Origin of the sequence: Microtetraspora fusca (assembly GCF_001570365.1) — a bacterium.
In the GTDB taxonomy this organism is placed as follows: domain Bacteria; phylum Actinomycetota; class Actinomycetes; order Streptosporangiales; family Streptosporangiaceae; genus Microtetraspora; species Microtetraspora fusca.
Genome location: NZ_BBYK01000041.1, coordinates 57,242 through 151,547 on the forward strand (window position 1 = coordinate 57,242; position 94,306 = coordinate 151,547).

90 protein-coding genes (1 of these 90 only partly in view) are annotated in these 94,306 nt (G+C 72.3%); 63 read left to right on the top strand and 27 right to left on the bottom strand.

Annotated features, from left to right (window positions below; genetic code table 11):
* A protein-coding gene (locus tag AWQ68_RS07615) for a sensor histidine kinase (protein ID WP_066936869.1) crosses the window boundary here: on the bottom strand, nt 1 shows a 1-nt sliver of it. Its footprint begins 1,202 nt before the window's first position; a 1-nt sliver of its 1,203-nt coding sequence is all that appears in the window; its start codon straddles the left edge of the window (only 1 of its three bases is visible, at nt 1); its stop codon lies beyond the left edge, outside the window.
* Between the two features lie 110 nt (nt 2-111).
* Between AWQ68_RS07615 and AWQ68_RS07620 the strand changes: the two genes are divergently transcribed.
* From AWQ68_RS07620 to AWQ68_RS07630, 3 genes are read left to right on the top strand one after another with little or no spacing between them, the layout of a single operon-like run.
* On the top strand, nt 112-336 hold the full coding sequence (locus tag AWQ68_RS07620; RefSeq protein WP_066936871.1) for a hypothetical protein: 225 nt from the start codon (nt 112-114) through the stop codon (nt 334-336).
* Entirely contained in the window at nt 333-827 is a 495-nt protein-coding gene (locus AWQ68_RS07625; RefSeq protein ID WP_066936874.1) for a PH domain-containing protein, read from the top strand. The genes AWQ68_RS07620 and AWQ68_RS07625 overlap by 4 nt, the downstream gene beginning before the upstream one ends.
* Nucleotides 824-2,341, top strand: coding sequence for a PH domain-containing protein (locus tag AWQ68_RS07630; RefSeq protein WP_084463754.1), 1,518 nt, complete (start codon nt 824-826; stop codon nt 2,339-2,341). Before AWQ68_RS07625 ends, AWQ68_RS07630 begins: the two co-directional genes overlap by 4 nt.
* A 4-nt stretch (nt 2,342-2,345) precedes the next feature.
* Here the strand turns inward: AWQ68_RS07630 and AWQ68_RS07635 are convergent, their stop codons facing one another.
* The gene (locus AWQ68_RS07635; RefSeq protein ID WP_245655796.1) at nt 2,346-3,386 is read right to left on the bottom strand and encodes a COX15/CtaA family protein; all 1,041 of its coding nucleotides are present in this window, start codon (nt 3,384-3,386) and stop codon (nt 2,346-2,348) included.
* 125 nt (nt 3,387-3,511) lie between these two features.
* Here AWQ68_RS07635 and AWQ68_RS07640 point away from each other — a divergent pair, with 125 nt between their 5' ends.
* From AWQ68_RS07640 to AWQ68_RS07660, 5 genes are all read left to right on the top strand, one after another.
* The gene (locus AWQ68_RS07640; protein WP_157545017.1) at nt 3,512-4,672 is read left to right on the top strand and encodes an NAD(P)/FAD-dependent oxidoreductase; all 1,161 of its coding nucleotides are present in this window, start codon (nt 3,512-3,514) and stop codon (nt 4,670-4,672) included.
* Nucleotides 4,673-4,733: 61 nt separating this feature from the next.
* Nucleotides 4,734-5,021: a (2Fe-2S)-binding protein gene (locus AWQ68_RS07645; protein WP_066936880.1), complete on the top strand. Its 288-nt coding sequence runs from the start codon at nt 4,734-4,736 to the stop codon at nt 5,019-5,021.
* A complete protein-coding gene (locus AWQ68_RS07650; protein ID WP_066936883.1) occupies nt 5,018-6,421 on the top strand; it encodes an NAD(P)/FAD-dependent oxidoreductase in 1,404 nt (467 codons plus the stop codon). The genes AWQ68_RS07645 and AWQ68_RS07650 overlap by 4 nt, the downstream gene beginning before the upstream one ends.
* Nucleotides 6,408-7,301, top strand: coding sequence for a dihydrodipicolinate synthase family protein (locus AWQ68_RS07655; RefSeq protein WP_066936886.1), 894 nt, complete (start codon nt 6,408-6,410; stop codon nt 7,299-7,301). The genes AWQ68_RS07650 and AWQ68_RS07655 overlap by 14 nt, the downstream gene beginning before the upstream one ends.
* Before the next feature lie 31 nt (nt 7,302-7,332).
* Nucleotides 7,333-8,334: a proline racemase family protein gene (locus tag AWQ68_RS07660; protein WP_066936889.1), complete on the top strand. Its 1,002-nt coding sequence runs from the start codon at nt 7,333-7,335 to the stop codon at nt 8,332-8,334.
* 119 nt (nt 8,335-8,453) lie between these two features.
* Here AWQ68_RS07660 and AWQ68_RS07665 read toward each other — a convergent pair whose 3' ends face one another.
* Both AWQ68_RS07665 and AWQ68_RS07670 read right to left on the bottom strand, forming a co-directional pair.
* Nucleotides 8,454-10,508, bottom strand: coding sequence for a GAF domain-containing sensor histidine kinase (locus AWQ68_RS07665; protein ID WP_084463756.1), 2,055 nt, complete (start codon nt 10,506-10,508; stop codon nt 8,454-8,456).
* Nucleotides 10,498-11,169, bottom strand: a complete 672-nt coding sequence (locus AWQ68_RS07670; RefSeq protein WP_066936892.1) for a response regulator transcription factor — start codon at nt 11,167-11,169, stop codon at nt 10,498-10,500. Before AWQ68_RS07670 ends, AWQ68_RS07665 begins: the two co-directional genes overlap by 11 nt.
* Nucleotides 11,170-11,342: 173 nt before the next feature.
* On the opposite strand from AWQ68_RS07670, the gene AWQ68_RS07675 reads away from it, so the two are divergent.
* The 10 genes from AWQ68_RS07675 (at nt 11,343) to AWQ68_RS07720 (ending at nt 20,097) form a co-directional block, all read left to right on the top strand.
* Entirely contained in the window at nt 11,343-11,717 is a 375-nt protein-coding gene (locus AWQ68_RS07675) for a hypothetical protein (protein ID WP_066936895.1), read from the top strand.
* Nucleotides 11,714-12,445, top strand: a complete 732-nt coding sequence (locus AWQ68_RS07680; RefSeq protein ID WP_066936898.1) for a hypothetical protein — start codon at nt 11,714-11,716, stop codon at nt 12,443-12,445. Before AWQ68_RS07675 ends, AWQ68_RS07680 begins: the two co-directional genes overlap by 4 nt.
* Nucleotides 12,446-12,643: 198 nt before the next feature.
* On the top strand, nt 12,644-13,813 hold the full coding sequence (locus AWQ68_RS07685) for a branched-chain amino acid ABC transporter substrate-binding protein (RefSeq protein ID WP_066936901.1): 1,170 nt from the start codon (nt 12,644-12,646) through the stop codon (nt 13,811-13,813).
* Nucleotides 13,814-13,831: 18 nt separating this feature from the next.
* A complete protein-coding gene (locus AWQ68_RS07690) occupies nt 13,832-14,725 on the top strand; it encodes a branched-chain amino acid ABC transporter permease (RefSeq protein WP_066936904.1) in 894 nt (297 codons plus the stop codon).
* Nucleotides 14,726-14,832: 107 nt separating this feature from the next.
* Nucleotides 14,833-15,735, top strand: coding sequence for a branched-chain amino acid ABC transporter permease (locus AWQ68_RS07695; RefSeq protein ID WP_066936907.1), 903 nt, complete (start codon nt 14,833-14,835; stop codon nt 15,733-15,735).
* A complete protein-coding gene (locus AWQ68_RS07700) occupies nt 15,732-16,559 on the top strand; it encodes an ABC transporter ATP-binding protein (RefSeq protein ID WP_066936909.1) in 828 nt (275 codons plus the stop codon). Before AWQ68_RS07695 ends, AWQ68_RS07700 begins: the two co-directional genes overlap by 4 nt.
* Nucleotides 16,546-17,265, top strand: a complete 720-nt coding sequence (locus tag AWQ68_RS07705; protein WP_066936912.1) for an ABC transporter ATP-binding protein — start codon at nt 16,546-16,548, stop codon at nt 17,263-17,265. The genes AWQ68_RS07700 and AWQ68_RS07705 overlap by 14 nt, the downstream gene beginning before the upstream one ends.
* A complete protein-coding gene (locus tag AWQ68_RS07710) occupies nt 17,262-18,329 on the top strand; it encodes a proline racemase family protein (protein WP_066936915.1) in 1,068 nt (355 codons plus the stop codon). Before AWQ68_RS07705 ends, AWQ68_RS07710 begins: the two co-directional genes overlap by 4 nt.
* Nucleotides 18,330-18,392: 63 nt before the next feature.
* Nucleotides 18,393-19,370, top strand: a complete 978-nt coding sequence (locus AWQ68_RS07715) for an ornithine cyclodeaminase family protein (protein ID WP_066936918.1) — start codon at nt 18,393-18,395, stop codon at nt 19,368-19,370.
* Entirely contained in the window at nt 19,351-20,097 is a 747-nt protein-coding gene (locus AWQ68_RS07720; RefSeq protein WP_245655797.1) for a GntR family transcriptional regulator, read from the top strand. Before AWQ68_RS07715 ends, AWQ68_RS07720 begins: the two co-directional genes overlap by 20 nt.
* Before the next feature lie 15 nt (nt 20,098-20,112).
* Here AWQ68_RS07720 and AWQ68_RS07725 read toward each other — a convergent pair whose 3' ends face one another.
* The 3 genes from AWQ68_RS07725 to AWQ68_RS07735 all read right to left on the bottom strand — a co-directional run bounded on the left by AWQ68_RS07725 (nt 20,113) and on the right by AWQ68_RS07735 (nt 22,940).
* Nucleotides 20,113-21,045, bottom strand: a complete 933-nt coding sequence (locus tag AWQ68_RS07725; RefSeq protein WP_066937684.1) for an EamA family transporter — start codon at nt 21,043-21,045, stop codon at nt 20,113-20,115.
* Nucleotides 21,046-21,169: 124 nt separating this feature from the next.
* The gene (locus tag AWQ68_RS07730) at nt 21,170-21,937 is read right to left on the bottom strand and encodes an ABC transporter permease (protein ID WP_066936923.1); all 768 of its coding nucleotides are present in this window, start codon (nt 21,935-21,937) and stop codon (nt 21,170-21,172) included.
* A 52-nt stretch (nt 21,938-21,989) separates the two neighbouring features.
* A complete protein-coding gene (locus AWQ68_RS07735; RefSeq protein WP_373281508.1) occupies nt 21,990-22,940 on the bottom strand; it encodes an ABC transporter ATP-binding protein in 951 nt (316 codons plus the stop codon).
* Nucleotides 22,941-23,290: 350 nt separating this feature from the next.
* Here AWQ68_RS07735 and AWQ68_RS07740 point away from each other — a divergent pair, with 350 nt between their 5' ends.
* From AWQ68_RS07740 to hisG, 12 genes are all read left to right on the top strand, one after another.
* Complete coding sequence (locus AWQ68_RS07740) at nt 23,291-24,034, top strand: helix-turn-helix transcriptional regulator (protein WP_066937689.1); 744 nt, start codon at nt 23,291-23,293, stop codon at nt 24,032-24,034.
* Complete coding sequence (sufB, locus tag AWQ68_RS07745; protein WP_066936926.1) at nt 24,031-25,443, top strand: Fe-S cluster assembly protein SufB; 1,413 nt, start codon at nt 24,031-24,033, stop codon at nt 25,441-25,443. Before AWQ68_RS07740 ends, sufB begins: the two co-directional genes overlap by 4 nt.
* On the top strand, nt 25,443-26,576 hold the full coding sequence (gene sufD, locus AWQ68_RS07750) for a Fe-S cluster assembly protein SufD (protein ID WP_066936929.1): 1,134 nt from the start codon (nt 25,443-25,445) through the stop codon (nt 26,574-26,576). Before sufB ends, sufD begins: the two co-directional genes overlap by 1 nt.
* Nucleotides 26,573-26,887 carry a Rieske (2Fe-2S) protein gene (locus AWQ68_RS07755; protein ID WP_066936932.1) on the top strand — a complete coding sequence of 105 codons (315 nt, stop codon included), beginning with the start codon at nt 26,573-26,575 and terminating at the stop codon, nt 26,885-26,887. The genes sufD and AWQ68_RS07755 overlap by 4 nt, the downstream gene beginning before the upstream one ends.
* A 3-nt stretch (nt 26,888-26,890) precedes the next feature.
* A complete protein-coding gene (gene sufC / locus AWQ68_RS07760; protein WP_066936935.1) occupies nt 26,891-27,637 on the top strand; it encodes a Fe-S cluster assembly ATPase SufC in 747 nt (248 codons plus the stop codon).
* The gene (locus tag AWQ68_RS07765; RefSeq protein WP_066936938.1) at nt 27,637-28,899 is read left to right on the top strand and encodes a cysteine desulfurase; all 1,263 of its coding nucleotides are present in this window, start codon (nt 27,637-27,639) and stop codon (nt 28,897-28,899) included. Before sufC ends, AWQ68_RS07765 begins: the two co-directional genes overlap by 1 nt.
* Before the next feature lie 3 nt (nt 28,900-28,902).
* Entirely contained in the window at nt 28,903-29,340 is a 438-nt protein-coding gene (sufU, locus tag AWQ68_RS07770; protein ID WP_066936940.1) for a Fe-S cluster assembly sulfur transfer protein SufU, read from the top strand.
* 28 nt (nt 29,341-29,368) lie between these two features.
* Entirely contained in the window at nt 29,369-29,734 is a 366-nt protein-coding gene (locus AWQ68_RS07775; protein WP_066936943.1) for a metal-sulfur cluster assembly factor, read from the top strand.
* 553 nt (nt 29,735-30,287) lie between these two features.
* Nucleotides 30,288-32,543 (top strand): DEAD/DEAH box helicase, encoded by a 2,256-nt coding sequence (locus AWQ68_RS07780; RefSeq protein WP_157545019.1) that lies wholly within the window; start codon nt 30,288-30,290, stop codon nt 32,541-32,543.
* Nucleotides 32,544-32,859: 316 nt separating this feature from the next.
* Nucleotides 32,860-33,825 carry an acetylxylan esterase gene (locus AWQ68_RS07785; protein WP_066936949.1) on the top strand — a complete coding sequence of 322 codons (966 nt, stop codon included), beginning with the start codon at nt 32,860-32,862 and terminating at the stop codon, nt 33,823-33,825.
* 145 nt (nt 33,826-33,970) lie between these two features.
* Nucleotides 33,971-34,234, top strand: a complete 264-nt coding sequence (locus AWQ68_RS07790; RefSeq protein ID WP_066936954.1) for a phosphoribosyl-ATP diphosphatase — start codon at nt 33,971-33,973, stop codon at nt 34,232-34,234.
* A gap of 69 nt (nt 34,235-34,303) precedes the next feature.
* On the top strand, nt 34,304-35,149 hold the full coding sequence (hisG, locus tag AWQ68_RS07795; RefSeq protein WP_066936957.1) for an ATP phosphoribosyltransferase: 846 nt from the start codon (nt 34,304-34,306) through the stop codon (nt 35,147-35,149).
* 52 nt (nt 35,150-35,201) lie between these two features.
* On the opposite strand, the gene AWQ68_RS07800 is transcribed toward hisG, so the two are convergent.
* Nucleotides 35,202-36,815 (bottom strand): serine/threonine-protein kinase, encoded by a 1,614-nt coding sequence (locus AWQ68_RS07800; RefSeq protein WP_066936959.1) that lies wholly within the window; start codon nt 36,813-36,815, stop codon nt 35,202-35,204.
* Nucleotides 36,816-37,025: 210 nt separating this feature from the next.
* On the opposite strand from AWQ68_RS07800, the gene AWQ68_RS07805 reads away from it, so the two are divergent.
* Genes AWQ68_RS07805 through AWQ68_RS07820 form a run of 4 tightly spaced genes read left to right on the top strand, consistent with a single transcriptional unit; the run spans nt 37,026 to nt 40,435 of the window.
* A complete protein-coding gene (locus AWQ68_RS07805) occupies nt 37,026-37,910 on the top strand; it encodes an ABC transporter ATP-binding protein (RefSeq protein WP_084463757.1) in 885 nt (294 codons plus the stop codon).
* Nucleotides 37,910-38,647: an ABC transporter permease gene (locus AWQ68_RS07810; RefSeq protein WP_066936961.1), complete on the top strand. Its 738-nt coding sequence runs from the start codon at nt 37,910-37,912 to the stop codon at nt 38,645-38,647. The genes AWQ68_RS07805 and AWQ68_RS07810 overlap by 1 nt, the downstream gene beginning before the upstream one ends.
* Nucleotides 38,644-39,819, top strand: a complete 1,176-nt coding sequence (locus AWQ68_RS07815) for a sensor histidine kinase (protein ID WP_084463758.1) — start codon at nt 38,644-38,646, stop codon at nt 39,817-39,819. The genes AWQ68_RS07810 and AWQ68_RS07815 overlap by 4 nt, the downstream gene beginning before the upstream one ends.
* A 10-nt stretch (nt 39,820-39,829) precedes the next feature.
* Nucleotides 39,830-40,435, top strand: a complete 606-nt coding sequence (locus tag AWQ68_RS07820; protein ID WP_066936968.1) for a response regulator transcription factor — start codon at nt 39,830-39,832, stop codon at nt 40,433-40,435.
* Nucleotides 40,436-40,456: 21 nt separating this feature from the next.
* Here AWQ68_RS07820 and AWQ68_RS07825 read toward each other — a convergent pair whose 3' ends face one another.
* Nucleotides 40,457-41,656 carry an EAL domain-containing protein gene (locus AWQ68_RS07825; RefSeq protein WP_245655798.1) on the bottom strand — a complete coding sequence of 400 codons (1,200 nt, stop codon included), beginning with the start codon at nt 41,654-41,656 and terminating at the stop codon, nt 40,457-40,459.
* 195 nt (nt 41,657-41,851) lie between these two features.
* On the opposite strand from AWQ68_RS07825, the gene AWQ68_RS07830 reads away from it, so the two are divergent.
* From AWQ68_RS07830 to AWQ68_RS07850, 5 genes are all read left to right on the top strand, one after another.
* Complete coding sequence (locus AWQ68_RS07830; protein ID WP_066936971.1) at nt 41,852-42,544, top strand: acVLRF1 family peptidyl-tRNA hydrolase; 693 nt, start codon at nt 41,852-41,854, stop codon at nt 42,542-42,544.
* 205 nt (nt 42,545-42,749) lie between these two features.
* Nucleotides 42,750-44,348: an ABC-F family ATP-binding cassette domain-containing protein gene (locus AWQ68_RS07835; protein WP_066936974.1), complete on the top strand. Its 1,599-nt coding sequence runs from the start codon at nt 42,750-42,752 to the stop codon at nt 44,346-44,348.
* Nucleotides 44,349-44,462: 114 nt separating this feature from the next.
* Nucleotides 44,463-44,678, top strand: coding sequence for a helix-turn-helix domain-containing protein (locus tag AWQ68_RS07840; RefSeq protein WP_061255603.1), 216 nt, complete (start codon nt 44,463-44,465; stop codon nt 44,676-44,678).
* A gap of 129 nt (nt 44,679-44,807) precedes the next feature.
* The gene (locus AWQ68_RS07845) at nt 44,808-45,626 is read left to right on the top strand and encodes an enoyl-CoA hydratase/isomerase family protein (RefSeq protein ID WP_066936977.1); all 819 of its coding nucleotides are present in this window, start codon (nt 44,808-44,810) and stop codon (nt 45,624-45,626) included.
* A 52-nt stretch (nt 45,627-45,678) separates the two neighbouring features.
* Nucleotides 45,679-47,559, top strand: a complete 1,881-nt coding sequence (locus tag AWQ68_RS07850) for an ABC transporter ATP-binding protein (protein ID WP_084463760.1) — start codon at nt 45,679-45,681, stop codon at nt 47,557-47,559.
* On the opposite strand, the gene AWQ68_RS07855 is transcribed toward AWQ68_RS07850, so the two are convergent.
* Nucleotides 47,537-48,415 (bottom strand): sulfotransferase, encoded by an 879-nt coding sequence (locus AWQ68_RS07855; protein ID WP_066936983.1) that lies wholly within the window; start codon nt 48,413-48,415, stop codon nt 47,537-47,539. The two genes, AWQ68_RS07850 and AWQ68_RS07855, sit on opposite strands and share 23 nt — an antisense overlap.
* Before the next feature lie 61 nt (nt 48,416-48,476).
* Here AWQ68_RS07855 and AWQ68_RS07860 point away from each other — a divergent pair, with 61 nt between their 5' ends.
* Nucleotides 48,477-49,400, top strand: a complete 924-nt coding sequence (locus AWQ68_RS07860) for a S66 peptidase family protein (RefSeq protein ID WP_066936986.1) — start codon at nt 48,477-48,479, stop codon at nt 49,398-49,400.
* Nucleotides 49,401-49,443: 43 nt separating this feature from the next.
* A complete protein-coding gene (locus AWQ68_RS07865; protein ID WP_245655799.1) occupies nt 49,444-50,400 on the top strand; it encodes a hypothetical protein in 957 nt (318 codons plus the stop codon).
* A 45-nt stretch (nt 50,401-50,445) separates the two neighbouring features.
* Here AWQ68_RS07865 and AWQ68_RS07870 read toward each other — a convergent pair whose 3' ends face one another.
* Nucleotides 50,446-52,251, bottom strand: coding sequence for a glycoside hydrolase family 15 protein (locus AWQ68_RS07870; protein WP_066937701.1), 1,806 nt, complete (start codon nt 52,249-52,251; stop codon nt 50,446-50,448).
* A gap of 10 nt (nt 52,252-52,261) precedes the next feature.
* Complete coding sequence (gene yczE / locus AWQ68_RS07875; protein WP_066936989.1) at nt 52,262-52,879, bottom strand: membrane protein YczE; 618 nt, start codon at nt 52,877-52,879, stop codon at nt 52,262-52,264.
* 62 nt (nt 52,880-52,941) lie between these two features.
* Between yczE and yczR the strand changes: the two genes are divergently transcribed.
* Entirely contained in the window at nt 52,942-54,369 is a 1,428-nt protein-coding gene (gene yczR / locus AWQ68_RS07880; RefSeq protein WP_066936992.1) for a MocR-like transcription factor YczR, read from the top strand.
* On the opposite strand, the gene AWQ68_RS07885 is transcribed toward yczR, so the two are convergent.
* Complete coding sequence (locus AWQ68_RS07885; RefSeq protein WP_066936995.1) at nt 54,353-54,967, bottom strand: trimeric intracellular cation channel family protein; 615 nt, start codon at nt 54,965-54,967, stop codon at nt 54,353-54,355. The genes yczR and AWQ68_RS07885 overlap by 17 nt on opposite strands.
* A 6-nt stretch (nt 54,968-54,973) precedes the next feature.
* Complete coding sequence (locus tag AWQ68_RS07890; RefSeq protein WP_245655800.1) at nt 54,974-56,458, bottom strand: peptide MFS transporter; 1,485 nt, start codon at nt 56,456-56,458, stop codon at nt 54,974-54,976.
* Nucleotides 56,459-56,622: 164 nt separating this feature from the next.
* On the opposite strand from AWQ68_RS07890, the gene AWQ68_RS07895 reads away from it, so the two are divergent.
* The 3 genes from AWQ68_RS07895 (at nt 56,623) to AWQ68_RS07905 (ending at nt 60,448) form a co-directional block, all read left to right on the top strand.
* Nucleotides 56,623-58,449 (top strand): AMP-dependent synthetase/ligase, encoded by a 1,827-nt coding sequence (locus AWQ68_RS07895; protein WP_066936997.1) that lies wholly within the window; start codon nt 56,623-56,625, stop codon nt 58,447-58,449.
* A gap of 81 nt (nt 58,450-58,530) precedes the next feature.
* Complete coding sequence (locus tag AWQ68_RS07900; protein WP_066936999.1) at nt 58,531-59,352, top strand: hypothetical protein; 822 nt, start codon at nt 58,531-58,533, stop codon at nt 59,350-59,352.
* Nucleotides 59,353-59,497: 145 nt separating this feature from the next.
* On the top strand, nt 59,498-60,448 hold the full coding sequence (locus AWQ68_RS07905; protein ID WP_066937002.1) for a hypothetical protein: 951 nt from the start codon (nt 59,498-59,500) through the stop codon (nt 60,446-60,448).
* Between the two features lie 140 nt (nt 60,449-60,588).
* Here the strand turns inward: AWQ68_RS07905 and AWQ68_RS07910 are convergent, their stop codons facing one another.
* Entirely contained in the window at nt 60,589-61,149 is a 561-nt protein-coding gene (locus AWQ68_RS07910; protein WP_066937003.1) for an isoprenylcysteine carboxyl methyltransferase family protein, read from the bottom strand.
* A 7-nt stretch (nt 61,150-61,156) separates the two neighbouring features.
* Nucleotides 61,157-62,212 (bottom strand): type III polyketide synthase, encoded by a 1,056-nt coding sequence (locus tag AWQ68_RS07915; protein ID WP_066937006.1) that lies wholly within the window; start codon nt 62,210-62,212, stop codon nt 61,157-61,159.
* 211 nt (nt 62,213-62,423) lie between these two features.
* On the opposite strand from AWQ68_RS07915, the gene AWQ68_RS07920 reads away from it, so the two are divergent.
* The 4 genes from AWQ68_RS07920 (at nt 62,424) to AWQ68_RS44745 (ending at nt 65,430) form a co-directional block, all read left to right on the top strand.
* On the top strand, nt 62,424-63,281 hold the full coding sequence (locus tag AWQ68_RS07920) for a GNAT family N-acetyltransferase (RefSeq protein ID WP_169808878.1): 858 nt from the start codon (nt 62,424-62,426) through the stop codon (nt 63,279-63,281).
* 213 nt (nt 63,282-63,494) lie between these two features.
* Nucleotides 63,495-64,484: a GTP 3',8-cyclase MoaA gene (gene moaA, locus AWQ68_RS07925; RefSeq protein WP_066937013.1), complete on the top strand. Its 990-nt coding sequence runs from the start codon at nt 63,495-63,497 to the stop codon at nt 64,482-64,484.
* A gap of 95 nt (nt 64,485-64,579) precedes the next feature.
* Nucleotides 64,580-65,176 (top strand): molybdenum cofactor guanylyltransferase, encoded by a 597-nt coding sequence (gene mobA / locus AWQ68_RS44740; protein WP_066937016.1) that lies wholly within the window; start codon nt 64,580-64,582, stop codon nt 65,174-65,176.
* A complete protein-coding gene (locus AWQ68_RS44745) occupies nt 65,173-65,430 on the top strand; it encodes a DUF6457 domain-containing protein (protein ID WP_066937018.1) in 258 nt (85 codons plus the stop codon). Before mobA ends, AWQ68_RS44745 begins: the two co-directional genes overlap by 4 nt.
* 528 nt (nt 65,431-65,958) lie before the next feature.
* Here the strand turns inward: AWQ68_RS44745 and AWQ68_RS40560 are convergent.
* The gene (locus AWQ68_RS40560; protein ID WP_084463763.1) at nt 65,959-66,270 is read right to left on the bottom strand and encodes a DUF3099 domain-containing protein; all 312 of its coding nucleotides are present in this window, start codon (nt 66,268-66,270) and stop codon (nt 65,959-65,961) included.
* 86 nt (nt 66,271-66,356) lie between these two features.
* Between AWQ68_RS40560 and AWQ68_RS07940 the strand changes: the two genes are divergently transcribed.
* Nucleotides 66,357-66,569, top strand: a complete 213-nt coding sequence (locus tag AWQ68_RS07940; protein ID WP_066937021.1) for a dodecin — start codon at nt 66,357-66,359, stop codon at nt 66,567-66,569.
* 65 nt (nt 66,570-66,634) lie between these two features.
* Here AWQ68_RS07940 and AWQ68_RS07945 read toward each other — a convergent pair whose 3' ends face one another.
* Together AWQ68_RS07945 and AWQ68_RS07950 are read right to left on the bottom strand one after the other, a co-directional pair.
* Entirely contained in the window at nt 66,635-68,005 is a 1,371-nt protein-coding gene (locus AWQ68_RS07945) for a metallopeptidase TldD-related protein (protein WP_157545055.1), read from the bottom strand.
* A gap of 8 nt (nt 68,006-68,013) precedes the next feature.
* Nucleotides 68,014-69,507 (bottom strand): TldD/PmbA family protein, encoded by a 1,494-nt coding sequence (locus tag AWQ68_RS07950; protein ID WP_066937027.1) that lies wholly within the window; start codon nt 69,505-69,507, stop codon nt 68,014-68,016.
* Nucleotides 69,508-69,584: 77 nt separating this feature from the next.
* Here AWQ68_RS07950 and AWQ68_RS07955 point away from each other — a divergent pair, with 77 nt between their 5' ends.
* Entirely contained in the window at nt 69,585-70,289 is a 705-nt protein-coding gene (locus AWQ68_RS07955) for a beta-ketoacyl-ACP reductase (protein ID WP_066937030.1), read from the top strand.
* 80 nt (nt 70,290-70,369) lie between these two features.
* Nucleotides 70,370-71,134, top strand: coding sequence for an enoyl-ACP reductase FabI (gene fabI, locus AWQ68_RS07960; protein WP_066937033.1), 765 nt, complete (start codon nt 70,370-70,372; stop codon nt 71,132-71,134).
* 281 nt (nt 71,135-71,415) lie between these two features.
* Here fabI and AWQ68_RS07965 read toward each other — a convergent pair whose 3' ends face one another.
* Both AWQ68_RS07965 and AWQ68_RS07970 read right to left on the bottom strand, forming a co-directional pair.
* Entirely contained in the window at nt 71,416-72,618 is a 1,203-nt protein-coding gene (locus tag AWQ68_RS07965) for a hypothetical protein (protein WP_066937036.1), read from the bottom strand.
* Between the two features lie 288 nt (nt 72,619-72,906).
* Nucleotides 72,907-73,845 carry an aldo/keto reductase gene (locus AWQ68_RS07970; RefSeq protein ID WP_066937039.1) on the bottom strand — a complete coding sequence of 313 codons (939 nt, stop codon included), beginning with the start codon at nt 73,843-73,845 and terminating at the stop codon, nt 72,907-72,909.
* A gap of 44 nt (nt 73,846-73,889) precedes the next feature.
* Here AWQ68_RS07970 and AWQ68_RS07975 point away from each other — a divergent pair, with 44 nt between their 5' ends.
* From AWQ68_RS07975 to AWQ68_RS08010, 8 genes are all read left to right on the top strand, one after another.
* Entirely contained in the window at nt 73,890-74,708 is an 819-nt protein-coding gene (locus AWQ68_RS07975) for an undecaprenyl-diphosphate phosphatase (protein WP_066937041.1), read from the top strand.
* Nucleotides 74,705-75,412 (top strand): histidine phosphatase family protein, encoded by a 708-nt coding sequence (locus AWQ68_RS07980; protein ID WP_066937043.1) that lies wholly within the window; start codon nt 74,705-74,707, stop codon nt 75,410-75,412. Before AWQ68_RS07975 ends, AWQ68_RS07980 begins: the two co-directional genes overlap by 4 nt.
* 9 nt (nt 75,413-75,421) lie before the next feature.
* Complete coding sequence (locus AWQ68_RS07985) at nt 75,422-75,991, top strand: DUF3090 family protein (RefSeq protein ID WP_066937047.1); 570 nt, start codon at nt 75,422-75,424, stop codon at nt 75,989-75,991.
* Nucleotides 75,992-76,058: 67 nt separating this feature from the next.
* Nucleotides 76,059-76,820, top strand: coding sequence for an SCO1664 family protein (locus tag AWQ68_RS07990; RefSeq protein ID WP_066937050.1), 762 nt, complete (start codon nt 76,059-76,061; stop codon nt 76,818-76,820).
* Between the two features lie 88 nt (nt 76,821-76,908).
* Nucleotides 76,909-77,640 (top strand): NRDE family protein, encoded by a 732-nt coding sequence (locus tag AWQ68_RS07995; RefSeq protein ID WP_306306795.1) that lies wholly within the window; start codon nt 76,909-76,911, stop codon nt 77,638-77,640.
* Nucleotides 77,641-77,751: 111 nt separating this feature from the next.
* Nucleotides 77,752-78,963, top strand: coding sequence for a cysteine--1-D-myo-inosityl 2-amino-2-deoxy-alpha-D-glucopyranoside ligase (gene mshC, locus AWQ68_RS08000; RefSeq protein ID WP_066937707.1), 1,212 nt, complete (start codon nt 77,752-77,754; stop codon nt 78,961-78,963).
* 146 nt (nt 78,964-79,109) lie between these two features.
* Nucleotides 79,110-80,435 carry a GH39 family glycosyl hydrolase gene (locus AWQ68_RS08005; protein ID WP_066937056.1) on the top strand — a complete coding sequence of 442 codons (1,326 nt, stop codon included), beginning with the start codon at nt 79,110-79,112 and terminating at the stop codon, nt 80,433-80,435.
* A gap of 24 nt (nt 80,436-80,459) precedes the next feature.
* A complete protein-coding gene (locus AWQ68_RS08010) occupies nt 80,460-81,395 on the top strand; it encodes a glycosyltransferase family 2 protein (protein WP_066937059.1) in 936 nt (311 codons plus the stop codon).
* Nucleotides 81,396-81,405: 10 nt separating this feature from the next.
* On the opposite strand, the gene AWQ68_RS08015 is transcribed toward AWQ68_RS08010, so the two are convergent.
* Nucleotides 81,406-82,182 (bottom strand): polysaccharide deacetylase family protein, encoded by a 777-nt coding sequence (locus tag AWQ68_RS08015; protein WP_218006804.1) that lies wholly within the window; start codon nt 82,180-82,182, stop codon nt 81,406-81,408.
* 131 nt (nt 82,183-82,313) lie between these two features.
* Between AWQ68_RS08015 and AWQ68_RS08020 the strand changes: the two genes are divergently transcribed.
* Complete coding sequence (locus AWQ68_RS08020; protein WP_066937063.1) at nt 82,314-83,249, top strand: glycosyltransferase family 2 protein; 936 nt, start codon at nt 82,314-82,316, stop codon at nt 83,247-83,249.
* A 46-nt stretch (nt 83,250-83,295) separates the two neighbouring features.
* On the opposite strand, the gene AWQ68_RS08025 is transcribed toward AWQ68_RS08020, so the two are convergent.
* Nucleotides 83,296-84,414 (bottom strand): GNAT family N-acetyltransferase, encoded by a 1,119-nt coding sequence (locus AWQ68_RS08025; RefSeq protein ID WP_066937066.1) that lies wholly within the window; start codon nt 84,412-84,414, stop codon nt 83,296-83,298.
* A 70-nt stretch (nt 84,415-84,484) separates the two neighbouring features.
* Here AWQ68_RS08025 and AWQ68_RS08030 point away from each other — a divergent pair, with 70 nt between their 5' ends.
* Entirely contained in the window at nt 84,485-85,729 is a 1,245-nt protein-coding gene (locus AWQ68_RS08030; protein ID WP_218006805.1) for a cytochrome P450, read from the top strand.
* Here AWQ68_RS08030 and AWQ68_RS08035 read toward each other — a convergent pair.
* Nucleotides 85,716-86,792 (bottom strand): GNAT family N-acetyltransferase, encoded by a 1,077-nt coding sequence (locus AWQ68_RS08035; RefSeq protein WP_066937710.1) that lies wholly within the window; start codon nt 86,790-86,792, stop codon nt 85,716-85,718. The genes AWQ68_RS08030 and AWQ68_RS08035 overlap by 14 nt on opposite strands.
* Before the next feature lie 80 nt (nt 86,793-86,872).
* Between AWQ68_RS08035 and AWQ68_RS08040 the strand changes: the two genes are divergently transcribed.
* Nucleotides 86,873-88,273: a GH39 family glycosyl hydrolase gene (locus AWQ68_RS08040; protein WP_066937072.1), complete on the top strand. Its 1,401-nt coding sequence runs from the start codon at nt 86,873-86,875 to the stop codon at nt 88,271-88,273.
* An 11-nt stretch (nt 88,274-88,284) separates the two neighbouring features.
* Here the strand turns inward: AWQ68_RS08040 and AWQ68_RS08045 are convergent, their stop codons facing one another.
* From AWQ68_RS08045 to AWQ68_RS08055, 3 genes are all read right to left on the bottom strand, one after another.
* The gene (locus AWQ68_RS08045; RefSeq protein WP_066937075.1) at nt 88,285-91,878 is read right to left on the bottom strand and encodes a lipopolysaccharide biosynthesis protein; all 3,594 of its coding nucleotides are present in this window, start codon (nt 91,876-91,878) and stop codon (nt 88,285-88,287) included.
* 154 nt (nt 91,879-92,032) lie between these two features.
* Nucleotides 92,033-92,776, bottom strand: coding sequence for a glycosyltransferase family 2 protein (locus AWQ68_RS08050; RefSeq protein WP_245655801.1), 744 nt, complete (start codon nt 92,774-92,776; stop codon nt 92,033-92,035).
* 665 nt (nt 92,777-93,441) lie between these two features.
* Nucleotides 93,442-94,306 (bottom strand): peptidoglycan recognition protein family protein (locus tag AWQ68_RS08055; protein WP_306306796.1); only part of this gene is annotated, 865 nt, incomplete at its 5' end.

A 94,306-nucleotide genomic window follows, 5' to 3' on the forward strand; every position in this document is an offset into this window, starting at 1 on the left:
TGTTCACCGAGGTTACGGCGTGATCGCGGGTTCGCGACACCGACCAAAGTAGCCGGTCTCGGCTACTTCGGGCAGAAGCGGCCGCCCGCGCCGCTCCCCGAGGCTTGCGCCATGAAGACGTTGCTGGAAATCGCGGGCTGGGTGGCGCTGGTGCAGGGGGTGGGCGGCGCCGCCAACACCCTGTTCGGCTGGTGGCGGTGGGCGCACGACCTGCTGATCGTCCACCGGCTCGACGCGCTGGCGGGATACGAGGTGTTCGCCTCGATCGCGCTGGCGGTGCTCGGCATCGCCCTGCTCGGGACGGCCGGCACCCTCAAGAAGGACCGGGCCTCGTGACGCCCTCCCTCCGCCTGCGCCCGCCGCGCCACCGGGCCGATCCGCGCGCGGTGGCGTGGTGGACGGTCCAGGCGCTGCTGGCCGCCGTCCCGGTGGCGGCCGCCGCGATCGCGGCGTACTGGCTGTTCACCGAGCGGCCCGCATGGCTGGGCGCGCTTCTGATCGTGTTCGTCCTGCTCTGTGCGGCTTCCGTGGTGGTGGTGCCCCGGGTGTACTACCGGACCGAACGGTGGGAGGTCACCGAGGACGCGGTCTACACCCGCACCGGCCTGCTGACCCGGACCTGGCGGATCGCGCCGATGTCGCGCGTCCAGACCGTGGACACCGTACGCGGGCCGGTGCAGCGCCTCTTCGGCCTCTCGGACGTGACGGTGACGACGGCCTCGGCCGCCGGGCCGCTCAAGATCGAGGGGCTCGACGAGGATCTCGCCGCCGAGCTGGCCGAACGCCTGACCGCGATCACACAGAACACCCCCGGAGACGCGACATGATGCCCGATGTCGAGGAGACCGCCACCGGGGAGGAGAGCGGCTGGCGGGCGCCGCACCCGCGCGTGGTGGTCGCCGCCGCCGTCTTCTCCCTCGCCGTCGCGGTCCCCGCCGCGATCGCCCTCGCGCGGTTCCTGGCCGGCAGGGGCGCCGCCCCGGACGTGATCGTCGCCGTCGCGGTGGCCGCGGCTCTCCTCGTCGTCGGCGCGGCCACGGTCTACGAGACCGCCCGTAGGCGCACCACCCGGTACCGCCTGACCGACCGGCGCCTGGAACTGCACAGCGGCATCTGGACCAAGGAGTACCGCGCCGTCCCGCGCGAGCGCGTGCGCAGCGTGGACGTCACCGCCGATCCCGTACGGCGGGCGCTCGGCCTGGCTGTGGTGAAGGTGGGCACGGGGGAGAAGCACGCCTCGGGCGGGCCGGCCGAGCTCACCCTCGACGCGCTCGCGGTCACCGAGGCGGAGGCGCTGCGCGGCGTCCTGCTGGGCGGGCGCGCGGAGCGGCCGGACGACGGGCCGCTCGCCGAGCTGCGCTGGTCGTGGATCAGGTACGCCCCGCTGACCGTGTGGACGTTTGTCGGCGGGGGACTGGCACTCGGCGGGCTGTACAAGCTGCTCGACACGCTGGGATTCGAGCCCGGGAAGTCGGAGACCGTGGCGCGGGCCTGGGAGTGGCTCACCGCCACCCCGTGGGTCACCGTGCCGCTCCTCCTGGCGGCCAACGCGCTCCTCGGGCTCGTGGGCGCGACCGCCCTGTACGCCGAGTCGTGGGGACGGTACCGCCTGGAGCGCCGGCCCGGCGTCCTGCGGCTCCGCCGCGGCCTGCTCACCACCCGCTCTCTCACGCTGGAGGAGCGGCGGCTGCGCGGGGTGGCGGTGACGGAGCCGCTGCTGCTGCGGCTCGGCGGCGGGGCCAGGGTCACGGCGGTCGCGACGGGGCTGCGGAAGGCCGAGGAGAACGAGACCGAGGAGGTCGCCGCGCTGACGCCGCCGCTGCCCGCGCGGGAGGCCCGCCGGATCGCCTCGGAGGTGCTGGGGGAGGAGCTCGACCCGGCCGGGCTGCGCGGCCATCCGCGCGCGGCCCGCGGCAGGCGGGTGCGCCGGGCGCTGGCCGGCGCGGCGGCGCTCGCGGCCGCGCTGGGCATGCTGGACGCGTGGACGGAGTGGGTGCCCGCCTGGGCCTGGGCGCTGCCGGTGCTCGCCGTACCGGCCGGGTGGGCGCTCGCGGCCGAGGGCTACCGGTCGCTGGGACACGGCCTGACCCGGCGGTATCTGGTCACCCGCTCGGGCGCGGTCCGGCGCAGGACGGTCGCCCTGGACCGCTCGGGGATCATCGGCCTGACGGTCAGCGAGTCGCTGTTCCAGCGGCGGGCCGGGCTGGTGACCGTGTCGGCCACGACCGCGGCGGGCGAGGGCCGCTACGACGTGCTCGACGTGGGGCGGGACGAGGGGCTCCGGCTGGCCCGCCACGCGGTGCCGGGCCTGCTGGAGCCGTTCGTCGAGGAGAGCGGCTGACCGCTCAGGCGGTGGCGTCGCCCGGCGTCGACGGCGCGAGGACGCGGGGATCGTCCGCGTCGCGCTCGCCCGCCGCGTCGGCGGCGTCGCCGCCGGGGAGCGGGTCGCGGGTGCGCATGAGGAAGACGACGCGCAGCGTGCCGATCCAGACCAGGGTCGAGCCGAGCACGTGCAGCAGCACGAGCAGGGCCGGGATGGCCAGGAAGTACTGCACGTAGCCGATCACGCCCTGCGCGAGCTCGATGCCGAACAGCGCGAGCGCGGCCCGGCGGACCCGGGCGGGGGAGTCGGTCAGGTGGAGCGCGAACAGCAGCGCGAAGGTGAGGCCGACGACGATCCACACGATGTCGGCGTGCAGCCGGGCCACCGTCTCGATGTCGAAGCCGAACCGCGACGCGGCGTCGTCGCCCGAGTGCGGCCCCGTCCCGGTGACGACGACGCCCGCGACGAGCAGCAGGGCGACCGCGCCGAGCAGCACGTAGCCGAGGGTGCGGATGTCGCGGTGGACGACCCGCCGCGGCGGCGCGTCGCCCTCCCCGGCCCGCGCGAACAGCGCGTACGCGGCGACGATCATGCCGATCGACAGCAGGAAGTGGACGCTCACCGTGACCGGGTTGAGCATCGTCCGGACGACCAGGCCGCCCCACAGGGCCTGGGCGAGCACGCCGACCGGCTGGAGCCAGGCGAGCCACACCAGGTCGCGGCGGCCCCTGCCCCCGGGCTCCTCGCGGACCAGCCGGACGGCGGCGAGGACGCAGGCGACGCCGACGGCGAGGACGAGGAAGGTCAGCAGCCGGTTGCCGAACTCGATCGCCATGTTGAACGCGGCGTGCGCGTCGTGCTGCGCGGGGACGAAGCTGTCCGGCGTGCATCTCGGCCAGGTCGGGCATCCGAGTCCCGACTTGGACACACGCACGCCGGCTCCGGTGACCGTGATGCCGGCGTTGACGACGATGCTCGCGAGCGCCCATCGTCGCATCGAGGCCGCCGTGGGCAGCCAGTACGACTGGTGGAAGCCGCGGATCTGGGCGGAGAGGCTGGTCACGCTCAAATGGTAGGCGGCTGTGGGGGTGGTCCCGCCTTCGCCCCATCTGGGTGGAGATCGAGGGGTATTGTCACGGGGCAATAAAATATGACACATTACATGCCACCGAGAGGGAGGTGGCGGGCGTGCCCGACGTCGTGGTGATCGGGGCGGGGATGGTGGGCGCGGCCTGCGCCTACTACGCCGCCCGCGAGGGCCTGAGCGTCACCGTGCTGGACCGGGCGTCGGTCGCCGGAGGCACCACGGGGTCGGGAGAGGGCAACGTCCTCGTCTCCGACAAGGAGCCGGGCCCCGAGCTGGACCTCGCGGTGCTGTCCTGCCGCCTCTGGGCCGAGCTGGCCGCCGAGGCCGGCGAGCCGGGCGGCTTCGAGCACGAGCCCAAGGGCGGGCTGGTGGTCGCCGAGAGCGACGAGGTGCTGCGCGCCCTCACCGAGCTGGCCGGACGGCAGGAGAAGAGCGGCGTGGCGACCCGCCCGGTGGCCGCGGACGAGCTGGCCCGCTACGAGCCGCATCTCGCCCCCGGGTTCGCGGGCGGCGTCTTCTACCCCCAGGACGCCCAGGTGCAGCCCATGCTCGCCGCGGCGCGCCTGCTGCGGCGGTGGCCGGGCGTCGCGCTCCGCACCGGGACCGAGGTCACCGGCCTGCTCATGGATCGCGGCCGGGTCACCGGTGTGCGCACCAGTGCGGGCGACATCCCGGCCGGGGCCGTGGTCAACGCCGCGGGCGTCTGGGGCGGGGAGGTCGCCGCGCTCGCGGGCGTCACGCTCCCGATCATGCCGCGCCGCGGGTTCATCCTGGTCACCGAGCCGCTGACCGCCCGGGCGGACGGGCGCCCGCTGGTCCGGCACAAGGTCTACACGGCCGCGTACGTCACGAACGTCGCCAGCGACTCCGAGGGGCTGGAGACCTCCGCCGTGGTGGAGGCGACCCAGGCCGGCACCGTGCTGATCGGGGCCAGCCGCGAGCGCGTCGGCTTCGACCGGACCGTGTCCCTGCCCGTGCTCGCGCGGCTGGCCCGGCAGGCGGTGGGCCTGTTCCCGGCGCTCGCCGATGTGCGGGCGATCCGGGCCTACTGCGGGTTCCGGCCCTACTGCCCCGACCACCTGCCGGTCATCGGGGCCGATCCGCGGGCGCCCGGGCTCTACCACGCCTGCGGCCACGAGGGCGCGGGCATCGGCCTCGCCCCGGTGACCGGCCTTCTCGTCGCGCGGCACCTCACGGGGGCGGTCCCGGAGCTCGACCTCGCTCCCTTCCGCCCCGACCGCTTCGCCGGGGCCGCGGCGTGAGCGCGTACGGCGGGCGGCGCGGCGGGCCGTGCCGGAGAACACGTGGACGAGGGAGGGCGGCATGACGGAAGCCTCGCCGTACCGGCTGGTGGGCGCGCGGCCGGAGCCGGAGTTCGAGATGCTGGTGGACGGGCGGCCGGTGCCGGTGGTGCCGGGCCAGACCGTGGGCGCGGCGCTGCACGCGGCCGGGATCCGGATCTGGCGCACGACCCGCTTCGGTGAGCGGCGGCGCGGCCTGTTCTGCGGGCTCGGCGTCTGCTTCGACTGCCTGGTCACCGTCAACGGCGAGGAGAACCTGCGGGCCTGCCTGACCGAGGCCCGCCCCGGTGACGAGGTGACCACGTCATGACCGGGCACGACGCGGCGTACGACCTGGCCGTCGTGGGAGCGGGGCCCGCGGGTCTGGCGGCGGCGGGCGTGGCGGCGCGGGCGGGCCTGCGCGTGGCGCTCCTGGACGCCGGGGCGCGGGTCGGCGGCCAGTACTTCCGCCAGCCGCCCGACGGGTTCCACGCCTCCCGGCCCGGTGCGCTCCATCACGGCTACTCCAGATTCGTACGGCTCCGCGACGGGCTCGGCGACGCCGACGTCCTGCTCGGCCACCGGGTGTGGGCGGTCGAACCGGCCGCGGGCGGCGGCTTCGCCGTCCACTGCCTGAAGGGCGGGCGGGAGCGGGCCACCACCGTCGCCGCGACGCGGCTGCTGGTCGCGACCGGCGCGCACGACCGCGTCCTGCCGTTCCCCGGCTGGGACCTGCCCGGGGTGATGACGGCGGGCGGCGCGCAGGCGCTGCTCAAGGGCAACCTCGTCGTCGCCGGACGCCGCGTCGTGGTCGCCGGGACCGGCCCGTTCCTGCTGCCCGTCGCGACCTCGCTGGCCGCGGCGGGGGCGCGCGTCGTCGGGGTCTTCGAGGCGGGCGGCCGGTTCGCGCTCGCGCCCCGGGCCCTCACCCGGCCGGGCAAGGCGGTCGAGGCCCTCGGGTACGGCGGGCGCCTGGCCCGGCACCGCGTGCCGTACAAGGGGGGCCGCGCGGTGGTGGCCGCGCACGGCGCCGGCGAGCTGACCCACGTGACGGTCGCCAGGGTGGACGCCGAGTGGCGGCCGTACCGGCGCGGTCACGAGACGGTCCGGTGCGACACCCTCGCGATCGGCTACGGCTTCACGCCCCAGCTCGACCTCGTCGCGCAGCTCGGCTGCGAGATCGGCGCGGACGCGGCGGGCGGCCCGGCGGTGCGGGTGGACCGGCACATGCGCACCAGCGTCCCCGGCGTGTACGCGGCGGGCGAGACCACCGGCGTGGGCGGCGCGGACCTGGCCGAATTGGAAGGGGCGATCGCGGGCCGGGCCGTCGTGGCCGACGCGCGCGGCGTCCCGGCGGCGGGAGACCCGGCGGCGGTCCGGGCCGAGGTGCGGAGGCGGCGGCTGGCCGCGTTCGCGGACGCGCTGCTGCGCGCCTACCCGGTGCGCGATGGCTGGACCTCCTGGCTGCGTGACGACACGCCGATCTGCCGCTGCGAGGAGGTGCCGTACCGCCGGGTCAGGGAGGCCCGCGATCTCGGCGCCGCCGACGCGCGCTCCATCAAGCTGCTGGCCCGGCCCGGGATGGGCTGGTGCCAGGGACGGATCTGCGGCGAGGCCGTGGCCCGCCTCGCCGGTGAGGATCCGGGGCCGCCCCGGCGGCCGATCGCCCAGCCCGTACGGCTCGGCGACCTCGCCGACATGGATGAGAGGACATCGGATGACGACGCGTGAGAAACCGTGGCACGGAGTCATGGTGGCCACCGCGCTGCCGCTGCGCGACGACCTGAGCGTCGACTACGACGCGTACGGCGAGCACTGCCGGTGGCTGGTGGACAACGGGTGCGACGGCGTGGTGCCCAACGGCTCACTCGGGGAGTACCAGACGCTGACCCCCGAGGAGCGGGCCAGGGTCGTGGAGACCGCGGTCGCGGCCGTGGGCGGCGACCGGGTCATGCCGGGCGTCGCCGCCTATGGGGCGCTGGAGGCGCGCCGGTGGACTGAGCAGGCCCACGAGGCGGGCTGTGCCGCGGTGATGCTGCTGCCGCCGAACGCCTACCGGGCCGACGAGCCGGCCGTGGTGGCGCACTATCGCGAGGTCGCGCGGGCCGGGCTGCCGATCGTGGGCTACAACAACCCGATCGACACCAAGGTGGACCTCACGCCCCGGCTGCTCGCCACGCTGCACGCCGAGGGGCTCGTCGTGGGCGTCAAGGAGTTCACCGGAGATGTCCGGCGGGCGTACGAGATCGCCGAGATGGCCCCCGGGCTGGACGTGCTGATCGGCTCCGACGACGTGCTGCTGGAGATGGCCCTCGCGGGAGCGGTCGGCTGGATCGCGGGCTACACCAACGCGCTGCCCGTCTCGACCGTCGCGCTCTACCGCGCGGCGATGGCCCGCGACCTGGACACCGCGCTCCCGCTCTACCGGTCCCTGCACGCGCTGCTGCGCCGGGACTCCAAGACCGAGTTCGTCCAGGCGATCAAGCTCTCCATGGACATCGCCGGTCGTCGCGGCGGCCCGTGCCGTCCGCCCCGCCAGCCGTTGACGACCGAGCAGGAGGCTGCCGTGCGCGCCGTGACCGAGAAGGCGCTCGCCGAGGGGCTCCGCTAGTGGAGCGTCGTACGGCGGGAGAGCGGGCGCGATGAGGACGAAGCGGGTCTTCCACGCGGTGGACTCCCACACCGAGGGGATGCCGACCCGGGTGATCACCGGGGGCGTCGGCGTGATCCCGGGTGCGACCATGGCCGAGCGCCGCGAGCACTTCGTGGCGCATCTCGACCACGTACGCACCCTGCTGATGTACGAGCCGCGCGGGCACTCGGCGATGAGCGGCGCGATCCTGCAGCCGCCCACCCGGGCCGACGCCGACTTCGGCGTGCTCTACATCGAGGTGTCCGGCTGCCTGCCGATGTGCGGCCACGGAACCATCGGCGTCGCCACGGTCCTCGTGGAGACGGGGATGGTCGAGGTGACCGAGCCGGTGACCGTGATCCGGCTCGACACCCCGGCCGGGCTTGTCGTCGCCGAGGTGCGGGTCGAGGACGGCGCGGCGGTGGCGGTGACCATCACCAACGTGCCGTCGTTCAGCGTCGCGCTCGACCGCGCGGTGCGGGTGCCCGGCCTCGGCGAGGTGCGCTACGACCTCGCCTACGGCGGCAACTTCTACGCCATCCTGCCCATCGAGTCGGTCGGGCTGCCGTTCGAGCGCTCGCGCAAGCAGGAGATCCTCGACGCGGGACTCGCCGTGATGGCCGCGATCAACGAGCGGGACGAGCCGGTCCATCCGGAGGATCCGGGGATCCGCGGCTGCCATCACGTCCAGTTCGTCGCGCCGGGGTCGGACGCCCGGCACTCCCGGCACGCGATGGCGATCCATCCCGGCTGGTTCGACCGCTCGCCGTGCGGCACCGGCACGAGCGCGCGGATGGCCCAGCTCCACGCCCGGAAGGAGCTGCCCCTGGACACCGACTTCGTCAACGAGTCGTTCATCGGCACCCGCTTCGTCGGCCGCCTGGTGGCCGAGACGTCCGCCGGGGGCCTGCCCGCGGTGGTCCCCACGATCACCGGCCGGGCCTGGGTGACCGGAACCGCCCAGTACTTCCTCGACCCCCGCGATCCCTTCCCCGAGGGCTTCCTGCTTTAGGTCGCGGCGCCGGCAGTATCGACCACGACATGGCCGCTTCCCCGGCGAACGCGAGGAGGTCTCAGAGGTGCCGCGCGACGCGGCACGAGCTGGATCTTCGGCTTACGCCGGGGAGCGCGTCAACTCCGATCGAGGGGGAGCGGGAGCCGGGCGCGGACCTCCCATCCTCCAGAGGACGGTCCCGCGGTGGCCGACCCCGCGAGTTCCTCGGCCCGCTCCGAGATCGAACGCAGGCCGACACCCGGACGCCAGGAAGCCGGCGGCGTGCCGTCGTCACGAACGGTGACTAAGAGGTCGCCGTCGACCGAGACAGTGATCACGCATCGCCGGGCGTCGGAGTGGCGCAGAACGTTCGTCAGCGCCTCGTTCACGATGCGGTAGGCGGCCAGCTCGACCGCGGGTGACAGCGTGGGAATCCGTACGGGCGCGTCCAGCTCCACGGCGATCCCGCGACGCGTCTCGCCGGAGAGGCCCGCCACCTTCTGGGACAGCGCGCCCACCAGCCCCAGATCGTCGAGTTCGATGGGGCGTAGCCCATAGACGACGCGGCGGACGGAGTCGAGCGCGGCGCGCAGATCGGCTCGTACCTCGCCCAGCAGGCGTTCGGCCTCACCACTGTCCGAGCCGATCAGGTTGGAGGCCGCGTCGGCGAGGAAGGTGATGCTGCTCAGCGTGGGTCCGAGACCGTCGTGAAGCTCGCGCTGCAACCGGACACGCTCCGCCGCGGCGGCTTCCACGGTCGCGGTGCGCGCCTGCTGGACCTGCTCGCTCAACCTGGTGGCGTGCAACGCGACCGCGAGCGGGGTCGCGATGAGCTCCAGTGTCCGCCGGTCGGCCTCGTGCAGGTGTGGTTCGCCGCGGCGCAGTCCTACGGCGAGGGTTCCCACCACGTCGCCGCGATAGCCGAGCGGCAACTCGACGGTCGCCGAGTCCTGTGGCGTGCCGGTCGTGGCGAGTTCGGCGCCGCCGGGCTCCCGGCGCAGGGCGACCCAGGGAAGACGCAGAGCGACGCGCGTCCGATCGAGCACACCGGCCAGGTCGTCGTCGTGGCGCAGCCCCTCGCCGACCCGCCACGCCGTCTGCGCCGGATCGGAACGGGTGCCGTAGAAGGCGCGGTCGATCAGCCGCCGCAGCAGCAGCCGCAGCGGCGTGAAGCAGATCGCCACGACAATCGCCGCGCCGATCGACACCCCGCGCTCGGCGTCTTTCGGAACGAGCAGTGAGAATCCGGCCACGAGTCCGGCGTACACCGCGATGATCATTGACAGGGTCAGGCCGTACAGCAACGCCCTGGACAGCACGAGCCGGATGTCGAACAACTCGTACCGCACGATCGCGATCCCGATCGCGATCGGGAAGAGCGCGAACGACAGCAGGAGCAGGATCGGCCCGTCACCGGTGATCCAGCGCTGCGAGTTGAGCGCGAGCGCCGCCACCAGGGCCAGGATCAGCCACAGCAGTTGCCGCCGGGTGCGTTCGTCGCCACGCCGATAGCGGAGCACGAGCGAGGCGACCACCAGAAGTTGGGCCACCGCGCCGGCGCCGCCCACCGCGGAACTGATCGACTCGGGTACGTCCAGCCCGACGGAGACGATCGACACGGTCCTCGCGGAGTCCCCGAGCACCGAGCCGTCCGAGAGCACACCGGTCACCAGTTGGTAGGCGCCGCAGACCATGACGAGCCAGGCCAACGGCAGCCAACGCCGGCTCAGCAGGCGCCCGTTGGGGAAGACCAGGAGGGCGACATTGAACAGCCAGCCGATGCCGAGCTGCCACGCCCCCGTCGACAGGGTCGACAGTGTCCGGAGGAGCGGGACCGGCCAGTCCATGCCGAGGCCGAACAGCATGGCCGTCGTCGCGGCCGCGGTCGTCAGATGTCCGATCCCGCACACCAGGAACAGAGGGCCGATCACGTTGCGCCGGCGGAACCACACGATGGGCGTGCCCGCGGCGAGAAAGCCGAGCCCGATGACGAGGTTGGTCAGGGTGTAGGAGTCGACGAAGATCCGCCATCGGGCTCCGGCGGCGGTGGCGAAGGCGACCGCCGCGATGGCGAGCGCGGACCCGGCCGCCGCGGTGGCTCCCACACGTAGCCGAGCGGGGCGAGCGGCGGCGGGCTCGCCCGCATCGGTCGCGGCGGTGCCGGAAGCGGCGGCGGCGGTGTCATCGCTCACGGCGGCCGAGCCCCGCGTCCCTGGCCATCACGATGGCCTCGGCCCGGCTGGTCACGCCCAGCTTGAGGAAGATCGCCGAGATGTGGTTGCGGACGGTTTTCTGCGCGACCCCCAGCCGATGGGCGATCGACTCGTTCGTCGCCCCTGCCGCGATCAGGTCGAGCACCTGGCGCTCGCGTGGGGACAGCTGGGGCAATGAGGGGACGTCCGGATCCACGGTGATCCGCCCGAGTACCCGCCTCGCGACGGCGCTGCTGAAGATCGCGTCTCCCGCGGCGACGGCACGGATCGCGCGCTCGATCTCGTCCTGCTCCGCCACCTTCAGCAGATATCCGTGGGCGCCGGCGCGCAGCGCCTCGGCGACGAGGGTGTCTTCCTGGAACATGGTGAGCACGAGGACAGCGGTGGCGGGGTAGTCCCGGACGATCCGGCGGGTCGCCTCCACACCGTCCATGGCCGGCATGCGCAGGTCCATGACGGCGACATCGGGCCGGTTCAGCGCGACCTCGCGCAGAGCCTCCTCACCGGTGCCCGCCTGCGCGACGACCTGGATCCCGGGGAGGGTCGCGAGCAGAGCGGCGAGTCCGCGCCGGACGACCGGATGATCATCGGCCAGGAGCACCCGGATGGGCGCGCGATCATCGGCCTGCTGGGGGGTCATGGCTCGATTATGGGCGCGGTACGGCGGCGCGGTTAGGGCCGTGGCCCTACTCCCGCCGGGAAATCTCCCGGCGAGAGCGCGCCGGGAAGGACAGTCGCCTCATGTGGCCCTGGCGCTGGACTCCGAAAGTGGCTGTAGCCCCACCGGGCATCCGCCAGAAGAGGAGAACCGACATGTCCACCGATCTTCCCGGCGTGACCACACGCCGGGCCTCCCTCCCCGCCCGCATCGGGCTCGTCCTCGCCGTCGTGCTCGCCGTCCTCAGCATCATCACGTGGGTGCCGCAGTTCTCCGACGGCCCCGTCCTCGCGGGCGTGGTCGTCGCGGTCGACCTGACCACGCTCGTGGCCCTCCCGTTCGCCTGGCGCGGCGCACTGGGGGCGCGGGTCGTCGTGATCGTGACGCGGGTGCTCTCCGCGCTGACCGGACTGCCGGCGTTCTTCATCCCCGACATCCCCGCCCAGGCGGTCATGGTGGTCTCGGCAGGGATCCTGCTCTCCCTCGTCGTCGCCGTGCTCCTGCTCATCGGGCCGAGGTCGGCTCGATGAGCGACCAGTCGCTTCCCGGCATGCCAGCCCGCGCCCGGCGTGACTCGCGCACGCTGGGCCGGGTGACGGCGGCGTTCCTCATGCCGATCGGCCCGGCCTGCGTGGCCGTGATCCGGTTCGTCATCCCGGGCTGGTCCGGCGACGTGGGAGCCGATGTCGCCGCCCACCCCGACGCACAGCGGTTGGCGCTGATCCTCGGTATCCCGGCGCTGTTCACCCTCCTGCCCGGGGCGTACGCGGCCCTGCGTCTGGGGCGCCGCCACCGGCCCATCCTGACCGCGTGGACCGCCGCGTTTCTCATCCCGGGCTATCTCGGTATGACCGTCCTTGGAGCGAACGACTACGGGGTGCTGGCGGCGACCGACATCGGCCTGGATCCGAAGACCGTGACCCGGCTGAGTGACGAGATCTTCGGCCTGAGCGCGATCCCCGGCCTCGTCTTCGTGGTGGGCCACATCGTGGGCACGCTGCTGCTCGGAGTCCTCGCCTACCGGGCCAGGCTCACCCCTCGGCCGGCGGCGATCGCGTTGACGTTCTCACAACCACTGCATCTGACGGCCGTCATCCTCAACATCTCCTGGATGGACCTCACCGCCTGGGGAGCCACGGCGGTGGGCATGGCGTTCCTCGGCGTTCGGATTCTGCGCACCCCCGATGAGGAGTGGGACCTGCCGGCGCTCCCGGTCTCCGCATCGCGGTCCAGAAGTGTGCCGACGTCCACGGGCTGAGACGTGATCAAGGGCCTCATGCCGCTCGCGCGGTGGCGGCATGAGGTTCGTCCATCGGGTGGCGACCCGATGGGGCGCCGACCGCGGTAGGCCGAGAAGATCCACGAGGGCGCTCCTAACGGTCTGGTATCAGGCCTTGACCCACCTTTAGGCGGGGTGCAATGTCACATCCCACAAATGTGACGAGAAGAGGCGCGAATGCACAAGGCCTACGGGACGACCCTCGCGGCTGTCATGGCGTCGGCGGCCCTGCTGACCGCGGGGTGCGGGCAGGGACTGCTCAGCGGCGACCCCGGTTCCGGCGAGAAGAAGAACGAGCCGATCGTGCTCGGCATGCTGATCCCGCAGTCGGGCAGCGAGGCGGCGATCGGCCCCTACATGAGCAACGCCGCCCAGCTCGCGGTGGACGAGATCAACGCCAAGGGTGGCGTCCTCGGCCGCACCCTGGAGCTGAAGACCGCCGACGACGCGTGCGACCCGCAGACCGCGGCAGCCGGGGCGAACAAGCTGGTCACCGAGGGCATCCGGGTCTCGATCGGCGGGTACTGCTCGGGCGCGACCCTCCCCACGCTGCCGATCTTCGCCAAGGCCGGCATCCCGATGATCATCCCGGCGGCGAACTCGCAGGAGCTCGTCGACCAGAAGCTCAAGAACGTCTTCCTGATCAATGGCACCGGCACGCAGCAGGCCGCGGCGGCCGCCTCGTGGATGGCCAAGGACGGCGCCACCAAGGTCGCGCTCATGCACGACAACACCAGCTACTCCAAGGACATCGCGGTGCGCACCCAGACCCTGCTCGACGAGCCGGGCGGCCCGGAGACCGCGATCCTGGAGGCGGTCACGCCCAAGGAGAGCGACTACAGCGCCAACATCACCAAGGTGCTAGCCAAGAAGCCCGACTACGTCTACTGGACCGGCTACTTCCAGGAGGGCGGCCTGATCGCCCGACAGCTCCGCCAGGCCGGGTACAAGGGCAAGATCATGGTCGGCGACGGCTCGGTCTCGCCGAAGCTGATCGAGATCGCCGGTCCCGAGGCCGCCACCGGCCTGTACGCGACCATGACCCAGACGCCGGACACGCTCAAGGGCGCCGAGAACTGGATCGCCGACTACAAGAAGAAGTTCGGCACGGACCCGGGCCCGTACTCCAACCAGGCCTACGACGCGGTGCGGCTCGCCGCCGAGGCGGTCACCAAGGCGGACGGCACCGACGGGCAGAAGGTCATCTCGGCGCTGGAGGCGATCGACGGCTTCTCGATGTTCTCCGGGCCGCTGAAGTTCACCCCCGAGCACACGCTGAGCACCGGTGGTTTCCAGATCCTCGTCGTCAAGGACGGCAAGTTCGCCCTCCAGGACGACCTCCAGTGACCTCCAGGGAATCGTGACATGTCACAACTGGTCTGGAACGGGCTGTTCGTCGGTTCGTTCTACGCGCTCGTGGCGCTGGGCTACAGCATGGTCTACGGGATCATCAAGCTGCTCAACTTCGCCCACGGCGACCTGTACATGCTCGGCGCGTTCGTCGGCTTCGCCGTCCTCGGCGCGGCCGGCGGCGTGTCGGCCGCGATGGCGCTGCCGCTGCTGCTGCTCGTCCTCATGCTCACCATGGGCGTCACCGGCCTGGCCGGGGTGGCGCTCGAACGGGTCGCCTACCGGCGGCTCCGCGGCGCGCCCCGGCTCTCGCTGCTGATCACCGCGGTCGGCGCGTCCTTCGCCCTGGAGTACGGCATGCGCGCCGCCGCGGGCGCCGACCCGCGCGTGTACCCGGTGCGGCTCGGCGGCACCACGCTGGAGGTCCTCGGCGCGCGGGTCACGCTCCAGCAGCTCACCCTGGTGGCCGTGGCCGTTCTCCTCATGATCGGCCTCAACCTGCTCGTCACCCGCTCCCGCGAGGGACGCGCCATGCGGGCCGTCGCGCTCGACCCCAAGGCCGCCGCGCTCATGGGCATCGACGTGGACGCCATCATCTCCCGGACCTTCTTCCTCGGCTCCGCCCTCGCCGGAGCCGCCGGGGTCATGGCCGGGGCGCACTACGGAAAGATCGACTTCATGATGGGCTTCCTGATCGGCCTCAAGGCGTTCACGGCGGCCGTCATCGGCGGCATCGGCAACATCCCCGGCACCATGCTCGGCGGGCTGCTCCTCGGCCTGCTCGAATCGTTCGGCACCTTCTGGCTCGGCGGCGAGTGGCGGGACGTCTTCGCCTTCGGCGTGCTCATCCTGTTCCTGACCGTGCGGCCGACCGGCCTGCTCGGCGAACGCGTCACGGAGCGGGTGTGACCGGGCCGGGCGAGGGCGCGCCCCTCGCTGAGGCCGCCCCGGAAGCGGCGCCGGCGCCTCGTGCGGGTCGCCGCGGGGCGGGCCCCCGCTCGATCGCGTCCCGGCTGATGGAGAACCGGTGGGCCGGGCTGGCCGGGCTCGCGGTCGCCCTGCTCGCGCCGTTCGTCAACGCCACGCCGTACGCGCTGTCGGTGATGACCAGCGCCGCGATCTTCGTGATGCTGGCGGCCGGGCTCAACATCGTCGTCGGTTACTGCGGCCTGCTCGACCTCGGGTACATCGCGTTCTTCGCGGTCGGCGCGTACACCAGCGGCGTGCTGTCCACCCGCCTCGGCCTGCCGCTGATCGCCACCCTGCCCGCCGTCCTGGTCGTCACGGTGATCGCCGGCCTGGTGATCGGCGCCCCGACCCTGCGGCTGCGCAGCGACTATCTCGCGATCGTGACGCTCGGCTTCGGTGAGATCATCCGCGTCACCGCGACCAACCTCGACGTCACGGGAGGGCCCTCGGGGATCTACGGCATCCCCGGGCTTACCGGGGGCCCGGTGTCCTTCTACTACCTGACCGTGCTGGTCGTCGCGGTCGCCGTGGTCGGCGCCGCCCGGCTGGGCCGCTCCCGCCTGGGCCGGGCGTGGCGGTTCGTCCGCGAGGACGAGGACGCCGCCGAGGCCATGGGCGTCCACACCTACAAGGTCAAGATGGCCGCCTACGTGGCCGGCGCGATCTGGGGCGGCCTGGCCGGGGTCCTGTTCGGCGCGCACCTGTCGGCGGTCTCCCCGGGCAGCTTCACGTTCCTGCAGTCCGCGCTGGTGCTGATGGCGGTCGTGCTCGGCGGCATGGGATCCATCAGGGGCGTCGTCGTCGGGGCGGTGGTCGTCAGCCTCCTGCCCGAACTGCTGCGCGACCTCGCCGACTACCGGTACGTGGCCTTCGGCGTCCTGTTGATCATCGTGATGCTGGTGCGGCCGCAGGGCCTGTGGCCGGCCAGGCCCGGGGAGGTCCCCAAGTGAACGCCCCGCTGCTCTCCGTCGAGGGCCTGCGGCTCGCCTTCGGCGGCGTGCTCGCCATCGACGGGCTCACCTTCGCCGTCGGCGAGGCCGAGATCGTCTCGGTGATCGGCCCCAACGGCGCGGGCAAGACGTCCGCGTTCAACTGCGTGACCGGCTTCTACCGGCCCACCGCGGGATCGGTGCGGCTGCGTGGGCGCGACATCACCGGCCTGCGCCCCTCGGCGGTGGCCGCGCTCGGCGTCGCCCGCACGTTCCAGAACCTGCGGCTGTTCGGCGAGATGTCCGTCCTCGACAACGTCCGCGCCGGGACCCACCTGCGGATCAGGCAGAACGTCCTCGACGCGCTGCTGCACACCCCGCGCTACCGCAGGAGCGAGCAGGAGAGCACAGAGCAGGCCCACCACTGGCTCGACTTCGCCGGCTTGCGCGGCGACCGGTACGGCCCGGCCCGGGCCCTGCCCTACGGCGAGCAGCGCCGGGTGGAGATCGCCAGAGCGCTCGCCCGCCGTCCCGACCTGCTGCTGCTCGACGAGCCCGCCGCCGGGCTCAACCACACGGAGAAGGCCGAGATGCTCGACCTCATCCGCCGCATCCGCGAGCAGGGCGTCGCGATCGTCCTGATCGAGCACGACATGGGGCTGGTGATGGACGTCTCGCAGCGCGTGGTCGTGCTCAACTTCGGGCGGGAGATCGCCGACGGGCCCCCGGACGAGGTGCGGCGCGACCCCGAGGTCGTCGAGGCGTACCTCGGCCGGGACGCCGACGAGGCCGAGATCGAGCAGGCCAGGGCGAGCGTGGCGGGAGGACGCGATGGCGGCGCTTGAGATCGACGGGCTGGACGTCCACTACGGCGGTGTTCACGCGCTGCGCGGGCTGTCGCTGACGGTCGGGGAGGGCGAGGTCGTCGCCCTGCTCGGCAACAACGGGGCGGGCAAGACGACCACCCTGTCGGCGGTGTCGGGGCTGGTGCGGCCCAGCGCGGGCCGCATCGCGTACGAGGGCCGCGACATCACCGGCGCCAAGCCGAGCGCGATCGTCCGGCTCGGGCTGGTCCACGTCCCCGAGGGACGGCGCGTTTTCAGCACCCTCAGCGTCCACGACAACCTCCTGCTCGGCGGGTACGCGGTGCACGACCAGGCCGAGGTCAGGCGGCGGATCGACCGCGTGTACGGCCTGCTGCCCCGCCTGGCCGAGCGCGCCGGCCAGCAGGGCGGCACCCTCTCCGGCGGCGAGCAGCAGATGCTCGCCATCGGCCGCGCGCTGGTCACCGGCCCCCGCCTGCTGCTGCTCGACGAGCCGTCCATGGGCCTCGCCCCGCTCGTGGTCGCCGCGGTCATGGACGTGATCAGGGAGATCAACGCGGAGGGGACGGCGGTGCTGCTGGTCGAGCAGAACGCCAGGGCCGCCCTGAAGATCGCGCACCGCGGGTACGTGATCGAGAACGGGGCGTGCGTCGTGACGGGAACCGCCGCCGAACTGCGCGACGACGCGCGGGTCGCCGAGGCGTATCTGGGAGGAAGCGTGCGATGAGAGCCGTATACGACGTTCGCACGATCGACTACCACACCGCGGGCGAGCCGTTCCGGATCGTCGTCTCGGGCGCGCCGCCGATCCCCGGCGCGACGGTGCTCGACCGCAGGACGGCCGCGTCCGCGCCCGAGGTGGACGCCGTACGGCGGCTGCTCTGCCACGAGCCGCGCGGCCACGCCGACATGTACGGCTGCTTCCTCGTCCCGCCCGATGTTCCGCCCGATGTTCCGTCCGATGTTCCGTCCGATGTCCCGTCCGACGGTTCACCCGGCGGTTCCGCGCCGGCCGACCTCGGCGTGCTCTTCTGGCACAAGGACGGCTACTCCACGGCGTGTGGCCACGGCACCATCGCGCTCGGCGCGTACGCCGTGGAGTACGGCCTGGTCCCGGCCGCCGAGGACGGCGAGACGACCGTCGAGATCGACGTGCCGTCGGGCCGCGTGCAGGCCCGGGTGCGCCGCGCGGGCGGCGTGGTCGAGGCGGTGACGTTCCGGAACGTGCCGTCCTACGTCGTCGCCAGGGACGTGCCCGCCTGCGGCGTCACGGTGGACATCGCGTACGGCGGCGCGATCTACGCCTCCGTGCCGGCCGCCGCGTTCGGCCTCGCGGTGACCCCTGAGGACCTGCCCGCCCTGATCGCCGCCGGCCGGTCGGTCAAGGCCGGGCTGGAGGGGCACCCGGCGGCGCGGCACCCCGCCGACGACCGGCTCTCCGGGATCTACGGGGTGATCTTCTACGACGATCTCGGGTCCGCCGGCGACCGGCACCACCAGCGCAACGTCACCGTCTTCGCGGACGGCGAGGTCGACCGGTCGCCCTGCGGGTCGGGCACCGCCGCGCGGCTGGCGTCGCTCGCCGAGGGACGTCCCGATCCCCGGGCGGTCACTCTCCGGCACGAGGGCGTCGCGGGCGGCGTGTTCCTGGCGAGCGTGGCCGCGGTGACGGAGGAGGCCGGACGCCCGGCGATCGTCCCGGAGATCGAGGGCACCGCGTTCCGCACCGGAGAGCACCGGTTCGTCCTCGACCCCCGTGACCCCCTCGGCCCCGGGTTCACCCTCCGATGAGACGCCGGCACGGCCGTGGGCAGCGGGAGAGCGAGACGGCGACGAGATGAGGAGGACGCCCGGATGAACGGCCTGCCCCACCTGGACGGCGACACGATCGACCGGCTCGTGCCTCCCGAGCGGGCCGTGGAAGCCCTGGAGGAGGCGCTGCGCGGCGGGCTCGACCCCGAGCAGGCCCCGCCGCGCCCGGTTGTCGACGTCCCGGCCGGGCAGTTCCTCCTCATGCCGGCGTCGTCCGGGGCGTACGCGGGCGTGAAGGTCGCCACGGTGGCCCCGGGCAACCCGGCGCGCGGGCTGCCCCGGATCCAGGCCCTCTACCTGCTGCTCGACGCCGCCACGCTCACCCCGCTCGCCACGATGGACGGCACCGCGCTGACCACGCTGCGCACCCCCGCCGTCTCGGCGCTCGCCGTACGGCGTCTCGCGCCGCCGGACGCCCGCTCGCTCGTCGTGTTCGGCTCCGGACCGCAGGCGTGGGGGCACGTGACGGCCCTGCGCGGGGTGCGCCCGGTCGAGGAGGTCACCGTGGTTGCCCGGGACCCGGACCGCGCGGCCGGGCTGGCGCGGCGGTGCGCCGCCGCCGGTCTGACCGCCCGCTCCCATCCGGCGTCAGACCCCTCCTGGCGGCGTGCGGTCGAGGAGGCCGACCTGGTCGCCTGCTGCACCACCGCGCGGACGCCGCTGTTCCCCGGCGGCCTGGTGCGCGACCGCGCGGTCGTGGTCGCCGTCGGATCGCACGAGCCGGACGCGCGCGAACTGGACGACGACCTCATCGCCCGCTCCGTCGTCGTCGTGGAGGCCCGTACGGCGGCCCTGGCGGAGGCGGGCGACCTGGTCGTCCCGTTGCGGGCCGGTAGGATCACGGCTGGCCACCTCGCCGGAAACCTCGCCGACCTCGTCGCCGGCCGGGTGGCGCCCGGACCGGGCCCCGCCGTCTTCAAGAGCGTGGGCATGGCCTGGCAGGACCTGGTGGTCGCCTCCGCGGCGTACGACGCGTGGACCGCCCGCGGGGAGATCTCCGGTGAGCACGAAAGAGGGTAGTGACATGGCGCCTTCGGCCGCGGACGGGCTCGGCCTGCCGCTGGTGGGCGAGCGGCAGAGCCTGCGCGAGCAGGTGGCGCAGGCGCTGCGGGACGCACTTGTCGCGGGCGAGATGCGGCCGGGAGTGGTCTACTCCGCGCCGGTGCTCGCCGCCCAGTTCGGCGTCTCCGCCACCCCCGTGCGGGAGGCGATGCTCGACCTGGCCAAGGAGGGCCTGGTCGAGGCGGTGCGCAACAAGGGCTTCCGGGTGACCGAGATGACCGACCGCGACCTCGACGAGATCACCGAGATCCGCCAGCTCATCGAGGTCCCGACGGTGGCCCGGCTGGCCGGCAGCCGCCCGGCCGCCGACTTCGAGGAGCTGCGGCCGGTCGCAGAGGAGATCGTCGCGGCGGCCCGGCGCGGCGACCTGATCGCCTACGTCAACGCCGACCTGCGCTTCCACCTGGGGCTGCTGAGCCTGGCCGGCAACGCCCACCTCGTCGAGGTGATCCGCGACCTGCGCGGCCGGGCCCGCCTGTACGGCCTGCGCGGCCTGGCCGAGCGCGGCATCCTGATCGACTCGGCCGGCGAGCACGTCGCCATCGTGGACGCCCTGGTCCGCGGCGACGCCGCGGCGGCCGAGCGTGTCATGAGCCACCACATCCAGCACGTACGCGGCATCTGGGCGGACAAGCCGGAAAGCAGGCCCGGGACCCGGCCGGCCCCGGAAGAGCCGGAGGCGTAGCGGCCCCGGGGCGGCTCAGCCGGAGCGGGTCGCGCCGATCGAGGCGATGACCACACAGCCGATCGCCGCCCACTCGCGTACCTGCAGGAACTCCCCGAGCACGAAGAGGCCGACCAGCGCGGCGACGGCGGGTTCGAGACTCATGAGAATGCCGAAGACCCGCTTCGGCATCCTCCGCAGCGCCTCCAGCTCGATCGAGTACGGGATGACCGAGGAGAGCAGCCCGACCCCGGCCCCCACGAGCAGGATCTCCGGGCGCAGCAGGTCGGCGCCGCCGGAGGCCACCCCGACGGGGGCGACGGCGATCGTGGCGACGACCATGGCGAGCGCCAGCCCGCTCGACCCCGGGAACCGGGCGCCGGTGGCGGCCGACAGCAGGATGTAGGCGGCCCACATGGCGCCCGCGAGCGCGGCGAACCCGATGCCCACCCAGTCGGCGCCGTCCGCCTGGCCCCACGGGGCGAGCAGGACCACCCCGGCGGCGGCCAGCGCGACCCACAGCAGGTCGACCCGCCGCCGCGACGCCACGACGGCCACGGTGAGCGGCCCGATGAACTCGATCGCGACCGCGATGCCCATGGGCAGCCGGGCCAGCGCCTCGTAGAAGGACAGGTTCATGAAGCCGAGGCTGAGCCCGAAGGCCACGCCGACGGCGAGGTCGCGCCGGGTGAGCCCCCTCAGCCGGGGCCGGGCGACGGGCACGAGGATGACCGCGCCGATCGCGATCCGCAGGAACACCACGGCGGACGGCGGCAGCTCGGCGAAGAGGTTCTTGGCCAGCCCGGCCCCGACCTGCACCGACAGGATCGCGAGCAGCACCAGTCCCGGCGGCGGGATCGAGTCCGACGCCGCCCGCAGCAGCGCCCCTGGGCGCATCCCGCCGCGCCCCATACGGAACGGTCCGGCCCGGTACGGCTCCGCCGCCCCCCACACGGGTTCAGCCGTCATCCGGCCGCCACCTCCCAAACGTCCGCCGTACGCCTCGAAGACGGCGCCGGCCACTCGACCCGAGCGTCAGGAACCTATCGCCCCGGCCCGCGCCGCGCCGCACCGAGGTGGGCCCCGGCGGGCGTCACTCCCAGCGGAAGGTGCGGGAGGCCACCGCGAGCGTGACCACGGCCCATGCCACCAGCACGAGCACCGGACCGGCCGGGAAGCCGCCGCCGGAGGCGAGCACCGACCGCATCCCGTTCGTCAGCGCGGTGATCGGCAGCAGCTCCAGGATCGGGCGTACGCCTTCGGGGAACCTGGCGACGGGGAAGACGACGCCACCCAGTCCCAGCAGGACGAGGTAGACGAGGTTGGCCGCCGCGAGCGTGGCCTCGGCCCGGAGCGTGCCCGCGATCAGCAGGCCCAGGCCGCTGAAGGCGGCGGTGCCGAGCACGATCAGCAGCGCGATCCAGAGCGGGTCTCCGTGCGGGGACCAGCCCATGGCCAGCGCGACGACGCAGATCACCGCGACCTGGATGACCTCCACGCCCAGGACGGCCACGGTCTTGGCGAGCAGCAGGCCGGGCCGGGAAAGCGGGGTGGCCCCGAGCCGCTTGAGCACGCCGTACCGCCGTTCGAACCCGGTGGCGATGGCCTGGCCGGTGAACGCGGTGGACATGACGGCGAGCGCGAGGACGCCGGGCGTGACGAAGTCGACCCGGGACCCGGACACGTTGATCAGCGGCGCCCGCGAGAACCCGACGAGCAGCAGCACGGGGATGATCAGGGTGAGCAGCAGCTGCTCGCCGTTGCGGAGCATGGCGCGCATCTCCGCCCCCGCCTGCGCCAGCACCATCCGCGACAGCGGGGCCGCGCCGGGCCGGGGGGTGAAGTCGAGCGTCGTGGTCATCGCGTGGTCCGATCGGAGTGGGCCGGGCGGGCCGCGCCCCAGGTGGGGCGGGTCATCGCAGCTCCCGGCCGGTGAGTTCGAGGAAGACGTCTTCGAGGGTGCGCCGCTCGATGCTGAGGTCCTCGGCCGTGACGCCCTCGCTGGCGCACCAGGCGGTGACCGTGGCGAGCAGACCGGGGGCGACCTGCCCCTCGATGATGTAGTGCCCGGCGGGCGACTCCTTGGCGGCGCTCCCCTCGGGGAGGGCGCCGAGCAGCTCGTCGAGGTTCAGCCCCGGGCGGGCCCGGAACCGGAGCTGGCGCTCGGCGCCGGTCAGCGTGGCGGGAGTCCCGGCGGCGACGACCCGACCGTGGTCGATGATGATCACCTGGTCGGCGAGCTTCTCCGCCTCGTCCATGTAGTGCGTGGTGAGGACGACCGAGACCCCGGCCTCGCGCAGGCCGGTGACCACGTCCCAGCAGGCGTACCTGGCCTGGGGGTCGAGGCCCGCCGTGGGCTCGTCGAGGAAGACCAGCTCGGGCCGCCCCACGATCGCCCCGGCCAGCGACAGCCGCTGCTGCTGCCCGCCGGACAGCCGCCGGTACGGCGTGCGCGCGTGCTCGGAGAGGCCGAGCCGGTCCAGGAGCGCGGCGGGGTCGAGCGGGTGGGCGTGGAACCGGGCCATGAGGCGCAGCCACTCGCCGGCGCGCATCGCGGGGGGCACGCCGCCGGACTGGAGCATCACGCCGACCCGGGCCTTGAGCGACCGGTCGGACGGGTGGAGGCCCAGCACGCGCACCTCGCCGCCGTCGGCGTGGCGGAAACCCTCGCAGATCTCGATGGTGGACGTCTTCCCCGCCCCGTTGGGGCCGAGGATCGCGGTCACCCGGCCGCGCGCGCAGGACAGCGTCAGGCCGTCGATCGCGGTGGTGCGGCCGTAGCGCTTGACGAGGTCGCGCACCTCGACCGCGGGCGTGCCGTCGGCGCCCGGCGCGGGTCGCGTGTTCGCGGCGTCCGGCATCATGGTTCTCCTGCCTGCCGTCCGCACCATGGCAGACGCGGGGGATCGCAGTGGCCGGCAGTCCCCACGCTCCCGGCCTCCCCCCAGCCAGATGGGACACACTTCTTGACGAGACGAGTCTAGGGAGGCGGCGGGGTGCCCGGGCCGCCGGAGCCCTGTTCGCGCGCGCCGTCGGCCGTCCCCGGGCGCCGGGCGGGCAGTGTTAGGTAAGCCTACCCTGCGTGACTAATTGCATTCCGGACGGTTCCGGCCTTCGTTTGTGGCGAGGGAAGCAATTACGGCACACTGATGTTGTGAAATACGTGCCCGGGAAGACGAACGTCGAGGAGGCCGCGGTGACGCGGCTTTCCGGCGTGCCCGGCAGCACAGCCGAGAGCAGGGCCGAGATCGCGGTGGGAAGCGCGCTGTCCGCCGAGCGTGGCACGCGGGCGCGGGTCGCGCGTCTCATCCTCGAACACGGTCCGGTGACCGCCGCCGACCTGGGCGAACGGCTGGGGCTCACCCCCGCGGCCGTCCGCCGCCACCTGGACGCGTTGCTCGCCGACGGGATGATCGCACCCCGTACGGCGAGGCCGCGCGGCCAGCGGGGCAGGGGGCGGCCGGCCAAGCTGTTCGCGATCACCGACGCGGGCCGCAGCGCCTTCGTCCACGCGTACGACGACCTGGCGGGCAGCGCGTTGCGCTTCCTGGCCGAGCGGCTCGGAGACGAGGCCGTGTCCGAGTTCGCGCGGGCACAGGTCGCCGGCTTGGTCGACAGGCTGGAGTCGGTCATGCGCGAGGTCCCCGCCGACCAGCGGATCCGCGTGCTGGCCGAGGCGTTGTCCGCCGAGGGCTACGCCGCCTCCGCGACGGAGACGGCCATAGGAGGCGAGCAGCTCTGCCAGCACCACTGCCCGGTCGCGCACGTCGCCGCGAAGTTCCCGCAGCTGTGCGAGGCCGAGACGGAGGCGTTCGGGCAACTGCTCGGCACACCGGTGCAACGACTGGCCACGATCGCCAACGGTGACGGGGTCTGCACCACACACGTGAGTTCTCACGCGCTGGCCGTACGGCACGCGCGCAGTCATGAAACGACGAGCAAGGAGACCGGAAGGTGACTCTCACCGACCGCCCGGAGCTGGAAGGCCTCGGGAATTACAAGTTCGGCTGGGCCGACTCGGATGTGGCCGGTGCCGCGGCCCGCCGTGGCCTGTCCGAGGAGGTCGTCCGCAACATCTCCCAGCTCAAGAACGAGCCGGAGTGGATGCTCGACCTGCGCCTCAAGGGCCTGCGGCTGTTCGGGAAGAAGCCGATGCCGACGTGGGGCTCGGACCTGTCCGGCATCGATTTCGACAACATCAAGTACTTCGTCCGGTCCACGGAGAAGCAGGCCGCCTCCTGGGACGAACTGCCCGCCGACATCAAGAACACCTACGACAAGCTCGGCATCCCCGACGCGGAGAAGCAGCGCCTGATCGCGGGCGTGGCCGCCCAGTACGAGTCGGAGGTCGTCTACCACAAGATCCGTGAGGACCTTGAGGAGAAGGGCGTCATCTTCGTCGACACCGACACCGGCCTGCGCGAGCACGAGGACATCTTCAAGGAGTACTTCGGCTCGGTGATCCCGGTCGGCGACAACAAGTTCGCCTCGCTGAACACCGCGGTCTGGTCGGGCGGCTCCTTCATCTACGTGCCGCCGAACGTGAACGTGGAGATCCCGCTCCAGGCCTACTTCCGGATCAACACCGAGAACATGGGCCAGTTCGAGCGGACCCTGATCATCGTGGACGAGAACTCCTACGTCCACTACGTCGAGGGCTGCACCGCGCCGATCTACTCGTCCGACTCGCTGCACTCGGCGGTCGTCGAGATCATCGTGAAGAAGAACGCCCGCTGCCGGTACACGACCATCCAGAACTGGTCGAACAACGTCTACAACCTGGTCACCAAGCGCGCCGTGGCGTACGAGGGCGCGACCATGGAGTGGATCGACGGCAACATCGGCTCCAAGGTCACGATGAAGTACCCGGCGGTCTACCTGATGGGCGAGCACGCCAAGGGCGAGACCCTGTCGGTGGCCTTCGCGGGTGAGGGCCAGCACCAGGACGCCGGCGCCAAGATGGTGCACCTCGCGCCCAAGACGTCGAGCACGATCGTGTCCAAGTCCGTCGCCCGCGGCGGCGGCCGCACGTCCTACCGCGGCCTCGTCCAGATCGAGGAGGGTGCGGCCGGGTCGGCGTCCACGGTGAAGTGTGACGCGCTGCTGGTGGACCAGATCAGCCGCTCCGACACCTACCCCTACGTGGACGTCCGCGAGGACGACGTGTCGATGGGGCACGAGGCGACGGTCTCCAAGGTGTCCGAGGACCAGCTCTTCTACCTGATGAGCCGCGGCCTGAACGAGGACGAGGCGATGGCGATGATCGTGCGCGGCTTCGTCGAGCCGATCGCCAGGGAGCTCCCGATGGAGTACGCCCTGGAGCTGAACCGCCTGATCGAGCTGCAGATGGAAGGGGCCGTCGGCTGATGGGTCTGGAAACGATGCCGGTGTCCAAGCTCCACGCGGAGTCGTCGTACGACCCGGCCGACTTCCCGGTGCCGACCGGCCGCGAGGAGGAGTGGCGGTTCACGCCGCTGTCCCGCCTCAAGGGGCTCCACAACGGCACGGCCGCGCCCACGGGCAACGTCGTGGTCGAGGTGGACGCCGCGCCCGAGGTGACCGTGGAGACGGTCGGCCGCGACGACTCCAGGATCGGCGCCGCCTACGTGCCGTCCGACCGGGTCAGCGCTCAGGCGTACGCCTCGTTCGAGAAGGCGACCGTCATCACGGTGCCCCGGGAGGTCGTGGCCTCCCGGCCGACCGTGATCAACGTGCGCGGCCTCGGCGAGGGCGCGGGCCACGGGGCCACCTACGGCCACATCGTGGTCCGGGTCGAGCCGATGGCGCAGGCGGTGCTGGTCCTCGACCACACCGGCGGCGCGGTCTACGCCGACAACGTCGAGTTCGCGGTCGGCGAGGGCGCGACCCTCAAGGTCGTCAGCCTGCAGGACTGGGCCGACGGCGCCGTCCACGTCTCCCACCACCACGCGCAGCTCGGCAAGGACGCGACGTTCCGGTCCTTCGTGGTGACCCTCGGCGGCGACCTCGTACGGCTCTCGCCGTCCGTGTCGTACACCGCTCCGGGCGGCGACGCCGACCTGACCGGGCTCTACTTCGTGGACGCCGGGCAGCACCTGGAGCACCGCCTCTGGGTGGACCACGGGGTGCCCAACTGCCGCAGCAACGTGACCTACAAGGGCGCGCTGCAGGGCGACGGGGCGCACGCCGTGTGGATCGGCGATGTGATCATCCGGGCCGAGGCCGAGGGCACCGACACCTACGAGCTCAACCGGAACCTCCTGCTCACCGACGGCGCCCGCGCCGACTCGGTGCCGAACCTGGAGATCCTCACCGGCGAGGTCGCCGGGGCGGGCCACGCCTCCGCCTCCGGCCGTCTCGACGACGAGCACATCTTCTACCTGCAGGCTCGCGGCATCCCGTACGACGAGGCCCGCCGTCTCGTGGTGCACGGCTTCTTCGCCCAGCTCCTGGAGAAGATCGAAGTCGAGGAGATCCGCGAGCGGGTGCTGTCCGCAGTGGAGGCTGAGCTCGCGCGATGAGTTTCGAGAAGGTCTGCAAGGTCAGCGACATCCCCGACGACGGCGCCCTGGGCGTCGAGGTGGGGGACATCCCGGTCGCGCTCGTCCGCACCGGCGGTGAGGTCTTCGCGCTGCACGACGTGTGCTCGCACGCGGAGGTGAAGCTGAGCGAGGGCGAGGTCTACGACCACACCCTGGAGTGCTGGCTGCACGGCTCGTGCTTCGACCTGCGCTCCGGCAAGCCCACCGGCCCGCCCGCCACCAAGCCCGTGAACGTCTACCGAGTCAAGATCGACGGCGATGACGTGTACGTCTCGCTCTCGAAGGAGTAATACGTGTCAACCCTTGAGATTCGTGACCTGCACGTCGCCGTGGGCGACAAGGAGATCCTGCGCGGCGTCAACCTGACCGTCAGCGCGGGCGAGACGCACGCGATCATGGGGCCGAACGGCTCCGGCAAGTCCACCCTCGCGTACGCGATCGCCGGTCACCCGAAGTACACCATCACCTCGGGCGCCGTGCTGCTCGACGGCGAGGACATGCTCGCCATGTCGGTGGACGAGCGGGCCCGGGCCGGCCTCTTCCTCGCGATGCAGTACCCGGTCGAGGTGCCCGGTGTGAGCGTCTCCAACTTCCTGCGCTCCGCGGTCACCGCCGTGCGCGGCGAGGCCCCCAAGCTGCGCGAGTTCGCCAAGGACCTGAAGAACGGCATGGACGCCCTGTCCATCGACCCGGCGTTCGCGCAGCGCAACACCAACGAGGGCTTCTCCGGCGGCGAGAAGAAGCGGCACGAGATCCTCCAGCTCGAGCTCCTCAAGCCGAAGATCGCCGTCCTGGACGAGACCGACTCCGGCCTCGACGTCGACGCCCTCCGCGTCGTCTCCGAGGGCATCAACCGGTTCCGCGACACCGGCGACACCGGCGTGCTGCTGATCACCCACTACACCCGCATCCTCCGCTATGTGAAGCCCGACTTCGTGCACGTCTTCGCCGGCGGCCGCATCGTCGAGGAGGGCGGCCCCGAGCTGGCCGACAAGCTGGAGGACGAGGGTTACGAGTCCTACGTGAAGGCGTCCGCGTAATGAGCGTTCCGAGCTTCGACGTGGAGAGGGTCAGGAAGGACTTCCCGATCCTCTCCCGCGAGCTGCCCGGCGGCCGGCCGCTGGTCTACCTCGACTCGGGCAACTCCTCCCAGAAGCCCGCCCAGGTGATCGACACCATGCGCGAGCACCTGGCCCAGCACTACGGCAACGTCGGCCGGGCGCTGCACGCGCTCGGCAGCGAGTCGACCGAGGCGTACGAGGCGGCCCGCGACAAGATCGCCGCGTTCGTGGGCGCGTCGTCGCGAGACGAGATCGTCTTCACCAAGAACGCCTCCGAGGCGATCAACCTGGTCGCGTACGCCTTCGGCAACCCGATCAACACCGACGAGCGGTTCCGGGTCGGCCCCGGCGACGAGATCGTCATCACGGAGATGGAGCACCACTCCAACATCGTGCCGTGGCAGCTCCTCGCCCAGCGCACGGGCGCGACGCTGCGCTGGTTCTCCGTCACCGACGAGGGCCGTCTCTCCCTGGACAACCTCGACGAGCTGGTCAACGAGCGCACCAAGATCGTCTCGATCGTCCACCAGTCGAACGTGCTCGGCACGGTCAACTCGATCTCGCCGATCCTGGCCCGGGTCCGCGAGGTCGGCGCGCTGATGATGATCGACGCCTCGCAGTCGGTGCCCCACCAGCGGGTGGACGTGGCCGACCTCGACGTCGACTTCGTCGCCTTCACCGGGCACAAGATGCTCGGCCCGTCCGGCATCGGCGTGCTGTGGGGCCGCCGCGAGCTGCTCGAGGCCATGCCGCCGTTCCTCGGCGGCGGCGAGATGATCGAGGCGGTCTGGATGGACCACTCGACCTACGCCCCCGTGCCGCACAAGTTCGAGGCCGGGACGCCGCCGATCGTCGAGGCCGTCGGCCTCGGCGCCGCGGTCGACTACCTGACGTCGATCGGCATGGACGCGATCAAGCAGCACGAGCGGGAGCTCACCGGTTACACCCTCGACGCGCTGGGGGAGATCCCCGGCCTGCGGATCGTCGGCCCGCGCACCGTCATCGCGCGCGGCGGCACGGTCTCGTTCACCCTTGAGGGTATCCACCCGCACGACGTCGGCCAGATCCTGGACGACGTGTTCGGCATCGCCGTACGGGTAGGACACCACTGCGCCCGGCCGCTTCACCTGCGGTTCGGAATTCCCGCGACCACTCGGGCGTCGTTCTACCTGTACAACACGACGGCCGAGGTCGACGCTCTGGTCCGCGGCCTCCACCATGTCCAGAAGGTGTTCGGCTGAGCCATGATCGCTGAATCCATGTACCAGGAGCTCATCCTGGAGCACTACAAGCACCCGCAGGGCCGCGGGCTGCGTGAGCCGTTCGACGCAGAGGTGCACCATGTGAACCCGACCTGCGGCGACGAGGTCACGCTGCGGGTGAAGCTGGGTGACGGCGGCAAGGTGCTGGACGTCTCCTACGACGGACAGGGCTGCTCGATCAGCCAGGCGGCGGCCTCCGTGCTGCACGAGCTCGCCACCGGCTCCACGATCGAGGAGTCCCTCTCGGTGGTCGACGAGTTCACCCGGCTCATGCAGGGGCGGGGCCAGGTCGAGGCCGACGAGGACGTGCTCGGCGACGCGGTCGCCTTCGCCGGAGTGGCGAAGTTCCCCGCCCGGGTCAAGTGCGCGCTGCTGTCCTGGATGGCCTACAAGGACGCCGTGCTGCGGAGCCAGGCGTGACCCCTCGAACGAACGTAAGGAGGATGGCGTGAGCAAGCCGACCGAGACCCCCACGGCGACGTTCGACGGAGATACCTCCCTCGACGACGTCCTGGAGGCACTGAAGGACGTCGTGGACCCCGAGCTGGGGATCAACGTGGTCGACCTCGGCCTGATCTACGGGGTCAACCTCGACCCCGCCGGCGAGGGCGAGCGGCCCATCGCCACGGTGGACATGACGCTGACCAGCGCGGCCTGCCCGCTGACCGACGTCATCGAGGACCAGGCCAACTCGGCCCTCGCCGACCTCGTGTCCAACGTCGTGATCAACTGGGTGTGGCTCCCGCCGTGGGGCCCGGACAAGATCACCGACGAGGGTCGCGAGCAGCTCCGGATGCTGGGCTTCAACGTCTGACCGGACTTTCCACGGGCCGACCCCGGGCTTCCCGGCCGGGGGTCGGCCCGTTCCCGTGCCGCCGGGCGCGAGCCACCGTCGCGGTGTCCCGCACGCGGGTGGAGCCTCCTCGGGAGAACGCGCGTGACCGTGCCGGGCGGGGTCGTCACCGTGATGTTGGTGGCTGAGGGAATGGTGTAGGGTTGCATCTCGTTATGCCCGAAGCGACTTGAATGACGGTGTCCGTGACAAGGCCGCTCGTATCCATGCGGGTGACCTGCACGACTGCGGGAACACCGAGGTCGCCGGATTGACCGTGGTGCCGCACCACGCGAGGCGCGCATCACGCGACGCCACCGCCTGACGCAGGGGCCTGCCCGCCGCATCGCTTGGCGGCGCCGGACTTTGTGTCCGTCCAGGAAACGATCCTGGCAGCCCCGACCATGAACACCCCTGCGTACGAATGAATGAAGTACGGCGCCGCCGTACCTGTCCTGGCTCGTCCTTTCGCAGAAGTGACGCGCCCCCGTGTTTCGACACGTCGACTTCGATGAAAGGCACGAACCTCGTGACCATGCTTGACGCTGGCCATGTTTCCCCCGCGTCCTCGCCCGAGGATGACACCGCCGCCTCGTCCGAGGCCGCCACCTCCTCCCAGATCTCCTCCGCGCCGTCCGGCGCCGCCGACTTCACGTCGCTCGGCCTGCCGCGGCCGCTCGTCTCCGGGCTGGCCAGGGAGGGCATCACCGAGCCGTTCCCCATCCAGAGCGCGGCGATCCCCGACGTTCTCGCCGGCCGCGACGTCCTCGGCCGGGGACAGACCGGCTCGGGCAAGACGCTCGCCTTCGGCCTGCCCACCATGGCCCGCGTCGCCGGGGAGCGCGCGCTGCCCAAGCGCCCGCGCGCCGTCATCCTCGTCCCCACCCGCGAGCTGGCCCTCCAGGTCGCCGACACTCTTGAGCCGCTGGGCCGGGGGCTGTCGCTGCGCACCAGGACCGTCGTCGGCGGCATGTCGATGGGACGGCAGATCGAGTCCCTGCGCCGCGGCGTCGAGATCGTCGTGGCCACGCCCGGACGCCTCACCGACCTCATGGAGCAGGGTGAGTGCTCGCTCGAGGACGTCCAGGTCACCGTGCTCGACGAGGCCGACCACATGTGCGACCTCGGCTTCTTCCCCGTGGTGAGCGCGATCCTGGACGCCACCCCCTCCGACGGGCAGCGGCTGCTCTTCTCCGCCACGCTCGACGGCGACGTGGACAAGCTCGTCCAGAAGTTCCTCACCGACCCGGTGACCCACTCGCTCGCTCCGGCGGCCTCGTCGGTGGCGACCATGGAGCACCACCTCTTCCAGGTCCACCGGGACGACAAGGTCGACGTGACCGCCGAGATCGCCAACCGCGAGGGCCGTACGATCCTGTTCGTGCGCACCCAGCACGGGGTGGACCGCGTCGTCAAGCAGCTCGCCCGCGTCGGCGTCCGGGCCGGCGGCCTGCACGGCGGCAAGCGGCAGAACCAGCGCACCCGCATCCTCGGGGAGTTCCGCGAGGGCAACGTGAGCGTGCTGGTCTGCACCGACGTGGCGGCCCGGGGCATCCACGTCGACGACGTCAGCCTGGTGCTCCACGTCGACCCTCCGATGGACCACAAGAGCTACCTGCACCGCGGCGGCCGTACGGCCCGCGCGGGTGAGAGCGGCAGCGTCGTGACGCTCGTCATGCCGAACGAGCGCCGCTCCACCGACGCGATGACCCGGCGCGCGGGCATCACGCCGTCGCGGCACCGGGTGCGCCCCGGCGACGAGGTGCTCGCCGAGGTCGCCGGCGCGCGGCAGCCCAGCGGCGAGGCGATCCCCGTGTGGGAGCCCGACGTGCGCAAGCCGCTGCGGCAGCGCCGCGAGGGCCCGGCCGGCGAAGGCCGTCCGCGCCGCTTCGGCGACCGCAGGGAGCGCCGGTTCGACCGCGACGACCGCCCCGCCCGCGACGGCGAGTACGGCGGCGGGTACAGGGGTCGGCGCGACGAGGACGGGAACTCGTTCCGCGAGGACCGCGAGCGCCGTCCGTTCCAGAACGACCGTGACGGCCGTGCCTTCCGTGGCGGCCAGGAGGACCGGCCTTTCGGCGCGGACCGCGAGGTCGGTGAAGGCCACGAGCGCCGTGAGGGCCGTCCGTTCCGCGGTCACCGCGACGGCGGCGACCGCCCGTTCCGCGACGACCGCGAGCGCCGTCCGTTCCGTGACGAGCGTCAGGGCCGGGAAGGCCGCCCGTTCAGGGGCGACCGGGACGGTGGCGACCGCCCCTCCCGCGACGACCGTGACCGCTCCTCCCGGAACGATCGCGACGCTCGCCCGTTCCGCCGGGACCGCGACGGCGGCTCCTACCGAGGCGGCCGTGAGAGCGGCTCCTCCTACCAGGGCGACCGCCGCGGCCAGGGAGACCGTCCCTTCCGCGGGGACCGGGACGGCGGCTCCTACCGGGGCGAGCGTGACGGGCGCCGCGACGACCGCGGCTACCAGGGGGACCGCTCGCGTGGCTCCTTCGGCGAGGGCCGGGGCTCGTACGGCGGGTTCCGCGACCGGTCGCGCGGCCAGAGCGGGGAGGGCCGCTCCGAGCAGCGTGGCGGCTACCGGGACGGCGAGCGCGGCGGCCACCGCGACGGTCATGGCAACGGCGAGCGCGGCGGCCACCGCGAAGGCCACCGTGACGGCCACCGGGGCGAGCGCCGCCCGGACGGCCGCGGTGACTTCCGCTCCCCGCGCGGCGGTGGTTTCCGCCAGGGCGGTCGCCCCGGTGGGCGCCCCGGAGGCCACTCCGGCAACCGCTCCGGCCGCTGAGGCCCGATCCTCACGGCCGCGCGACGGTGCCGAGCCGGCGTGATCAGGGCAGTCTGGTCCGCCGGTGTCGAGATCGGTTCGGCGGCGATGCGGCACCTCCCAGGGCCGTCGAGTGACATGTGATCCGGCGAGCGCCGGTGTCCCACACGGGCACCGGCGCTCGCCGTTTTCCGGCCGACGGTTCCACGAGCCCGCGGACATCCGGGCCTGAGTCCATCAGGTAGGTTCCACGTCACCGGGATCGCCTCCCGCGGCTCCCGGCACGATCCCCGCCAGCGGCGTCCCCACCCGCGCGCCTGTCGTAAGGAGTCCCCCTGTGTTCGTCGACCTGCCGCTCGACCAGCTTCGCGCCTACCTCCCGGAACGGGACGACCCCGCCGACTTCGACGACTTCTGGGAGCGGACCCTGCGCGAGGCCCGTACGTTCGACCTCGCGGCCACCTTCACGCCCCACGACGCCCACCTCGCGCGCGTGGACGTGTACGACGTGACCTTCGCCGGGTTCGGCGGGCACCCGATCAAGGGGTGGCTGCTCACCCCCGCCTCGCCGGACGGGCCGCTGCCCTGCGTCGTCGAGTACATCGGCTACAACGGCGGGCGGGGCCTGCCGCACGACTGGCTGCTGTGGCCGTCCGCCGGATACGCGGTGTTCGTGATGGACACCCGGGGCCAGGGCGGCGGCTGGCGGCAGGGGGACACGCCCGACCCGGCCCCCGGGACCGGCCCCGAGACCGCCGGGAAGCTGACCCGCGGCGTGCTCGACCGCGACGGGTACTACTACCGGCGCCTCTACACCGACGTGGTGCGCGCAGTCGAGGCGGCCCGGGCGCACCCCGCCGTGGACGCGGAGCGCATCGCGGTCTCGGGCGCCAGCCAGGGCGGCGGCATGGCCCTGGCCGCGGCCGCGCTCGCACCCGAGATCTCCTACGCCTTCGTCGACGTGCCGTTCATGTGCCACATCCGGCGCGCCGTCGAGGTCACCGACGCCCTGCCGTACGGGGAGTTGAGCCGGTTCTGCGCGGTCAACCGGGAGCGGGTCGAGGACGTCTTCGCCACCCTGGCCTACTTCGACGGGACGAACTTCGCGGCCAGGGCGACGGTGCCCGCCCGGTTTTCCGTGGGGCTGCGCGACGAGGTCACCCCGGCCTCGACCGTCTTCGCCGCCTACAACCACTACGCCGGTCCCAAGGACATCTCGGTCTGGCCGTTCAACGGGCACGAGGGCGGCCAGTCGGTGCAGGACCTGGAGCACCTGAAGATCGCCAGGAAGATCTTCGGCTGACCTCGCATCGGCCCGACGACGGCGCGCGGAGGCCCGCGGCGGGCCTCCGCCACCGGACACGTACGGCGGGGGAGTGCCGGGACGCGCCCGGTCGCGCGGACCGACTACGCTGGTTCCGCATCGCCCGACAACCCTGAAAGAGATCATGAAGACCTTCGAAGAGCTGTACGCCGAGCTGTCGGAGAAGGCGCGCACCCGGCCCTCGGGCTCGGGCACCGTGGCCGCGCTGGACGCCGGGGTCCATGCCATCGGGAAGAAGGTCGTCGAGGAGGCCGCCGAGAGCTGGATGGCCGCCGAGCACGAGTCCACGGAGCGAGCCGCGGAGGAGATCTCCCAGCTCCTCTACCACGTGCAGGTCCTCATGCTGGCGCGCGGCATCGGACTCGACGAGGTCTACAAGCATCTCTAGGCCGCCGCAGGCGGCCGAAACGCGTCCAATGACCTCGTCATCCGCGTCCCGAAGGGGTTCCGTCACACCATGCTGCGTCTTGCCGTACCGAACAAGGGCGCGCTCGCCGAAGCCGCCCAGATCATCCTGAAAGAGGCGGGGTACCGCCCGCGCACCGACAGCAAGGAGCTCGTGGTCGTCGACCCCGAGAACTCCTGCGAGCTGTTCTTCCTGCGTCCCCGCGACATCGCCGTCTACGTCGGCGAGGGCACGCTCGACGCCGGCATCACCGGCCGCGACATGCTCTTCGACTCCGGCGCGCCGGCCGAGGAGGTCGTGCCGCTGGGCTTCGGCCGGTCCACGTTCCGCTTCGCCGCGCCCCCCGGACGGTACGGCAGCGTCACCGACCTGGCCGGCCTGCGGATCGCCACCTCCTACGCCGGTCTGCTCGGCAAGTACCTCGCCGAGGAGGGCGTCGACGCGCGGGTCATCAAGCTCGACGGCGCGGTCGAGACGGCGATACGGCTCGGCGTCGCCGACGCGGTCGCCGACGTGGTCGAGACCGGCACGACGCTCCGCAACGTCGGCCTGGAGGTCTTCGGGGAGCCCATCGCCCACTCCGAGGCCGTGCTCATCAAGCGGACCGGCGCCACCGAGACGAACGGTTTCCAGCAGCTCATCCGGCGGCTCCAGGGCGTTCTGGTCGCCCGCGACTACGTGATGATGGACTACGACATCCGCGTCGAGCGGATCGACGACGCCATCGCGATCACGCCCGGCGTCGAGGGCCCGACGGTGTCGCCGCTGCACCGCGAGGGCTGGGTCGCCGTACGCGCCATGGTGCCGCGCAAGGGCCACCAGCAGATCATGGACCAGCTCTGGGAGATCGGCGCCAAGGCCATCCTGGTCACGGCCATCTACGCCTGCCGCCTCTGACGCCCGCCGCCGGTCTCGGCGAGCCTCCCGGAGCCGCTGGACGGCTCCGGGATCAGCGCCGGTGGTCGTACAGGAGGCCGGACCGGTTCAGGTAGTCGACCAGCGGTCCGGTTGAGGCCAGCCGGCCCTTTCGCCGCGCCTCGCTCACCGTCCGGCCGAGCTCGCGCAGCTTCTTGCGCACCTTCTCGGGCTTGCCGTCCGCGAGCTTCTCCCGCATCTCCTCGATCTTGTGGCGTACCTTCTCGGCCGTGTCGGAGTCGATGCCGCCCTGCTGCTCCTGGGCGGCCAGCGCGCTCGCGAGCCCGGCCAGCCACGCCTGGGGGCCGTTCACGGTCCTGGTGGGCGACGGAGACGGAGCCGGCGGCGTCGGGGTGACCGACCGGGTCGGTTTCGGGGTGGCGGACGGGCTCCGCCGTACGGGCGCGGGCGCCGTCGCGGCACTGGTGGGAGCCGCCGCGGCGGCGTCGGGCGTGGACGTCGAGGACGGCCAGACCAGCCACGCCACGGCCAGGACGGGGACGGCCGCGCCGGCCGCGATCATCGCCCCCTTGCGCCGGGACGTCCCGCCGCGCTTCGGGCGTCCGGAGCCTCCGGACGACCACGGCCCCGGCGTGACGGACGTCTGCGCCGTCGGGCCGCCGTGCGGGTAGGCGACATGTTCGCCGTATCCGGACGTGGGCGGCCAGGCGGCCGTGTGCCCGGTGTGCCCATGCGCGGGCGCCCCGCCGCCCTGATAGGCCTGTGGAGGCCGGCCGGACGCCGCGCCGCCGCCCTCGAAGAGCCCGGCGCCGGTCATGTCGAGCATCGCCGTGTCGCCGGCCCGCGCCGGGCCGGGAGGCGGGGGCGGGGCGTTCCGGGTCCGGGCGATCACCTCTCCGGCCGTCGGCCGGGCGCTCGGCTCCTTCTCCAGCAGCGCCAGCACCAGCGCCTCCAGGTCCGCCGGGAGCTCCGGACGGAAGCGGCGCGGCGGCGGGGGCGGCTGCTGGATGTGCTGGAAGACCAGCTCGGCCGACGACCCGGCGAACGGCGGGTGGCCGCACAGCAGCTCGTACCACACACAGCCGAGGGCGTACATGTCGCTGGCCGCGTCACCGGGGCGTCCCATGATCTGCTCGGGCGACAGGTACGCGGCGGTGCCGACGATCATGCCGACGGCGGTGAGCCGCCCCGCCGCCTCGTCCGCCAGCCGGGCGATGCCGAAGTCGACCACCTTGACCTGGCCGCTGTCGGTCAGGTGCAGGTTGGCGGGCTTGATGTCGCGGTGCACGACCCCGGCCCGATGCGCGGCGTCCAAAGCGACGGCCACCTGCCCGACCAGGTGGCGGACCTCGTCCACCCCCAGCGGCCCCCGCGCGGCCAGCTCCTCGGCCAGGCTCCGGCCCGAGAGCAGCTCCATCACGAGGAACGGCCGCCCCCCGTGCTCGCCCACGTCGTACACGCTGACGACGTTGGGGTGGACCACCCGCGCGGCGGTGCGCGCTTCCTGGGCGAACCGGGCCCGCATGGACGGATCGGACCCCTCGGCCGCGAAGACCTTGACCGCCACCGGCAGGTCGCGGACCAGGTCGTGCCCGCGCCACACCTCGGCCATCCCGCCCCGGCCGATCGGCGCGTCCAGGCGGTAGCGGTCGCCGAGCACGGAGGAGACTCCCACCCAGCCGTTCACCGCAACCCCCTACACATCAGCGTCAAAGGATGACGAACACCCTAACGGAGGGATCAAGTGGACCGGGCCCGCTCGGCCCCGCCCCCGGTCGCCGCCTGTCCGGTCCCCGGACAGGGCAGGTGCACAAGCGCGCTTCTCTGACAAATGTCATAGAGAAAGCCGGAGGTATGGAACTGCGGCGCGCCGCGGCACGCCGCCTAGCATCGGTGCGTGAACGCCATCTCCTTCTCCCAGGTCACACGGGCCTACGGGGACGTACTCGCGGTGGACGGGCTCGATCTCGACATCCCCGCGGGCCGTACGGTCGCCCTGCTGGGGCCGAACGGCGCCGGCAAGTCCACCTCGATCAACATGCTGCTCGGCCTGCTCCGCCCCACCAGCGGCCAGATCAGGATCTTCGGGGAGACCCCCGAACGGGCCATCGCCCGCGGGGATGTCGGCGCCATGCTCCAGGAGGGGACGCTGATCCCCGAACTGACCGTCGCCGAGACCGTCGGCTTCGTCCGGAGCCTCTACCCCGACCCCCTTCCCCTCGACGAGATCCTGCGCATGGCCGATCTCACCGACCTGGCCGGACGCAGGGCCGGACGGCTGTCCGGCGGACAGACCCAGCGGGTACGGTTCGCGCTGGCCATCGCGGGCGCTCCCCGGCTCCTCATCCTCGACGAGCCCACCGCCGCCATGGACGTCGAGTCCCGCCGCGCCTTCTGGGACAACATCCGGGCGTACGCGGCGCAGGGGCGCACGGTCCTGTTCGCCACCCACTACCTGGAGGAGGCCGACGAGAACTCCGACAGGGTCGTCGTCATCGCACGCGGCCGGATCGTCGCCGACGGGACGGCCGCCGAGATCAAGTCCGGGGTCGGAGGCCAGGCGGTGAGCTTCACGATGGGCACGCAGTCCGTCGCCGGCCTCGACACGCTGCCCGGCGTCATCGGGGTCGAGATCACATCGGGCCGTGCCGTACTCAGGACGAGCGACCCCGACGCCACCGTCGACGCGCTCTACCGCAAGACCACCCTCGACGTGCGCGGCCTCGAGATCGCCGGGGCCGATCTCGAGGACGCCTTCCTCGCACTGACCCAGGAGTCCTGATGGTGAAGCACATCAAGATCGAAGCGCTGCGGATGCTGCGCAACAAGCGCTACGCCGTCTTCGTCGTGGCGTTCCCCCTCGGCTTCTACCTGCTCTACTCCAACCTGTGGGGTGACCAGGTGGACGAGACCACCGGGGTGAAGGCCAGCGTGATCCTGATGGTCTCCATGGGCGCGTACGGCGCGCTGGCCTCGTCCATCATGTCCACGGCGGTCCCCTGGGCGCAGGAGCGGGAGAGCGGCTGGCTGCGCCAGCTCCAGATCACGCCGCTGCCCAGCTGGTCGTTCATCGTGACCAAGCTGATCGTGTCCATGCTGCTCACCCTGCCCGCGCTCCTGCTCGTCGGCTTGGCGGCCGTCCTCACGCAGGGCGTCTCGCTTCCGCCGGGGGAGTGGGCCGGGCTCGTCGTCGCGATGTGGCTCGGCGTGATCCCGTTCGCCGCGCTCGGCCTGACCATCGGCTCGCTGACGCGTCCCGACACGGCCCAGCCGCTCGCCATGATCGGCATGTTCGGGCTCGCGCTGCTCGGAGGTCTCTGGATCCCCCTCGACATCATGCCGGAGACCATGCGGACGATCGCCAAGGTGCTTCCCTCGAACGACTACGCCACGATCGGCTGGCGGATCGTCGCGGGAGAGGCGCCGCCCGCCTCGGCGGTCCTCGGCATCCTCGGGTGGGGCGTCGCTCTGGTCGCGTTCGCCATCTTCGCCTTCCGGCGGGCTACAGTCCGGGCATGACCGGCAGGCTGGAGCGCGTCTTCACGTTCGGCAGGACGAGGGGGCGGGGGTCGCGGCTGCGGCGCCTGATGGGCATCTCGTTCGGCTTCATGTACCTCGCCTACCCGGTGTCCGACATCGTGACCGGTCAGGTCTCCGGCGCGGAGGCGGTCTGGCAGAGCGTCGCCCTCGGGGTGTTCGTGGTGACCTACGTCGCCGCCGTCCTCAGCCCGGGGGAGCACGGCGAGCGCGGCAGGCGGACGGTCGCGCTGATGGCCCTGGCGACGCTGATGGCGGTGGTGTTCCCGCTCGTCTTCCGGGGCGGGTGGACCGCGTTGCCGATCTACGTCACCGTGATGCTCTCCATGGCGCTGCCCCCGCGGCCCGCACTGGGGGCGATGGCGGCGATGGCCCTGGTCGTCCTCGTCGACTGCCTGGTCGCGGGAGCCGAGATCGGCACCGTGCTGCTGCTCGTGATGCAGGTGTGGACCCTCGGCATCCTGTTCGCCAGCGTCCGCAACACGCGCATGCTCATCGTCCAGCTCGAGGACGCGCAGCGGGAGGTCGCCCGGCTGGCGGCGAGCGACGAGCGGCTCCGAATCGCGCGAGACCTGCACGACCTGCTCGGACACAGCCTGTCGCTGATCGTGCTGAAAAGCGAGCTGGCCGGTCGGCTGGCCGAGCAGGGGTCCGGCCGCGTCGCAGGGGAGGTCGCCGACATCGAGTCCGTGGCGCGGCAGGCGCTCGTCGAGGTGCGCGAGGCCGTCACCGGGTACCGGCAGCGCGGATTCTCCGAGGAACTCGACGGCGCGCGCTCCGCGCTCGGCGCCGCGGGCCTGACCGTGACCGTCCGCGTCTCCGGCACGCCGCTGCCCGGCGGCCTCGACGGCCTCTTCGGCTGGGCCGTGCGCGAGGCCGCCACCAACGTCGTACGGCACGCCCGCGCCACCCGCTGCAAGATCACCGTCGCCAACGACGGGACCCGTGCCACGCTCGATGTCACCGATGACGGCGTCGCCGGGCCGTACGAGCCGGGGAGCGGCCTGCGCGGCCTCGCGGAACGGGTCCGCGCGGAGGGAGGCGCGATGGAGGCCGGGCCGTCGCCGGGCGGATTCCGGCTGCGGATCGCCGTGCCCGCTCCGCACGCGGCGGACGAGGACAGCGCTTGCGACACCGGCGTCCCCGCCGTTTAGGCTCGGGCACATGATCCGCGTCATCCTCGCCGAGGACCAGGCGATGGTCAGGGGAGCGCTGGCGTCGCTGCTGGACCTGGAGCCCGACATCGAGGTCGTGGGGGAGGCGGCCACCGGAGAGGAGGCGGTCGCCGTCGTGGAGCGCCTCGAGCCCGACGTCGCCCTCCTGGACATCGAGATGCCCGTGCTGGACGGCATCGCCGCCGCCGCGCGGATCCGCGCGCGGACGCCCGGGTGCCGGGTGGTGATCCTGACGACCTTCGGACGGCCGGGATACCTGCGCCAGGCCATGGAGGCGGGCGCCTACGGGTTCCTCGTCAAGGACAGCCCGGCGCGTGAGCTGGCGGTCGCGATCCGGCGGGTGCTCGGCGGCGAGCGGGTGATCGATCCCGGCCTGGCCGCCGCCGCTCTCAGCGCGGGACCGAACCCCCTCTCGCGCCGGGAACGCGACGTCCTTGTCGCGGCCGCGGACGGCTCCACGATCGTGGACATCGCCCGCGCGCTGCATCTTTCCGAGGGCACGGTACGCAACTACCTCTCCTCGGCGATCCAGAAGACCGGCGCGCGCAACCGCATCGAGGCCGTACAGCGGTCGCGGCTTCAGGGCTGGCTCTGACCTCCGGCCGCGCGGCCCGGGTCAGCGGGCGGACCGCAGGCCGGCCACGTTGCGGATGAGGTCGCCGACGCGGACGATGCCCATACAGCGGCCGACCTCGTCGACCACCACCAGATCGTCGTAGACCCGGGACGCGTCACGGCCGGCGAGCTGCATCGCCGCGATCGCGGGCGTCGTCCTGGGCACCGTCCTCGGGGCGTCCGCGATGCGCCTGGCCGGCTTCTTGGCGTGCAGTGCGTGGCCGTACGCGCCGGCCATGAAGAGCAGGAAGCGGCTCCGGTCGGCGCTCCCCACCGGCCGCTGGTACTCGTCCACCAGGATGACGCTGCTGATCGACGGCTCGGAGCCGAACGCTCCGACCACCTCCTCCGCGGTCGCCTCGGCGGACAGCGTCACGCCGGGGAGCAGCAGCTCCTGGACCCGCGGTCCGAGCAGCGCCCCCGGGTGCACGGTGTCCGGCACGGGAAGCGGGACGCGCACCCGGACCCGCCCCGCCGACGGCTTCCAGTCGATCGGTGCGAGCAGCGGGCCCTGCGCCAGCCGGATGCCCCACCCGCGCGTCGCGGAGAGTTGCGCCTCGTCCCGCAGGCCGGGGGCGAGCACGTGCACGCCGAGGGAGCGTGCCACCCCGACGAGCGACTCGGCGAGCGCGCTGCGGCGCGGGTCGCGCGGCACGCGGTCCACCAGGTCGCGCGCCAGCACCACCACGTACGGCGAGGCGTCGGCGAGCAGGTCGAGGGGCAGCGGCGCGCTGCCGAGCCCGCCGAAGGCGATGAGGTATCCGGCCGCCCGCAGGCCGTCGATGCCGGCGAGCAGGGCGCGCCGGTCGGCCTCCGGGACCTCTCCCTCGATCACCAGGATCAGCTCGCGCGACCTGCGGCCCGACACGCGCACCGCCTCGTGCAGCGGGGCCAGGCCGGCGGAGCCGCCGATCACCGCGCGGGCCGGGATCGGCAGCACGAGCGGGAGCAGGGCCGCCGCCCGTGACGCGGCGAGCAGGCCCCGCACCGTGCCGGAGACGTCGGACGGCGGGAGCCCCGGCACGTCGCCCGCGTTCACCTCCACCGCGACGACGCCGCCGGTGTCGAGGTCCACGATCGGCACGAAGACCGGGGTGGGCGGATGGCCGGGAGCCCGCGGGTGGGCGCCGGAGGAGCCGGGCGCGGGTGCGTCCGGGGCGGCCTGGGCGGGTGGCGCCGCGAAGGGGAGGGGGACCGACACGGGTTGAATTGTGCTGCCCCGATACCTGTGATCGGCAGGACGGGAAGCGAAGTTCATCCACTTTTCCCCTGCTGTTCTGTGGGGATATATCGCCGCAGGTCCGGCACGTCATCGGGCGACCCGACCCGCCCTTCGGAGCCGCCGGAACGCTCCCCGCCGCGCCCCCTGAACGCCCGCCAGCTAACCTCTGGTCTCATGACGGCACGACCGGCCGCGGGCGGGGGCAGATGGGTGACCGTGGCCCCCGAGCGCGTCGAGCGCTGGGCGGGCGGTTTCGCGGCCCGGCACGGCGGCGCCGAGGCGACCGCGACCCCCGGTCTCGTACGGCTGACCGCCGCCGACGGCGCGGTGGCCGAACTGCACGTCCCGTTCCCGCCCCTGACGCTGGGAGAGGCCCCCGGACACCCGCTTCCGGGAGAAGGCCCGGAGCGGGCCGCCGGACAGGTGGCGGCGCTCGCCGCGCACGCGCGCCGCGACCGCCTGGTCGGCGTCCTGCTCGTACGGCTCGGCGGCTATGCGGCGGGCGTGTTCGACGGGGAGCGGCTGGTGACCTCCAAGGTCGGCTCCCGGCAGGTTCACGGCCGCAGCGCGGCGGGAGGGTGGTCGCAGCAGCGGTTCGCCCGGCGCAGGGAGAAGCAGTCGGCCGAGGCGCTGGAGGCGGCGGCCGACGTCGCCGCGCGCGTGCTGCTGCCGTACGCCGACGAGCTGGAGGCGGTCGTGCTCGGCGGGGACCGGCGGACGATCGACGGCGTGCGCCGCGACCGGCGGCTGGCCCCGTTGCTGGCCCTGGAGCGGCCGCCGTTCCTCACGGTGCCCGATCCCCGGCTGGCCGTCCTCAGGGAGGCGCCGGCGACGTTCCGCGCGGTCCGGGTCCGCGTCGTCGGCTGAACCGGTACAGCCCGGCGGCCGGTGGGAGCCGCCGCGGATCTCGCGGTCCCGGGAGGAGCGGTGCACAGGCCGTACACTGGGCGCTATGCGCGCTCCCGACTAGATCATCTCCCCGAGTTCGCACGGCCCCGCTCTCGCACCCTTCCGGGCGTCCGTGCGACCACGCGCCGGTCCTGACCCCACCACACGGGATGTTCCCCTGATCATGATCATTGCTACTGATATCGAGCTGCGCGCCGGGTCCCGGCTGCTCATCGAGGGCGCCTCGTTCCGGGTGAACCCGGGCGACAAGATCGGCCTGGTCGGCCGCAACGGCGCCGGCAAGACCACCCTGACCAAGGTGCTCGCGGGCGAGGGCATCCCCGCCGTCGGCTCCGTCACGGCCACCGGCAGCGTCGGCTACCTCCCGCAGGACCCCCGCTCGGGCGACCTGACCACCCTCGCCCGCGACCGCATCCTGTCCGCCCGCGGGCTGGACGAGGTGCTGCGCGATCTGCGCGCCGCCGAGCAGGGCATGGCCGCCGACGACTCGCGCGTCCGCGACCGGGCCGTCCGCGCGTACGGCCGGCTGGAGGACCGGCTGCACGTCCTCGGCGGGTACGCGGCCGAGTCGGAGGCCGCCTCCATCGCCTCCAGCCTCGGCCTGCCCGACCGGGTGCTCGCGCAGCCCCTGGAGACCCTCTCAGGAGGGCAGCGCCGCCGGGTCGAGCTGGCCCGGATTCTCTTCAGCGGAGCGGAGACTCTCCTGCTTGACGAGCCGACAAACCACCTCGATGCCGACTCGATCGGGTGGCTTCGTGATTTTTTGCGATCCCACCAGGGCGGCTTGGTGATCATCAGCCACGATGTCAACCTACTTGAAGCGACGGTAAACCGGGTTCTGCACCTGGACGCCAACCGCTGCGTGATCGACACCTACAACGTCGGCTGGAAGGCCTACCTCGCCCAGCGCGAGACCGACGAGAAGCGTCGCAAGCGCGAGCGGGCCAACGCGGAGAAGCAGGCGTCGGTACTGCTGGCCCAGGCCGACCGGATGCGGGCCAAGGCCACCAAGGCCAAGGCCGCGCAGGACATGGAGCGCCGCGCCCGCCGGATGCTGGCGGGGGTGGAGGGCGAGCGGCGCAGCGACCGGGTCGCCAAGCTGCGCTTCCCCGAGCCCGCCCCCTGCGGCAAGACCCCGCTCACCGCCACCGGGCTGTCGAAGTCGTACGGCTCGCTGGAGGTCTTCACCGATGTGGACGCCGCCGTGGACCGCGGCTCCCGGGTGGTCATCCTGGGCCTCAACGGCGCGGGCAAGACCACGCTGCTGCGCCTGCTCGGGGGCCTGGAGCAGCCCGACACCGGCGAGGTGCGGCCCGGCCACGGCCTCAAGCTGGGCTACTACGCCCAGGAGCACGAGACGCTCGACCCCGACCGCACGGTCCTGGAGAACATGCGTTCGGCCGGCCCCGACCTGGCCGACGTGGACCTGCGCAAGGTGCTCGGCTCGTTCCTGTTCACCGGCGACGACGTGGACAAGCCCGCGGGCGTCCTGTCCGGCGGGGAGAAGACGCGGCTCGCCCTGGCGACGCTGGTGCTGTCGAGCGCCAACGTGCTGCTGCTCGACGAGCCCACGAACAACCTCGATCCGGCCTCGCGGGAGCAGGTCCTGTCGGCGTTGCGTTCGTACGCGGGCGCGATCGTGCTCGTCACGCACGACGAGGGGGCCGTCGACGCACTTCAGCCCGACCGGGTGATCCTCTTGCCCGACGGGGTAGAGGACGCGTGGAGTGACGAATTTTCCGATCTTGTGGCCCTCGCCTGATCTTAATTTGAGCGGGTAGGGATCTTTTCCGGCTGAGTAGGTAGCCGATCCCGCGGAAATGACTGATCATGGCCTGAGTAACGCTGCGGAAGTCTGGCACTACAGGAGGTACTCGTGGCCGAGACTCTGAAGAAGGGCACCCGGGTGACCGGGGCCGACCGTGAAAAGCTGGCCAGCGATCTCAAGAAGCGGTACGCCGCGGGTGAGAGCATCCGTGCGCTGGCCGCTTCCACCGGCCGGTCCTACGGGTTCATCCACCGCATCCTGAGCGAGTCCGGAGTGGCTCTGCGCGGGCGCGGCGGGGCGACCCGAGGGAAGTCCAAGCGCTAGAGATCCGCCTCGCGGGCGCGCGACCGCAGCCGCACGTTCCAGACGTCGTACGGTCCCGCCAAGAGCCATCAGAACGATATTCGGTAGGCTCGGGCGGGACCGCGGAGAAGACGGACGCAGGAGCTGTGGATGGCGGACGCGACACTTGGGGGGAGCACGGAGGCGATCTCGGCGACTGAGCTCGCGGAGATCGGTCTGCGCTGTGAGGTGGACGGCGAGATCGCGACCATCACCCTTGACCGGCCGGAACGGCGTAACGCCCAGACGTTCGCCACCTGGTCGGCACTGGCCCGGATCGGGGAGAGTCTCCCCGGCCAGGTACGGGTGGTCGTGATCCGTGGTGAGGGGCCGTCCTTCTCAGCGGGCATCGACCTGCGGATGTTCACGCCCGAGGGGGTGCCCGGGCAGGGATCCTTCGGCACGGTCGCCAGGCTCGACGACGCGGCCTTCGAGCAGGCGGTCGCCGAGGCCCAGCGCGGTTTCCTGTGGCTTCGCCGGCCTGACATCGTCTCCATCGCCGCCGTCCAGGGCCACGCGATCGGGGCCGGGTTCCAGCTCGCGCTCTCCTGCGACCTGCGGGTCGTCGCGGAGGACGTGAAGTTCTGCATGAAGGAGCCGGCGCTCGGGCTGGTCCCCGATCTCACCGGCACCAAGCCGCTCGTCGACATCGTGGGCGTCTCCCGGGCGATCGAGATCTGCCTGACCGCGCGCACCGTCGGCGCCGAGGAGGCGTACCGGCTCGGCCTGGCCGAGCTGGTGGTCCCCGGCGAGGAGCTGCCGGCGGCCGTACGGGACCTCGCGGCGGCGCTGCTCGCCACGAACCGGGACGCCGCGACCGCGACCAAGCGGCTGCTTCGGGCCGCTCCGGGGCGAACCCTGGAGGAGCAGGCCGCCGCCGAGCGCGCCGAGCAGGCGCTCCGCATCCGAGCCCTGTTCGCCTCCAGCTGACGCCGGGAATCGGCGGTATCCTCCCCGGTGCTTCACAAGCGGGAGGATGAGCGTGGCGATGATGGGTGGGGGCTACGGCCCCCAGGTGATGCGGTCTCTCCGGCGTGACAGCTCGGTGACCAAGGAACGGCTCGCGCCCGGCACCGTCCGGCGCATCGCGGGGTACGCCCGGCCGTTCAAGCGGCAGATCGGCGGCTTCCTCGCGCTGGTGGTGGTCGGCGCGTTGATCGTGGTCGCCAACCCGCTGCTGATGAAGTCGGTCATCGACGACGGCATCGTGCCGCGCCGGGTCGACGTCGTGGTCTGGCTGGCCGTCGGCATCGCGGCGCTCGCCGTGGTCGACGCGCTGATCGGCCTGGGCCAGCGGTGGTTCTCGGCCCGCATCGGCGAGGGCCTGATCTACAACCTCCGCACCGAGGTCTTCGACCACGTCCAGCGCATGCCGGTGGCGTTCTTCATGCGGGCGCAGACGGGTGCGCTGGTGTCCCGGCTCAACACCGACGTCATCGGCGCGCAGCGGGCGCTCACCAGCACCCTGTCGTCCGTGGTCTCCAACGTCGTCAGCCTGGTCGTGGTGCTCGGCGCCATGCTGGCGTTGTCCTGGCAGATCACCCTGGTCGCCCTCGTCCTGCTGCCGATCTTCATCTTCCCGGCGAAATGGGTCGGGCGCCGCATGTCGGCCCTCACCCGCGAGCAGATGCAGCTCGACGCCGAGATGAGCTCGATGATGACCGAGCGGTTCAACGTCGCCGGCGCCATGGTGGCCAAGCTGTACGGCAGGCCCGATGACGAGGCGGTCCACTTCGCCGGGCGGGCCGGACGGGTGCGCGACGTCGGCGTGGTCGTCGCGATGTACGGCGCGGTCTTCCGGATCGCGCTCGGCCTGGTCGCCGCGCTCGCCACCGCGCTCGTCTACGGGCTCGGCGGCACCCTCGCCGTGAACGGCGCCTTCGAGCTGGGCACGCTGGTCGCCCTCGCCGCCCTGCTGATGCGGCTGTACGGCCCGCTCACCAGCCTGTCGAACGTCCACGTCGACGTGATGACCGCGCTGGTCAGCTTCGACCGCGTCTTCGAGGTGCTCGACCTGAAGCCCATGGTCGCGCAGGCGCCCGACGCCCGCCCCGTCCCGGCCGGGCCGGTGACGATCGAGTTCGACGACGTCCACTTCCGCTACCCGGCGGCGTCCGAGGTGTCGCTGGCCTCGCTCGAATCCGTCGCCCGGCCGGACACCGGCCCGTCGCAGCCGGTGCTGAACGGGGTGTCGTTCACCGCGCGGCCCGGGGAGCTGGTCGCCCTGGTCGGCCACTCCGGCGCGGGCAAGACCACGATCACGTCGCTGGTCTCCCGCCTCTACGACGTGAACGAGGGCGCCGTCCGGCTCAACGGACGCGACGTCAGGGACGCCACCATGGACAGCATCAGGGACACGGTCGGCGTCGTCATGCAGGACTCGCACCTGTTCCACGACACGATCGGCAACAACCTGCGCTACGCCCGGCCGGAGGCGACCGACGAGGAGATCTGGGAGGCGCTGCGGGCGGCGCAGATCGGCGACCTCGTGAGCGCGCTCCCCGAGGGGCTGGACACGGTCGTCGGCGACCGCGGGTACCGGCTCTCCGGCGGCGAGAAGCAACGGGTCGCGCTGGCCAGGCTGCTGCTCAAGGCCCCCAGCGTCGTCGTGCTGGACGAGGCCACCGCCCACCTCGACTCCGAGTCCGAGGCGGCGGTGCAGACGGCGCTGAAGATCGCGCTCGCCGGCCGTACCTCGCTCGTGATCGCGCACCGGCTTTCCACGATCAGGGAGGCCGACACGATCCTGGTGATTCAGGACGGCCAGGTCGTCGAGCGGGGCGGCCACGACGAGCTGCTCGCCCGCGACGGCGCCTACGCCGAGCTCTACCGGACCCAGTTCACAGGTAGCCCAGACGCGTGAGCTCCTCGCGCGCCACCTTCTCGGCCAGCGCGAGATCGGTGGCGGACAGCCGCGCCCGCCACGCCCCGGCAGGCGAGGGCGCCGTGCCGTACAGGGCGACCGAGGAGAGCGGGGCGGAGAGGAACTCCGACGTCGCCGCCACGGCCTCGCCCGGCTCGGCCAGCACGTCCTCGTAGCGGAGCGTCAGCAACTGCTCACGCGGCAGCTCCCTGCGCAGGGTCGCGTTGAGCCGTACGGCGGCCCGCCAGCGCAGGGCGCACTTGCCCGCGGCGGGCATCTTCAGCCAGCGCTCCCGATGCTCGGCCGACCGCACACCGAGGAAGGCGCTGGGGAACTCGGCGTCCTCGCTGAGCATGTGGGGGCGGAACCAGGCCATGCACGCGGGGTCGGCCAGCATGTCGGCGACCACGTCCCGGCCGTCCCTGATGACCTGGACGAACCTGGCGTCGGGGAACGCCTGGAGCAGCACCGGCGCGCTGTAGAGCAGGTCGGGCCCGGCGTCGCCGAACACCGCGGGCGCCGGGTCCCGCACGCACGGGCCGTCCCCGACGACGCCGCTCGCCTCCCGGCAGGCGGCGGGGCACCCGGCGCAGGCGTCCGGGCCGATCCGCCACGCCTCCGCCAGCGCGTCCCTGATCACGCTCGGCGCGCCGCCGCTGCGCGCGATCGACGGCCGGCGCGCGAACGCGTAGACGACGCGGGCGACGGCGGGGCGGCCCATCGTCACGTGGAAGCCGGCGGAACGTTTCAGCACGCGGGCCAGCAGGTCGGCCCCGGAATGCGGAGCGCCGAGCACGAACACCGGACGATGGACCTTGACGCCGTTGACAACCAGGATGTGTGTCGGAGGTCGCATAGGTACGGCTAGTCTGACACCCTTTGCGAGGTGAACGAACGCAGCGACACCAGGTCGCGTCGTGGCTGAACGTCCGCGCCGGCTGCGTCCCGGTGACACCGTCGCCGTAGTGGCCCCGTCCGGCCCGGTGGATCCCGAGCGGCTGGAACGCGGCACCGGCGTTCTCCGCGGGCTCGGCCTCGACGTGATCGTCGGTTCGCGGGCGCTCGGCAGTCAGGGGTTCCTCGCCGGGCCCGACTCCGCCCGGGTCGCCGACCTCCAGGCCGCCTGGTGCGATCCGCAGGTGTCCGCGGTGATCTGCGCCAGAGGCGGCTACGGCGCCACCCGGCTGCTCGGGGCGCTGGACTGGGACGCGATGCGCGCCGCCGGGCCGAAGATCCTGCTCGGGTCGAGCGACGTCACCGCGCTCCACCGGGCGTTCGCCGCGGAGCTCGGCGTCGCGACGCTCTTCGGCCCGATGCCCGCCTGCTCCCTCCTCGGCGTCCCGGAGGGCCCCGAGCCGGAGACGCTGGCCCGGCTGCGCGCGGCGCTGTTCGCGGGCGAGCGGCCCGAGCCCGTCCACGGGGACCGCGTCCTCCTCCAGGGCCGGGCCGAGGGCCCGCTGGGCGGCGGTAACCTCAGCCTGCTCGCCGCCCTCTGCGGCACGCCGTACGGCTTCCGCGCGGACGGCCACATCGTCGTCCTGGAGGACGTGGGGGAGGCGCCGTACCGGATCGACCGGATGCTGACGCAGCTCCTGCAGACGGGCGTCCTGGACGGCGCGGCGGGGTTCGCGCTCGGGTCGTGGACGCACTGCGGGGACCCGGACGAGGTGCTCGACGTCGTGGCCGAGCGGCTGGCCCCGCTCGGGGTCCCGATGGTCGCCGGCCTCCCCATCGGCCACGGCTCACCACAATTCAGTGTGTGGATGGAGGCGGATGGGGTTATTGATACGCAATCGTGTTCTCTGACCGGCCTTTTCCGCGATCCGGAGAGGGCACCCTGAAACGCGCCCGGAAAAATCCTGGCGCGGCTGGAGGGATGGTGCTTTGGGACTCTTGCGGCGACTGCGCGGCCGGAAGCGGCCTGACCTTCCCGCACCGAGATCCGTCGAGGACGTCGACCTCGACTCCCTGCTCGCCCTGGTCGCCGAGACCATGGGCTTCACCTGCTCGTTCGCCCCGGACGGGACGTCCCTGACGATGGGGTCCCCGCCGCCCGGAAACGGCCGTGACGACCGGCCGGGCGAGGTGCGGGTGGTCAACCTGGTCGGGCTGCGGCGCGAGGCCGCCCGCCGGTCCCGTGAGGACTGGCCGATGCTGGTCTCCGAGCACCTCGCCCACGCCGTGTCGGGCGAGCCGTTCGACGCGTGCAACCTGGCGCCGATCCGGCCGCTGCTGCGCACCCGGGTGCGCGCCGCCGACGACCCGGCGATCCCCGACCCGTCCCGCATCATCGGCCGCCACCTCAGCGCCGACCTGATCGAGGTGCTCACCGTCGGAGCCCGGCCGGTACGCCCGGAGGAGGCGTTCTGCTGGCCCATCCCCCCGGCCGAGGCGCTCGACGTCGCCGTGGCCAACGCCCTGGCCGACGAGCGGCCCGCGGTGTCGCGGATCGACCTCGGCGGGGTGCGGGCGGGGCTGCTCGCCGCGCCCAGCGCGGCGGCCCACCTGCGCAGCCTGGAGCGCTACGTGCCGGTCCCCGACGACGGCATGCTGGTCGCGCTGCCCCACCCCGGCGTGCTGGCCCTCCACCCCGTGGACGGCATCGGCGTGGTGCGCGCGATCGAGCGGCTGCGGATCTTCGCTCAGCGGGAGTACGACGAGCGGCGCGACGGGCTCAGCCCCCACGTCTACTGGTGGCACATCGACGCCGGGCACGGGTGGCGGCTCACCCGCATCCAGGCGGACGTGATCGCGCAGGACGGCCAGACCCGCCTCGTCATCGCGCCGCCGCCGGAGTTCGCCCGGCTGCTGGCCAGGATCGCCGGCCAGGCCCGGCCCTGAGACACCGGGCCCTGAGAGACCGGGCCCTGAGCCCGGGGCCGGGGGTCAGAGGCTGAGGGCCTGCGCGGTGTGGATCAGCGGCACGTGGCTGAACGCCTGCGGGAAGTTGCCCGCCAGCCGGCCCCGGCGCGGGTCGTACTCCTCGGCGAGCAGGCCGACGTCGTTGCGCAGGGACAGCAGCCGCTCGAACAGCTCGACCGCCTCCTTCCTGCGGCCCACCATCGCCCGCGCCTCGGCCAGCCAGAAGCTGCAGGCGAGGAACGCGCCCTCGCCGCCCGGCAGGCCGTCCACCGGGTTGTCCTCGGCGGTCGGATAGCGCAGCACGAAGCCGTCCGCCATCAGCTCGCGCTCGATCGCCTCGATCGTGGAGTGCACCCGGGGGTCCTGCGGCGGGAGGAATCCGACGATCGGGATCATCAGCAGCGCCGCGTCCAGCTCGCGTGAGCCGTACGACTGGGTGAAGGTGCCGCGCTCGGAGTCGTAGCCCTTGTGGCACACCTCGGCGTGGATGCGGTCGCGCAGCGCCGCCCAGCGCTCGATCGGGCCGGTGCGCTCCAGCTCGCGGACCAGGCGGACGGCGCGGTCGGCGGCCACCCACGCCATGACCTTGGAGTGGACGAAGTGCCGCCGGGGGCCGCGGACCTCCCACAGGCCCTCGTCCGGCCGCTCCCACCCGCTCTCCAGGAAGTCCATCAGCTTGCGCACCAGCGACCAGGCGTGGCTGTTGGGCGGCAGGCCCCCGCGGCGGGCGACGTACAGGGAGTTGACCACCTCGCCGTAGACGTCGAGCTGGAGCTGGCCCGCCGCGCCGTTCCCGATGCGGACCGGGCGGGACTCCTCGTAGCCCGAGAGCCAGTCGAGCGTCATCTCGGGCAGCCGCCGCTCGCCGGCCACGCCGTACATGATCTGCAGGTCCTCGGCGCGGCCGGCGATGGCGCGCAGCAGCCACTCGCGCCAGGCGCGGGCCTCGTCGAGATAGCCGGTGCCGACGAGGGCGTCGAGGGTCATCGTGGCGTCGCGCAGCCAGCAGTAGCGGTAGTCCCAGTTGCGCACGCCGCCGAAGTCCTCCGGCAGCGAGGTCGTGGGGGCGGCGACGATGCCGCCGGTCGGGGAGTAGGTCAGCGCCTTGAGGGTGATCAGCGAGCGGACCACCGCGTCACGCCATCGCCCCTGGTAGTCGCAGGTGGAGACCCACTCCTTCCAGAGTTGCTCGGTCTCCGTCAACTGCTCGAACGCGTCGATGCGCTCGGGGGCCTCCAGATGGGAGGGGTGCCAGGTGAACACGAACGGCACCCGGTCCCCGGCCGAGACGGTGAAGGTCCCGGTGTGGCGGTAGTCGCCGCCCTTCAGCGGGACGCCGGAGTGCAGCCACACCGAGTCGGGCCCGCCGACGGCCAGCAGGTGGCCGTCCACGCGGCGGACCCAGGGCACGATCCGGCCGTAGTCGAAGCGGATGCGGATCTCGGTGGCCATCTCGACGCTGCCCGACAGGCACTCGACGATCCGGACCAGGTCGGGGTTGGACTGCCGGGGCGGCATGAAGTCGATCACCTTGACCGCGCCGGTCGGCGTCTCCCACACGGTCTCCAGGATCAGTGTCTCGTCCCGGTAGGACCGCCGGGTGGCCATGGGCTCCGGTTCGCCCCCGTGGCCTCGGCCGCCCGGGCCGTTCCCGCCGAAGGCGCTCGCGGGGGCGAGCTTCCAGCGGCCGTTTGAGGCGTCGCCGAGGAGCGCGGCGAAGCAGGCGGGGGAGTCGAACCTGGGGAGGCAGAGCCAGTCGATCGAGCCGTTCCGCCCCACGAGGGCGGCGGACTGCATGTCTCCGATGAGCGCGTAGTCCTCGATCCGCATGCGGATCACGCTAATACGTACGGGCGGGAAGGGCGCGCAGAGTTTTCATGAAGAACTGGGTCGTCGGTCCGATCGTGAGGGCGAAGATGATCGTCCCGACGCCGACGGTGCCGCCCAGGAGCCAGCCCACGGCGAGCACGCTCAGCTCCACCAGGGTCCGGGCCACGCGGATGGACAGGCCGAGGCGGTGCAGGCCGGTCATCAGCCCGTCGCGCGGCCCCGGTCCGAAGCCGGCGCCGATGTAGAGGCCGGACGCGGCGGCGATGCAGACGATGCCGCCGAGCAGGAACGCCCACTTCACCACCCAGAAGGACGGCGCGGGAACCAGCGCCATGGTGGCGTCGGCGCAGGTCCCGACCACCAGGACGTTGCTGATCGTGCCGAGGCCGGGGCGCTGGCGCAGCGGGATCCACAGCAGCAGCACGAGGGCGCCGACGAGGTTGATGCACAGGCCCATCGACCAGCCGGTGCGGATGGACATCCCCTGGTGGAACACCTCCCAGGGGTCGAGGCCGAGCCCGGAGTGGACCAGCAGGCCGATCCCGGCGCCGTAGCCGGCCAGCCCGACGTACAGCCGCAGGAGCCGGGCCGGCAGGGAACCCGCCCGGGGTAGTGAGAGTTCGCTCATAGTGGTTCCATGATCCGGGCCATTGACTTGCAAATAAAGGGCCAATCGGGACAATTGGCCTTATGGACCGATATCTTAGTGCGCGTCAACTGGCTCGCCTCGTCCAGATCCCGCCCGAGACGCGGCCCTACTACAAGGCACTCGCCGAGTCGGTGCGGTCGCTGATCCTCGACGGCCGCCTCGCCGTACGCGTGCGACTTCCCGCGGAGCGGCACCTCGCCGAGGAGCTGGGCGTCAGCCGCACCACCGTCACCACCGCCTACGACCGGCTGCGGGAGCAGGGCTATCTGGAGAGCCGCCAGGGGGCCGGAAGCTGGACCGTGCTGCCCGACCCCGCCGCGCTCGGCGTGGAGGGCCCCTGGGTCGCGCCCGACGACGAGGGACGGCTGCCGCTGCACTGCGCCGCGCCGCCCGCCACGCCGTACCTGGGGGACGCCATCGCGGCGGCGGCCGAGGCCCACCACCGGTACGCGCTGGGCATGGGCTACGACCCGATCGGCGTCGCGCCGCTGCGGGAGGCCGTCGCCCGCAGGTACAGCGAGCGCGGCGTCGCCACCCGCCCCGAGCAGATCATGATCACCGCGGGCGCCCAGCACGCCATCCACCTCGTCATGTCACTGCTCGTCGGCCCGCAGGACCCGGTGCTGGTGGAGTCGCCCACCTTCCCGCACGCCGTCGACGTCGCGCGGCTGCGCGGCGCCCGGCTCGTCCCGGTCGGCATCCAGGAGGACGGCTGGCACCTCGACCTGCTGGAGTGCGCGCTCCGGCAGTCGGCCGCCCGGCTCGCGTACGTCATCCCGGACTTCCACAATCCCACCGGCCACCTGATGGGGGACGAGGACCGGGCCGCGCTGGTGGCCGCCGCGCGCCGCCACGACACGATCCTGCTGGCCGACGAGACCTGGGCCGAGCTGGCGCTCGACGACGTCGGCCCCCGCAGGCCGATCGCCTCCTTCGACACCGACGGCCGGGTGATCAGCATCGGCTCGGCGTCCAAGCTCTGGTGGGGCGGCCTGCGTGTGGGCTGGATCCGCGCCACCGCCGCGCTGGTTCGCAGGCTCGCCCTCTTCCGGGCCTCCGTGGACATCTCCGGCGCGATCGTCGAGCAGCTCGCGGTGGCCCACCTGTTCGACCGGCTGGAGGAGACCCGCGCCGACCGGTGCCGCTCGCTGCGCGCCTCGCGGGCGGCGCTCGTCGCGGCGCTGCGCGCGGACCTGCCCTCGTGGACCTTCACGCCGCCGCCCGGAGGCGGCTCGCTGTGGATCAGGCTGGACGCGCCGGTCGCCACCCCGATCTCCGACGCGGCGGCGGCGCGGGGCGTGCGGATCGCGCCCGGTCCGTGGTTCGGCGTGGACGGGACGCTCGAACACTACGTCAGGATCCCGTTCACCCAGCCGCCCGACGTCCTCACCGACGCCGTCCGCCGCATCGCCGCCGGCACCGGCTCGTACGGCTACCGCCCGGCCGAGCCGCTCACACCGACCCTCTGATCCCCCTCGCCAGCGGCGCGCGCCAGCCGTACCGCATGGCGAGGATGCGGAACGTGAAGGCGAGCACGGCCGAGGACAGGGTGGCGACGAACCCGCGCACGCCCGCCGTGTACAGCACGGCCATCGCGGTCGCGCCGAGCAGCGCGGGCAGGGCGTAGAGCTGGCGGTCGTAGAGCAGGGTCGGCATCCCGCCGGACAGGACGTCGCGGATGACGCCGCCGCCGACCGCGGTGCAGACGCCGAGGAGCACGGCGTGCAAGGGGGCCAGGCCGAACTGCAGCGCCTTGGTCGTCCCCACCGCGCAGAACAGGCCGAGACCCGCCGCGTCGAACACCAGCACGCCCGGCATGGCCCGCTCGACCTGCGGATGCCAGAAGAACGCGATGACGGTGGCCGCGATCGGCACCAGGAGGTATCCCAGGTCGCGGAACGCGGCGGGCGGTACGCCGATGAACAGGTCGCGCATGACGCCGCCGCCGACCGCGGTGAAGAAGGCCAGGACCACCATGCCGACGACGTCGAGCCGTTTGCGGACGCCTTCAAGCGCTCCGGACAGGGCGAAGACGAAGATTCCGGCGAGGTCGAGCACGGGGGTCACGTCTGCTCAGTCTCCCATAAGCCGCGAGAGCCTCCGCGTGCAGGCCAGCATGACGAATCCCGCGACCACCGCGACGAGGGCGAGGATCAGGTAGTACCACGGCATCGGCACCACGCCGGTGAGCCGGTACGCCTGCCCGCCGACGGAGTCGCCCAGGGCGACCGCGAGGAACCAGACGCCCATCATCTGGTTGACGAACGCCTGCGGGGCGAGCTTGTTGGTGACCGACAGCCCGACCGGGCTGATGAAGAGCTCGCCGAGGGTCTGCACGAGGTACACCGAGATCAGCCACATGATCGACACCTTGGGCCCGGCGGACGCCGCGTCCGCCGCCATGGCCATCACCACGAAGCTGAGCCCGATCAGCACGAGCGCGACCGCGAACTTGAGCGGCGTGCCGAACCGGTCGCCCGCCTTGATCCAGATCTTCGCGAACAGCGGCGCCAGGATGATGATCGCGATCGAGTTGACGTTGGACACCCACCCGGGCGGGACGTCGAAGCCGAGGATGTTGAGGTCGGTCCGCTGCTGGGCGAAGAGCGTGAGCGCCCCGCCCGCCTGGTCGTAGATCATCCAGAAGATCGCGGCCGAGATGAACAGCCACAGGTACGCGACCAGCCGGGTCCGCTCCCGCGGCGTGATCTCGTGCGTCCCCATGAACAGGAAGGCGAAGTACGCCGCCGGCACCGCGGCGGACAGCACCGTCAGCACGATGGTGAACCGGTCAAGCGTGAGGGCGCCGGTGGCCGCCCACAGGACCATCGCCACGACCGCCGCGCCTCCCGAGGGCAGCGCGACCCGGACGAACCGGGCGCGCTCCTCCGGGGTCAGCCTGTGCTCGGGGTGCTCGCCCGCGCCCTTCAGGTGTCGCCGGCCCAGCACGTACTGCAGGAGCCCGAAGGCCATGCCGACCGCCGCCGCGCCGAACGCGAGGTGCCAGCGGTCGCCCCGCTGGAGCCACGGCACCACCTGGATCCCCGCGAACGCCCCGACGTTGACGCCCATGTAGAACACCGAGTAGCCCGAGTCGCGGCGGGCGTCGTCCTCGTGCCGGTAGAGGTCGCCGACCATCGCCGAGATGTTCGGCTTCATCATGCCGCTGCCGAGCGCGATCAGGGTGAGGCCGAGCCACACGAACCCACCGCCGACCGGGACGGCCATGCTCACGTGCCCGGCCATGATGACGCTGCCGCCGTACAGCACGGCCCGGCGCGGGCCGAGGACCCGGTCGGAGATCCACCCGCCGGCCAGGGCGAGCAGGTAGACCGAGGCGATGTAGACGCCGTAGACGCCGACCGCGGTCACCCCGGACAGCCCCATCCCGCCGCGGACCGGGGGAGCGGTGAGGAAGAGCACGAGGATCGCGCGCATCCCGTAATAGCTGAAGCGCTCCCACATCTCGGTGCCGAACAACGTCGCCAGGCCGCGCGGATGTCCGAAGAACGTCCGTTCGCGCGCCCGCGCCCACGACTCCATGCCCTGTTCTCGCACGCCCGGGACCACCCCCCGAACCGCCCCCGGCGGGTATTACCGATGTCTGCCCCGTCGCGCCGCGGGCAAGCGTGGAACGTCCAGAGAAGAGGGTCTTGTCGCTGCCGGTCCGATGTGGTGCGATGCATGCCACTCGTCCAAGACTCCACGCACTTGGAGGCGCGATGCCCGGGGTCCTTGAGGAGCGCGCCGCGATCGAAAACGAGATCGCGGGCCTGACGATCTGTGCGCAGCTCAGGCGGACGGCCGCCGAACATCCTGACGCCCCCGCCTACTCCGACCCCGTGGAAGGCGGCTGGCGCACGCTGAGCTACGCCGAGGCGCGGCGGCGGATCCTGGAGATCGCCGCCGCGTACGCCGCGCTGGGCGTCGGCCCCGGCGACGCGGTCGCCCTGATGATGGTCAACCGCAGCGAGCACGTCCTGGCCGACCTCGGGGCGGTCCACGCGGGCGCCTTCGCCTGCTCGGTCTACAGCACCTTCACCCCCGACCAGGTGGCGTACATCGCCCGGGACGTCGGGGCCAAGGTGGCCGTCGTCGGCTCCGCCGAGCTGGCCCGGTGGGAGCCGATCCTGGCCCGGCTGCCCCTGCTGGAGAAGGTCGTCGTGCTCGACGGGACGCCGCCCCGCGACGACCGCTTCCTGAGCTGGGACGACTTCCTCGCCCTCGGGGCGGAGCGGCTGGCGGCCGACCCGGAGGCGGTCGAGGCGCGCTGGCGGGCGGTCCGCCCCGGCGACGTGGCCACCGTCCTGTACACCTCCGGCACCACCGGCGACCCGAAGGGCGTCCCCCTCACCCACGCCAACCTGGCCTACGAGGCCGTCGCCACCGACAGGATGACGAACCTGCCGTCCATGGGCGCGCAGATCTCCTACCTGACCTACGCCCACATCGCCGAGCGCGTGCTCAGCCTCTACCTGCCGCTCTTCAAGGTCTCCCACGTCCACTTCTGCACCGACCTGGCGAACCTGGCCCCGACGCTCGCCCAGGTCAGGCCGGTGATGTTCTTCGGCGTGCCCCGCGTCTGGGAGAAGATGGCCGCCCGGCTCCAGGCGCTGCTCGCCACCCAGCCGGAGGAGCGGCAGGAGCAGGTCCGCGCGGCCATGGCCGCCGGATTCGCCTACATCGAGGCCGGCCAGTACGGCTCCTCCGTCACGCCCGAGATCCAGGCCGCCTACGACCGGGCGGACGCGGCGCTGCTGTCGTCCATCAGGTCGCTGATCGGCTTCGACCGGGCCCGGTGGCTCGCCACCGCCGCCGCGCCGCTGCCGGGCGAGGTGCAGCGCTTCTTCGCCGGCCTCGGCATGAAGGTCATCGACGTGTACGGCATGACCGAGACGACCGGCGCGTTCACCGCCAACACCCCCACGGCGTACAAGCTGGGCTCGGTCGGCCGGGCCGAGCCGGGCGTGGAGGTGCGGATCGCCGAGGACGGCGAGATCCTCACCCGCGGCCCCCTCAACACCAGTGGTTACCTCAACCGGCCGGACGAGGGGCTCTTCGACGCGGACGGCTGGCTGCGCACCGGCGACGTCGGCTCCATCGACGCGGACGGCTTCGTCCGGATCGTGGACCGCAAGAAGGAGCTGATCATCACCGCGGGCGGCGAGAACATCTCGCCGGCCAACATCGAGAACGTGCTCAAGGAACACCCCCTGATCGGGCAGGCCCTCGCGTACGGCGACCGCCGGCCGTACCCGGTGGCGATCCTGACCCTGGACGCCGAGGTGGCCCCGGGATGGGCGCGGGCGCGCGGCATCGACTTCGACGACCTCGCGGAGCTGGCCGGGCACCCCGACGTGCTGAAGGCGGTCGAGGCCGCCGTCGACGCGGCGAACGCCAAACTGGCTCGGGTGCAGCAGGTGAAGAGGTGGCGGCTGCTGCCCGTCGAGTGGACGCCGGAGACCGAGGAGCTCACGCCGAGCCTGAAGCTCAAGCGGCGGGTCATCCACGCGAAGTACGCCGACCTGATCACCACGCTGTACGAGTGAGCCGGATCGGGTGACGTTTTGCCATCCGGGGTGGTTTCCCACCCCGGGGGCATTACCCGGGCCTGCCTACGGTCTTCGGCCATGAGCAGACGTCTAATCGCCAGGGCGGCCGTCGCGGCCGCCGTTCCGCTGGCCGCCCTCGGGGCGGCGCAGACACCGGCGTTGGCCGACGACGAGCTGGCCATCCGATCCGTCACCGTGCAGCCGGGCGACCCGGTCGTCGGCCCGTCCGGATCAGTGAAGCTGGTGGTCGACGTGGTCGCGCGTGGTGCGCGCGGCGACCGCGGGGTCACCGTCAAGGTCGAGCCCGGCCCGCCGACGGCCGCCTCCACCGGACAGTCCACCGGCGCCGCCCCGGCCGGGCCTGGGGCCTCCCCGGTGCGCCCGCTCATCGACGGGAGCGCCGGCTCCGTCTCCGTCTCGGGCACGCGGTCCACGCAGAACGGCCAGGACATCGGACGGTCCAGCGGGTGGGAGAAGTGGCGGTTCCAGCCCGAGGTGGGGCTGTCCCGCTGGTACCCGAGCGGCCAGTGGACCGTGGTCGCCACCGCGAAGGACGCGAACGGCGCCACCGTCAACAGCTACACGACCTTCTACCTCCGCCGGGAGACGCGGTTCGAGGGCATCGATGTGAAACGCGACGGCGACGGCACGCGCGTCACCGGGACCCTCATGCGAGTCGATCCGAAGGGCCAGGTCGACTACCGGCCGTTCGCCGGGCGGGAGGTCGCGATCCGCTTCCGCGAGGAGGGCGCGGCCGACTGGAAGGACATGGGGACCGCCGTCACGAACAAGGACGGCTGGTTCGAGAGCCGGGCGCCGGTCAAGACCGCGGGGACCTGGCAGGTCGACTTCGGAGGAACCGGACACTACGCGTCGAACACCGGCGTCGCCTCGGGCTGATATCACTCCTCCCTGAAGGCTAGTTGCGAATTTGTGATGTTTTCACTGTGAATTGGGAGCAACTTTCCGTTGTCTTTGCGCGTCTTTGACGTAGGCGCGCCCCAATGGCGGGGCGCGTTCACAACGGGGAGAGGAAAGAACCCTCATGGTGAAACGCATCACCGCCGCTATGGCGGTGGCCGTCATGGGCGCCACGGCGCTCGCGACGGCCACGCCTGCCTTCGCTGACACACCGGACGCCTCCCGCAGCCCGAGCCCGGAGGTCTCCCAGACGCCCGAGGCCTCCTTCTACCGGACCGATTCCCAGATCGTGTCGGTCGACGTCAACCCCGGCACGGTGGTCGTCCGCCGGCACGGCTCGGTCAGCGTCACCGCGACCGTTCGGACCAAGGACGTCAGGGACGTCAAGATCGACGTAGTGGAGCCCCGGGGCGGCGGCCACGGTCACGGCGGCGGCCACGGCCACTGGGTGGCGCGCAAGGACGACAACCCGGAGCGGCTGCGCGGCCCCAAGTGGGACACGAAGTCGGAGTCCTGGGACTTCGACTGGAGCCACAAGACGGGCACCTGGACGGTTCACGTCGAGGCGTTCGGCTACGACGGCAAGGTCATCACCGCCGACCGGACCTTCTCCGTGAAGCACGACGACTGGCGGCGTCCGCCCGCGCCGACGGGGCCGAAGGCCACCCGCATCGGCGACTTCACCGCCTCCCCCAAGCCGGTTCGGAAGGGGAACCGGCTTGACCTGCGGGGCAGGCTCGAGGTCGCGCAGTGCTACAGCGACTGGTACTACGACTGGGACGACTACACCGGCCGCTGGGGCCGGGGCGACGACTGCCGCGAGAGCCGGGGCTACTGGCACGACTGGCACTGGCTCGGCGGCAAGGACGTCGACGTCTACTTCCTGCCCCGGGGCTCCCGGTCCTGGAAGTACGTCCAGACCGTCGAGACCGACGGCTCCGGCAGCTTCGCCACCAAGGTCCGGGCCTTCCAGTCCGGCACGTGGGGCGTGCGCTTCGACGGCGACCGCCGGCTGAAGGGCTCCGAGGCGTCCGAGTACGTCAAGGTCGTCGGTTACGGCTGGGGCCACCGCTAAGCGGAGGACGCGACGGCGGGGCGCGACCCGGGGGACCGGGCCGCCCCCTCCGCCGCGCCGGGACGTCGCGTATCGGCGCTGTCGTGAATCGGCCCGGCTCCCTCACGGGGGAGCCGGGCCTTCCGTCTTCTCCTGAACGGTCAGGCGGGGTCGGGCGGGGGAGCGGGGCACGAGGACGGCGCCGCCCGGGCCGCGGTGGCGAGGGCGGCGTCCTCGCACCTGATCCGGACCGCCATCAGGGCCGCGTTGAGCACGGTGAACCCGGCCGCCGTCAGCCACGCGGAATGCACCAGCGGCAGCGCCGCGCCCTCCACCGCCACCGCCACATAGTTGGGATGGCGCAGCCATCCCGGCCGGTACGGCCCGCGCCGCACCGGCGGCATGCCCGGCACCACGATCACGCGGGTGTTCCACCGGGGGCCGAGCGTGGCGACGCACCACCAGCGCAGCCCCTGCGCGGCGAGGACCAGGGCGAGCATGGGCAGGCCGAGCGCCGGGACGAACGGCCGCCCGGCCAGGTGCACCTCGACCAGGCAGGAGACGAGCAGCCCGGTGTGCAGCGCCACCAGCGGTGGGTAGTGGCCGCGTCCGCTGATCACGCCGCCCCGGGCCAGACTCCACCGTGTGTTGCGCCGGGCCACGACCAGCTCGGCGACGCGTTCCGCCCCGACCGCGAGGACGAGCAGGGCGTACCAGCTCACGGCGTCCCTACCAGCGGAGCAGGACGAGCTCGGAGCAGAAGCCGGGGCCCATCGCGAGCAGGACACCCGGCGTGCCCGGAGGCGGCGGCTGCGGCGACGCCATCGTGTCCCGCAGCACGAACAGCACCGAGGCGGAGGAGAGGTTCCCCGCCTGCGCGAGCGAGTGCCAGGTCACGTCAAGCGCGCCCTCGGGCAGATCGAGGGCGGCGGCGACCGCCTGGAGCACCTTCGGGCCGCCGGGGTGGCAGACCCACGCCGTCACGTCCTCCGTCGTCAGCCCCTGGTCGGCCAGGAAGCCGCGCATGTCGTCGGCCAGGTGCTCGCGCACCAGCTCGGGGATGCGCACGTCGAGCACCACCTGGAAGCCGCTGTCGCGCACGTCCCAGCCCATCACCCGCTCGGAGTCGGGATAGAGGCGACTGCGCGTGGCGACCACGGTGGGGCCGGATGCGGCCCGTTCGTCGCCGCATGCCACGACGGCGGCGGCGCCGTCCCCGAAGAGGCCGCTCGCGATCAGGTTCGCGATCGAGCAGTCCTCGCGTTGCAGGGTGAGGGAGCAGAGCTCCACCGTGAGCAGCACGGCGACCTCGCCGGGCGCGCCGCGCAGGTAGTCGTGCAGCCGCGAGATCCCGGCCGCTCCGGCGACGCAGCCGAGGCCGAAGAGCGGGAGCCGCTTGACGTCGGGGCGCAGTCCGAGCCGCCCGGCCATCCTGGCGTCCAGCGAGGGCGCGGCCACGCCGGTGGTGGAGGCGACGATGATCATGTCCACGTCGGAGCCCTCCAGGCCGGCCGCCTCGAGCGCGGCGGCGACCGCCTCCGCCCCCAGATCGGCCGCGGCGTCGACGTAGACCTCGTTCGCCGCCCCGAACCCGTCGAGCTTGGCGTACTCCTCGATCGGCAGCGCGAGGTGGCGCTCACGGACGCGGGTGCTCGCGTGCAGCCGGTCGAGGAGGGGACGGGCGTCCTCCGGGATCGGGCACAGCTCCGCCAGCCGGTCTCTGATCTCCTCCTGGGCGTACCGGTTCGGGGGGAGGACGCACTGAACGGCGGTGATTCGCGTCATCGAAACCCCCTGAGGCGGGAATGTGCCTTTTATCACTATTTGCCCAGTTTGATGGGGGTTATGCCTGGGTGTCCAGCTTCACCGGACAGAGTCCGAGGGCCACCGGGTACGGAAAGAGGGGGCGAAGGCTCTCTCGGGGAGGGATGGCGTCACCGTTTCGCGACCTTCCAGGGGAGAGCTTCCGGGGTGAGACCTGTGGCACAGTATGGCCGTGACAAACACGGACATAAGGGACGCAACCCTTGAGGATCTCGACGCCATCGCGGCGGTGGCCGTAGCCACCGGTCAGGGAGAGGAGTGGACCGGAGCCGATCCCGCGTACGTCGGCCACCTCCTGGTCCACGGCCGGGTGGTCGTCGCCGAGCAGAACGGCACGGTGACCGGCTTCGGCGCGACCCGCCGGATCGGCGACGGGCCGGACGCGGTGACGATGCTCTGCGACCTGTTCGTCGACCCCCGATCCCATGGCCGCGGAGCGGGCAACGCCATGCTCGCGGCCCTCTGGCAGGACACCCCCCGGCGAATGACGTTCAGCAGCCTGCACGCGCACGCGCTGCCGCTGTACACGAGGTCCGGCCTGGACGCCTGGTGGCCGCTCCTCTACCTGGGCGGCGACGTGCGCGCCCTTCGCCTCCCACGCGGCTGGACCGTCTCGGAGACCGGCCCCGGCGAGGTCGCCGCGCTGGAGCGTGAGTGGACCGGCGTGGACCGGGCCGCCGACCACGCCGCCTGGGTGGCCCGTCCCGGCGGACGGGCGCTCCTCGCCTCCCGTGACGGCGCGGTGGTCGCCGCGGCCGCCGTGGGCGGCGCCGGGCCCGAGTACGGCGTCACCCACCTGGCCACGGACCCCGCGGCGGGCGTCAACGCGGCCAGGGACGCGGTCGTCGCCGTGCTCGCGTCGCTGGAACCGCCCGGCGGCCGGGCCATGGTCTGCCTGCCCGGGCCCCACGTGGCGACCCGTCCCCTGCTCGCCGCGGGATGGCACAGCGACTCCATGGACGTCTTCATGGCCACCGATCCCGGCCTCCTCGACCCGCGCCGCAGCGTTCCCTCACCCGCCCTCGCCTGACGCGCCGCCCGCCGGTCCCGTCTCCGACGACGGCGTCGAGGTCGTCGCACGGGGCGGCGGACGGCGGCCAGGCCGCCCTTTCACCCCCGACGCGGGGCCGCCGCGCGTACACGCACGTCGCGGCGGGTCCGTGACGGACCGGTCAGCGGCCGGTGCCGGCGCAGAGACGACAGGTCATAGGCTTGAGGTCTCTGAACGTTCGGGAGGTCCCCCTTGCTGGTTGACTCATTCGGCCGGGTCGCGACCGACCTGCGCGTCTCGCTGACCGACCGGTGCAACCTGCGGTGCGCGTACTGCATGCCGCCCGAGGGGCTGGACTGGCTCCCCAAGCCCGACCTGCTCACCGCCGAAGAGATCGTCCGCCTGGTCACGATCGGCGTGGAGCGGCTCGGCATCACCGAGGTGCGCTACACCGGGGGCGAGCCGCTGCTCCGCCGCGAACTGGTGGAGATCGTCGCCGCGACCGCCCGGCTGCGCCCGCGCCCGCAGATCATGCTGACCACGAACGGCATCGGCCTCGCCCGGCTCGCCGCCCCGCTCGCGGAGGCCGGGCTGGACCGGGTCAACGTGTCGCTCGACACCCTGGACCCGGCCGTGTTCCTCCGCCTCGCACACCGCGACCGCCTGCCCGACGTCCTCGATGGGCTCGCCGCGGCCCACCGGGCCGGGCTCACCCCCGTCAAGATCAACGCCGTGCTGATGCGGGGCGTCAACGAACACGAGGCGGCCCCGCTGCTGCGCTTCAGCCTCGACCACGGGTACGAGCTGCGCTTCATCGAGCAGATGCCGCTCGACGCCCAGCACGGCTGGCGCCGCGAGAACATGATCACCGCCGACGAGATCCTCGGCCTGCTCAAGGGCTCCTTCGACCTGGCGGAGGACGATCCGCGCGATCGCGGCAGCGCGCCCGCGGAGCTCTTCCTCGTGAACGGCGGCCCGGCGCGGGTGGGCGTGATCGGCTCGGTCACCCGTCCGTTCTGCGGAGCGTGCGACCGCGTCCGGCTCACCGCCGACGGCCAGATCCGCAACTGCCTGTTCGCCACGGAGGAGTCCGACCTCCGTTCCGCCCTGCGCTCCGGGGCGTCCGACGACGACCTCGCCGCCCGCTGGATCAGCGCCGTACGCGGGAAGAAGGCCGGCCACGGCATCGACGACCCGTCCTTCCTCCAGCCGTCCCGGCCCATGTCGGCCATCGGAGGCTAGGCCGTGGTTCGCGGATCTTCCCGGCCTGCCGTGGTCGCCCAGACGGCGCCTCACGGCCTCGTGGCCCCACCCGCGAGACACTCCCTGGGCGTGCCGTGCCGTACGACGCGGTGATCCTGGCCGGCGGGCACGCGCGGCGGCTGGGGGGACTGGACAAGCCGGCGGAGCCGGTCGCGGGGCGCTCCCTGATCGAGCGGGTCGCCGCGGCCGTGCCCGGCGCGCGGACCCTCGTCGTCGTCGGTCCCCCGCGTCCCGGGCGCGGGCTGGAGCGGGCCGTGCACACCCGGGAGGAGCCGCCCGGGTCCGGGCCGGTGCCGGCGCTGCGGGCCGGGCTCGCCCTCGTCACGGCCGACGAGATCGCGCTGCTCGCCGCCGATCTGCCCTTCCTGACCGCGGATCACGTGACGGCGCTCCGCGCCGCGGCGCGGGAGGCGGGCGCCGCGGGCGCCGTGCTGGTCGACGACGAGGGCGCCGAGCAGTGGCTGACCGGCGTCTGGCGGACGCGGGCGCTCCGCGAGGCGCTCGCCGGGTACGACGGACACTCGCTTCGTGGTGTGCTCGGCCCGCTCGAACCGGTGACCGTCCGCCTCGCCGCGGAGGCCGGCGGGGGCACCCCCTGGTTCGACTGCGACACTATGGACGATCTCGACCGGGCACGCCGGACTCGAGTGACGAGCGAGGAGACCGCATGAACGTGCTGGAGGAGTGGACCGCCCTGGTCTGCCGCGAGCTGGGCGTCGACCCCGCGAAGGTGGATCGCACGGCGGTGCTCGACCTGACCCGTGACGTGGCCCACGGCGTGGCCCGGCCCGCCGCGCCGCTCACCGCCTATCTGCTCGGCCTCGCCCAGGGAGCGGGCACCGCCCCCGAAGACGCGTTGGAGCGCCTCTCCGCCATGGCCCGTAACTGGGAGCAGGCGACGACCGAAACCCTCAAGGACGCCTGACCGCGGATCCCGTGGCGGCGCCCCGGCCGGGATGACCGCACTCGGGGTCCGACACATCAAGCCCTGCTGCGCGCGGCCCGTACGGCGCCTCGCTGCGTTGCCCCACCCGCGACTTTCCGTGGGCCCGCGAGTGGCGGCCGGAGGCTCCGCTCCGGCCTTCTCCTCCGCCTTGGGCGGCGCATCCCGTCGGGATCCACGCCCGCTACGGGCAGCATTTGTCAGGCACTCCCTGACCCCGCCGGACGCCCTGGACGGCCGCTGCGGGGCCCGTCCGGGCGAAGGTCGCGGAAATATCGCGACACGCTGTGAAAACGATGTGTTCGCGGAAAAGCGGGAGTCTGTTCGAATTAAGGCGAAATTCCAGAAAAAAGAAGGGCGACGCCGGGTGGTTACGGGGGCAAACCACCCGGCGCCGCTTCATCGGCGTTCCGACGGGGGCCCGGAACGCCGGCACCAGCGCTCCGACGGGGGACCAGAGCGCTTGGCTAAACTGTACACCTACAACCCATGGGATGCGTCAAGAGTTTGTCACGACCCGATCTCGCGTCGATGCCGTGGTATCTCGTTTTGGTTAGCTTCCGTCGTTTCCATGGGCGAGGGTTGCCCTTTCCCTCGCTCATTGGCCCCGATCACGGCAAGGTACGGCAAAACCACGGCTCCCCCGACGAGTAGCGCCCGCACGAACCACGGCGCCGGCACGGCGACGGCGAGGACGAGGCACACAAGACGGATGGACATCTTGATCACGTAGCTGATCTCGCGGCGCCGGATGTCCTCAGACAGCGATGGCCTGGCGTCCGTAACCTTGTGTACTGTCCGGTTCCGGCCCAAAAGCTTCACAAACTCCACGGTAGACCCCGCACGGTGGGGGCGCGAAAGCGCCGTAGCGATACGAGCATGAGTGTCCGAGCGAGAGGGAGGACGTCATGTCGGACCGAACCTATCGGGTGACCGAAATAGTCGGAACTTCGGGGGAGAGCGTCGACCAGGCCATCCGCAACGGCATCCACCGCGCCGCCGAGACCCTGCGTCACCTCGACTGGTTCGAGGTGACCGAGGTGCGCGGCTACATCGAGAACGGCGAGGTGGCCCACATCCAGGTCGGGCTGAAGGTCGGCTTCCGCCTCGAAGACGCCTGAGGCGCGGCCGTCACGGGGACGGCCGCGCCTCGGAGCGTACGGCGGGCCGGGGCAGGGCCCCGGCGTCAGTTCGCCTGGCTGACGGTGGACATGTTGAAGTCGGGCACCCTGATCGCCGGCATGACGGTGCGGGTGAAGTAGTCGTTCCACTCGCGCGGCAGCGTCTGCTCGCTCCGCCCGACCTCGGTCAGCCGGCCGAGCAGATCGACCGGTGACTCGTTGAACCGGAAGTTGTTGACCTCCCCGACCACCTCGCCGTTCTCGACGAGGTAGACGCCGTCCCGGGTCAGGCCGGTGAGCAGCAGCGACTGCGGGTCCACCTCGCGGATGTACCACAGGCAGGTGAGCAGCAGCCCGCGCTCGGTGCCGGCGATCATCTCCTCCAGTGAGCGGCCGCCGTCCGGGCCCGCCATGATCAGGTTGTCGATCGACGGGGTGACCGCGAGCCCGGTCAGCTCGGCGGAGTGCCGGGTCTGCACCAGGTTGGCCAGCTGCCCCTCGGAGATCCACTCCGTGGCGCCGAGGCCCAGGCCGTTGTCGAAGACCGACTGCTCGCGGCTGGAGGCGTGCGCGACGACGAACGGCGCGCACTCGATGCCCGGGTGCCCCGGGTCGCTGTAGAGCCGCACGGGGACGTCCGAGAGGCGCTCCCCGACCCGCGTGCCGCCGCCCGGCTTGGAGAAGACCGTGCGGCCGTCGGCCGCGTCCCTCGCCCCGGCCGACCAGTAGAGGTAGATCATCAGGTCGGAGACCGCGGTCGGCGGCAGGATCGTCTCGTAGCGCCCGGCCGGGACCTCCACCCGCCGCTTGGCCCAGTCGAGCCGCCGGGCGAGCGCGGCGTCGAGCGCCGCCACGTCCACGTCGGAGAAGTCACGGGTCGCCACGCCGGTCCACGCCGACCGCGACATGTCCGCCGACTTCGCGTTGAGCTCCAGCCGCCCGGTGGGCTGGTCGTGCCGGGCGCGCAGCCCGGACGACGTCCCGACGAAGGTGGAGGTCAGGATGTGCTCGGCGAAGCCGTACAGCCTCCTGCCGGAGGCCTCGGCCGCCGCGAACGAATCGCCCACCGCGGGCGCGAAGTCGCGGAAGACCTCGATGGTCGTCGGCTCGACGGCCCGGTCCCAGTCACCGAGGGAGCCGCCGCCGAGAAGCGTCCGGGCGTCCTCCGACGGCTGGGCGTCTCTCGCGGCCTGGTCGGCCGCGGTCACCACGTCGGCGAGCTGGTCGGGACGCACCGCGGCCCGGGACACCACGCCCACGCCCTGCCCCACGATCGAGATCACCGTCAGCCGCGAGGACCGCGCCACACCGTTGGTGGTGAGGGTGTTGCCGGCGAACCGCAGGTTCGCCGTGGACCCCTCCTCCACGATGACCACGCAGTCGTCGGCGCGGCTGAGCGCGAGGGCCCGCTCGACCGTCTCCTGGGGAGTGCCCATGCGCTCGCTCACTTGCCGCCCTCCTGCACCGTGTTGAGGATCCGCACGCCCCGGAACAGCGCCGACGGCGTGCCGTGGCTGACCGGCGCCACCTGCCCCGGCTGGCCCTTGCCGCAGTTGAAGGCGCCGCCGAGCACGTACGTCCCCGGGCCGCCGACGGACTCCATGGAGCGCCAGAAGTCGGTCGTGGTCGCCTGGTAGGCCACGTCGCGGAGCTGGCCGGCCAGCCGGCCGTTCTCGATCTTGTAGAAGCGCTGGCCCGTGAACTGGAAGTTGTACCGCTGCATGTCGATCGACCAGCTCTTGTCGCCGAGGACGTAGATCCCGCGCTCGACCCGGGAGATCAGCTCCTCGGTGGAGGGGCCGCCCTCGGCCGGCTGGAGGGACACGTTGGCCATCCGCTGCATCGGCACGTGACCGGGGGAGTCGGCGAACGCGCACCCGTTGGAGCGCCCGAAGCCCTTCACCAGGGCCATCCGCCGGTCGAGCTGGTAGCCCACCAGCACGCCGTCGCGCACGATGTCGAACGACTGCCCCTCGACGCCCTCGTCGTCCCAGCCGATCGTGGCCAGGCCGTGCTCGGCGGTGCGGTCGCCCACCACGTTCATCACCGGCGAGCCGTACTCCAGGGTGCCCAACTGCTCGAAGGTGGCGAACGAGGTGCCCGCGTACGCCGCCTCGTAGCCGAGCGCGCGGTCCAGCTCGGTGGCGTGGCCGATCGACTCGTGGATGGTCAGCCACAGGTTGGACGGGTCGACCACCAGATCGTACGAGCCGGCCTGGACCGAGGGCGCCTTGAGCTTCTCGGTCAGCAGGTCGGGGATCTCGGCCAGCTCGGCCGGGAAGTCCCAGCCGGTGCCGGTCAGGTACTCGAAGCCGCGGCCGACCGGGGGCGCCAGGGTGCGCATGTCGTCGAACCGGTCGCCGTCGGTGCGCATCGCGGTCAGCACCGGATGCAGCCGCACCCGCTGCTGCGTGGTCACCGTCCCCGCCGTGTCGGCGTAGAACTTCTGCTCCTTGACCTGCATCAGCGAGGCCGAGACGTGGTCGACCCGGCCCAGCAGACCGGCCGACCAGCCGCCGAGCAGCTCGACCTTCTCACGCAGCGGCACGTCGAACGGGTCCACGTCGTACGCGGAGACCCAGGTGACGTCGGCGTGGACGGGCTCGGGCGCGAGCTCGATCGGCTCGCGGTTGATGGGCGCGCTGACCTCGGCGACCCGCACCGCCTCCTCGGCGGCACGGACGGCGGCCTCGGGCGTCAGCTCGACGCCGGAGGCGAAGCCCCATGTGCCATCCTTGATCACTCGTACGGCGAAGCCGAGGTCGTCGGCGTCCATGGAACCCTCGAGCCGCGCGTCGAACAGGCGAAGGGTCTCCGAGCGCACCCGCTCCAGGCGGAACGCCGCGTGCTCGGCGCCCAGGTCACGGGCGCGCTGCAGGGCCGCGTCCGCCAGCCGCCTGAGCGGCAGGGCGAGGAAATCGGGATCGATCTGGCGCATGTCCACGATCCTAACCCTGTGATCTTGTGGCCTGCGGACAAGTGGGTTACCCGGCGGTAGCCGATAGCGTCCCGTGCATGGCTCGTTCTGTTCTCGTCACCGGCGGCAACCGCGGCATCGGTCTCGCCATCGCCCGCGAACTCGCCGCCGCCGGCGACGCCGTCGCCGTGACCTACCGCTCCGGTGAGCCCCCGCAGGGCCTCTTTGGCGTCCGCTGCGACGTGACCAATTCGGCGGACGTGGACGCCGCCTTCGAGAAGGCCGAGGCCGAGCACGGCCCGGTGGAGGTCGTGGTCGCCAACGCCGGCATCACCAAGGACACGCTGCTGCCGTTGATGAAGGAAGAGGCCTTCACCGACGTCATCGACACCAACCTCACCGGCGCGTACCGCGTCGCCAAGCGGGCGGTGCGGCCGATGCTGCGGCTCAAGCGCGGCAGGATCGTGCTGATCTCCTCGGTCGTCGCCATGCTCGGGTCGGCCGGCCAGACCAACTACGCCGCCTCCAAGGCCGGGCTGATCGGCTTCGGCCGGTCGCTGGCCAGGGAGCTGGCCTCGCGCGGCATCACGGTCAACGTCGTCGCGCCCGGGTTCGTCGAGACCGACATGACCGCCGTGCTCGACGAGGCCCAGCAGGAGGCGATCCGCAAGAGCATCCCGCTCGGCCGCCAGGCGAGCGCGGACGAGATCGCGAAGGTCGTCAGGTTCCTGGCGAGCGACGACGCCTCCTACGTCACCGGCGCCGTCATCCCCGTGGACGGCGGCCTCGGAATGGGCCACTGACCTCCTGGAACCACCCCGGAAGGCATTCCGGCACGGACGAGAACGGGTGGCCGAGGGCCACCGGGAACTGGAGCTGACACATGGGTCTGCTGGACGGCAAGCGGCTGCTGGTCACCGGCGTCCTCACCGACTCCTCGATCGCCTTCAGCGTGGCGAAGCTGGCGCAGGAGGAGGGCGCGAGCGTCGTGCTGACCGGCTTCGGCCGCCTCAGCCTGGTCGAGCGCATCGCCAAGCGGCTGCCCGAGCCGCCGCCGGTGATCGAGCTGGACGTGCAGAACACCGAGCACCTCGACACTCTCGCCGACCGCGTGGGCGAGCACCTGGGCGGCCTGGACGGGGTCGTCCACTCCATCGGCTTCGCCCCGCAGACGTGCCTGGGCGGGAACTTCCTCAACACGAGCTGGGAGGACGTGGCGACCGCCCTCCACGTCTCCACCTACTCCTTCAAGTCGCTCGCCGTCGCGTGCCTGCCGCTGATGAAGGACGGCGGCTCGGTCGTCGGCCTCGACTTCGACGCCAGCAAGGCGTGGCCGGTCTACGACTGGATGGGCGTGGCCAAGGCGGGGCTGGAGTCCTGCTCCCGCTACCTTGCGCGCGACCTCGGCAAGCACGGCATCCGGGTCAACCTGGTCGCCGCCGGGCCGCTGCGCACCATGGCCGCCAAGAGCATCCCCGGCTTCCAGGAGTTCGAGGAGAGCTGGCCGGAGAAGGCTCCCCTCGGCTGGGACCTGACCGACACCGAGCCCGCGGCCCGGGCCTGCCTCGCCCTGCTCTCCGACTGGTTCCCCGCCACCACCGGGGAGATCGTGCACGTCGACGGCGGCGTCCACGCGATCGGGGCCTGACCCGGTCGTCGTCCCTCCCACCGCCGCCGCGCCGCCGCACTCGTCGTGCGGCGGCGCCGTCGGCGACCGGGGCTCAGGCCAAGTGATTCACGGCCGTACGGTTCAAGCCCTGCGGTTCGTGACTCCTCCGCTCCCTGAAGGGAGCGGCTTCTCGCTTCCCTCGGCCGAGGTAGGCGACGGACAAGCCCTGCCCGTTTCGAACAGCAGAACCATATCGAGGAAGCGATTCCCCTGCCGGGGAAACCCGGCAGTCCCCTCACTAGATCTGATGGCCGCGCGGCTCACGCCATGCGGTGGCGGCCCGGCGAGCCGGTGAGCCGGATGCCCTCGAAGGGCATCGACTCGGGAACGTTCGCGCGGGCGCGGCGCGCCGACACCACACGGGTGGCGAGCACCGCCGACAGCAGCAGTGCCGCGGTCAGCGCCGTCTCCATGCCGTTCTGCGACCGCCGCGCCGGGATCGCCGCGCCCTTCATGTGGGTGGCCAGCCCGGGGACGTACTGCCCCGGCCACAGCAGCGGGATGCCGACGTCGTCCGGGTTCACCGTGAGATCGACCGGGCGGATGGGCCGTCCCTCGTCGATCAGGTTCGGCCGGTTCTCAGGGGGGCGGATGGGTTCGGTCGGGAGGGTGCCGTCCCCGGCCTCGCCGCGCACCGTGCCCGCCTCGGTCTCTCCCGCCGAGTCCTCGCCGGACGGCTTGGCCGTGCCGCCCCCTGCGTCGCCGCAGGCGGCGCCGGAGGCCCCCAGGAGGCAACCGTCTTTCTCCGTGTGGGTCAGCCCTCCGGTCAGGTCCACCGCACCTCGCACGACGTCGTTCACGGCGCCCACCGCGCCCCCGACGGCGCCCCCGACGGCTCCGCCGACCCCGCCTCCCGGCGATCCTGAGCCGGAACCACCCGTGCCGCCCGTGCCGCCCGTACCGGCCTGAGTGCCCAGCGCGTGGCCGAGTCCCTTGACCGTGCCGTTCAGAGTGTCCGTGACTCCGCCGACCGTCCCGTTCAATGTGTCCGTGACCCCGCCGACCGTGCCTCCGAGGGTGTCGGTCACGCCGCCGACGGCGCCTCCGAGCGTGTGGGTCAGGCCGCCGACCGTATCGCCGAGCCCGCCGCCGCTGCCGAGGCCGCCCACCGTGTCGGTCACCCCACCCACGGTCGTGCTCAGCGTTCCCGCGACGCCGTTCACCGTCTTGCCGAGGGTGCCGGTCACGCCGTTGACCGTGCCGTTCACCGTTCCCGTCACACCGCCGACCGCCGTGTCGACCGCGCCGCTGAGCCCTGACGTCGCGCCGCCGGTCGCCGCGTCCAGCGTGCCGGTCACGCCGTGGACCACCGAGCACAGTCCGTTGGTCACGCCGGACAGGATCCCGCTGCCCGTGCAGTCGGCCGCCTGCGCCGGCTCGGCCGCCAGCAGGGGGACTCCCACGCTGAGGGCAACCGCCAGCGCCCCCGCAGAGATCGCGGACGTATGACGTCCGAGCTCCATATGCTCCCCTTCCCGAATCCCGGATTCGTCGTTTCCCCGCTCGTCGGACGCGTCCGCCGCCCCGCCGCCACCCCGACCCGGCCACGCCCCGCCGTAGACGTACGGCGAATATCGTGGAATATCGGGTGAAGGTGACGGGCGGCATGTGCCGGACGATCCCTACGACTCCCACTCTTTTCCCATGCGCCCCGTTTTTTCGCCGAAAGTTGCGATTCGGTATCGATGCGTGATACGCGAGAAGAACTCTCGTTTTTACGCTGGGGCGCCGGAAATCGACGTCGGGGCGGCTCAGGAGTCGGAGACGTCGTCGAGGGCTTCGCGGATCTCCCACGGGAGGGCGAGCTGCTCGGCCTGGAGGACCCCGAGGAGCTGGGCGTGCGTGCGCGCGCCGACCACGGCGGCCGACACGCCCGGGCGGTCCCGGACCCACGCGAGGGCCACCGCGAGCGGCGACACGCCGAGGCCGTCGGCCGCCGTCGCGACCGACTCCACGATCCTGCGGCACCGCTCATCCAGGTACGGCCGGACGAACTCGGCGAAATGCGGCGTCGCCGCGCGGGAGTCCGCGGGGATGCCGGTGCGGTACTTGCCGGTCAGCACGCCCCGGCCGAGCGGCGACCAGGCCAGGAAACCGGCGCCGACGTGCGCGGCGGCCGGGAGCACCTCCTGCTCCGCGTCCCGGGCGAGCAGGGAGTACTCCCCCTGGGCGCAGACGATGGGGGCGCGGGAGTCGGCCGCGCGCTGCCACACCGCCGCCGCGGCGAGCTGCCACCCGGCGTAGTCGCACACACCGGCGTAGGCCGTACGGCCCGAGGAGACGGCGAGATCGACGGCGGCGAGCGTCTCCTCAAGCGGGACGTCGGGGTCGAAGGCGTGGAGCTGCCAGAGGTCCACATCGTCCACCCCGAGCCGCGACAGGGAGGCGTCGAGGGCCCGGATGAGATGCCGGCGCGAGGCGTCGGGCCGTCCGCCGGGGGTCAGCACCGCCTTGGTGGAGATCACCAGCTCGTCGCGCCGCACCACGTCGCGGAGCAGGCGGCCGATCAGCAGCTCGGCGTCGCCGCCGCCGTAGACGTCGGCCGTGTCGATCAGCGTGCCCCCGGCCTCGACGAACGCGGTGATCTGGGCGGTCGCCTCCTCGGCCCCGGTGTCGCGGGCCCAGGTCATCGTGCCGAGTCCCAACCGGGACACCGACAGACCGCTGCGCCCGACAAGTCGCTGATCCATTGTCAGGCCAGATTAGCGCGTCGAACCGTTTAGGCTGGCCCATCGTGGACTCTCTCCAGGCCATCGTGCTCGGCATCGTGCAGGGGCTCACCGAGTTCCTGCCCATCTCAAGTTCCGCGCACCTGCTGATCGTGCCGAAGCTGCTGGGGTGGTCCGATCCCGGCGCCGCCTTCACCGCGGTGATCCAGCTCGGCACGATGCTGGCGGTGCTCATCTACTTCTGGCGCGACATCGTCCGGATCCTGTGGACCTGGCTGCGCAGCCTGTGGACTCCGGACCTGCGCGGCCATCTCGACGCCCGCATGGGCTGGTACATCGGCCTCGGGACCGTTCCCATCGGCGTCGCCGGCCTGCTGTTCAAGGACGCGATCGAGGGCCCGGCGCGCAACCTGTGGCTCAACGCCGGCATGCTCATCGCCTTCGGCCTGCTGCTGCTCGCCGCCGACCAGATGGGCCGGAAGAAGAAGGAGGTCGCCGACCTCGGCCTGCGCGACGGCCTGATCATCGGTGCCTGGCAGATGCTGCCGCTGATCCCCGGCGCCTCCCGGTCCGGCTCCACGATGACCGGCGCGATGTTCCTCGGGTACACCCGGGAGGCCGCCGCGCGGTACTCGTTCCTGCTGTCGATCCCGGCGGTGGTCCTGTCCGGCCTGTTCGAGCTGCGCCACGTCGGCGACGGGGGAGGCGTTGCCCCGGTGCCGACCGCCATCGCGACCCTCGTCTCGTTCATCGTCGGGTACGCCTCGATCGCCTGGCTGTTGCGTTATGTCGCCAAGCACTCGACCATCGTGTTCGTGGTCTACCGGGTCTTCGCGGGCGCCTTCCTGCTCACGCTCCTCTCGCTGGGCGTGATCTCCTCATGACGACCCTCCTGCTCCTGCGGCACGGCCTCACCGCGATGACGGGACCGGTGCTCGCGGGCTGGACGCCGGGCGTCCACCTCGACGAGCGCGGGCGAGCGCAGGCCGAGGCGCTCGCCGCGAGGCTCGCGCCCCTCGATCTCGACGCCATCGTGTCCAGCCCGCTCGACCGCTGCCAGGAGACCGCGCACGAGGTGGCGCTGCGCCAGGAGCGGTGCCGTACGGTCCAGACCGACGACCGCTTCGGCGAGTGCGGCTACGGCGACTGGACCGGCCGGCCGATCGAGGAGCTGGCCCGCGAGCCGCTCTGGCAGGTCGTCCAAGCCCACCCCAGCGCCGCGGTGTTCCCCGGAGGTGAGGCGCTCGCCGACACGCAGAGCCGCGCCGTACGCGCCGTGCGAGAGTGGAACGACCGGCTGGGCGAGAAGGCGACCTACGCGGTCTGCACCCACGGCGACGTGATCAAGGCGATCGTCGCCGACGCCCTGGGGCTGCACCTGGACCAGTTCCAGCGGATCACCGCCTATCCCGCCTCGCTCACCGTCATCCGCTACACCCCCTTGCGCCCGTTCCTGCTCAGGCTCAACGACATCGGCGGTGACGTGGCGGATCTGATCCCTCCCAGCGAGGTTCCGGAGGAGCACGGCGGGGGAGAAAACATCACCGGGAGCGATGCCGCCGTCGGCGGCGGACCCGGGACCGCGTAAGGTCGGGTTATGCCGGTCTTCGACTACGATCCGCCTGACAGGTTCGTGGCCGGTGCCGTCGGGCAACCGGGAGCACGGGCCTTCTTCCTGCAGGCCCGCGGCCAGGGCAGGATCACCACGGTCGCGCTTGAGAAATTCCAGGTCGCCGTGCTCGCCGACCGGCTCGACGAGCTGCTCGACGAGGTGCTGCGCCGCACCGGAGGCAGCGCGCCCGTCCCCGCCTCCGCACCCGTCGAACTCGCCGACGACGCCCCGCTCGACCTGCCGATCGACGAGGACTTCCGGGTGGGCACGATGGCGCTCGCCTGGGATCCCGAGACCTCACAGGTGATCATCGAGGCGCAGGAGGCCACGGCCGCCGAGGAGGAGGAGGACGAGCTGTTCGACTCCGACGAGGGCGAGCTCGCGGTCCTGCGGGTGCGCATCAGCCCCGCCGCCGCACGGGCGTTCAGCAGGCGGGCCCTCGACCTCGTCGCCGCCGGCCGTCCGCCGTGCCCGCTCTGCGGGCAGCCTCTGGGGTCGGAGGGGCACATCTGCGTACGTCTCAATGGACACCACCCCGGGGGAATGTCGGCGTGAGCGAGCGAGGCGGCGGGGCGGGCGAGCCGCCCGGGGGCGCGGGCGGCGCGCCGGGCAGGGGGGCCGGATGACCGCGGAGAGCGATCCGGCCGTCGGCACGGACGGCGTCGCCGGGCTGGACGACGCCACGGCGCTCCGCCTGCTGCGTGACGGCGCCCTCGATGTGGCCGGCCGTCTGGTCGAGGCCACGAACATGACGCTCTACTGCTCGGTGCGCCTGGACGAGCTCGTCGCCGCCTGCGTCTACAAGCCGGTACGCGGCGAGCGGCCGCTCTGGGACTTCCCCGACGGCACGCTGGCCGCCCGCGAGGTCGCCGCCTACGAGGTGGCCGCGGTCACCGGCTGGCGGATCGTCCCCCCGACGGTCTACCGCGACGGTCCCTTCGGTCCGGGCATGGTCCAGCTCTGGATCGACGCCGACCCGGCCGTCGACCTGCTGGCCCTGATCCGCGGCCGGACCTCCGGGCTGCGCCGGATGGCCGTCTTCGACGCCGTCGTCAACAACGCCGACCGCAAGGGCGGGCACCTGCTCCCGCTGGCCGACGGGCACATCTACGGCGTCGACCACGGGGTCTGCTTCTCCGTGGAGGACAAGCTACGCACCGTGCTGTGGCAGTGGCGCGGCAAGCCGCTCTCCCGCGAGGCCGTCTCGGTCCTGGTGCATCTCGAGCGCGAGATCGACAAGGGCCGGTTGGGGCGCCGGCTGCGCGAGCTCCTCACCCAGGCCGAGGTGGAGGCCACCTGGCAGCGCGTACGGCGGCTGCTCGAGGCCGGCGTGCACCCCTACCCTTCCGATGACTGGCCCGCGGTTCCGTGGCCACCGATTTGAGATATTCGGCACACTTGTGTGAATCGTTCGAACCATGCACTCTGCATGCGTCTCTACCGATTCTGGAGGGAAACCAGCGTTGTGCACGGTGATCGTCAGCGTCGACCCCGAGGCCCGGGTGCCGGTGCTCCTCGCGGGGGTCAGGGACGAGTTCGTGTCGCGGCCGTGGATGTCCCCGGCGCGATACTGGCTTGCCCATCCCGGGCTGATCGGCGGGCGTGACCTGCGGGCCGGCGGCACCTGGCTGGCCGTCGACCCGGCCAACCGGCGGGTGGCCGCCCTGCTGAACGGGGAGGGGACGGCGGCGCCGGAGGGGGTCCGGCGTTCCCGCGGCGACCTGCCGCTGCGCGCCGCGGACGTGGGCGAGCTGCCCCGGATCGACCTCGCCGCCTACGATCCCTTCCACCTCGTCGTCGGCGGCCTCGACGGCGTACGGCTGTGGAGCTGGAACGGCGAGCGGGTGACGGAGGAGAAGCTGCCCGCCGGCGTCCACATGATTGTCAACGCCGGATGGGAGCGCGGCGACGACCATCCGCGCGTCAGCCGGTTCCGGCCGAGGTTCGCGGCGGCGGCGCGCCCGGCACGCCTGGGCTCCGGTTCCCCGCGCAGGTTCTGGGGGGAGTGGCTGCCGATCGCCTCGGGAGACGGCCTGGCCTTGGACGACCCCCGCGCCCTCGTGTTCCGGAAGGTCCTCGACGGCGGCCAGATCTTCGCGAGCCTCTCGGTCACCCTGGTGGCCCTGGCGGACGAGGGCGTGCGCTACGACTTCTGCCCGGTTCCCGGAGACGTCACGTCCTGGCACCAGGTCGAGACGGCGTGACCGGCGGGGAGGGGGAGGACCGTCCCGCTGATCTTTCCGGGCAGTCTGGGGGATATGTCGGAAACCGCCCGGGTGATCCGAGCTCTCCGCGGCGCGGATAGGCTCGGGTTCATGCGATCGTGGTCTGCTCCGAACATCCCCACCCTGCCCGGTTCGGGTCTCCCCCTGCGCCTGTACGACACCGCCGTGCGAGAGGTCCGCGAGACCAGGCCGGAGGGCGAGGCCAGGCTGTACGTCTGCGGCATCACCCCCTACGACGCGACCCATCTGGGGCACGCCAACACCTACCTGGCGTTCGATCTGGTGAATCGGGCGTGGCGGGACGCCGGCCACGAGGTCCACTACACCCAGAACGCCACGGACGTGGACGATCCGCTTCTCGAACGCGCCCAGGCGACCGGCGTGGACTGGCAGGAGCTGGCCGAGCGCGAGATCGAGCTCTTCCGCACCGACATGGAGGCGCTGCGGATCGTCCCGCCGCGCGAGTACGTCGGCGTGACCGAGGTCGTCGACCAGGTCGCGGAGCTGATCGGGAGGCTCGGCGACCGGGGCGCCACCTACCGGCTCGGCGAGGACGTCTACTTCTCGGTCGCGGCGGCGCCGAAGTTCGGCGCCGTGTCGGGTTACTCCGAGGAGCGGATGCTCGAACTCTTCGGCGAGCGCGGCGGCGACCCCGACCGCGAGGGCAAACGCCACCCCCTCGACTGGCTGCTGTGGCGCGGCCACCGGCCGGGCGAGCCGTCCTGGCCCTCGCCGTTCGGCCCGGGCCGTCCCGGCTGGCACGTGGAGTGCACCGCGATCGCGCTGGCGAACCTCGGCACCGGCTTCGACGTCGCCGGCGGCGGCTCCGACCTGATCTTCCCCCACCACGAGATGGGCGCCTGCGAGGGGCACGTCGCCACCGGCGAGTGGCCGTTCGCCCGCGCGTACGTGCACGCCGGCATGGTCGCCCTGGACGGCGAGAAGATGTCCAAGTCCCGGGGCAACCTCGTCTTCGTCTCCCGCCTGCGGCGGAACACCGACCCGATGGCCGTACGGCTCGCGCTGCTGGACCGGCACTACCGGACGGACTGGGAGTGGACGCCGGACCAGCTCGCGGAGGCCGAGGCCAGGCTGGCCCGCTGGCGGGCGGCGGTGGCGCGTCCCTCCGGCTCGGACGGCGGGGCGGTGCTGGACGAGGTCCGGAAGCGGATCGCCGCCGACCTGGACGCGCCGGGCGCGCTGCGCGTGATCGACCGGTGGGCCGAGGAGGAGGGGACCGACACGCAGGCCCCGGCACTCGTCCGGGACGTCGCCGACGCGCTGCTCGGGGTCGCGCTGTGACCGTCGCGACGGCGTCGCCGACGGTCAGCTGACTCTCAAGCTTCTCACAGGCACGCCTCAACCCCGGCTGCTTGCGTGAGGGGTGCTATAGCGTTTGAGCCGAGGCCGGAGGCTCTGAACGTGGGCCGGCCCAAAGGGGAGACACGGTGCGTGTTCGATTCCGCCGATGGGCCGGCACGGCCGCCTGTGCGGCGATTCTGGGGCTCATCCTGATCGCCTGCTCGTTAGGTGGCGGCGCGTCCGGCCAGGCGGTCTCCGGGGCGGAGGTCACCGCCACCGAGGACGCCGCGACCGCGTCCACCTGGCCCGTCTTCGGCTTCACACACACGCAGTACACGGTGGACTACGGTCAGCGGCAGGCGCTCAGGACCGCCCGCAACGCGATCGCCGAGAAGCGCGTCCTGCAGAACCAGCACATCATGGGCTTCGGCGCGCTCAACCCCGAGCCCCGACCCGGCGAGTACGACTTCGCCAGCCTGGACGCGCGGATCGACCTCATCCGCAAGACCCACGGAATCCCCGTCATCACCCTGTGCTGCGCGCCCGACTGGATGAAGGGCGGCACCCCCGGCCGTACCGACTGGAACCACATCGAGGTGGCGCCGCTGCCCGAGCACTACCAGGACTTCGCCGACCTCGCCGCCCGGATCGCCCGCAGATATCCCGACGTCACCCACTTCATCGTGTGGAACGAGCTCAAGGGCTTCTTCGACGAGGACAAGCACCGGTGGAACTACGAGGGTTACACCGACATGTACAACCGGGTCTACCAGGCGCTCAAGGCCGTCAACCCCAAGATCGAGGTCGGCGGGCCGTACCCGGCCCTGGGTGGGTTCGACGCGCCGTCGGAGCTGCACGGCGACTGGGGCAACGTGGACCAGCGCGTGCTCGACGCGCTGAAGTACTGGATCAAGCACAACAAGGGCGCGGACTTCATCGTCGTGGACGGGACGTCCGAGAGCGACAAGGGGATGGTCCCCGACGAGTTCGGCGCGCTGAAGAAGTTCTCCGCCGTCAACGCGTGGCTGCACCGGCACACGAACCTGCCGATCTGGTGGGCCGAGTGGTACGCCGAGCCGGCCCGCTCCGGCTGGCCGGAGAACAAGCGGCTCGCCGTCCACGCCGCGGCCATGATGGAGTTCGCCCGGAGCAGGACCGCCGCCGCCCTCTACTGGAGCCGTCAGGAGGAGAGGCAGGAGTGCCCCGAGGGCTGCCTCTGGACGAACCCGCGTGAGGCGGACGGCGGGCGGCCGAGTGCGATGCTCCGCCTCATCCAGGAGTTCGCCCGCTCGTTCCCCCGCGGCACCCCGATCGTGCCGGTGGACGTCTCGCCCGCGTCCGTACGGGCGCTCGGCCAGGCGGACCGAATCGTCGTCGTGAACACTCAGAATGAATCGGTCAAAGCGACAATTGACCGAAAAGCCGTCGATCTTGCTCCATATGAGGTCCGCTGGATTTCTCGCGGGCGATAATCCGTTCCGGTAGCATTTTTCGGCATGAGCGACCACAACTGGCCTTCCGTTGCGGCCGTCATCTGCACCCGTGGTGACCGCGCCGCCTTTCTGCGGGAGGCGGTCGAGTCGATCGTCGCCCAGGACTATCCGGGTCGCATCGCCGTGATGGTGGTGTTCGACCGCGCCGAGCCCGACGAGAGCCTCACCGAGCTGGGCACCGGCCCCATGCGCGAGGTGCGGGTCATGCTCAGCGACCGCCGTCCCGGGCTGCCGGCGAGCCGGAACGCGGGCATCCTCGCCACCGACTCCGACCTGGTCGGCTTCTGCGACGACGACGACGCCTGGTTGCCCGGCAAGCTCACCGGCCAGGTCAAGGCCCTGCGGGCGCGGCCCCGCGCGCTGTTCGCCTCCTGCGGCGCGGTGACCACGTACGACGGGTGGTCGGCCGAGTGCATGTGGCCCAAGCCGCAGATCGCGCACGCCGACCTGCTCATGTCGCGGGTGAAGGAGGCGAACGCCGACTCCTTCCTCGTCTACCGCAGCGCGCTCCTCGGCCCGATCGGGCTGTTCTCGGAGGAGATCCCCGGCGGCTTCGCCGAGGACTACGAGATGCTGCTGCGCGCCGCGCGCCACTCGCCCATCGTGTACGCCCACCAGGTGGGGGTCCGGGTCCGCGGCCACGGCCGCACGTCGCACTTCACCGGCGACTGGGAGACCATCGCCGAGGCCAACGAGTGGCTGCTTTCCACTTATCCCGAGTTCCGCTCCGAGCGCCGGGGGTTCGCCCGTGTGGCGGGGCAGATCAGCCTGTCCTGGGGCATGCTCGGCCGGCGTGGAGCGGCGCTGCGCTGGGCGTGGCGCGCGTTCCTGGCCAGCCCGCTGGAGATCCGGTCGTACGTGGTGACCGCGCTGGCGATGCGTGCGGTGAGCCGCTCCTGGGTCCAGCGCCGCCTCAACGCCGCGGGGGCGACCTCCTGACCGCCGTCCCTCAGGTGAGGGTGTCGGCGAGCCGGGCGATGCCGTCGATCAGCGGCGGGACCGCCGCGATGCGCCCGGCCGCGTGGACCGGCCGGATCCGCCGGAGCTGGGTGCGCAGCCACTTCTCCGTCGGCGCCACGCGCAGCCGCAGCGATCCGTACCCGTCGCCGATGCAGGACCGGGTGTAGGCGAAGGGGCCCTGCCCCCGGTACGGATCGACGGTGACGCAGCCGTAGGCGTACCCGGCGGCGCGGACCGCGTCGAGCACGCGCTCGTCGGCGAAGCCGTACGGGTAGCAGATGCCGTCCGCGGGCTGGCCGGTGATCTCGCGCAGGATCTCGCGGCTGCGGGTCAGCTCCTTGGCCAGGTCCTTGTCGTCCAGCGTGGTCAGCGCGGTGTGGGTCAGGCCGTGCGAGGCGATCTCCATGCCGGCGTCGGACGCGCGCCGCAGGTCGTCCGCGCTCATCAGCTCCTTGCGCGGGCCGGGCTCGTCCCACTTGTTGTATTGGCTCAGCAGTCCCGACACGATGTACAGGCTCGCGGTGAAGTCGTAGCGTCGGAGAACGGGAAGCGCGTGCTCCATGAAATCGGCGTACCCGTCGTCGAAGGTGAGCGCGATCATGCCGCTCCGGTCATCGGCGGAGAGCAACTCCCGCATCGTCACGCCGCGCTTGTCCTGCTTGTAGATCCATCTGATCTGCGATTCGAAATTCTCAGGAGTGACAGTCAGCGTGTAGGGATCGTACGTGTAGTGATCGACTGAGTGATACATCCAGATCGCAGGCACTCAAGAAGTGTAGGAATTCAATTAGCGCGCCTTCGAGTTCGTGATCGCATCGTGACGTACATGCGCGTGGCGAAAGCCGCACCTTCTCACAAACCCCATGAATAACGGATCGCGCTGCTACGATCACGGTCATGAGCGAAGAGCGCCCGCTTTCGGTGGCGGCCGTCATCTGCACCCGCGGTGACCGTGCCGAGCTCCTGCGGGAGGCGGTGGAGTCGATCGTTCGCCAGGACTATCCGGGCCGGATCACCGTCATGGTGGTCCACGACCGGGTGGCGCCCGACGAGAGCCTCACCGAGCTGGGCGCGGGCCCCGCGCGCGAGGTGCGGGTCATGCTCAGCGACCGCCAGGCGGGGCTGCCGGCGAGCCGGAACGCCGGCGTCCTCGCCACCGACTCCGACCTGGTCGGCTTCTGCGACGACGACGACGCGTGGCTGCCCGGCAAGCTGTCCGCGCAGGTCGCCGAACTCGAGCGGCGTCCCGACGCGGGCTCCGTCGCCTCCGGTGCCGTGTCCCTCCACGACGGCTGGACCAGCGAGTGCGTCTGGGGCAAGCCGGAGATCACCTTCGCCGACCTGCTGCGCTCCCGGGTGAAGGAGGCGCCGCCGTCCTCGTTCCTGATGCGCCGCGACGTGCTGCTCGGCCCCGTCGGGCTGTTCTCGGAGGAGATCCCCGGCGGCTTCGCCGAGGACTACGAGATGCTGCTGCGCCTGGCCGCGCACGCCCCCGTGGCGTACGTGCGGCAGGTGGGGGTGCGGATCCGCGTGCACGGCCGCACCTCCCACTTCACCGGGAACTGGGCGGTCATCGCCGAGGCGCTGGAGTGGTTGCTGCGGGAGTACCCCGACTTCGCCGAGATGCGCCGCGGGCACGCGCGCATCGCCGGGCAGATCGCCCTGTCCAAGGGCATGCTCGGGCAGCGGCGCGAGGCGCTGCGCTGGGCCTCGCGGGCGTTCCGTGCCAGCCCGCTGGAGGTCCGCTCGTACGTGGCGGCGGCGATGGCGCTGCACGCGGTGAGCCGCTCGTGGGTGCTCGCCCGGCTGGCGGCCGCCGGGGCCACGAGCTGACCGCGCCGCCACACTTTCGTCTTCCGCCCGACGACCCCATACGGGGTCACTCCGCCGCGCCGCCGTCGCCGCTCGAGCCCGCCGCGGCCCCGCGGCGCAGGTTCCCGTACCGCCGCAGCACCCGGTCGGCGACGCCGTACAGGCGCGGCCGGTCCAGCACGTACTGCTTCGCCGACCGGACGGGGGAGTGGCGGACCCAGTGCAGCGCGGCCCCGGCGGAGCGGCGGCGCACGCACCCCTCGGACACCAGGTGGCCGCTCGTGCGCAGGTTCTGCTTGTAGTCGTCGCCCTTGCTGACGCTCCAGTCCATCTGGGTGATGCCGTCCTGCGAGGCGGCCTTCGCCATCAGCAGGTGCTGGACCAGCCCGGGGGAGTACTTGGAAAACTCCGCGTCGTAGGCGGGGAACCAGCCGGCCAGCAGCGGGCCCGACCGCAGCCCGATGTGCCCGGCGATCGGCGTGTCCCCGGCGTACAGCATGGTCAGCAGGCCCGTGCAGCCGGGCGCGCGGCCGGCGTGCAGCCGCTCGACCAGCTCGACCACCCACGGCTGCCCGAACCGGTCCGGGCGGCCGATGCGGCGGTACTGGCTCGACTTCCACCGCATCAGCGTGCGCAGGTCGCCGATGTCGGCGCTGTGCAGCTCCACCCGCAGCGGCCCGACGTCGCGGCCGAGCTTGCGCTCGCGGTAGAGGCCCATCTTGAGCGTGCGCGGCGCGTTGGCCTTCACCTTGGCCAGGTAGTCGTCGTATCCGCCGCCCACGTCGATGAGCACCGACTCCGCCTCGAGCGTGGCGTACGGGGCGAACCACGGCTGGCCGCCGACCAGGAACTCGAACTCCCAGACGGCCAGCCCGCAGCCGCGCAGCAGGGCCGCGGCGTCGAACTCGGCCCCCGGCCGGTGGACGACGCCCTGGGCCAGCGAGACCCAGCCCGCGATCGGCTTTCCCACCCCCATCGGATGGCGTTCGAACGGGAAGAAGCCGACCGTGCGGTTCCCCTCGGAGAGCACCCCGACGAAGGCGTCGTCCCGCACCTCGCCGACGGCCATGGTGAATTCCGGGGAGAGGAACGGGCTGGCCAAATGCGGCTGGGAGTCCTGCATCGACCGCCATTCCGCCTGTTCGCCGGGGCCGAGTTCATTCGGGCGGATGACCGAGATCTGCATGAGATCCTTTCGCGGCGGGGGAATGCCCATTCTAGGGTGACGGAATGCCGCGATGTGGGATCCTTTGGGAGTGAAGCTCACCGCTGATCTCGACATTGCGAAGCTGGACTTCTGGGAGCGGCCCGTTTCGGAGCGACACGAGGCTTTCGCGTGGCTCAGGGAGCAGGAGCGTCCTTTGTTCTTCGCCCAGCCCAAGGTTCCGCTGGCGCGCGCGGGCAAGGGTTTCTACGCGCTCGTCCGCCACTCCGACGTGACCGAGGCGAGCAGGAACGGCGCGGTTTTCGCCAACAGCCCGGCGGTTACCAATCCAGAACCCCCCAAATGGGTGAAATACATCTACGGCGACTCGCTGGAGAACAAGGACGCCCCCGAGCACACCCGGCTGCGGCGGATCGTCTCCCGCGCGTTCGCCCCCCGCATGATGGCGCGGCTGGAGGAGCCCATGCGGCGGCGCGCGGAGCAGGCCGTGAGCGTCCTGGCCGCGCACGGTCCGGGCGACTTCGTCGAGCTGGTCACCCAGGACTACACCACGCACGTTGTCTGCGACCTACTGGGCATCCCGGACGAGGAGCGGCCGCAGGTCCTGCGCTGGGTCCGCGACACCGTGGAATACCAGGCGGTGCGCAGCGACCCGAAGGGGATGCTGCGGCACGCGCTGAAGAACACCAGGGCCACCTTCGGCCTGCGCAACCTGGTGATCCGGCTGGGCCGGCAGCGTCGCCGGGACCCCGGCGACGACGTCATCTCGGCCCTGGCCAACGCCGACGTCGAGGGCGAGCGGCTGACCGGCATGGAGCTGGGCGCGTTCTTCCTGCTCCTTGTGGTCGCCGGCATCGACACTCCCGGCCACACCATGTCGCACGCCCTCGCGCTGCTGAGCGAGCACCCCGAGCAGCGCGAGCTGCTGCTCTCGGACTACGACCGCCACATGCCCGGCGCCGTGGACGAGATCGTGCGCTACGCCTCGCCCATCACCCAGCTCCAGCGCACCGTGACGAAGGAGTACGAGCTGCGCGGGCAGCGGCTCGCCCCCGGCGACAAGGTGGTGCTGTTCTACAACTCCGCCAACCGGGACGAGCGGGTCTTCACCGACCCCGACGTCTTCGACATCACCCGCGGCCCCAACCCGCACGTCGCCTTCGGCGGCCCGGGCGCCCACTACTGCCTGGGCGCCCACCTGGCCAAGCGCGAGCTGACCGTGCTCTTCCAGGAGCTGTTCACCCGCCTGCCGGACATCCGGCTCGCCGGGCCCCCCGAGCCCATGGTGTCCACGTTCAACCACGCCATCCGGCGGCTGCCCGTCACGTTCTCCTGAGCCGGGCGTAGGTCTTGAGCACCCGGTCCGCGCGGTCGCGCAGGGCGGGGTTGGCCAGCACGGTGTTGCGCAGCGTGCGCACCGGCGTGCGGGCCAGCCATTGCACGGCCGCGCCCGGGGACGGCCGGGCCACCCGGCCCTCCGCCACCTCCAGGTCGCGGGTCTTGAGCTTCTCCTTGTAGTCCTTCTCGCCCCGGCCCATGTCGATCAGCGTCAGGCCCGTCTCGGCGAAGTCCCTGGCGATGTCCAGGTGCATGACCATGCCGGGGGAGTAGCGGGCGTACTCGACGTCGTAGGTGGGGAACCACATGCACAGCCGGGTCCCGGTGCGCAGGCCGAAGTGCCCGGCGATCAGCCGGTCCCCGGCGTACAGCAGTGACAGGGCGCCGCCGAAGCGGTCGGTGCGGATCGCGTGCAGCCGCTCCACCAGCTCGACGATCCACGGATGCGCGAACCTGTCCATGCGGCCGGTCCTGCGGTACTGCGCGGACTTCCAGGCGAGCAGCTCGCGCAGCGCGGCGCCGTCGGCGGACTCGGCGACGTGCATGACCTCGCCCACCTCGCGGCCGAGCCGTCCGCGCTGGTAGCGCGTCATCTTGTGCGTCTTCGGGGAACGCCGCCGCAGCTCGGCGAGGTACGCGTCGAACCCGTCGGCGATGTCGATGGCCGGGGACGGGAAGCGGGCCGTGTGGTGGGGGAGGAACATCGGCTGCGCCACGGAGAGATGGTCGAACTCCCACGTGGCGAGGCCGGCGGCGCGCAGCAGCCGTCCGGCGTCGAGATCCAGGCCCTGCGCGTACACCATGCCCTGCAGGTCGGTGAGACCCGCCGCGACCGGGCGGCCGATGCCGAGGCGGTGTTTCTCGAACGGAAAGAATCCCGCGATTCCCGAACCGTCGCCGATGACGGCCACGCGCACGTACGGACGGAGGATCCCGACGGTCTGGACGAACTCGGGGGACAGAAAGGGATTGTCCTGTTCCGGATCCGCGTCCTGGAACTTTCGCCATCGATCGAGTTCCGGTTCGCCGAGATCGCTGGGATGGATCACAGAAATCTGCACCACGCCATAATCTCGCTTTAAAGCAGATAAGCGACCCCAAACGCCCGCAAGGTCTATCTGGCATCGATATTCTTTCGCGCGTGGGACGGCACTCGACCGGTACGGGATCGCCTCGTTGGCCGCTCGCGGTCGGCCTCCTCGTGATGACGATCGCCGCGATGGCGGCGATCCTGGGGAGCGCCGCCGCCCGGCGCTCCGGCGGCTCGGGCGGCGCGACGACGGCGCCGCGCCCGGTCGCCGCGGTGACGCCGCTCTCCTTCGAGGGGTCGGCGGGGCCGCCCGAACGGTGGCCGCGCTGGGGCATGACCCACACGCAGTACAGCGTGACCGAGGACGAGCCGGCGGCCGCGGAACGCGCGCGAGAGGCGCTGGGCGCCCGGCCCGTCGTGCAGAACCAGCACATCATGGGGTTCGGGGCGGGCAACCCGGAGCCCGAGCCGGGGGCGTACGACTTCTCCTCGCTGGACGAGCGGGTGCGGCTCATGGCGGAGACCGGGGCGGCCCCGGTCATCACACTCTGCTGCGCCCCCGACTGGATGAAGGGCGGTCGCCCCGGCGAGACCGACTGGAGCCTGCTGGAGATCGCCCCGCGGCGCGAGCACTTCGCCGACTTCGCCCGGCTGGCCGCCGCCGTGGCCCGGCGCTATCCCGACGTCCGCCACTTCATCGTGTGGAACGAGTTCAAGGGCTTCTGGGACGGCCCGCGCCGGGAGTGGAACGCCGCCGCCTACACCGAGCTGTACAACCAGGTGTACGACGCGCTCAAGGCGGTCAACCCGGAGATCAAGGTGGGCGGGCCGTACGTGCCGGTGGCCGGCCGGGCCGGGGACGGGGCCGGCTCCGAGGTCGCCGGTCCCTGGGGCGCGGTGGACCACACGGTGCTCAAGGCGGTGGACTACTGGCTGCGCCACAAGCGGGGTGCGGACTTCGTGGTCGTCGACGGCGGGGTGACCGGCGAGGACGGCCGGTCCCGGCCGGACGAGTTCGGGGCGCTCGGCAAGTTCGGCGCGATGACCAGGTGGCTGCGCGAGCGCTCCGGCCTCCCCGTGTGGTGGGCCGAGTTCTACCCCCTGCCCTGCGCCTCGCTGGAGCCGGGCGGCTCCTGTCCCGCGCTCGACTGGGACGAGCGGCGCCGTACGGCGGTGACGGCGGCGGCGCTGATCGAGCTGGCCGCGAGCGGCGCGGACACCGCGCTCTACTGGGACACCCACCGGCCGAAGACCCCCGACTGCCCGCTCTGCCTGTGGTCGGGAGACGACGGCGCCCCGCGGCCCGCTCTGGGGCTGCTGCAGGACTTCGCCCGCTGGTTCCCCGAAGGGACCGACCCGGTCGCCGTGGACGTCTCGACGCCCCAGGTGCGCGCTCTCGGCGGTGCCGGGCGGACGGTCGTCGTGAACACGACCGACCGCCGCCTCACCGCCAGGGTGGACGGCCGCGAGCTGACGCTCAAGCCGTACGAGGTGCGCTGGACGGACCGCTGAGCGGCTGACCGTCAGAGGCCGAGCGTGAGGAAGCGTTCCACCACGACGGCCAGCGCGATCACCATCAGGACGGCCGCGGCCTGGATGAGACGGCGGCGCGTCCGCGTCCGGGACGACCCGGTCAGCCGCATCGTCTCGGCCGAGACCAGCGTGCCGGTGTACAGGACGACGGCGGCGACGCCCACGGGCGTCCAGGCGGTGCCGCCGGGCGGGGTCACCGTGAGGTCGGGGGCCGGGGGGACCGAGCCCGCCGGGGGCCGGCGCAGCGCGTAGACCGCGGCGTCCCGGTTCGCGTACAGGGTGACGAGGTCGGGTGAGGCGGCCATGGCCCTGCGCATCCGGACGCCCCAGTCGCGGGGGAACCCGTCGCCGAGCGGGTCGGTGACCTCCATCATGGTCTCCTGGCTGCGCGCGGCCAGCAGGAAGGTGCCCGGCCCCGTCTCGCGCAGCGCCGCCACGATCGGCGCGACGTCCGTGGGATCGACCGGCGGGGAGACGCCCAGCCACTCGATCCGCTCGACGTGCTTCTCGCGCCACGGGATCACGCTGTAGGCGGTGTCGCCCGTCACCGTGCCGGGCTTCTCCTCGGTCGGGGTCAGCATCAGGACGCGGGCGCTCGGCTCGTCGTGGGCGTAGATGTAGTCGAGCGCCGCGGCCTCGCCGGAGGTCACCCGCTCGAACTGCTCGTTGCCGTACTTCGCGATGTAGAAGCCACCGGCGAGGGCGACCACGGTCACGAAGGCGAGCGCCATCGGGAGGCGGGTCCGCAGCCGCACCAGGGCGGAGCGCGCCGGCCGGGTCTCGCGGACCTCGCGCAGCCGCACGCTGTCGGGCGAGCTGGGGAAGAACGCGTACGCCGCGAGCAGGCAGGCCCCCGGCAGCATGAAGAAGTAGACGCGCAGCCCCATCTCGCCGCCGTAGCTCTGCATGGCCATGGCGGACACCGGCAGCACGGTCAGCACCAGGGCGACCCGGTCGATCACCCTGCGCCGCAGCCGGCGCAGCAGGCCGATCCCGGCCAGCAGCGCGAGCGCGGCGGCGAAGCCGAGCCGCACCTTCAGCACGAGCGCGTGCAGCGGGTCGCCGGTCGAGGCGGCGATCCGGCCGGTGGTGTTGGTGGTCAGGTTGTTCACCAGCGACCCGAAGGCGCCGAACATGTCCCCGAGGTGACCCGCCCAGTACGGCGTGGCCAGGTAGCTCACCCAGGCGACGGCCAGCCCGCCGACCAGCCACGGCAGCGTGCCCAGCGAGCAGCGCCGTACGATCACCAGGCCGAGGGCGGCGGAGGTCATCATGAACGGGGTGATCTGGTGGCTCGCGGTGGCCGCGGCGCCGAGCAGGATCAGGACGGCGAACAGCACGATCCGCGTCATCCCGTCCGCGGGGCGGGAGGTGAACTCGCCGGGGTCCGCCGCGTCGAGCAGCCGTGCGATCCGGCCGAACACCGTGCGCGGCGGCTTGACCGGCTCGGCGCGCTCCTCCCTGCCGAACCAGGTGACGATGATCGCCAGGAACAGCAGGTACATGAAGTACGTGGTGCCCTGCGGCGAGAAGTAGTCCTGGCCGATCCACTGGAGGGTGACGAACAGGATCGCGGCCAGCCACTTGGCCCGCCGGTCGGCGCGCATCCGGCGCAGGATCAGCAGCAGGGGGACCAGGTAGAGGACGTTCGCGGCGACCGGGTACCAGTTGATGAACTGGCGCAGGTCGTCCATGCCCATCGCGCTGCCGACGAAGGCGAACAACGAGAAGAACCCCGGCCAGCTGAAGCGCGCGTCCAGGCCGGGCAGCGTCTCGCCGCTGCGCGCGATGAACTCCACGAACCCCGCGTGCAGCCAGGCCGTCGGGAACCGCGGCTCGTCGGAGACGAGCGCCGACGCGCCGTGCAGGCAGAAGGTGACGGCGAAGAGCTGCAGGAGCAGCAGGACCGGACGGTAGCGGCGCTGCGTCAGCGTCACGAAGAACGACGCGATGAGCAGCGCCAGTCCGCCGAGCGCCACCGGAGGGAGGACGGAGACCAGGCCGAGGCCGTTCATCCGGTTCGCGTCGACGCCGGTCAGCGAGGTGCGTGGGGCGACCAGCGCGATGACGAAGATCGCGAACCCCTCGATCGCGAGCATCGGCAGCACCCAGCGTCGCGCCCGCTCCGGCCAGCCCGGCGCGGGGCCGCCGGCGCGGATCGGCACGGCCCGGCCGAGCGAGGAGACGAGGGCGCCGGCGCGGTGGGGGATGGTGGCCACGGAGACCATCATGCGTGAGACCGGGCCGGCCGGGGCGCGTCCGGGGACGATCAACGCGCCCAGCAGGGAGGGCGTGATCGCGAGCGCCACCGAGAGCTGCGCGATCAAGAGGGCCGTGCCCACGCCGTTGATCCCGAGGCGGGGGAGCAGCAGGAAGGTGCCGCCGAACGCGAGGGCGCACATCGCGCCCTGGACGACGGCGAGCGTCCTGGCGCGGCTGCGCGCCCGCAGCACGCCCAGATAGATCTCGATCACCGCGCGGGGCAGAGCCGCAAGCGCGATGAGCCGCAGCAGGGTGGTCGCGTGCGCGGCGTGCCCCGGCCCGAACACCGCCATGACGTACGGCGCGAGCACGACGACGGCGAGCACGGCCGGGCCGAGGACCGCCAGCGAGCGGGCGAGCGCGCGACGGGCGTGCTGGGCGAGCCCGGCCGAGTCGAAGACGCCCTCCACGGTCAGCGAGGAGGCCATCGTGAAGGCCAGCATCTCCAGGATGCCGCCCAGCATGCCGGTGCTGTAGTAGTAGTTGTACGTCGTCGCGTCCACGTGGACGCCCACGATCACGGGCAGCAGATACGTGATCGCCAGGATGAACGTGGATCCCAGGTAGTCGCCCGCGAGGAACCGTCCGACGGCGTGCAGGGCGGGCGGCGTGCGGTCCGCCGTGTCGCGCGCGTGGCGCGGGACGAGCCTGCGGAACATCAGCAGGTTGACCGGCAGCACGGAGAGCGCGACCGCGACCACCCACGACACGGTGATCCCGGCCGCGGGCAGGATCCGGGCCAGCGCGACCAGCAGCACGATCTTGACGAGGCTCGACCCGATGGTGCTGAACGGGACCCAGGTCGCCTTTCGCAGCCCGGTCAGCGCCACGTCCTGGAGGGTGAAGACGACCCAGACGAGCACCGCGCCGAGGAACAGCGTCCCCGGGCCGAGCCCGGCCAGGTCGCGGTAGTTGTCCCCCCACCGGTCCAGGGTGAGCAGGAAGACCACGGTCGCGAGGCCCGCCGCGGCGAGGGAGACCAGGTAGACCGTGCGGATGAACCGGCCCGTCGCCCGGCCGGCGTCTGGGATGAACCGCGTGAGGGTGCCGACGAAGCCGAACGACGTGATCGCGGCGAGCAGGCGCATCGCCCCGATCGCGGCCATCGCGCGGCCGCCGTTCGCCGTGTCGTACAGGCGGGCCGCGAGCACCCAGTAGATCAGGCCGAGGCCGCCGGAGCCGATCGCGCTGACCATGAGCGCGTACGCGTTCCTGAGCAGGGGGTCGCGCAGGCCGAGGGTGAAGCGTGCGCGGCGAGTCGCGCGCCCCTGATCCTCCCGCGTCACGTCGTCGGGCGTCGTGCGAGGGAGGATCTCAGTCACGGGGCTGCTTCCAGCGGTACAGCGGGTACCCCCACATCGGGCCGGGCGGCGAGCACGCGCCGCGGGCGATGGCACGGCAAGATCGACGTGATTGTCCGGCAGGACGCCGCCGCGCCGCAAGGGGAACCGCGAAGCGGCGGGGTCGTGCGAACGGTCACGCGGCCCCCTGGTCGGCCGCGGCGGACGGGGCCTGGGCGGAGGTCCGGACGGGCGCCTCGGTCCGCTTCCCACGCTCGCGCAGGATCGTCCTGAGCACCCGCCAGCCGTCCCGGACGGCGTGCAGGTTACTCGTCCCATGAATGCGGCTGCGCTCGTGGCTGGGGATCTCGTGCACGCGCAGCCCGGCCTTGGCGACGCGGATGTTCATCAGGGTCTCGACTTCGAAACCGTCGCAGTCGAGGCCGAGCACGTCCAGGTGGCGGGCCCAGAAGGCGTTGTAGCCGTAGCACAGGTCGGTGTAGCGGGTGCCGTAGAGCCGGTTGACCAGCGTGCTGAGCACGAAGTTGCCGAGGCGCCTGCTGAGGGTGATGTCGTCGCTCCCGCCGCCGCTGGCGAACCGCGACCCCTTGGCGTAGTCGGCGCCGGCGACCAGCGCGCCGACGAACCTGATGATCTCGCGGCCGTCGGTGGAGCCGTCGGCGTCGATCATCACGATGATGTCGCCCGTGCAGGCGGCGAACCCGGCGGCCAGCGCGTCGCCCTTGCCCTTCCCGCTCTGCTGGACCACGCGCAGGCCGGGACGCAGCCGCCGGGCCACGGCGACGGTGTCGTCGGTCGAGTTGCCGTCGACCAGGACGACCTCGCTCACCCAGCGGGGGAGCGTGGCGAAGACGTGCGGCAGGTTCTCGGCCTCGTTGAGGGCGGGGACCACGACGCTGACGCGCGGAGATATCGCCATATCAGGCGTTAGACGGATAAATCCGTCACTAGACGGCTTGTGAGTGAATGCCGTTAAATGTGAACGTGAGATAGATTTGGTGCTCTCGGGGTTCATGTTATGAGGATCCTCCGGGGGCATTCGGGGCATGGTGCTGGCGGCGCCATCGGGGCGGGGGCACGTTGCCCGTCGCTATCAGCGAGGACGTTGGAACGTACCTGTTAGGTCTCGCGACGGCCCGATCAGGTTGGCAGGACGACCGAAAATCCGCCGGAAAACGAGGGCTACGTTACATTCCTGATCTATGTCCCGGGGGGTCGATCGCGCGGTACGCATTTTGTCCCGATTTTCCAGCGGATCTCGTGCAATGCCCCCACCCTCGCCGAACTCGGTCTTCGCGCCGACGCGGGGCACGGGATCGGAGGAGAGGAAAACCGCGTAACCCCCGGCGGCGACTGATCGTTAAACTCATCTGACCAAGCTCGCAGTAGCGTGTCAACGCTGACGTCTGGATCCGTCGTCCCGTTTACCCCGTTCCCAAAACGTGATCCAACCGTCGTACGCCGCGTGGCCGGCCGCTTCGCATGGCGGCTCGCCGGCCGCCCGACCGGGCCGTCGACGACGGCCGGCGTCACATCGGCGCGCGGGCGTGGGAACGGTCCGGTCCCACACCCGCGCGGAATCGGTCAGTCCGTCAGGTCGTGCCGTCCCAGGGCAGGGCCGTGCTCGAACGGCACGCCGCTCCCGAGGAAGTCCCCCCTGCCCGGCAGCGCGAGCCGTCGCGGCGGCCGGCGCTCGAACGGCACCGGCGGCGCGGCCTGCGCCGCCCGGGCCGCCAGGGCGGCCGCCTGCGTGGGGTCCTGGAACTGCGCCATCCGCCGGACCACCCGGCGGCGCAGCTCCGGCAGGTACGCGTAGAGGCTGTCGCCCGGACACGATGTGGGGTTGAGGTCGCGGTGGCCGATGATCGCCACGGTCGGGTCGAGCCCGTAGACCCCGCAGAGCCAGGCGGCGAGGCGGGTCAGCGCGACGATCTGCCGGTGCGGAGGCAGCTCCCTCATGTACGTGCCCTCGGTCTCGATGCCGAGTGTGTGGTCGTTGTGGTTGGCCGTGTGCGCGCCGATCACGTGCTCCCCGCGGGCGATGGCGGTGAGCGTGCCGTTCCTCCCCTCCATGACGTAGCCGCCGCGGCTGACCGTGAACTGCTGGCCGATGTCGTCCCAGCCGTTGCGGGACATGTGGTACCGCTGGATCGCCTGCGACAGCCGGAAGGCGGCGTCGAGCCCGGTGTCGGAGACGTTGGCGGTCGCGGTGTGGTGGACGACGATCCGGTCCGGCCCGTGGTGCACCACCTGGGCGCGCCGCCGCGGCGGTTGGGCCCGCCCCTCCTGCCGGGTATGGATGCGCGGCGCGAGGGGTAACGCGGTTCCCACGGTGAGCCGGGCGATCGGCGCGGCCCCCCTCATGCCGACACCCGTCGCGCCCGCGCCGGTGATGCCGTCCGCGACCGCCGTGCCCGCGCCGGTCATGCCCGCCGAGCCTGCGCTCGCG

Coding starts and splice junctions, on each gene's coding strand:
- AWQ68_RS07905 (WP_066937002.1), top strand. CDS start 59,498: ATGGTGAAACGCATCACCGCCGCTATGGCGGTGGCCGTCATGGGCGCC.
- AWQ68_RS07695 (WP_066936907.1), top strand. CDS start 14,833: ATGGAGAACCGGTGGGCCGGGCTGGCCGGGCTCGCGGTCGCCCTGCTC.
- AWQ68_RS07855 (WP_066936983.1), bottom strand. CDS start 48,415: ATGCGACCTCCGACACACATCCTGGTTGTCAACGGCGTCAAGGTCCAT.
- AWQ68_RS07725 (WP_066937684.1), bottom strand. CDS start 21,045: ATGACGGCTGAACCCGTGTGGGGGGCGGCGGAGCCGTACCGGGCCGGA.
- AWQ68_RS07645 (WP_066936880.1), top strand. CDS start 4,734: ATGACGGAAGCCTCGCCGTACCGGCTGGTGGGCGCGCGGCCGGAGCCG.
- AWQ68_RS07675 (WP_066936895.1), top strand. CDS start 11,343: ATGTCCACCGATCTTCCCGGCGTGACCACACGCCGGGCCTCCCTCCCC.
- AWQ68_RS07990 (WP_066937050.1), top strand. CDS start 76,059: ATGACCGCGGAGAGCGATCCGGCCGTCGGCACGGACGGCGTCGCCGGG.
- AWQ68_RS07895 (WP_066936997.1), top strand. CDS start 56,623: ATGCCCGGGGTCCTTGAGGAGCGCGCCGCGATCGAAAACGAGATCGCG.
- AWQ68_RS07790 (WP_066936954.1), top strand. CDS start 33,971: ATGAAGACCTTCGAAGAGCTGTACGCCGAGCTGTCGGAGAAGGCGCGC.
- AWQ68_RS07900 (WP_066936999.1), top strand. CDS start 58,531: ATGAGCAGACGTCTAATCGCCAGGGCGGCCGTCGCGGCCGCCGTTCCG.
- AWQ68_RS07680 (WP_066936898.1), top strand. CDS start 11,714: ATGAGCGACCAGTCGCTTCCCGGCATGCCAGCCCGCGCCCGGCGTGAC.
- AWQ68_RS07780 (WP_157545019.1), top strand. CDS start 30,288: ATGCTTGACGCTGGCCATGTTTCCCCCGCGTCCTCGCCCGAGGATGAC.
- AWQ68_RS07945 (WP_157545055.1), bottom strand. CDS start 68,005: ATGGGCACTCCCCAGGAGACGGTCGAGCGGGCCCTCGCGCTCAGCCGC.
- AWQ68_RS08020 (WP_066937063.1), top strand. CDS start 82,314: ATGAGCGAAGAGCGCCCGCTTTCGGTGGCGGCCGTCATCTGCACCCGC.
- AWQ68_RS07765 (WP_066936938.1), top strand. CDS start 27,637: ATGAGCGTTCCGAGCTTCGACGTGGAGAGGGTCAGGAAGGACTTCCCG.
- AWQ68_RS07670 (WP_066936892.1), bottom strand. CDS start 11,169: ATGACCCCCCAGCAGGCCGATGATCGCGCGCCCATCCGGGTGCTCCTG.
- AWQ68_RS07870 (WP_066937701.1), bottom strand. CDS start 52,251: ATGCGGATCGAGGACTACGCGCTCATCGGAGACATGCAGTCCGCCGCC.
- AWQ68_RS07650 (WP_066936883.1), top strand. CDS start 5,018: ATGACCGGGCACGACGCGGCGTACGACCTGGCCGTCGTGGGAGCGGGG.
- AWQ68_RS07830 (WP_066936971.1), top strand. CDS start 41,852: ATGACGGCACGACCGGCCGCGGGCGGGGGCAGATGGGTGACCGTGGCC.
- AWQ68_RS07690 (WP_066936904.1), top strand. CDS start 13,832: ATGTCACAACTGGTCTGGAACGGGCTGTTCGTCGGTTCGTTCTACGCG.
- AWQ68_RS07735 (WP_373281508.1), bottom strand. CDS start 22,940: ATGATGCCGGACGCCGCGAACACGCGACCCGCGCCGGGCGCCGACGGC.
- AWQ68_RS07980 (WP_066937043.1), top strand. CDS start 74,705: ATGACGACCCTCCTGCTCCTGCGGCACGGCCTCACCGCGATGACGGGA.
- AWQ68_RS07755 (WP_066936932.1), top strand. CDS start 26,573: ATGAGTTTCGAGAAGGTCTGCAAGGTCAGCGACATCCCCGACGACGGC.
- AWQ68_RS07845 (WP_066936977.1), top strand. CDS start 44,808: ATGGCGGACGCGACACTTGGGGGGAGCACGGAGGCGATCTCGGCGACT.
- AWQ68_RS07620 (WP_066936871.1), top strand. CDS start 112: ATGAAGACGTTGCTGGAAATCGCGGGCTGGGTGGCGCTGGTGCAGGGG.
- AWQ68_RS07985 (WP_066937047.1), top strand. CDS start 75,422: ATGCCGGTCTTCGACTACGATCCGCCTGACAGGTTCGTGGCCGGTGCC.
- AWQ68_RS07730 (WP_066936923.1), bottom strand. CDS start 21,937: ATGACCACGACGCTCGACTTCACCCCCCGGCCCGGCGCGGCCCCGCTG.
- mshC (WP_066937707.1), top strand. CDS start 77,752: ATGCGATCGTGGTCTGCTCCGAACATCCCCACCCTGCCCGGTTCGGGT.
- fabI (WP_066937033.1), top strand. CDS start 70,370: ATGGGTCTGCTGGACGGCAAGCGGCTGCTGGTCACCGGCGTCCTCACC.
- AWQ68_RS08050 (WP_245655801.1), bottom strand. CDS start 92,776: ATGGCGATATCTCCGCGCGTCAGCGTCGTGGTCCCCGCCCTCAACGAG.
- AWQ68_RS07955 (WP_066937030.1), top strand. CDS start 69,585: ATGGCTCGTTCTGTTCTCGTCACCGGCGGCAACCGCGGCATCGGTCTC.
- yczR (WP_066936992.1), top strand. CDS start 52,942: ATGGACCGATATCTTAGTGCGCGTCAACTGGCTCGCCTCGTCCAGATC.
- AWQ68_RS07655 (WP_066936886.1), top strand. CDS start 6,408: ATGACGACGCGTGAGAAACCGTGGCACGGAGTCATGGTGGCCACCGCG.
- AWQ68_RS44745 (WP_066937018.1), top strand. CDS start 65,173: ATGAACGTGCTGGAGGAGTGGACCGCCCTGGTCTGCCGCGAGCTGGGC.
- AWQ68_RS07835 (WP_066936974.1), top strand. CDS start 42,750: ATGATCATTGCTACTGATATCGAGCTGCGCGCCGGGTCCCGGCTGCTC.
- AWQ68_RS07915 (WP_066937006.1), bottom strand. CDS start 62,212: ATGACGCGAATCACCGCCGTTCAGTGCGTCCTCCCCCCGAACCGGTAC.
- AWQ68_RS07940 (WP_066937021.1), top strand. CDS start 66,357: ATGTCGGACCGAACCTATCGGGTGACCGAAATAGTCGGAACTTCGGGG.
- AWQ68_RS07685 (WP_066936901.1), top strand. CDS start 12,644: ATGCACAAGGCCTACGGGACGACCCTCGCGGCTGTCATGGCGTCGGCG.
- AWQ68_RS08010 (WP_066937059.1), top strand. CDS start 80,460: ATGAGCGACCACAACTGGCCTTCCGTTGCGGCCGTCATCTGCACCCGT.
- AWQ68_RS07715 (WP_066936918.1), top strand. CDS start 18,393: ATGAACGGCCTGCCCCACCTGGACGGCGACACGATCGACCGGCTCGTG.
- AWQ68_RS07660 (WP_066936889.1), top strand. CDS start 7,333: ATGAGGACGAAGCGGGTCTTCCACGCGGTGGACTCCCACACCGAGGGG.
- AWQ68_RS07630 (WP_084463754.1), top strand. CDS start 824: ATGATGCCCGATGTCGAGGAGACCGCCACCGGGGAGGAGAGCGGCTGG.
- AWQ68_RS07970 (WP_066937039.1), bottom strand. CDS start 73,845: ATGGATCAGCGACTTGTCGGGCGCAGCGGTCTGTCGGTGTCCCGGTTG.
- AWQ68_RS07820 (WP_066936968.1), top strand. CDS start 39,830: ATGATCCGCGTCATCCTCGCCGAGGACCAGGCGATGGTCAGGGGAGCG.
- sufU (WP_066936940.1), top strand. CDS start 28,903: ATGATCGCTGAATCCATGTACCAGGAGCTCATCCTGGAGCACTACAAG.
- yczE (WP_066936989.1), bottom strand. CDS start 52,879: ATGAGCGAACTCTCACTACCCCGGGCGGGTTCCCTGCCGGCCCGGCTC.
- AWQ68_RS07810 (WP_066936961.1), top strand. CDS start 37,910: ATGGTGAAGCACATCAAGATCGAAGCGCTGCGGATGCTGCGCAACAAG.
- AWQ68_RS08025 (WP_066937066.1), bottom strand. CDS start 84,414: ATGCAGATCTCGGTCATCCGCCCGAATGAACTCGGCCCCGGCGAACAG.
- AWQ68_RS07965 (WP_066937036.1), bottom strand. CDS start 72,618: ATGGAGCTCGGACGTCATACGTCCGCGATCTCTGCGGGGGCGCTGGCG.
- hisG (WP_066936957.1), top strand. CDS start 34,304: ATGCTGCGTCTTGCCGTACCGAACAAGGGCGCGCTCGCCGAAGCCGCC.
- sufD (WP_066936929.1), top strand. CDS start 25,443: ATGGGTCTGGAAACGATGCCGGTGTCCAAGCTCCACGCGGAGTCGTCG.
- AWQ68_RS07950 (WP_066937027.1), bottom strand. CDS start 69,507: ATGCGCCAGATCGATCCCGATTTCCTCGCCCTGCCGCTCAGGCGGCTG.
- AWQ68_RS07710 (WP_066936915.1), top strand. CDS start 17,262: ATGAGAGCCGTATACGACGTTCGCACGATCGACTACCACACCGCGGGC.
- AWQ68_RS07815 (WP_084463758.1), top strand. CDS start 38,644: ATGACCGGCAGGCTGGAGCGCGTCTTCACGTTCGGCAGGACGAGGGGG.
- AWQ68_RS07705 (WP_066936912.1), top strand. CDS start 16,546: ATGGCGGCGCTTGAGATCGACGGGCTGGACGTCCACTACGGCGGTGTT.